Here is a 115,343-nt window from a genome sequence, read left to right on the forward strand (position 1 = left end):
TCGCACCGCAGACGACCGCAGTTTGGCGGAAAACTATCTGGTCGATCTGATCAACTCGATCCCCAAGGCGGCCCTTGGTCCGGCGGCGGCCTATGATTTTGACGTCGTGATCGTTCCCGATCCGACACCAAATGCGGCGGCCCTTCCCGGCGGATTGATCCTTGTTCATACGGGCATGATTGATCTGGTCGAAAGTGAAAATGAACTGCTGTCGATCCTTGGTCATGAAATCGGCCATTACAACGGGCGCGATCACCTTGAAGGATTGGGCCGCGAAGTTGTCGGTGTTGCCCTGTCAGCCATGATGTTTCAGACCGATGCGGTTTTAACCACCTGGATTGCCGGCTGGCCAAAATTGCTGACCGACCTTGATTATTCGCGCAGTCAGGAACTTGACGCCGATAATTGGAGCCTCAAAATCCTGATGGCGAAATACGGCCATGTTGGTGAAGTTGCCCGAACGTTTGAAAAGCTCGGCAACATGCAGGGCGGGCACAGTGTCATGGATTATCTGGCAACCCACCCGCACCCGCAGGACCGAGTTGACCGGCTGTATAAAATGGCCCGCGACCAAGACCTTCCGATGGGCGAACCTGTCGACCTGGATGAAGCCTTCGAAGACTTCCTTGTGCGTACCGGCGAAATCCCGGAAAGCGCGCGTGAGGAAGGCCGTAAATTTAGCCTCACAACCACGAAAGACTGATACCCATGCGTGGATTTCTTTTCCCCTTCCGCTTCCTAAGCGTAAGTGGTCGCCCGAACATCGAGTTTTGGCTCACCCAATGCGTCATTTTGGCATCCACGGTAATCGGTGTGTATCTGGCAAGTTTTGCTGGTTTTCAGATCGCCGTTGACTTTGATCGGTATCAGACGATGTCCGATGTCAGCAACCTGGAAAAATCGCTCGAAGCTGAGTTTGGCGACAATATCGAAAAGGTCGAAACATGGATCGCCGATTATCCAGAGGCCCCGATGACGTGGCACGCCCAAACGCTAGCACCGCGCGAAGCCCACAAACTCGACGATATGGTTTGGCAAACCATGCGCTATTCCGACCGCACGCTTGAGGTGAACCCAAAAGTTCTGACCGGTGTGCGCCGCTTTTATGGCGATATCGAAGCACAGATGACCATTTTGTTCATGCAGCAGAATGCAAATGGCTATGCCCGCAAAGCCATGGAAAAAATGACAACAATCGTTGCCACGGCCCGTCAAGACGTCTTGCCGCTACTGCAATCGGAAATCAAACGTTTGGATAGTGAATTGGCCGATATGGCCAATTAGGCTCGATTGACACCGAAACAAGACACATCAAGCAAACCGGGGCGGCATCAGTGGCCCCGGTTTTGTTTTGTCTTCTATGTGATTTTTTGGGGAACCGTGAAAGTTACAAATCCAGTGCAGCGTCGATTTCGTCCTGGCTCATGGTTTTGGCCGATCCGTGGATAATCCCACTGGCAACATCCATGAACCTTTGCAGCGACTTGGTGACCGCATTGGCGGTTTCACGCAGCAGTTCTTCGTTGCCCTCAGCAATGATCGCATCAAGCTGCGTATTGGCGTGGCCGACAATCGTATTGAGGTGATTGATGGTTTCTTCAAACGGATCACGGAACCGGCTGGGCACATGATCATAGGCCTCAATCGCCAGTTCTTTGTCGGAAAACGCGCTATCGCGGAAATGATCCTGATAGCTTTTGGGCGCCCACTCTTTGCAATCCTCGATCATGTCAGGCATGTCAGGGACCATTTCGAGCAACATGACGATTTCGTTGAAGTGATTCAGATAATCGGTCGCCAAAAGCGTCGTGGAGGAAATATTCGTTCCCTCAACCTTTTTCTGCCACGCAGCAAAATCCGCTTCATTCGTCATATTTATGTGCGACCCTCAATCCCTAATATCCATCAGGTATTAGCCTGTATTTGTCTATACTTAAGAATATTCGATGCCGTTGGGTAGAGGTAAAATGAAACAATCCGCGTCAATTGATGCGGATTTGCTGTTTTTCAATCGAATGAAGACCAACAAAATCACGTAAAACGTGTTCTGACCTCAAAGTTGACGTCTAAAGGATGTCATCGACCTCATCAGTACCAAGTACCAAACACCGGTCCACCATGTGCCATCCCGACAAAACAAAGGCGCCCGGTTTCCCGGACGCCTTTGCCCATAACAGATCAATCCCAAGACAGATCAGGCAGAAGCCGCAAGCAGCTCACGCGCATCATCGCGTTCCTGTTTGATCATCTCAGCCATCAGGAATGCCAGTTCCAGTGCCTGCCCGCCATTCAGGCGCGGGTCACAATGGGTGTGATAACGATCCGACAGGCTGTCGACGGTGACTTCACGTGCCCCACCGATGCACTCGGTCACATCGGTTCCGGTCATTTCAAAATGAACACCCCCGGCATGAGTTCCTTCGGCTTTATGCACGTCAAAGAACGATTTAACTTCCGACAGAATCGCGTCGAACGGACGGGTTTTATAGCCGTTGGTGGCCTTGATCGTGTTGCCATGCATCGGATCGCACGACCAAACCACCTTGCGGCCTTCGGCCTTAACACGCTTGACCAGACGCGGCAGATGATCATTGACCTTCTCTGCGCCCATGCGGGCAATCAGGGTCAAACGACCAGCTTCGTTTTTCGGGTTAAGAATATCGATCAGACGGATCAAATCATCCTCGTCCATCGTCGGGCCGCATTTCATGCCGATCGGGTTGTTCACACCGCGCAAGAATTCGACATGGGCCTCGTCGGCCTTACGGGTACGGTCCCCGATCCACAGCATGTGGGCCGAACAGTCATAGTAATCCCCGGTCAAGCTGTCCTGACGGGTCAATGCCTGCTCATAGCCCAGCAAAAGTGCCTCGTGGGAGGTATAGAAATCGGTTTCGCGCATTTGCGGTGCGGTTTCAGCCGTAATGCCGCACGCCTGCATGAAGGCAACCGCCTCATCAATCTGGGTGGTCATTTTGCTGTAGCGCTCACCGGCCGGGCTGCCATCGACAAACGACAGGTTCCAACGGTGGATTTTGCTGAGATCAGCAAAGCCCCCTTGTGCAAACGCACGCAGCAAGTTCAGCGTCGATGCGGACTGGTTATAGGCACGGATCTGGCGCTGCGGATCCGGAATACGGGCTTCTGGCGTGAACTCGATGCCATTGATGTTGTCGCCACGATAACTTGGCAGTTCAACACCATTGATGGTTTCGGTATCGGCCGAACGCGGCTTGGCAAACTGACCAGCCATACGGCCGACCTTGACCACCGGACATGCCGCGCCATAGGTCAGAACAACCGCCATCTGCAACATCACCTTGAATGTGTCGCGGATGTTGTTGGGGTGAAATTCCTTAAAGCTCTCGGCGCAATCGCCACCCTGCAGCAGGAAGGCCTTGCCTTCTGCAACCGCACCAAGCTTTTCTTTCAACGCGCGTGCTTCGCCAGCAAATACCAAAGGAGGATAGCTGCCGAGCTCTTGCTCTACGGCCCCGAGGGCCTGTGCATCCGGATAAGTCGGCATCTGCTTTACAGGCAGGTTGCGCCAGCTATCAATGCTCCAGCTCTTGCTCATTTGCTTCCTCTCAATCGTGCATGATCATTGTCATGCCGCATTATAACACAAATCCACTTCCCCAGCGGAATTCCGCCGTGCCGGTCGGTCTTTTAACCGGGCCAAACTTGATACGGGTTTTACCACCGCATTTCCACCCCTTCTCGACTTAAGGATGATAAAAACCCGCAATTTTTTGCTAACTCACATTAAAAGCGCGCAAAATTCCACTCAAGACTAACAATTTACGATGGGCTGGTCGCCGATTGACTCAGGGTCATGACATTGATGTATGTGCGAATCCGCCAATCCGCAATCATCAGACCATTTGCGCATCGCAAAGATTAAGGGCACACTGCGCCGCGCCCGCCACCATCATCCGGAAACCCCGATGTCCATAGAAACAATTGCCATTATTGCCTGCGCCTATTTTATTGCAGCATTCGTAAAGGGTGCGACGGGCTTGGGGTTCTCGACATCGGCCCTGCCAATTCTGGCACTTGGCATTGGGTTAAAGGCCGCCATGCCGCTTGTGATCATTCCGTCATTGGTCAGCAACAGTATTATCATGGTGCAGGCCGGGCATTTTCGCGAAACCGTCAGTCGCTTTTGGCCAATGTTTCTGGCGACCATTCCGGGACTTCTGATCGGGCTTGCCGTCCTTGAAATGGTCGATGGTCTGATGGCTGGGGCCATATTGGGACTGGTGCTGATGAATTACGGGATGTTTACGCTGTTGCGCCCCGGTCGCCCGATGTCAGATCGCGTTGCCGACCGCATTGCCCCGATTTCGGGTTTCGCCACCGGGTTGGTCAATGGCATCACCGGATCACAGGTCATGCCGGTGTTACCGTTTTTGCTCTCTGTCCGGCTTGATCCAAAACGGTTTATCCAGGCGATCAACATTTCCTTTAGCTTATCAAGCATCGTCATGGCCTTTGGCCTGTCACGTCTGGGATTGATGACGCTGGATTCTGTCTGGATTTCACTTGCTGGACTGGTGCCGGTGTTTTTGGGTACCAAGCTTGGCGGCATGGTCCGTGACCGCATGGACGCAGCCACCTTCCGCAAGGTGGTTCTGGTCATGCTGATCATCTTTGGCGTAATCCTGATTGGCAAATTCGCCGTCTTCTAGGAATTTGTCCGCACTGGCGATCATGCACCGGCTTTGCTATCAAGGCATCCATGAAAACAATCGCCCGCGCCGCATTTGCCGAAACAGAAGAAAAGAAATCGCGCTTTCTGGCCGAACTGGTCTTTTACGAAGACCTTGCCAGTCGCATCGGTGAACTGCGCGCCCAGCATCCCAAAGCCAACCACCATGTCACCGCCTATCGGTATCTCAATGACGCGGAACAGTTGATTGAACATGGCAAAGATGATGGCGAACCATCGGGCACATCGGGCGTTCCGTGTCTTAAGGTCCTGCAAGGCCGCGACCTGATCAATGTCGCGGTGATTGTTACACGCTATTTCGGTGGCACGAAGCTTGGCACAGGCGGGCTTGTGCGCGCCTATAGCGGCGCGGCCAATGCCGCCTGTAATGAAGCCGAGATTATCGACTACATCCCGCAAGGCGAAGCCGAACTTTTTGCCGAATTTTCCGATGCCGGAACGCTGGAACAGGCCTGCGGTCAGGGCGACATCACGGTGCTGGACCGGCTATTTGACACCACAGGCACACGCATCAAAATCGCCGGACCACGTGACACCCTGAAAGAACTTTCCGCACGCTTTTCGCCACCTGAGAAGACTGAAAACTAAGCTTTTGCAGAACGTGACGTGCTTTGGCGGACCTGCAATTCAAATCCGAGATCGACAATCTTTTTGTCCGGGGTTTCGCCCGAAAGGACGGATTGAATCATTTCAACCGCATGTCTGCCAATCGCATAACGATCGGTGCGGATTGAGGTCAGCGACGGATGGGCTGCCGCCATCATTTCAAGATCGTTAAACCCGATAATCCCGATGTCGTCGGGAACGGAAAGCCCGGCCTTCTGGCAACCAAACAAGGCACCAAGCGCCATGTCATCATTGTTACAAAAAACCGCGTCCAGATCAGGACGCCGGGCGCAAAATTGCCCAATCAGTTCAGCCCCAAGTGAAACACTTGACGATAAGGTGGTGGTCATAATCAGGTCAGGGTCATAGCGCCCCCCGAACTGAAGGGCTTCCTTAAATCCTTCAAGACGGCGATATGACCTTGGGTCCATACGCGCACCAAGGAAACCAATGCGTTTGTACCCTTGCTGTACCAGATGAAGCCCGGCGGCCTTGCCGCCTTCAAAATGCGAAAAGCCAACAATCATATCAATCGGGTCATCGCCAACATCCATGATTTGCACCACCGGACATTCGGCATTTTCCAACAATTGACGGGTTACATCTGTCTGATCGGTCCCGGCAACAATCATCGCCGACGGGCGCTGCCCCAAAAAGGTGCGCACCAGTCGTTCTTCTTCTGCCGGGACGTAGCGCGAGTTGCCCAATTGGACCTGAAACGCGCCCTGACCAAACGCGTCGTAAATCGCGCGCAAACTTTCGGCAAAGACGTTGTTGGTCAGCGACGGCACGATCACACCGATAATATTGGATCGCGTTGATGCCAGCGCACTGGCATGCGAATGGGGCACATAATTGAGTTTTCGCACCGCATTATTGATTTTACGGCGCAGATGATCGGACACCATTGATGGATCGCGCAAGGCGCGTGAAACGGTGATGGTACTGACCCCGGCCTTGTTGGCAACATCAGCAATTGTTGGCCGCCCGGCCCCTTTGCGTTTCCTCATACCCTTACATTTATTACGTCTTTTGATAATGGACAAGTCTCTTGTGAATTAGGCTGTTGACTCGATGTTAGCGCTAACATTATGTTAGCGCTAACATCGCAAACAACAGGGCAAACAAAGCGTAAAGCTGCCCTGATAAAAAAGAGTCGGGCGGAAATATCTTGATGGATCGGCAGATCAGCTATGTCGTTATTATGGGCGTCTCGGGGTCGGGAAAAACCGAAATCGCCCGGCGCGTTGCGAAGGCAACCCACAGCCAGTGGCTTGATGCCGACGATCATCATCCGATTGAAAACGTCGAACATATGCGCAGCGGCAAACCGCTTACCGATGACATGCGCTGGCCATGGCTAGCCGCGGTTGCCGATGCGGCCCATGCACAGGCGATCACCCGTGCGTCGGACCTGTGTTCAGACACCGTTTTTATCGCCTGTTCTGCGCTCAAGCAAAGCTACCGCGATTTTTTAAGCCGGAAACTCAACCCGGCGACTTTTGTGTTTTTGGACGGCACACGTGATGTGATCCAAACGCGGCTTGAAAGCCGGGTAGGGCATTTCATGCCGTCCGCACTGCTAGATAGTCAGCTTGCAGTTCTCGAACCGCCGGGGCCGGACGAGAACTGCGTGACTGTCTCGATAGACGCCCCGATCGATACTGTTGTTGCCACGGTCACCGAACGTTTAAAGGCCAGCGAAAACAGCAGTCCTTCCTTTGTCAAAGAAAACACCACCGGAAAACCGGTATTCCAGGGAGAAGATACATGACCAAGACCCTTAAATCGCTCGTAGGAGCAACCTTTATTGCCAGCCTGATTGCAGCGGCCCCGTTTTCGGCCAGTGCGCAGGAATTCACCCTTAAAATGCAGTCGAGTGACTCTGCTGGCGTTCCAAACTTTGAATTGGAACAGGACTGGGCAAAACGCGTTGGCGTTATGACCGGTGGCCGTGTTGAAGTTGAAATGCTTCCGGTCAACTCGATCGTTGAACATGCTGAAACACAAGATGCCATCGCGGCCGGCATTCTTGACGGCCACATCACCGACACCAGCTATTTCTCCGGTAAAGATCCGGCTTTCGGCCTGATTGCAAACCCGGTCGGTGCATGGTCTGCACCATCTGAAATGCTGCGTTTCGTCGAATATGGCGGCGGCAAAGAACTGATGAACAGCCTTTTGAACCCACGTGGTTTGCAGTTCATCGGTGCCGTTACTCCGGGCCTCGAAGCCTTTGTATCATCGGTCCCGCTTGATGGCGTTGCCGATCTTAAGGGCCTGAAAATGCGCGCCCCGGAAGGCATGGTACAGCAGGTATTTGCCGCAGCTGGTGCTTCGCCGGTGAATATCCCGCAGTCCGAAGTCTTTACGTCCCTTGATAAAAAAGTGATTGATGCGGCGGATGCGACCGTGTTCTCGACCAACCAGGCGATGGGCCTGCATGACATTGCCAAACATCCTGTCTATCCGGGCTTCCATTCCATGCCGATGCTGGAAGTTTCGGTCAACAAGACCAAATGGGATTCGATGCCAGCAGACCTCCAGGCCATCCTGGAAATGTCCATCCGTGATCTTGCCCATGACATGGACGCACGTCTTGCGATGAAAGACATGGAAGCTGTTGCTGCTGCCCGTAAAGACGGTGGTGTCACCATCCATAACTGGTCTGCCGAAGAGCGTGCCAAATTCCGCCAGATTGCCACCAGCCAGTGGGAAAAAGTGGCAGCACGTTCAGAAGACGCACAGCGCGTTTATGACACCCTGGTCAAATACCTGACCGCACAGGGCATGATCTAATCTTTTGATCACAAGATGGTTTACCGGCGGCATGGATCATGTCCGCCGGTAACGACTTGAATACAATCCGGCCGCATCCTGTATAAGAGACGATACCGGGTGACGAGGTCCTCCCTGTTGCCGGATTGTATTCACCGCATCGCAAGGAATGCTGAATATGGCTGTCAGCCCCGTAGACCCGACACATAATGATATCCCCGCAAGCATCGTACCTGATGCACTCCCCGAACAGGTTCCGGAAGTTTCCGGCCTGATGGGTCACGCAGTGGATAAGGTTAGTTCGGTTTTTGCCTATGGCTTCATACTTGCCATGGGCATTCTGATTTTTGAAATTTTCATGCGTCATGTTTTCAATAGCCCCACCCTGTGGGTCCATGAAACAACGACCTTCCTGTCTGCCATCGGCTTTGTGTTCGGCGGGCTTTATTGTGCCGCGCGCGACAAACATATCCGGGTTGTCATTTTCTATGACATTGTCGGGCCGAAAATGCGCAAATCCCTTGATGTCGCCATTTCGATTGTCTGCATGACGGCATCGGGTTTCTTTGCCTGGGCGGCATGGCTTATGGTCAAACGCGCAACACTCACCCCGACAGGTGACATTCATTTTGAAACCACAGGAAGTGCGTTTAACGCTCCCTATCCGGGCATACTGAAACTGTTCTTGCTGGTGATCCTGATCCTGCTGGTGGTTCAGTTTCTGATACATGCCATCAATTATGTCCGCAAAACGCCTGTCATGCCCGCGACCGCGACCGCGAAAGAATGACACCCGTTTCAAGTTGATACCCCCATCAGTCATTGCACGGTCACCCATCTGATCGGCGCGACAGGATAGATTAAATGTTTGAATTACAGTCCCTAGGCATTGAATACGGCACACTTGCCATGTTCGTCCTGCTGCTTGGTTTTCTTCTAACGGGCATGCCGCTTGCGTTCGTAACGCTTCTGATCGCCCTTATATTCACCCTTGGCTGGTTTGGCCCGATGGCGGTGCCATTGATCACCAGCAGGGTATTTTCATTCGTTTCATCCTTTGTTTTTGTTTCCGTCCCGATGTTCGTCATGATGGCGGCCATCCTTGATCGATCGGGCATTGCCCGCGATCTGTTTGATGCCATGCGCCTGTTTGGCGGGCGTCTTAAGGGCGGGGTTGCGGTTCAGACGATCTTTGTTGCCGTCATTCTTGCTGCGATGAGTGGCATTATCGGTGGCGAAATCGTGTTGCTTGGCATGCTTGCCCTGCCCCAGATGCTGCGTCAGGGGTACGATAAAAACCTTGCTATCGGGGTGGTTTGTGCCGGTGGGTCGCTTGGCACCATGGTCCCGCCATCGATTGTCCTGATTATTTATGGTCTGACGGCAAACGTATCTATTGGTGATCTGTTTACCTCGGCCTTTATTCCGGGCTTCATGCTGGCGGGCTTTTATGTCGCCTATATCCTGTTCCGTTCTTATACCGGCAAAAACATTGCCCCACCGCCGAAAACCGAACATATCCCGCGCGAAGAGAAACTGCGTCTGCTTAAAGGTCTGTTCTTGCCGATGCTGGTCGTGTTCTGTGTTCTTGGCTCGATCTATGGCGGCATCGCATCCGTGACCGAGGCATCGGCCGTTGGGGTTGCCGGGGTTATTGCATCGACCATTGTCCGGCGTGAATTTTCGCTCGCGATGCTTAAAAGTGCGGCCCTTCAAACACTTTCGACCTGTGGCATGATTGTCTGGATCGGGATTGGCGCATCCGCCCTTGTCGGCGTGTTTAACCTGATGGGCGGGATCAAGTTTGTTTCGGCCCTGATTACGGGCATTTCGGACGACCCAACCACCATCATTCTGTTCATGATGCTGATCCTGTTTATCCTCGGGATGTTCCTTGACTGGGTCGGCATTGCGCTTTTGACCATGCCGATCTTTGTCCCGATCGTTAAAGACCTCGGTTACGACCCGATCTGGTTCGGGGTGCTGTTTGCCATGAACATGCAGGTCAGCTTCCTGTCACCGCCGTTCGGGCCCGCCGCGTTTTACCTTAAATCCGTAGCGCCCCCCGACATATCACTGGGCGATATTTTCAAATCATTGCTGCCATTTATCTGTTTGCAGATTTTGGCCGTCGCCCTGCTGATCATCTTCCCGGGCATTACCGGACGCTAACACACAAAGGCGGAGCCAACAGGCTCCGCCTTTGTTCATTTTTGCCATCCAATATTATCTATCCGTGCTAGCCGTTGCGATAGAGATAGCTATAAGCATTAATCGCAGGCACCCCGCCAAGATGGGCATAAAGCACTTTAGATCCCTTGGGGAAATAGCCCTTGCGCACCAGATCAATCATGCCTTGCATCGATTTTCCTTCGTAAACCGGGTCCGTCATCATGCCTTCAAGACGACCGCAAAGACGGATCGCGTCGTTGGTTTCATCGGACGGTACACCGTACAGTGGATAGGCATAATCCTCGATCAGTGTAATGTCGCGATCCGAAATGCCACCATCAAGCTCGACCAGATCGGCGGTTTTCTGTGCAATTGCCAGAACCTGTTCACGGGTCTGTTCTGGCGTGGCGGACGCATCAATCCCCACCACCTTGTCCGCCCGACCATCGGCAGCAAAGCCAACCGCCATCCCCGCATGGGTTGACCCGGTAACGGTACAAACAACGACATAATCAAACTTAAAGCCAAGCTCGGCTTCTTGGGCGCGGACCTCTTCGGCAAAGCCAACAAAGCCAAGACCGCCATATTTATGCACCGATGCGCCAGCCGGGATTGGATAAGGCACCCCGCCCTTGGCCTTTACATCGGCAAGGGCGGCTTCCCAACTTTCGCGAATACCAATATCGAAACCTTCATCGACCAGCTCAATCTCCGCCCCCATGACGCGGCTCATCAGGATGTTGCCAACCCGGTCATAAACCGCGTCGTTAAATGGCACCCAGCTTTCCTGAACCAGACGGCATTTCATGCCGATCTTCGCGGCAATCGCGGCAACCTGCCGTGTGTGGTTGGATTGCACGCCACCAATCGTCACCAACGTATCGGCACCCGATTTGATCGCATCAGGCACGATATATTCCATCTTGCGGACCTTGTTACCGCCAAAAGCCAGACCGGAATTGCAATCTTCGCGCTTGGCATACAATGCAACATCACCGCCAAGATGTTCGGACAAACGCGGCAGAGATTCAATCGGCGTCGGGCCAAAGGTCAGCGGGTATTTTTCAAACTTGTTCAAATTCATCGGGCACTCCCTGAAAACGGATTGGAACCGTCTTTAGGCTAGCGCAGCCAATATGAAAGGTGCTCTCGAGTTTAAGACAATAATTTCCGCCCAAGACTTACTTTGACCATTTAATATGGATATTCTTCCGAAATATAACATAAAAGTGAAAGAATATTTCATGTCCGCAGAGCTAGACAAGATTGATTACAAGATTTTACGCCTCTTGCAGCAAGATGGCCGCATAGGCAACGCGGAAATCGCCAAACGGGTTAATGTCAGTGCCGCAACTTGCCACCGCCGAACCCAGCGTTTGTTCGAAGACGGCTATATCCAGAACGTCCGCGCTCAGATCGCGCCCGACAAAGTAGATCGCGGCGCGTTGGTCATGGTCGGAGTAGTGCTGGATCGCTCAACACCAGAAAGCTTTGGCGCGTTCGAAGCCGCCTGCCGCGCGTTGCCGTTTATCCTTGATTGCCATCTGGTGGCGGGGGATTTTGATTATTTCCTTAAAATCCGCGTGCGCGACATGGCGGATTTCAACCATCTGCACGGCGATCAACTGATTGCCCTGCCCGGTGTACGCCAAACGCGGACATTTTTTGTCATGAAAGAGGTCGTCGATAACGCGCTGTTGGCGTTTTGACCAATATCAGGAGACAAAAAAGGCGACATCCTGATCAATGAATGTCGCCTTGGGATCACATCCAGCTTCCTTGGTTATATTTAATCGCCAACCGGGAAGCGCATCGTCACAAATTCTTCGGCCGCCGAAGGATGAACCGCCACGGTTTGATCGAACTGGGCCTTGGTTGCCCCCATGCGCACCGCAATGCCAATACCCTGAATGATCTCCGCCGCGTCCGGTCCGACCATGTGTGCGCCAAGCACAACGTCGGTGGTCTTATCAACGATCAGCTTCATCAGCGTTTTTTCATCGCGGCCCGAAAGGGTATGGCGCATCGGCTTAAAGGTGGATTTGTAAATCACCACTTCACCGCCCTTGGCGCGTGCTTCTTCTTCGGACAGGCCGACCGTGCCAACCGGTGGCTGACTGAAAACAGCTGTCGGGATGGCGTGATACGACATCGCGGATGGTTTGCCGCCATAGATGGTATCGGCAAAGGCCATGCCTTCCTTGATCGCAATCGGAGTCAGTTGGACATGGTCGGTGACATCGCCGACGGCATAAATGTTTTCAACACTGGTTTGCAGACCCTTGTTGATTTTGATCGCACCATTGTCCTTGGTGTCAATCCCGACCTGTTCAAGCCCAAGCCCCTTGGTGTTGGGTGCGCGTCCGGTGGCGAACATGATGGCGTCCACCTCCATCTCGCCGCCGCCGGTCAAAGTCAGTTTCAGGGTCCCGTCCGATTGTTTGGTAATCGCGGTGACATTGGTGTTAACCCGAAGATCGACACCCTTTTTAACAATTTCCTCGGCCAGATGATTACGGATGTCGTTATCAAAGCCGCGCAGGATTTGTTCGCTGCGGTAAAGTTGGGTGACCTGTGATCCGAGACCGGCAAAAATACCGGCAAATTCGACCGCGATATAACCACCGCCAACAACCACGATGCGTTTTGGCTGTTCCTCAAGGTGGAATGCCTCGTTCGAGGTGATCGCATGTTCGGCGCCGGGAATGTCTGGCGTGGTCGGGTGGCCGCCCACTGCAATCAGGATACGTTCGGCGGTGACGTCCTTGCCATCGACGACAACGGTATGTGCATCCTTAAATGTCGCACGATGTTCAAACAGTGTGACGTTCGATCCGGCCAGAAGCTTGTGATAGATGCCGTTCAGGCGATCAATTTCCTTGTCCTTATTGGCGATCAGGGTTTTCCAGCTAAAGGTCGGCTCGCCGGGAAGGGCCCAGCCATAAGCCGATGCATCTTCGAAATCCTCGGCAAAATGCGCGCCATAGACCAACAGTTTCTTGGGCACGCAGCCCCGGATAACGCAAGTGCCGCCAACGCGGCTTTCTTCGGCAATGGCGACCTTGGCCCCATAGCCGGATGCAACACGGGCCGCACGCACACCGCCCGATCCGGCACCAATAACAAACAAATCAAAATCATAGTCGGACATACGACGATCCTCATTCTCGGTCATTTCATGATATGGCGCCAAATGTAGGCAGATAATCCCAAGAGTCGAGGCATAATCAGGGATTATGGCCGTAAAATTCCCGTTACCGCATATGCCAATCGCAACAGGATCGCAGTACCGCCAACCAGAGATAGCATTTTTAAACTTTCTCGCTATATGTTGAATAGACGCAATGGGGATTGCAAAAACGATACAGGATTATCTTTATGAACGACCAAATGCACGGTCAGGACGCGTCCTTTAACACTGCACCAAGCTTTGTCGATGAACGTGGCGGCAATACCGCCCTTGTCTGCTATGGCTTGATGATTGCGACCTTGTTTACCGCCTTTGCCACCGGGTTGATTGCGCTGATCGTGTCCTATGTCGCACGTGAAGACGACGATCACTGGACCAACAGCCATTACACGTTCCTAATTCGCACCTTCTGGATCAGCATCCTCTATGCCATCGTCCTTGGGTTCTTTACCTTTGTGATTGGCTGGATCCCGCTTATTGGCTGGGCTGTTGTCGGGCTTATGGGGCTTTTCGTCACCGCATGGTTTGTCGGGCGCAACGTCATTGGTCTTTTACGTGCCCTTAATGGTCGCCCGATTGATAATCCGCGCAGCTGGTTGTTTGGCTAAGCCCAGCCGGGTTTAAGGCAATAACTTGGTGCAATCGGCTTTGTCTGATTGCACCCGACTCCCCACACCGCTAAAGTCATCCGCAAGGACATTGGTTTGATACGGACAGGGAGTCGCACCGCCATGACATTGGCGTCGCAAGCCCCCGGTGACAAAATGCGCTGGGAAAATCTTCTTTCATCACATCGGCTGGAATTTCGGGATGGCAAAATTCGCCTGCCCGAGGGTGCGCCCTATCCAACACCGGATGGCAGAAGTCCGTTTCAGATTGATGTCGACCGGGTGATTTTTTCATCCTCGTTCCGGCGTTTGCAAAACAAAACGCAGGTCCATCCGCTGTCGGAAAATGACCATGTCCATACCCGCCTGACCCATACGATTGAGGTCGGGTCTGTCGGCCAGTCGCTTGGCCTGATGGCCGGCGCGCATATTGTCAAACAGTTGCCCGAAGACAGTGAAACAACCGTCGCTGATATCGGCTATATGGTGCAGGCAGCCTGCCTTGCCCATGACATAGGCAACCCTCCGTTTGGCCATTCGGGCGAAGACGCCATCAATGAATGGTTCACCACATCGCGGTTGGCCAAGGATGAACTGACATCGCGTTTGTCGGGACCGGAACTTGAAGACCTGCGCCATTTTGAGGGCAATGCCCAAGGGTTGCGGATTATCAGCCAGCTTGAGATGAAGCGGTTTGACGGGGGGTTGAACCTGACATACGGCACACTGGGCAGCTTTATCAAATATCCGCGCAGCACATCGGTCCCTGACAGTCGTCGTCGTGAATATACCGGCCTTAAAAAACCGGGTTACTATCAGGCCGAACGCGATATTGCATCTGCCATCGCTAAAGTATGTGGCATGTCACCGTTGGACGGGTTTGATGGCGCGTGGCGGCGTCATCCGCTGGTCTATCTGGTCGAGGCGGCAGACGATATTTGCTATTCCGTGGTTGATCTTGAAGATGGCTGGGAATTGGGATGTGTGACGTTTGAGGAAGTCGAGCGGGCCCTGGCCCCGATTGCGCGCCATCCTGATAAATATGATGGGGATGCCAATCAACGCTGGACCGATTTGCGCACGGAAAGCTGGTACACCGAAAAATCAGAAAATGATCGTATCGGGTTCCTGCGGGGCAAGGCGATTGGCAATCTGGTCAAGGCGGCGGTTGATGCATTTATCGCCAATGAAGATGCGCTTTTGACTGGCACGATTGAAGGGGACCTTCTGGCCAACACACCACTTGGCGTTGATGCCAAGGCTTGTAAAAAACTCGCGGTCGAAAAGATTTATAACGCGCCGCATGTCCTGCCGATTGAGATGGCCGGGTTTGAGGTCATCAATGGCCTGCTCAACAGCTTTGTCCGCGCTGCCATCGACATTGACGAACACATCAATCACGGCAAACGTCTGCCGCCACAGGCAGACCGCATTGATAAATTATTGTCGGGCAAGATTACCGACGCGCCAGACCTTTACAGCCGGCTGATGCGGGTGATGGATTACATTTCAGGCATGACGGACCGTTATGCGGTGACATTGTTCCGAAAATTGCAGGGCATTACGATCTGATTGCGTGGGCGAGTTGGTGTTGTGGCAAAGCATTTTGGCCGTCATCTTTATGTTTTGAGCATCCAGTCAAACAAGCGATGAACAGATGAAAACAGGCCGCCACCAATGTCGAGCTTGGCAAACAACGGTGGATGATGTGCATCATCGGCAATTTTGACCTCGGCAATCTGGGCCCGACTGGTCGGTTGAAAAGATCGTTGGAATTCTTCGGGCAATTGTTCTGATACCGGCAAAAGCGACGTCACCGTCCCGCGCAGGGTTTTGGTGCCGTAATGCATGGTGACGGCCTGCCCCGGTTCGAGTTCATACAGCGATCCGTTTTCGAAATACGCCAAAACATAGGGCTTCCCCGATGCAATTTTAATGATCGGATTGCCCGGGCGGATCACGCTGCTTTCAATTGCTGAAAGTTCGGTAATAATGCCACTAGCCGGTGCAACAAGCCGTCCTTCGTCGTAGGAGCGTTCAATCCTGTCAATCAGCACATAGCGTTGATCAATCTGTTGATACAGAGCACCGAGTTCCGCGCGAAGCGAGGTGATATCGGACGTAATCTGTTCAAGGTCCTCGCGCGCGGTGTATTCACGTTCATAGGCCGTATTTAACGCCGTGCCAGTTGCAACACCGTCCTCGAGCCCGGTTTCCATACGTGTACGAAATTTAGCCGCCGATTTCAGGCGTTTGCGCGCAAGTTCAACAAGTTGGCGTGCCCCGCCGATCTTACTGGTCATGCGCGCGCGGTCGGCAGACAGGGTTGCCAGTTCAAACTGCAACCGTGCCAGTTCTTCATCATACTCGCGTGAGCTTAAATGCGCGACAACATCGCCGCGTTCAACGCGGTCACCCTGACGCACGGCGATATCGCGCACCGTCCCGATATATTCGCTGGCCACCACATAGGGGCGCGCAATAACAAGACCATTGCCACGCAGAAAGAAGAACTGCCCAAAAAAGACATCAAAGACCCAAAGCCCGACAAGCAAAAGCAAGCCAACATAAATCCAGCGCCCAAGATTGCGCTTTTTGGGGATGGCGCGCGGCTCGCGGATCAATCGGGTTGATGGTCGGTGATTTTTAAGTTTCATTTTCTCGACTACTTATTATCTGCACGGGTTTCACGCGCGGCATGTCGCACACGACGCGGCACGTAGTTGTCATCAAAGGACCGGCGGAAAATCAGTTCGTCAAAGCAGGCGACAAGTCGCACAAACCGCAGGAACAGCGTATTAAATAGCCCATAGCCAATGACATACAGCCAAAGTCGCCCGATTGCCGGACGCGGACTGGCAATTTGGGCCATTGCAAACCCGATAATCCCAAACGCCGAATAAGCCAGAAGGTTCACAACCGCGATGATCCAGCCAAAGCTGCCATAGACTTCAAAAAGCCAAATCAGATAAATCACGAATGACAGCGACAGGAATGCCTGAAAGAACAGGATATCGATGGTTCCCAACGCATTGGACAGACGAAACTGTGCATCTGTCGGATCAAGAAACACCCTGTAGCGCCGCCAACGCATCCGCACCAGCGATCTGTCCCAACGCAATCGTTGGCGCACAAGCTGACCGAAAGTTTCGGGAACATCGGTCAAACTCCATGCGTCGGGCGCAAAACGGATCCGCCATCCGGCACGGCGGATTTTGTTGGTCAGTTCGGCGTCTTCGCCGGGACCAACCGACCAGCCACCAACCTGTTCAAGCGCCTGCCGGCGAAAGGCACCAAAGGCACCTGACACAATAAACAAGACGCCAAGCATATCGGACACCTGCCGACCCAAACCGATAGAAATCTGGTATTGAATAGCCTGCCAACGGGTCGCAAGTGAAACTTCTGGATTACGTACACCGAGGTTTCCGGCAACCGCACCGGTTTTCGGGTCGTCGAACCCTTTTAGCAATTCCTCAAACGCGTTGCAGTCATAGGTGGTGTCCGCATCTGCAATGATCACGATATCACCCGTGCATTCCGCCAGACCAAGATTGGCCGCGGCCGACTTTCCACCGCGAACCTGACTTGTCCGAACCACATCGACCAGACCGTCGCGCATCAGGATATTGGCGACCTCCACACTTTTATCGGTCGAGCCATCATCCACAATCACGATTTGATCGGGGCGCACTGTTTGTTCGCGCATCGACATGATGGCACGCGGCAGATATTCCGCCTCATTATGGCCAGGCAGCAGAACCGAGATACGAGGACGGTTCAACGGCTTACGCGGCAGGCCGTCCGGCTTTTTGAAAATTGTCGCAATGCAGACCGCAATCCCGGCCAGCATGAACCGTGGCAACTCCAGCAAAAAGAAATGCCAGAACATCGCAAAAAATGCCGGAAAGCTTAGTGATATCAGATAATTGATACCATCAGCGAACATTACGAACCTCGCGCAAGATGTCGCGCACGGAACGGTCGGACCAGTCTTCGAAGCGATAATCGGGATGGCCGGTAAGATTTTTGCCAAGACCATCGTCAATACGCCGGACAATGGCATCAAATTCGCTGGCATCGGTTTCGGGGAAGGCAAACACAATCTGATCACCGGCCGCATACAGGAAATCTGAGTCCCGCAGAGTTTCGCGTAGCAGCTTGATCAACGTTTCGCGCATGGCACTGTCAAACCGGACGGGCTGAGCCAGATCATCCTGTCCGGTATTAATCCTGACGGCCGCGATGCTAAACGGGCGTCCATAACGCTGTGCCGTACTCAACCCGTTGTCAAGAAGGGCGACAAAGGTCGCGTAATCCTTAGAAGGTTCAAACTCACCCAGCGCATTTTCAAGACCGGGGACCGGCAACCGGCCCAGCAACAGGGCTTCGCGGCCTGCCTGGGAAAGACGGTAGTGATACCAGTCGCGTTGCGGGGCCTCGTCGCTCAGCGTCAGTTCGGCACAGTCAAGGCATTCGAAATATACATCGGGGCTTTCGGTGACGGCATGGCAATTGCCGCATTTTTCGACACGTCCGGGCTTGTCATAATCTACCCCGAAATGATTCAGGTTTTGCTCACAGGACGGACAGATCATCCTGCCACCTGCGCTTAATTGAAAGGCATCTTGTGGTCCCTGATGTCCGCAAGAAAAGTGATGAACAATGTCGAGTTCCTGTAAGTCCGACGACCGGCACTCCGGGCAATTTTCGGCAACATTCAAACGCGATGAGCCGCAACGGCCACAAAGGTGGGTTTTACGCCAGTAGTCACGTTCCAGTAGCCCTTGCCGGTACAACTGCGTCAAAAGGCTTCGCGATGCCAGATCAGGGCGAAGTCGCGAATATGCCACGGAGGATCGGCTTCCGGGTGCCCATGCAGGCACCGCGTCACATTGGCGGGTTGCAAGGTAGCCCAGAACATTCAGCCCTTCGCGGTCTTCCTTTGGGCGTGTACTGCCAAGTTTTGCAATCCGGCTTAGTTTTTCATAAGCGTCGCGGGTTGCTTCATGGAGGAACTGATGGCTAACTTCGGGAAAGGCACCATCGACAAATTCCGGTGGATTTTCACCAAACCAATAGATCGGAAAAAGATCGTGGGTCGCGGCTGCGCGCAGTGTAATGATCGCTTCTTGCGACAAATCGGTATTCTGATCACAGAAAACCGCCGAGAAATTACGTAAATTCGTTGCTTTGCGTACATTGACAGGCAGTTGTTCGAACATGCCAATTGTCAAAACGTCAAGCAGTTCTGCTTGCGCTACTTTCATTGTTGATTTGCCCTTTTCGTCCAACCAGTCCGAGCCTTACCGGTTCATATTCGACCAGCTTTACGAGCATCGGATTAACGAGCCATACGAACAAAAACGCATGACGGGTCACAAAGCAACGTGACATGTCTTTTTATTTTTCAATGAAATATGGGGTAATTTTGACGGATTTTAAAAGGACGCCGGTTTCACACGAATTGAACCATAAGTTATACCCAAAACGGCCACCTGGTCACAGGTGGCCGTTTGTGGCTCTAATATCCGACGTTGAGATGTTTAGATAATGTAATGGATACCGCATTCGGTTTTATCCTGCCCAGCCCAACGGCCCGCACGCACATCGGTTGTGCCCGGATCAACCCGATCGGTGCATGGCATGCACCCGATGGACAGGAACCCTTCGGCCTGAAGCGGATGACGCGGAAGTGCGCGATGCTCAAAAATATCATCGATATCTTCGGGCTTATATCCGGCCAGCGGGTTGATCTTGATCCGCGTACCAGCCGTTTCAATCGCTGGAAGCGCGTCACGTTCCCCACCATGGAAACGCTTACGTCCGGTCAACCATGCGTCATAGCCCGTGAGTGCTCGTTGAAGCGGCTCAACCTTTCGCAAATAGCAGCATTTCGCCACATCGGATGCAAACAGCATTCCGTCAGGGTCATCTGCTTTGAGCTTGTTTTCGTCCGGACGCATGATCTTGATGTTGGTCAGACCAAGCTGATCGACCAGCTTTTCGCGATACGTATGGGTTTCACCAAACAGCTTGCGGGTATCAAGGAAAATGATCGGCAGGTTAGCATCAACCTCGGCCACCAGCGCAAGCAGTGCTGCGGCCTCTGTCCCGAAGGATGAGGTCATGGTGATTTTGCCGTTGAATTCTTCATGCACCATCGGCTCGATCAGCGAAACGCCCTGCAAGTGGCCGTAACGCTTCATCAAGTCCGCCGCACGATCAGTCGCCTCCTCGACGGACATGGACCCGCCGGTGACGATGTCTTCTTCACGCATTACATTCATGGCAACCATCCACGACGATCAATATATTCGTCGGTTTTTTTCAGCAATGTCGGCATGTCCGCCCCCGACGCTTTCCATTTTTCGCGCTGATCGGAGAGCTCGCGCAATCGCTGTTCCCAGCTTGGCACCAGCCATTTTTCAATCGCACGCCGGATGCGTCCGGCCAACCTTGGGCTATGACCGTTGGTCGAAATCGTGATCATCAGGTCACCACGCTGAACGCGCGCTGGCGAGAAAAAATCACAGTATTCCTTGACGTCTTCGACATTGGCAATTGTGCCGACCGCCTTGGCAATGGCAGCCAACTCGGCGGACTTTTCTTCGCCAAGGTCGACAATAAACATAATGGACGCCGCATTGACATCTGCCGAATTTGGCAAATAACGATGCAGCCGGTCACCAGCCTGTCGGGCCAGTTCAGGTATCGGGTCTTCAGAATAGACGGTGACGTATTTCGCCCCATCACCGTCAAGCTGTTGCAAACGGTTCAGCGTGGGCTGACCGTTGCCGACCAATGCGACCGAAAGCCGCGTCAGGTCCAGATTGATGGGAAACATCGTCGATCCTCTAAAGGGTTTCTATTGGTTAACCCTGACAATGAGTGTGGAGATTAAAAAATTCAATACATTTTTTATGTGTTTTAATTTTATATAACACTATTTTATGTGTTTAATTTTCGAAAACCTGAGTGATCTGAAGGCATTGAGATATCCGTACAGCTTTTCATGCATTTTTTGGAAAACCACCCTATATTGGGCCAAATTCCGCCAGCAAGCGTGCCCGCGCGCACTGAATGACGAGAGAACCACCAAATGCCCAGTAGTGCCTCTTCCACCCTGTCAGGTAAGGTCCTTCAAAATCCGGCCCCTGATACAGTCGCCCATAAGAATGTCGCCATCTGGCTGTTTTCCTGTGCCGCACTTGTGTTCATCATGGTGGTGATTGGCGGGCTAACACGCCTTACGGAGTCGGGGCTGTCGATTGTTGAATGGCGACCATTCACCGGGACCATCCCGCCATTAAACGACGCGGACTGGGCTGCGCTTTATGCCAAGTACAGCCAATACCCGGAATTCCAGAAAGTAAATGCTTGGATGTCCGTGGATGATTTCAAAAACATCTTCTGGCTGGAATTCATTCATCGGCTTTGGGGCCGTTTGATCGGCATTGTGTTCTTCATCCCGTTCGTCTGGTTCCTTGCCAAACGCTCAATTGACGGTGCGACGAAGTGGAAACTGTGGGGGCTTTTCATCCTTGGCGGGCTTCAGGGCTTGATGGGCTGGTACATGGTGATGAGCGGTCTAGTGGATCGCCCCGATGTCAGCCAGTATCGTTTGACCGCGCATTTTGGATTGGCGTTGGTGATTTTCATCGCCCTTTTGTGGGTTGGACTTAATCAGTACGCCCCGCGCCCCGTTGGCACAAACGGATCAAAACGTGGCTGGCAATTGCTGTGTCTGATTGTCTTTACAGCCCTTTCGGGTGGCTTTGTTGCCGGGCTGGATGCCGGATATGCCTTTAACACCTTCCCGCTGATGGATGGGCAACTCATACCGGACGGCCTTTATGTGTTTGATCCAACGTGGCTGGCCCCGTTTGAAGACCATATGACCGTGCAATGGGATCACCGCTGGCTGGCCAAACTGACCTTTGTGCTGGTACTTCTGTTCTGGTGGCGGGCTGGAAAATGGGACCTGACACCCGATCAGCGCTTTGCAACACATCTGGTCTTGGCCGCAGCCTGCCTTCAGGTGGCACTTGGCATTTCGACCCTGCTGTCCGTGGTCTGGTTGCCGCTTGGTGTCGCGCATCAGGCTGGTGCGGTAGTACTCGTCGGAACCGCAACCTATGCAGCCTATAAGCTGCGCCGCGCAAACTGACAAAACCACAGAAATTGCACCATCGCAAAAGGGCAGCCCGCGGGCTGCCCTTGTTTACCGTACACCCCTCATGCCGATTTAAGTATCGGCGCGGTGCAGTGCCTTTCTGACACGTCGCATCGAAATCCAGATCGCAGCCAATACCACCGGCACCGCCAAGCCGGTCGCCATGCGATCATTGATTGGAACGCCCGCATCCTTAAGCGCCTTAAACAAATACCCCAGCAAACCAACCGCATAATATGTAATGGCGGCCACAGACAGGCCTTCGACGGTTTGCTGTAAGCGCAATTGCAATTTAACCCTGCGATCCATGCTGGCCAGCAGGTCGCGGTTTTGTGCTTCTAGCAGGATATCAACACGGGTGCGTAGAAGGTTATTGGCGCGCGCGACACGTTTTGACAGGACTTCCAACCGATCACCGATATTCTGACAGGTCCGCATGGCCGGGGCCAATCGGCGTTCCATAAATTCGGTGATGGTTTGCAGACCTTCGACCCGTTCTTCGCGAAGTTCGATTAGGCGGGCCTGAACAATGCGGTAATAAGCGCGCGCCGCACTGAAGCGATAATTCAAAGATGCCGCCATTTCTTCGGTCTGGGCAGCAAGGTCGGTCAGTTTAGATAGGGTTTCTTCGTCATTGGTTTGTGTCTTGCTGGCCATTTCAGCCGTGATGTCTGAAAGCCGGGTATCAATTTCCGACACCTTGGGTGTTGCACAATGGGCCAATGGAAAGGCCAGCAACGCCATCATGCGATAGACTTCGATTTCCTTGAGACGTTGAACCAGACGCCCGGTTTGAAGCTGTTCCATCCCCTGATCACGGATCAGAATGCGGCCAAATCCGTCTCCATGCAGGCGAAAGTCCGTCCAGACTTTTGCCGTGCCACCGAGAACACGGCTGCCGGTCAGGCCGTTATGATCAAACAGGCGGGAAATTTCTTCGTCGTTACGCCCGGTTTTCTCAACCGCGATGTGCAAGCCAACAATCAACTGTCCGGGTGTCGCTGACAACCAATCCTGTGGGATCAAATTGATCACCGGGTCTTCAAACGGGTCATCAAACTCGGCGGACCTTTTAAAGACATAGACCGTGAATTCCGCATGACGTTCCCAAATGACGGTGAAACCGTCACAGGCAGCTTCGTAATATTTCTGGTCGGCCGCCGGGGGTGTCAGGCTGTATCGGCGGCAAAAAGACAGGAAGTGATCGCGCACTTCATCGTCAAGGTCTTCGCCCGCGTGAAACGCAATGCAAGAACATCGCGCCGGGCTTGAAACCCCACCAAACGGGCGGGCATGGATTTCATTATGGAGTGCGACACGCTGGGGATGTTCAACAAACATTGCCACGGGCTTTCATAATTGGCCATTGCGGTCTATATAAAACGTTCGGACTGCAGTTTTGAAACATCGTTTTGAACCGCAAACCGACACACCCTGTATAGACGAAAGTCCAAGGTGACAGAAACCCCAGAAAGCATAAGGGAAAATACTGTCACAGGTGCTTTCATCATATGGGGAAAATCATTTGCCCGGCCAACGCTTTGACGGCCCCCAAGGAGGTTTCATGACCGATCTTCGCACCACCGACAATCTGTTTTTCGCCAAAGGTGATCTTGATCGCGAACGGCTTGAAAATCAGGTCAATGACGCGCTCGGCGCAGCAGAAGACGGGGAACTGTTTTTGGAATACCGCCAGTCTGAAAGTCTGGTCTGGGATGATGGCCGCCTGCGCAGTGCCAATTTTGATACCGCACAGGGGTTTGGCCTGCGCGCTGTTGCCGACGAAGCCACCGCGTTTTCGCACTCCAACGAACTCTCCAACGATGCGGTTGCCCGGGCTGCCGAGACCGTTAAGGCAGTTGGACAAGGGCGTTCCGGCAAAGTCGATCTTGGATCGATTGGTACCAATATATCGCTTTATTCGGATGTGAACCCGCTGGGTGAAGCAACGTTTGAGGCCAAAGTTGACCTTCTGGCACAGATTGATGCCTATGCCCGATCACGTGATCCGCGCGTAGCCCAAGTATCCGCATCGATTTCGGGTAACTGGCAGGCGGTACAAATCTGGCGTTCGGGCGGTCAGCGTATAGGTGATATTCGCCCGTTGGTTCGGTTCAACGTGTCGGTTGTCGTCAAACAGGGCGACCGCATGGAATCGGGTTCCCACGGCGAAGGTGGGCGGATTGGCTATGACGGTTTCTTTGACGAAAAAACCTGGAAGTCTGCCGTCGACGAGGCACTTCGTCAGGCCGTTGTAAATCTGGACTCCGTCGCCGCACCTGCAGGTGAAATGACTGTGGTGCTCGGCCCGGGCTGGCCGGGTATTTTGCTGCATGAAGCCATCGGTCACGGGCTTGAAGGTGATTTTAACCGTAAGGGCACATCGGCCTTTGCCGGACTTTTGGGCCAGCGCATCGCATCGCCCGGGGTTACGGTTGTCGATGATGGCACCATCAATGACCGCCGCGGGTCACTGTCGATTGATGATGAAGGCACCCCGACCCAGCAAACCGTTCTGATCGAAGACGGCATCCTTAAGGGCTTTATGCAGGACCGCCTGAACGCACGTTTAACCGGGGTTAAATCCACCGGCAATGGCCGTCGTCAATCTTATGCTCACGCCCCGATGCCCCGCATGACCAACACCTATATGCTGGGCGGTGACAAAGACCCTGCTGAAATACTGGCATCGGTCAAAAACGGTATCTATGCCGTCAATTTTGCCGGCGGTCAGGTTGATATCACCTCGGGTAAATTCGTATTTTCCGCATCCGAAGCCTATTTGATCGAAAATGGCAAACTCGGCGCGCCGGTCAAGGGTGCGACCCTGATTGGCAACGGCCCCGACAGCCTGACCAAGGTTTCGATGGTTGGTAACGACATGAAACTTGATAACGGCATTGGCACATGCGGCAAGGATGGTCAGGGCGTTCCCGTGGGTGTCGGCCAACCGACCCTGCGCATTGACGGCCTGACCGTGGGTGGAACGGCGGTATAAGCCGCCTCCCCTCCCGAACAGGAGAATGACCTATTTTCATACAGACAACTTATCCTATTGTATGATGATACTATGCTGATCATCACGAGAACACCAATCGGGCGCATGGCTTACATCATGCGCCCGTACCTCATAATCTATCTAAAGTAGATTCAAAAAGATTTCGGATGCAGTCTGCCGGGTTTCGACACCCGAGCACCTTGCATTCGACCGGTTGGGAGACCGGAAAAATCTGCGAGATTTTGGGGGATAACTTGAAGGCAAGCCGATCGCGGCACGGCACAGCATTATTGGCTGTGCTCGGGGTCTTGGTAATGGGGATAACCGGTGCCAATGCCCAACAAGGCGTTGATGTGCGCACCGACGAGGCGCGTCAGTTTTCAACCGATTTTGACCGGCTTACCGATGTGACCGAACGGGCAAACCGTTTGCTTAAAACCGATGATGGCGGCGACATCACCTATGGCGACATTCTTGCCAACCCAGATGATATTGTTTTGAATTTCCGCTGGGCCAAGGCGCAACTTGGGCGCGGTGATGTGCGCGGCGCATCGGCAACCCTTGAACGTATTCTGGTTCTTGATCCAAACCTTGCACCGGTGCGTTTGTATTACGCGATTGTTCTGTATCGCCTTGATAGCCTTGATGAAGCGCGTGCGCAGTTTGATCGCCTAAGGGGGATGAACGTATCACCAGAAGTTGCTGCCGATATTGATCGGTATATCTCAGCCATTGAACGCCGTCGCAAACGCCTGCGGCAGGCCGTTACCCTGACACTGGGCAGTCAGATCGACAGCAACCGAAATGCCGCCGCATCAGACAAGGAACAGCTGGTAACCGGAACATTAACGCAAATTACATCGAGTTCGGACAAACCAACCAATGACATCGCCTATATCGGCGCTCTGCGCTATGATCTGAGCTACGACCTTGGCTATCAGGAAGGTCATGAACTCTTTGCGAGCATGACCGGCTATGCCAGTGATCAGGTGCAACTGGACTCCCTTGACCTTGGATCGTTTTCGGTTGATGCCGGGGCGCGTATTCGCGGCGGATATTGGGTTTTGACACCATCGGTCAACCAAACCGCACAATCGCTTTCCAAGGAAAAGTATCTGACGTCGCGCACGGGTCGACTGCGCCTTGATTGGAACCCGCGCCCGTTCTTTAATTTGAACGGTGATATCAGCTATTCTGACGAACGCTATCAAAACACCTCTGAGTCCAGCGCACTGCGCCTGCATTCCGGGCAACGCTATGGCGCACGACTTGGTGGTAACTACACGTGGACACCTAATAACCGCACCACGGTTAATCTTTTTGCGGGTGAAAAAGACGCTGCCCGAAACTATTATAGTTATGACAGCTTGAGCGGCGAGCTGATCCATGCTTATCTATTTGGTGGGGGAAGTTACATAAGCGGAAGTATCCGCCATGGTATTGATCGTTATCGCGACCCGGATTTTCTGGTGACCGGCAATTCGCCGCAACACCGGGTGGATCGCAGCACACGGACAAGATTGACCTATGGCGCACCACTTTCGCAATTACTGCCGTCTGATTTGTTTGGGGATAGCAAAGCGGTAGATCAGGTATACAGCTTTTTGGCACCGATCAATTGGTCCATCACGGGTGAATATCTGAACACAAAATCAAACATTCCCAATTACGAATATCACAATGCCCGGGCGCAGTTTTATCTGACCCGGCGATGGGAGTTCTAGGAATGCTAGACCATGTAACCGCCACCCGTTCCAACCGTTACCTTACGCGATGGATGAAAACCTTTGCATTTGGTAGTGCCCTTGCGCTCTGCATGTCACTAACGGCACCGGCAAAAGCCGACCTTAACGCCGAAATGGCAGGTGTTTCTGCAGCCGTGACCGGGGAAGTTATCCTCGCCAAATCGGCGGGCGAAATCGGCACGTTGGTTGAAAGTGGCATGCCGGTTTATCTCGGGGACCGCATTATCACATCACCCAATGCCGGGATGCAGATCCTGCTGCTGGACGAGACGGTCTTTACCATCGGCCCGAACAGCGACATTGCAATTGATGAATTTGTCTATGACCCGGTAACCGGCGATGGCCGTATTGTGGCCGACATGGCGCGCGGGGTGATGCGCTTTGTCACAGGTAAAATCCCACTCAACAATCCAGCCAGCATGGACATCAACCTTCCAGTTGGCTCTATCGGTATTCGTGGCACCATTGGCTTGATCCGCTCGGTCTCCGCCGAACAGGCCAATGAAATCATGCCCGGCACGTTTGATACATCCAGCCCGGATGGCGCCAATCCGCAGATTTTCATGGCGGTTAACCAAGGGCCCGGCCTGTCGCGCAATGACACAACGTCCCGTCCCGGTGCCTTTGCCGTGTCAGATCAGAACGGCAATAGCGAAAACATCACCGGCGAGAATTTCGGCGTCTTTGTTAGCAACTCGGTTGTGACCGAACCGGCGCGCTTCCCGCTTGGTGTAGCGACCTATGATTTTTCCGCCAACCTTGTACGCACGGCATCACGCCGGACAAATGATGACGGCAGTTCTTCGACTTCCGCGTCGACAAGCAGCTCAGCACCCGTGGTAAGTCAACAACAAGCTACGCAGGCGAACAGCCAAACTGGATCGACGATGGCAGCGTCACTTGATGTCGCCTTGGCTCAAGTCAGCACGACCAGCCCATCTTCGACAGAAGATGAAACGACGGAAATCCTGAACAACATTGAAAGCGTCAATAGCTCAGATGGTACCGATGGTGCCGACAGTCCGTTTACGTATGACGGGCTGCGTATGGTTACGAGCGGCACGGCAACAACTGGTAACCTGGCTGTAAGTGGCGGTGGGATTTCATACACTTTTGCCAGCACTATTGACTATGCAAACCGGCAAGTAAGCGTGTCATTTACCAATATTAATGACGGTGTAGGCACAGGTGGACAAGCATCATTTAGCAATATTGATTACACCGGATCTACTGGAAACGTGGCATTTGACAATAACGATTTCAGTTACAATGGTGCTTGCAACACGATGAATTGTGACCCATCCGCGACATTCACCGATGCCGCCAATGTTGATTTCAATGTGAAAACGACGAATGTGCCCAATGGCAATGCATCCTCAGGCACACTGAACTGATCGTGTTAAAGCATTCAGATACATGCGTCTGAGTAAATCGCGCCTTTTGGCCGGACTGCACTATGCGATCCCCTTGGCCGTCCTGCTGACCTGCATCTTTTTGCGGTGGCAGGATGTGCCGTTTGTTGATCAGTTGCGCCTGAGCGTTTTTGATACCTATCAGCGCATCTCACCGCGCAGTTACGAAGATGTCGGGGTGCGGATTGTTGATATCGACGAACGCAGCTTAGCGGAACTTGGACAATGGCCTTGGCCGCGCACACGTTTGGCGGGGCTGCTTTACCGGTTGCGATCAAATGGTGCCCGCGTTGTCGGATTTGACGTTGTCTTTGCCGAACCCGACCGGACATCCCCCGCGCGCGTTGTCAAAGACTGGCCGTCGGGTCGGGACACCGACAAAATCAAGGATCTGGCCGATAACCTTCCCGATCATGATGCGCTGTTTGCCCAGTTCATTCGTGGCACGGGACAGGTGGTTACCGCCATCCAGCTGACCACCAAGAAAATCGATGAGTTGCCGCGCCAGATCGGCAATTTCAGCGTTGCTGGCGAGGCTGGACGCACACTTTCCGATTTCATTCCGGTGCTGCCCGGGGCGGCCAAAAACCTTGATGCGATTGAGGACGCCGCCAGTGGCAATGCATTGGTCAATGTATCGCCCGAACAGGATGGCATTGTCCGGCGGGTACCATTGCTTGCCGCCCTTGATCATGAATTGCCCGCTATTGGCATGCCGGTATATCCGACATTGTCGATGGAAATGTTGCGCGTGTTGCAAGATGCACCGCGCACCATGAATGTGCGTATGTCAGGCGCAAGTGGCAGCGAACGCTGGACACAATCGCAGGGGATTGAGGCCATTCGGGTTGGGGATATCACCATCCCAACCGATCACGCTGGGCACATGTGGGTACATTTCACAGGCCATCAGACGGATCGGTATATTTCCGCAGCCGACGTTATGAATGACGCGCTGCCCACCGGCAGCCTGCAAAACAAAGTTGTTCTGGTCGGAACAAGTGCGGCGGGGCTTCTTGATTTGCGATCCACGCCGCTTGACCGGGTTTTACCCGGTGTGGAAGTTCATGCCGAGATGCTTGAACAAATGATCCTTGAACATTTTCTAACCCGCCCCTATTGGGCCGCAGAGGCCGAAACCATTGTCCTGTTGATACTGGGTCTATTTTTTGTTCTGGCCGTCCCACGTCTGGGTGCAATTTGGCCCGCGGTCATTGGCAGCAGCTTAGCGCTTGGCGCAATCACCTTTTCCTGGTGGGCCTATAGTAGCCAATTGTTGCTGATTGATCCGGCCTATCCGCTGATCAGTCTTTTGGCGGTGTATCTTGCCACCAGTTTGATCGGCTTTATGCGTACCGAGGGCGAACGCCGACAAGTTAGGTCTGCTTTTGCCAACTATTTATCCCCGGCATTGGTCGAACAGCTTGCCCGTCACCCCGACCGCCTAAAACTTGGCGGGGAAACCCGTGACATGACATTGATGTTTTGTGACGTACGTGGATTTACCGCAATTTCCGAGGGTTTCAAATCCAATCCGCAAGGCTTAACTCGCCTGATCAATCGGCTTCTGACCCCACTTACCGACTGTATCCTTCGGCGCGAGGGCACGATTGATAAATACATGGGTGACTGCATCATGGCATTCTGGAATGCGCCACTTGATGTCAAAAACCATGCACATCAAGCCTGCGAAAGCGCACTTGCGATGCGGCGTGCACTTGATGAACTCAATACCGAACGCCAAACCGAAGCCACAAATGAAAACATCCCGTTCATGCCGCTAAATGTCGGGATCGGGATAAATTGCGGAGACTGTCTTGTTGGCAACATGGGGTCTGATCAGCGGTTTGATTATTCGGTTCTGGGGGACGCGGTCAATCTGGCATCGCGTCTTGAGGGACAGTCGAAAAATTATGGCGTTGATATCGTTCTGGGCGAAGCCATCGCGAAACGCGTTGAAGACGATTTTGCCATTCTCGAACTTGATCTGATTGCGGTAAAAGGCAAAAGCGAAGCGGTTCATATTCACGCACTTTTGGGCGATGCAAACCTGAAAAACTCGGATGGTTTTGCCTTGCACCGTAACGCACATCAAAACATGATAAATGCATACCGTGCCCAGAATTGGGACGAGGCAAAGGCCTTGCTTGATCAATGCCGCGAAATGTCGTGCACCACTGACAACTCTGGGCCACTCGACGGACTTTATGATCTTTATGAAGAACGGATCCGCCTCTTCCGCGCGACACCGCCGCCCACCGACTGGAACGGTGTTTTTGTTGCGATCAGCAAATAGTGCCTCTTGCCATGTGGTCGAAATCACAACACTCTGCTGAAGACCAACCGTTCCAGCCCCACCAAAAGACCACCGCCACCAACGCGACAAAGAGGATTTGATGAACTTCTCATCTGACAATGTTTCGCCGATCTGCCCCGAAATCCTGTCTGCCATCGCAGCAGAAAGTGAAAGTGCCGCCCTGCCCTATGGCGCGGATGACAAAAGCCAGCTACTTGACGCCGCCTTTTCCGAGCTGTTTGGAACCGAGGTCGCGGTTGTTCCGGTGGCAACCGGCACGGCGGCAAACCTGATTGGTCTTTCGGGTCTGGTGTCACCGTTTGGCGGGGTGGTTTGCCACCACCGCGCCCATATCAATATGACGGAATCAACTGGGGTGGCATTCTATGGCGGGGGAACAAAGCTTTTGGGACTTGATGGCCCATCGGCAAAGATCGAGGCGGCGACACTTGATAGCTTTTTGACCGCACACAGCCCCAATGGCATGCATTCGGTAGACCCCGAATGTGTCGCCATTACCCAGACCACCGAGTTCGGTACAGTTTATACTGTTGATGAGGTCCATGCGATTGGCTCGGTATGTCAGAAACACGACATGCGACTGTTCATGGATGGTGCACGGTTTGCCAACGCGGTTGCCCATCTGGGCTGTCATCCGGCCGATATCACGTGGAAGGCAGGGGTCGATGTGTTGAGTTTTGGGGCGACCAAAAACGGCGCTTTGGCGGTGGATGCGATTATCCTGTTTGACCCAGAATTGCGCCGTCATACAGAAAAAAGCCGCAAGCGCGGTGGGCATCTGTTTTCCAAGCACCGTTACCTTGCCGCACAGCTTCTGGCCTATGTGCAAGATGACCTTTGGCTGCGCAATGCGCGCCATGCCAATGATGCGGCAATGACCTTGATGGACAGCCTGCAATCGCTTGGTGCGAAGGCGGCCTTCGCACCACAGGGCAATGAGCTGTTTATGCATATGACCGATGAGCTTGCGGGCAAACTGCGCGACGGTGGACTGGCGTTTCGCCCATGGGCATCAATCGGGCCGGATGCCTATCGGTTTGTGTGTGCTTGGAACAGCCCGATTGATGTGATCCGGAAGCTTCCCAAAACCATCGCCGGGTAACACCGATCATTTTCAGGACACATAGCCGTGCACGGATGATGGCCACCATTGCCATGATCAAGGATTGCGTGTGATAACGTCGCTTAACAAACGTCTCATCCGTCTTAGCCACCAAGATATATACGAGAAAACCGATGAATTTTGCGTCTGATAACGTATCGCCCTTTTGCCCCGAGATCCTCGCTGCCCTTACCCAAGAAGGTAAAGACAACGCCCCGGCATATGGCGGCGACGATATCAGTCAGCAACTTGATGCGGCCTTTTCCCAACTGTTTGACACGGACGTTAAAGTCATTCCGGTCGCAACAGGGACGGCAGCAAATTGCATCAGCCTATCCGCCCTTGTATCGCCCTATGGCGGCGTGATTTGCCATCACGAAGCCCACATCAACGAAGATGAAAGCACGGGCGTTGCGTTCTTTACCGGCGGGGCAAAGCTTCTGCCAATGGATGGGCCGACGGCAAAGCTTGAAGCCAACACCCTTGACCAGTTTATCGCCGGGCAGGTTAATCGCGGCGTGCATTCTGTTTCACCAGAATGTGTTGCCATCACCCAAGCAACCGAACTGGGCACGGTGTATACGCAGGCTGAAGTCGGCGCGATTGGCAACGTTTGTAAAAAACACGGCTTGCGCCTGTTTATGGATGGGGCGCGCTTTGCCAATGCGGTTGCGCATCTGGACTGCCATCCCGCCGACATCACGTGGAAAGCTGGCGTTGATGCGCTGAGCTTTGGCGCGACCAAAAATGGCGCTATGGCCGTTGATGCGATTGTGCTGTTTGACACCAGTCTGAAAAACCGCGTTGAACAGGCACGTAAACGCAGTGGGCATTTACATTCCAAACACCGGTACCTTGCGACCCAGCTTCTGGCTTATGTCAAAAACGATGTCTGGCTGAAAAATGCTGGGCATGCCAATGATGCAGCAACGGTTCTTGCCGATATTCTGTGCCAGCACGGTGCCACACTTGCCCATCCGTCAGACGGCAATGAATTGTTCGTAAATCTTGACGCCGATCTTGCCGAGAAACTGCGTGCGGCTGGTGTTCAATTTCATCCGTGGCCGTCGCTTGGTGCAACTGTTTATCGGTTTGTCGCAGCATGGAGCACGGATATCGCGCAAGTGCGCGAACTTAATGCACGCATAAGTTAACATTGCGGGCGAACGGGGAGCGATATTCAAACGAATCCTTCAAATTCAAATAGATACGAATCGTTTAAAACCACATAGCCAAGACGTGATATTCACGTTTCCCTGTCTCAGCCCTGAAAAAAATGCACGGCTCCCATACATAATTAGGGGAGTAATTTTCATAAAAATAACAAACACTTGACATAAATTCATCATTCAAGGGGCTTGCCTTATCTACGTAGAACCACGCAGCAAGCGTTGACGATACCTAGAAACCCTGATTATTTTCCCTCGTCGATTACCAACATAGAGTGTTGTTGGATCGGGTAACCCCGTCCGTTCCAATGCGCACACTGCCAAGCATGACTTTCAACAAGATCATGTGGTGTGTGCCATTTTGTTCGGGCCAGCCTTGAGGGAGGCATTTAATGAAAGCGAATTTCGTCAAAGCGGCGATTGGTGCAGGTCTGCTTGCAGCGACCGCACTTGCTGCTCCGACTGCTGCTTCGGCAAAAACTCTGGTGTATTGCTCGGAAGGTAGCCCGGAAGGCTTTAACCCGCAGCTTTACACATCCGGCACCACCTTCGACGCCTCCTCGCGTCAAATTTTCAACCGTCTGGTACAGTTCAAACGCGGCACCACCACCATCGTTCCTGGTCTCGCGACCAGTTGGGACGTTTCAGCCGACGGTACGGAGTACACCTTCAAACTGCGTGAAGGTGTCAAATGGCATACGACCAATGACTTCACCCCGTCGCGCGATTTCAATGCCGACGACGTGATCTTCTCTTTCATGCGCCAGCTCGACAAGGACCACGCATATAACGGCGTTTCAGGTGGCTCTTACGAGTACTTTAACTCAATGTCGATGGGCGACCTAGTCAAGGACGTTGTCAAGGTTGACGACTATACCGTCAAGTTCATTCTTAACCGTCCGGAAGCGCCGTTCATTGCCAACATGGCGATGGATTTCGCATCAATCCTGTCGGGTGAATATGCTGATAAAATGATGGAAGCCGGTACCCCGGAAAATGTTGACCTGAACCCGGTCGGCACCGGTCCGTTCCAGTTGGTTCAGTACCAAAAAGATGCGGTTATCCGTTACAAAGCATTCCCCGAATACTGGGAAGGCAAAGCACCCCTCGACAATCTGATCTTTGCCATTACGCCTGACAGCACTGTTCGTTATCAGAAGCTGAAAGCTGGTGAATGCCATGTCATGCCATTCCCGAACCCGGCTGACCTGACCGCGATGGATGCTGATGAAGACATCAACCTTATGAGTCAGGAAGGCCTGAACGTTGGCTATCTTGGGTACAACACCCAGAAAGAACCCTTCACCGACGTGAAGGTTCGTAAAGCACTGACCATGGCGATTAACAAAGACGCCATCATCGAAGGTGTTTATCAGGGTGCTGGGGTGGCGGCGAAAAACCCGCTTCCGCCAACGATCTGGTCATACAATAACGATACTGTTGATGACAAATACGATCCGGAAGCTGCCAAAGCCATGCTGGCAGAAGCTGGTTATCCGGACGGCTTCACCACCGATGTCTGGGCCATGCCGGTTCAGCGTCCTTACAACCCGAACGCACGCCGTATGGCGGAGATGATTCAGGCTGATTGGGCGAAAATTGGTGTGAATGCTGAAATCGTGTCCTACGAGTGGGGCGAATACCTTGAGCGCACCAAAAAAGGTGAACAGGGTACCTTCATGCTCGGCTGGACCGGCGACAACGGCGATCCCGATAACTTCCTTGCGGTTCTGCTTGGTTGCGACGCTGTTGGCAGCGCCAACCGTGCACAGTGGTGCAACGAAGAGTTCGACAACCTGATTCAGCAGGCAAAAACTACTGCGGACGTTCTTGAGCGTACCCGTCTGTACGAAGAAGCTCAGGTTGTCTTCAAACGTGAAGCACCTTGGGCAACCATCGCACACTCGGTCGTTTTCGAACCGCTGCGTAAAGAAGTTGTCGACTACAAGATTGATCCGTTCGGTGGTCACATCTTCTATGGCGTCGACCTCGAAGAATAAAACGTACCAAAACCTTGTCGAAGAGGCCCGGACTTCCGGGCCTCTTTGCAATTCCGCAAAATAGAGAGAGACATCCACCCACAACCCTACCTGTGCGTGGATGCAATAAAGGCCCGATGGCATGCTAGGTTTCCTTTTACGCCGTTTGGGTGACGTCATACCCACCTTCTTTGGCGTTACCATTCTGGTGTTTCTGATGATCCACCTGATCCCAAGCGACCCGATCCAGATGATGGCAGGTGAACGTGGCGTTGATCCCGCACGCTATGCCGAACTGCAAAAGGAATACGGTTTCGACAAGCCACTTGTCGTACAGTATTTCAATTATCTCGGCGGCGTGTTGCAGGGTGATTTGGGAAAATCCTTTGTCACCAAACGTCCGGTGATTGAGGAATTCGCAACCCTGTTCCCGGCAACCATCGAGCTAAGTGTGATGGGCATATTGTTTGCCGTCATAATCGGCCTGCCACTTGGGGTAATCGCAGCAATAAACAGGGGGAAATGGCTGGACCATCTAACGATGAGCCTGTCATTGACCGGTTACTCTATGCCAATCTTCTGGTGGGCATTGCTGCTGATCATGTTCTTTTCGACGAGTCTTGGCTGGACCCCAGTGTCCGGGCGTTTGTCGGTCCTCTACTATATCGAACCCACTACGGGCTTCATGTTGATCGATACGTTGCTCAGTGGCGAAAAAGGTGCGTTTACCAGTGCGCTCAGCCACTTGATCCTGCCGACCATAGCACTGGGGACCATTCCCATGGCAGTGATCGCACGTATGACACGGTCATCAATGCTCGAAGTTCTGGGCGAGGAATATATTCGTGTCGCACGCGCCAAGGGATTAACCCCCATGCGCGTCATCATGGTCCATGCATTGCGCAACGCACTGATCCCGGTAATCACGGTGATCGGCCTTCAGGTTGGTGTACTGTTTGCCGGTGCGATCCTGACCGAAACCATCTTTTCGTGGCCCGGCATTGGTAAATGGATTGTCGAGGCACTAAACCGTCGCGATTACCCGACCATTCAGGGGGGCATCTTGATGATTGCCTTTGTCGTGATGGGTGTGAATCTGTTTGTTGATCTGATGTATGGGGTGATCAATCCCCGTATCCGGCATAAACGTTAAGGAGCGCGGGACATGACAAGTCAAAACACGCCGTCGACCGCGCCGCAAAATGCCGCAGACGACACCATGAGCAAGCCACCAAGCCCGTTCATGGAAACATGGAACTATTTCCGTAAAAACCGCGGGGCTTACGTCGGATTGATCGTTATTGCGATCATCCTGTTTGTCGCCGCGTTCGCGACCTTTATCTCCCCCTATGATCCAATTATGCAGGACCGCTCCGCGTTCCTCAAACCACCAATCTGGATGGAAGGAGCCGATCCGCGCTATATCCTTGGCACCGATGCGGTGGGCCGCGATATTTTGTCGCGCCTGATCCATGGGGCACAGCTTTCAGTTTCCATTGGCGTTTTTGTGGTCATCATATCGATGGTCGCCGGGATCATGCTTGGCGTGACCGCCGGGTATTTCCGCGGCTGGATCGAAGTCGCCATCATGCGCATGATGGATACCATGCTGGCCTTGCCAAGCCTGATCATGGCGATGGCGATTGTCGCCATCCTCGGTCCGGGACTTGAAAATGCCATGCTGGCCATCGCGATTGTTCAGCTCCCCCACTATGTCCGCCTGTCGCGTGCATCGGTGGTGACGGAGCTTAACAAGGAATATGTTATCGCGTCCCAGATCGCCGGTGCCGGGCATATGCGCCAGATGTTTATCAACATCCTGCCCAACTGCATGGCACCGCTGATTGTTCAGGGGACACTTGGTATTTCCAGCGCCATTCTTGATGCTGCGGCCCTTGGCTTCCTTGGTCTTGGTGCGCAGCCACCGCTGCCCGAATGGGGTACCATGCTGGCCGAAGCCCGCGAATTTGTGGGTTCGGCATGGTGGGTGATCACCTTCCCCGGTCTTTGCATCCTCGTCACCGTGCTTGCCTTCAACCTGATGGGTGATGGTCTGCGCGATGCCCTTGATCCTAAAATGAAGCGGTAAGTTATGGCTCTTCTCGAAGTTAAAAACCTGACAGTCGAGTTCGGCTCCGAAGACAAGCCGTTTCGTGCTGTTGATTCAGTAAGCTACTCGGTTGATCGCGGCGAAGTCCTTGGCATCGTCGGTGAATCGGGCTCTGGTAAGTCTGTGTCGTCGCTTGCGATTATGGGGCTGATCGATTTTCCCGGTCGCGTGACCGCAGACAGCCTGACCTTTGATGGTCAGGACCTGCTCAAGATGCCAGCCAAGAAACGCCGCGCGATTACGGGCAAAGACATCGCCATGATCTTTCAGGATCCGATGTCGGCCCTTAATCCATGCTTTACGGTTGAAGCCCAAATCATGGAGGCCCTTAAGGTCCATGAAGGCGGCAACAAAAAGCAGCGTCGTGAACGGACACTTGATCTGCTTAATCAGGTCGGTATTCCCGATCCCAAGTCCCGCATGACGGCCTATCCGCACCAGTTATCGGGCGGCATGAGCCAGCGTATCGTCATTGCCATGGCGATTGCCTGTCAGCCGCGCCTTCTGATTGCCGATGAGCCGACCACGGCATTGGATGTCACCATTCAGGCCCAGATCATCGACCTTCTGCTTAAATTGCAGGACGACAGCGATATGGGACTGCTTTTGATCACCCATGACCTTGCCTTGGTGTCAGAAGCGGCCAACCGCATTCAGGTCATGTATGCCGGTCAACTGTTTGAAAGTGGGCCGGCCGACAGTATCTTTGCAGCACCGCGTCATCCCTATACGCAGGCCCTTCTTGAAGCATTGCCAGAACGTTCAGCAGGCAATGACCGGCTGAGCACAATCCCCGGCGTGGTTCCGGGTCAGTATGACCGCCCGAAAGGCTGTTTGCTGGCGCCGCGTTGCCGTTACGCCAATGATCACTGCATGCAGGACCGCCCGGAAGTCACCGACTTTAACGGACGTGATGTGCGGTGTTTCTATCCACTGAATGACCAAGGCCAGCCGACGGGTCAAGCCACCGGCCAAACTGCCGGGGAGACAGTATAATGAGCTTTCTCGATACCAAACCCGGTGTTCCGTTGCTGGAATCCGATGATCTTGTGCGTCACTACGATGTTAATCGTGGCCTTGGCAAACCCAGTGCCACGGTTAAGGCACTTGATGGCGTTTCCTTTACGCTTGAAGCCCAAAAGACTTTGGCGGTTGTTGGGGAATCTGGCTGCGGGAAATCGACCCTTGGTCGTCAGCTGACCCTGATTGAAAAGCCAAGTGCCGGACAGCTTAAAATCAATGGCGAGGCTGTCGGTGATCTTTCCGACAAAGACGCCAAGATGTTCCGTCGCACGGTTCAGATGATTTTCCAGAACCCTTATGGGTCGCTGAACCCGCGCAAAAAAGTCGGTCAGATCCTTGGCGAGCCGGTGTTGCTTAATATGGATCACCTTGGCCGTAAGGAACGCGAAGAACGGGTGCGCGACACCATGGCCAAGGTTGGCCTGCGTCCTGAGTTCTATGGCCGCTATCCACATATGTTTTCGGGTGGTCAGCGTCAGCGTATTTCCATTGCACGTGCGCTGATTTTGGAGCCGAAAGTCATCGTTGCCGATGAACCGGTTTCCGCCCTTGACGTGTCGGTGCAGGCACAGGTTCTCAACTTGATGATGGACCTTCAGGAAGAGATGAATGTCGCCTATGTTTTCATCTCGCACGATCTTTCTGTCGTCAGACATATTGCAGATGACGTCATGGTGATGTATCTCGGTCGCGTCGCGGAAAAAGGACCGACCGAAGAAATCTTTGCCAAGCCATTACACCCCTATACACGGGCACTTTTGGCATCGGCCCCAAAGATCGACCCGGCACAACGCGTGAAGGCAGAACCGCTTACCGGTGAGCTGCCTTCGCCGATTAACCCGCCATCGGGCTGTGCGTTTCATAAACGCTGCCCGTTCGCCAACGAACATTGTGCACAGGTCCGCCCGGAACTGCGCATGTTCGAAGGCCGCGAGGTGGCGTGCCATCGGGTCGAAGAAATCGCCTGACAACAGGTGATCGCCCGGATTGCCAAACAGGTTTTCCGGGTAGACAAGGGAGCAAGGGGGCGCGCTGTAACCAGCTGCGCCCCTGCGCATTTTAGGGGTGTTTTCGCAATACTGTCGGAATGATCAGACCGCGCTTCGTGACCGGCTGGTAAAGGCAAGCAAGACACCCGCAGCCATCAACAACGAACCGCTGATACGGTTTAGCCAGCGCATATGGCGTGCTGAGCGGATCACGCCTTTGACCTGACCACCGATCAACCCGTAGCCCAGCAAAACTGTGCCTTCAAGTGCGATAAAGGTCGCCCCCATCACGGCAAACTGCCCGCCATAGGCCACATCAGGTGCCAAAAATTGCGGAAAAAGGGCGGTGAAAAACAGGATCGCTTTTGGGTTGCCAATCGCGGTAAAGAATTCCGTACGCGCCAAAGTCATCGCACCGGGATAGGGCATCAGGGCTTCAGCCGTGCCATCAGAACCGTCGTCCTTTCCTTCCGATACTTTGGCAAACCAGCTTTTAAGGCCAAGATAGACCAGATAAATCGCCCCGCCCCATTTGATAATCCCAAAGGCAATCTCACTTGCACCCAAAACAATGCCAAGCCCCATTGCCGTCACCGTGATCATCAAGGCAAAGGCAATCAGCCGACCAATCCCGCCCACAGCCGCCGCAGACACACCGTGACGCGCGCCGTTAAACATCGCCAGAAGGTTATTGGGCCCAGGGGCGATTGACACAAAGAATGTCGTACCTATGAATAGAAGCCATGTTTCAAGCTGCATATCAAAACGTCCTGATCGAAAATAAGTGACGCCCTGATTGCGCCCCAAAATCAATCGCGCGTCAATGACGTAATCATTTCCGATGCGGCGGGCCATTTCGCAGACAACGCCGTACGCGTGCCCATAGAGAAATCGGCAAAATCAAATCCCGGTGCCACGGTACAGCCCAAAAGCGCGAACTTTCCGCCGGGTTTCAGGCGGGCCCCCTGCCAGACATTTTTCGGCACAACCATTTGCGGGGTTTGCCCGACCAAAAGGTCGGTTCCGATTTCAACATGCTTATGCGTGCCGTCTTCAAACAGTTGAAGCTGTTCAACCGCATCACCAAGGTAATGATGGAAAATCTCGTCACTGGTCAGGATGTGCATGCCTGAAAAGGTATCGGGGGTCAGAAGATAATAAATCGCCGTGCCGGTGCTGCGCACGCCTAGATAGCGGTTGCCCGGATTACAGGTTTCAAAGGATCGAAATGTTTCGGCGTAATAGCCGCCTTCGGGATGAGGTTGCAGGCCGAGTTTTGCGATCAGGTCGTCAATCGTGATGGCATCTGGCATGGCGTACTTCCCTTTAATCAACGGCATTTATTTCCCGACATCATGACGAAAAAAGGGGAAAGGCGCAAACCTTCCCCCTGATAAATTCAGTCTGGATTGAAGGACCAAGCACCTAGTTGGTTTTGTGATCCATCTTGTTATGGTTCATCTCGCCATGATCCATGTCGCCCATGCCAGCCGGTCCTTTGGCAAGCGGACCAAGCACATTGATCATCACCGGCACATCGCCCGCTTTTTCAAATTCAAGCGTCACCTTGATCATTTCCCCTTCGGCAAGCGGCTTTTTCAGGCCCATCAGCATGACGTGATAGCTGCCCGGCTTGAACATGACATTGCCGTGCATCGGCACATCAATGCCGCCTTCGACCTGGCGCATCTTCATGACGTTATTAGCCATGATGTGGGTATGCAGCTCAGTTTTTTCCGCCAAATCACTGCGTACACCAACAACCCGATCCGCATCACCGTGATTGACCACCTCAAGGAAAGCAACGCCGTTGCGCACCTGACCAAGCGATGCTTTGGACCATGCGTCCTTGATTTCAATATCCGCGGCAAAGGCGCTGGAAACAACAAACAGCGATGTGATGGTCGCGATGACAGCAAACAGTTTTTTCATGGGATTTCATCCGTCTTTTGGCCTGCAACACACAGGTCCGATTTCATAAATTGGCTTTGTTTTGAAATCAGACGGAAAGTGGTGGCGCGCGCGAATGACGTATGCGCGGGATTTTATGCCCTGCGGCGACCCCGATCGCATCGGTATAGGTGATGAGGCCGATCTTTGACATCGGAGCAATGTCGGGCACACCCAAATCAACAAACACACCATGATGGGTCGCACAAAGGGAACAGAACCCATGGGCCGCATTGCTTTTGTCGTCTTGCGTCGGCGGGGCATCACCACTGAGCGATACAGCCCGAATACCATCGGGGGTGCAGATCAGCAGAAGATCACCGCCGGGAGCAGCCTGCGCGCCAGAAACGCCAATCCCCTGCCCGCCAAGAAGTGCCGGGATAAAGCCCGATTGCGTAAAACCCGCCAGCAAAATAACACACGCCATGCCCCAGACCTGAAGCAAACGGCTTAGAGGTCGGACACAGCTGGCACTATGTGAGCAGGTAAAAACACGCATCGGTTTGATATGCACGATATAGCGGTCCCTCGCAATGACATTGATCATTGTAAAGCCATCGCAAACACATGATCATGACCGCGCTAAGATAAAGCGATTAGAGCCCCACCATGCATAAATATGCAATTGCCAATCCCGTCACTCTGCCTCACCCAGCACTGCCAGATGCGGATTGGGCGGACAGTTTTGCCATCACCACATCCCACACGGGCATCACCCCTGAAATTGCCGCGCAAAAGATCATGCAATCCCGACCGGTCTGGGTCGCTCGATTGATGCAAATTCGCGATCTTGTCATGCGACCATTCGGTTTAAAGCCCGGCGTAAATGACCCTGAAAACCCCAACATTATTGGAATTTTCCCCGTGATCGCACGGGCAGACAACTCAATCACTCTGGGGCTGAACGACAAGCATCTTGATTTCCGACTTGTAATTCAAATTGATCATGTCGCAGGGGGGAGGACCGCGATATGCGCCATCACGGCCGTAAAACGCCATAATATTCTTGGCCAAGCGTATTTGGCGACCATAACACCGTTCCACCGCAAGATTGTGCCTGCGATGCTCAATGCGGCTTATGGCCGTTAAGCTCTGACAACAAAGGCCGGACTGATATCCGCCCGGCCTTTGATCAAAAAAGAAATGCCCGCGCGATCAGATCATGTCACGCGCCTGTACCAGTTCATCGAATTTGTCCCCATCAAGGAGGCCAAGTGCGATGGTCGCCTCTTTCAGGCTACTACGATCCTTATGCGCCTTTTTGGCAACGGCAGCAGCATTGTCATAGCCAATATGCGGCGCCAAGGCCGTCACCAGCATCAGGCTTTGTTCGACATAGTGATCGATCTTTTCCTGATCGGCTTCCAACCCGGCAATGCAATTATCGGCAAAGCTTGCGGACGCATCGGCAATCAAGCGGATCGATTGCAGCAGGTTATAAATGATCACGGGTTTGAACACATTAAGGTCAAGATGCCCATTTGATCCACCAACCGTCACCGCAACATGATTGCCGATAACCTGTGCGCAGACCATGGTCAGGGCCTCCGCCTGCGTCGGGTTGACCTTGCCCGGCATGATGGAGGACCCCGGTTCGTTGGCCGGCAGGACCAATTCACCCAATCCGCAACGCGGGCCCGATCCCAACAGACGAATGTCATTGCCGATTTTCATCAACGACGTCGCCAGAACATTCATCACACCCGACATTTCGACACAGGCGTCATGGGCGGCCAACGCTTCGAACTTGTTTTGGGCGGTTTCAAACGCAATGCCGGTAATGTCGGATGTCTGCTTGGCAAATTCGACATCAAAGCCCTTTGGCGCATTCAGCCCGGTGCCCAATGCGGTCCCGCCCTGTGCGAGTTTACGTAAACGTTTCATCGCATCATCAATGCGGTCCAGACCAAGTTCAATTTGCATGGCATAGCCGGAAAATTCCTGCCCCAGTGTCAGGGGTACGGCATCCTGCATATGGGTTCGGCCAATTTTCACGATATCGGCAAATGCTTTTTCCTTGGCTTCAAGGGTACTGCGCAGATGCTTTAACGCCGGTTTGAGGGTTTCTTCAATCTCAACCACGGCTGCAATATGCATGGCCGCCGGGAAACTGTCGTTCGATGATTGCCCACGGTTCACATGGTCATTGGGATGGACAGGATCACGCAGCCCCATCGGTTTACCAAGGATTTCACAGGCGCGGTTTGCGATCACTTCGTTGGTGTTCATGTTGGTCTGGGTACCCGACCCTGTTTGCCAGACAACCAATGGAAAATGATCCAGCAACTTGCCATCAGCAACTTCGCGCGCCGCCGTTTCAATCGCACTTGCAAGCTCCCCGTCCAGATTTCCAAGCGCGACATTGGCCCGTGCTGCGGCAAGTTTTTGAATACCGAAGGCCTTGATCAACGCGTCTGGCATCCGCTCCCCGCCTATGCGGAAATTCTGGGTGGAACGCTGTGTTTGCGCCCCCCAATACCGGTCTGCGGGCACATCAATGGCCCCCATGGTATCTTGCTCGGTACGGGTGGTCACTTGATTGGTCACGATAGAAATCCTCCGTGTCAGAAAACAAACTGACCGGGGCGGGAAACCCGGCACGGCAATCCTCTGGGTACTGCCATTTGGGGAATATGGTCTGGAACCTACCGTAACGCAAATCCGATTGAGACCAATTCTTAAGATGTTAGGCGATCTTCGTTTGGGCGTCCTGCCACGTCACAAGCTTGACGCCAGAGCGGTGAAGCTGCGAGATGGTTTTCTGCGACGGTACCAGATCCGTGATGATCCCGGTCAGGGCCTCAATCGGGGCGACATTTTCAAGATAACGCTGATCAAATTTGGTGTGATCCACCATCAACCAGGTTTCGTCAGACCGTTCCATCATCGCACGTTTGACCGCAACCGCACGCCGGTTTACATCACTAAACCCCTGCCAGGAAACACCCGACGCACCGATAAAGGCGATATTGGCGTGAAACCGGCGCAGGAAATCAATGGTGTCGCTTCCGTACACGGCATTTTCGCGAACATCAAAAACGCCCGGACACATAACCACATCATCACGGTCGGCCACATCGCCCATGCCATGAACCACCGCATAACAGTTGGTGATAAACGTACGTGCCTGCCTCCCGCCATTCACTGCAAGATACGGTGCAAGCTGGGCCACTGTTGATCCGGCATCAATCATCACAACATCACCCGGGCGCACCAGATTGGCCGCAAGCATACCAATACGGTCCAATCCGGCCACTGCGGCTGATTGACGTTCGATCAGGTCAGGCTGATGCCCCATGGGCCGCGCCGATGCCCCGCCGAACTCGCGCTTGATCAAGCCATCTTCGCTTAACGCATCAAGATCACGGCGAATGGTTTCGGTCGCAACGTCGAATCGCTCCGCCAATGTGGCAACTCTCACATGTGGATGGAGCTTGAGTTCCTGCAGAATGCTTTGCTGGCGTTGTTTTTTTCCAATTCGCAAAGCAATTCCTCCCCCAATACTGGCGTTTTACCTGACCTACGGAGCACTTTAGCAATATTGATGGAAACCTTTTGTTACAGTTTTGTGTTGATTTCCAAACTTTTTCAAATTCATAATGTTGGGAAAAGCAACAACAACAAAACCACAAAACCACAAAATCGCTGGGAAAACCCGGCTTTCATAGGGAAGAAAGGTCACAACATCGTGTTTTCACATTCGAAAAAAACAGACACATTGAAGCTCACCACCTTGCTCGCGGCAATCGGTATGATTGGCATGGCATCCGCCCCGGCTCATGCGGCGGATGATTGCATTGCGCGTGGCGATCTTGATCAGATCTATTGCGATATGGATGGCGATCTGGTTGCAGATGCACCGGCTGCGGATCAGCTGGTTGATCCTGATACCCTCGTCTTTGCCTATACCCCGGTCGAAGACCCTGCGGTTTATGCCGACATCTGGAACCCGTTCCTTGAACACCTCGAAAAAGTCACTGGCAAAGATGTTCACTTCTTTGCAGTTCAGTCGAACTCTGCCGAAGTTGAAGCCATGCGTTCGGGCCGCCTGCATGTTGCCGGCTTCTCGACCGGACCGACCCCGTTTGCGGTAAACCTTGCCGGTGCGGTTCCATTTGCCCTGATGGGTGCGGACGATGGTCGTTTTGGTTATACTCTTCAGCTTTATACCCGCACCGACAGCGGCATTGACACGGTTGCCGACCTTAAGGGCAAGCGCGTTGCGCACACCTCACCGACCTCGAACTCGGGCAACCTTGCTCCGCGTGCACTTCTTCCGGGTCAGGGCATCGTTCCTGAACAGGATTACGAAGTTGTCTATTCCGGCTCGCACGACCAGTCGATCCTTGGCGTTGTGGCGGGTGACTATGACGCTGCCCCGGTCGCATCCGAGGTGGTTGAACGTATGGCGCAGCGTGATCTGTACGATCCCAAAGAAGTCAAAATCATCTACGAGAGCAAGCCTTTCCCGACCACCTCGTTCAACTATGCCCACAATCTGAAGCCTGAACTGGTCGAGAAAATCAAAGAAGCCTTCTTTACCTTCGACATGAAGGGCACTGCCCTTGGCGAAGAGTTCAAAGGTGTCTCGAAATTCCTGCCGATCACCTATCAGGATGACTGGGCGGTTATTCGCGAAATTCAGGCTGCCAATGGTGTCAAATACACCCCTGACAACCTGAAATAATTCACACCATCGCACACCACAGCAGGGCCTGATTATTTCGGGCCCTGCAATGGCCCATTTATATCCGGGGTAACGCAATGCTGCGTATCAAAGAACTCGTAAAACGCTATGGCGACGAAAAGGCAGTGTTGAAAAACCTGAACCTTGAAGTGCCGGGCGAAAGTGTCGTTTCAATCATCGGCGCGTCTGGCGCTGGTAAAAGTACCTTGCTGCGCTGTATCAACCGCCTTGTTGAGCCATCTTCAGGCTCCATCGAATTGAACGGCACTGAACTGACCAAGCTGGAAGGCAAGTCGCTGCGCCTCGCGCGTCGCCGCATTGGTATGGTGTTTCAGGGCTTTAATCTGATTGAACGCCTGACGGTCATGGAAAACGTCCAATCTGGCCGTCTCGGTTACCTTCCGGCATGGCGCGCTGTCAGCCGCAAATATCCGCAAGAAGACATCGACCGCGCTTTCCATCTGATGGAACGTGTCGGCATTGCTCATTATGCCAATAAACGTGCGAGTGAACTTTCCGGTGGTGAACGCCAACGTGTTGGTGTTGTGCGCGCCCTGATGCAGGAACCGGAAATTCTGCTGGCCGACGAGCCGACCGCATCGCTGGATCCGAAAACATCGCGTCAGATCATGGAATTGTTGCGCGCACTCGCATCCGAGCTGCAGCTGCCGGTTCTGATCAACATCCACAACGTTAACGAAGCCAAGGAATATACCCAGCGTATCGTTGGCATGCGGTTTGGTCGCATCATTTTCGATGGCGAACCTGTCGATCTGAGTAATGACGCCATGGATGAAATCTATGCCGGTGTTCCGGCCGAAGAACGCGGCGGCGCCGAAAGCAGCACTCATTTGCGTGAGGTTGCGGCAAAATGAATACGACCGTTGAAAAAACGGGTCGCACCTGGAAAAAGCCCCCCTTCATCGCCAATCCGGCGATCCGTTGGGCGCTGATCATTGGGATTGCGGCCTATGTCTGGTGGGCGATCACCACCCTGCCATTCGATTGGGAACGTATTCAGCAAGGCATCCCGCGCGCCATACGTATCTTTAAGGGGGCCTTCCCCCCCAGCTTCCTGCGCGGTGAATTGCTGTTTGACGGCTTTATGGAAAGCATCAAGATCGCGATTGTCTCGACCTTGCTTGGTCTGGCTCTTAGCATTCCGATTGCCTTTGCATCGGCCTCAAACGTTGCGCCCAAATGGCTTTACACCATCGGGCGCGGCGTGATCATCGTCGCCCGTTCCTTCCATCCGGTGATTGTTGCCATACTGTTTGTGAAGGCAGTTGGTTTTGGTCCGCTGGCCGGTATCTTGACCCTGACCATCTATTCCATTGGGTTCGTGGCCAAAATGTTGGCCGAACGGATTGAGGAAATCGATTGGGGTCAGGTCGAAGCCATCAAAGCAGCCGGGGGTGGCACGTTCGTCACCATGCTCTATGCCGTGATCCCGCAAATCATGCCGCGTCAGATTGGTCTTTCGATCTATCAGCTTGATAGCAACCTGCGTGCATCCGCCATTGTTGGCATCGTCGGTGCCGGTGGTATCGGATCGACCCTTCTCAATGCGTTTGGGCGCTATGACTATGACTTCGCGCTGGCGATTACGCTGTGCATCATCGGCGTTATCCTTGTCAGTGAAGCCATCAGCGGCCGGATCAGGAGGAACCTATGGTAGCCACCACACAAAATTCCGGCCCTGACGCCATCGCGCATCGCGAATGGGCGCGCTATACCTCCAAGCAACGCTGGCAGCGTTTTGGGGCGATGGGGCTTGTCGCACTTGCGGTTGTCTGGTCACTATCGACGATCAATGTCATCTGGCCATGGTTGTGGGATGCCCCGCAACAGATGGGGGATCTGTTTGGTCGTATGTTCCCGCCGTCGCTTGAGGGCTGGAAAGACATCGCATGGACGCTTTTGGAAACGATCAATATCGCGACCATCGCGACATTCTTTGCTGTTTTCCTATCCTTGCCGATTGCGCTGATTTCGGCACAGAACACAACGCCAAACCGTTATACCCTGTGGCTTGGCCGATTCATTCTGGTGTCGTCACGCTCGGTCAATACCATCATCTGGGCATTGCTGTTTGTCGCGGTGTTTGGCCCAGGTGTTCTGGCCGGTATTCTCGCAATCGTGTTCAGATCGCTTGGCTTCCTTGGCAAATTACTTGGCGAGGCGATTGAGGAAATTGACCGTGCTCCGATCGAGGCCCTTGAGGCCGTGGGTGCAACGCGGTTCAAGATCCTGATTTACGGTGTGATCCCGCAAGTCATGCCGACCTTCTTTGCGGTATCGATCCTACGGTGGGACATCAACCTTCGCGAAAGTACGGTTCTCGGTCTTGTCGGGGCCGGTGGTATCGGCATCATCCTTCAGGGTGCGATTGATACTTTTGCCTGGCAAACCGTTGCGACGATCCTTCTGGCGATTATCGGCCTTGTCATCATTGGCGAGGCGATCTCAGCTTACTTGCGTAAGAAGGTGATCTAACGTGACAAGAACGTACGACCTTCTGGTCGTAGGCGGCGGCATCAATGGGGCTGGTATTGCCCGTGATGCCGCCGGTCGCGGACTGTCTGTTCTTTTGGTCGAACAGCGCGACCTTGCCTCGGCCACGTCTTCCTCCTCGACCAAACTTATCCATGGCGGCCTTAGATATCTTGAACATTACGAATTCCGGTTGGTGCGCGAAGCCCTTCAGGAACGCGAAGTTCTGTTGTCCGCCGCCCCGCATATCATCTGGCCCCTGACCTTTGTTTTGCCGCACCATAAAGGTTTGCGTCCGAAATGGATGCTGCGGGCCGGTCTGTTTTTGTACGACCATCTGGCACGGCGGAAACGCCTGCACGGATCGCGTTCCGTATCGCTTAACGGGACGCCCGAAGGTGATCCGTTAAAGGCAACATTTAGCAGCGGCTTTTCCTATTCCGACTGCTGGGTCGATGATGCACGTCTTGTTGTGCTTAATGCACAGGACGCACAGGCACATGGCGCTGAAATTCGCACCCGAACACAGTGCAAAAGTCTGGTCCGCCATGCGGATCACTGGAACGCCCAACTGTCGCAAGACGATGGATCAACGCAAGTAGTGCGGGCCCGTTCGGTGGTCAATGCCGCCGGACCATGGGTAACCGAAATGGTGCAGAATGCCGGACTTGGGGATAAGGCTGCTGGCCTGCGTCTGGTTAAGGGCAGCCACATCATTGTCCCGCGCATTCACGACCATGATCATTGCTATATCTTCCAGAACGGCGATGGACGGATTGCCTTTGCTATCCCCTATCAGCGCGAATACACCCTGATCGGCACCACCGACATTCCCTATGACGGTGATCCGGCCAAGGTCAAAATCAGCAGCGATGAAATCGACTACCTGCTTGAACTGGTCAATGGGTATCTCGCCAAACCCGTCTCACGCGATGAAATCGTTTGGGACTATGCTGGTGTGCGTCCGCTTTATGATGACAAGAACGCCAATGCATCTGCCGTAACCCGCGATTATGTGTTTGATCTTGATACCGGGGACACCGAAAACGCCCCGGCAATCCTGTCGATCTATGGCGGTAAAATAACCACCTATCGCAGGCTTGCCGAACACGCGATGCAAAAGCTTGGCCCGGTTCTGGGCAACACTGCACCAGACTGGACAGCCTCGGCCATCCTTCCGGGCGGGGATATGGAGGATGGCGATTTTGATCGTTTCCTTGCCACCGCCAAGGCCAGGTTCGACTGGGTACCGGATTTACTTTTGCACCGTCTGGCTCGATGCTATGGCACGGCCCTTTACAGGATTATTGGCGATGCCTCTGAAATTTCACAATTAGGACAAGAGGTTGCGCCAAATCTATATGAATGTGAGTTGCTCTACCTGATTGCCAATGAATGGGCCACCACCACAGACGATGTTTTGTGGCGCCGGACCAAGCTTGGCCTCGGGATGCAGTCTGATCAGGTCGATGCAGTTACCCACTGGTTTGCCACCCAAGCCCGACTTGGTCAGGCTGCACAATAACCCCAAGGAACACGAAACTTAATCGCGCAGGTCATCCCATTTGATGAATTCATGGGCAATGAAATCTTCCATCATTGCGCGCCACATGCGTTCAGCCATGTCTTCGTCAAACCCATCAATGCGACACTGTGCCTTTACCTTGGCAATCACATCCTCGATGCGGTCTTCATCACGGACCGCATCGCGGGATGGCTTAATCCGTGCGGCCTGTTCGATATAGTTCAACCGTTCAGCCATCAATGCGACCAATAATCGATCAACACGATCCACATTTTCACGAACGTCAGACATGGTTTCGCAGTGATTGGCTTTGGCAGACATGGCAGCAAGTTTTCCTGATGTGTTTTCATAACAAAAAAGGCGGTGATTTCTCACCGCCTGATCCGTTGCCTTAGTAGGCATATTCCTTGAACAGCGGATCGACCGATCCGTTCCATTCAGTTTCATATTTATCCAAAAATTCCTCAGCCAAGGTCCGACCGCTTTCAGCGACGTCTTCGAGGCTGTCGAGGAAGTGGCTTTCGTCATCGCCGTAGCCATCCATGCGACCACGGTTTTTCAAGCCTTGCTTGGCAATTGCCAAAACTTCTTTGGACAGGTCCTGAACCGTGCCGTTTTTGAACTTGGTGGCAAGGGCCGTGCGCGGCACATCGTTACGCAATGCTTCGCGCTCGGAGGTGCTCAGGTCACTGACCAAATTCCATGCCGCGTCCAATGCCGCGTCATCATAAAGCAAGCCAACCCAGAAGGCCGGCAACGCACAAATGCGCTTCCACGGGCCGCCATCCGCCCCACGCATCTCAAGAAACTTCTTAAGACGCACTTCCGGGAAGGCTGTGGTCATATGATCTGACCAGTCATTCATCGTCGGGCGTTCACCGGGCAAAACATCAAGTTTGCCATCCATGAAATCACGGAACGATTTGCCCGCCGCATTGATGTATTTGCCATCGCGGTAGACAAAATACATCGGCACATCAAGCATGTAATCGACATAGCGTTCAAAGCCAAAACCGTCTTCAAACACAAACGGCAACATGCCGCAGCGATCCGGGTCGGTATCGGTCCAGACGTTCGACCGTGCAGACAGAAAACCACTTGGCTTGCCATCAACAAACGGGGACGCGGCAAAAAGGGCTGTCGCAACTGGCTGCAAAGCCAAAGACGTTCTGAATTTTTTGACCATGTCGGCCTCGGACGCGTAGTCCAGATTGACCTGAATGGTCGAGGTCCGCAGCATCATATCAAGGCCGAGATTACCGACCTTTGGCATATATTCGCCCATGATCGCGTAACGCCCTTTGGGCATCCACGGAATATCCTCACGCGCCCATTTCGGATTATGCCCTACACCAAGCATATCGATGCCAAGACCATCGCAAATTTCGCGCACTTCATGAAGATGGGTATGCACTTCACCACAGGTTTGGTGAATGTTTTTAAGTGGGGCACCCGACAATTCAATCTGCCCACCCGGTTCGAGAGATACAGAACATTTGTCTTTGGTAAGAGCAATCACATTGCCGTTTTCAATGACCGGTTCCCAGTCAAATCTTCGGGCAAGTTCGGTAAGAAGGGTTTTAACACCGCGTTCCCCCTCGTAGGGGATCGGGCGAAGATCATCGCGGGTAAAGGCGAATTTTTCGTGTTCGGTACCGATGGCCCAGTCACTTTTCGGCGTAGAGCCGGACTCGAACCATTCGACAAGCTGGCGCCGGCTTTCAATGGCCGGACTATCACCAGTGGAGGCGCTGACAGTCATAAGGGCTTCCCCTAATCTCTCGCAACTGGTTGGTTAGACCAATCGCCGAGGCGATCCTGAAACACCGTTAAAGCAGCAATTGCCGCCGTTTCAGCACGCAGGATTCGCGGACCGAGACTGACAGGCGTGGCAAAAGACTGTTTGCGGATACGTTCAAGTTCGTCGGCGCTAAAGCCGCCTTCAGGTCCAATCACGAGTGCATGGTTAATAACATTGACATTGTCGATAACCGAGCCAGCGCCCTTTGCCAATAGCTGACTTAGCACTTCACCAATTGGTGACCCGGATCCCGTTTCGTCACAGAACAGCAAATGGTGGTTTTCCGGGCAATTTGCCACCCAATCGAGAAGACGCACTGGTTTAAATATTTCTGGCACCGTCAGGCGTTCGCACTGCTCGGCCGCTTCAATCACCTGTGCCTGCAATCGATCAAGGCGAACTTTGTCGGTAATGCCGTGCTGGGTAATGACGGGTTGTAACCGTCCGACTCCCATCTCGACGGCCTTTTCGATCAGGAAATCAAGCCGCTGCTTTTTGATCGGGGCAAAGACAAGTGTCGGCCCAACTTCGGTCCCTTGTGCGCGCAATTGACTTTCAACAGCGACACTTCCCTTCTTTTTGCGAAGTTCGTTAATGGTTGCCAACCATTCGCCATCAAGACCATTAAATATCTTTACCGGCGTTCCGGGCTTGAGCCGCATCACATGTTCAAGGTAATGAGACTGTTCAGGGGAAAGTTCGATCTCGCATCCCGGCGTGATAGGATCAGAGACGAAAAGGCGTTGGCGCGCACGGGCGGCGTCTGCTGTCATGGATATCCTCAAACATAGCCCAAAGCCGATAAACGGCCGGGTTCGAATTCGTTAGGCGTTACATAGGTCGATTATGACACAGGTCAACCAACCAATACAGACTGGCAAAAATGACATGCCCCAAGACGGCTGGATTGACCGTTTTGTACCAGCCCCCGCACGCCCCTATCTGAAATTGCTGCGCCTTGACCGGCCAATTGGCACGTGGCTTTTGCTGTTGCCCTGCTGGTGGTCAACGGCCATGGCGGGCAGCATAACCGCCGACATCACCGCCAAACAGATTATCATCATGATGGCGCTGTTTGGGGTTGGTGCACTGATCATGCGCGGGGCTGGGTGCGTGATCAATGATCTGGCGGATCGTAATTTTGATGGCAAAGTCGAACGCACCACCACGCGCCCGCTTCCCAGTGGTCAGGTAAAGGTCTGGCAGGCGTTGCTGTTCCTTGGTGTCATCTTGTTGCTGGGCCTCGCCGTTCTGGTGCAGTTCCGTATTGAGGCAATTATTGTCGGCGTTTGTTCCTTACCGATCATCATCACCTACCCGTTTATGAAACGCGTGACCTATTGGCCGCAGGCCTGCCTTGGTCTGGCGTTTAACTGGGGTGCCTTGGTCGGGTGGACGGCGGTAACCGGCACGGTGGAACCCGCCGCCATTGCAATGTACGCCGCCGGGTTCTTCTGGACGCTGGGCTATGACACGATTTACGCCCATCAGGACAAGGACGATGATGAAAAAATCGGTTTGAAATCACTGGCCCTCCGTCTGGGGGATGCGACCCCGAAATGGGCAAAGGGGTTTTATACCATGACCACGCTTTTGCTTGGCGTTGCCGGGATGCTGGCCGATCTGCACTGGTCGTATTTCGTCCTTCTGGGCCTTGCAGGCATTCATCTTGGCTGGCAGGTCGCGACGGTGAAACTTGATGATGCGGCAAACTGCCTGAAACGATTTAAATCCAACCGCGATTACGGTTTGCTAGTTCTCGGCGCAATCGTGATTTCGCACCTGATTGCCATTGCCTGATATCTAACGCGGTGGGGCTGGGTTTTTGAAATCAGCACACCATCTGTCTGATATCATTTTGTTTATAAGGGCGTGTTTATGACTGCACCGCTGGCCTTGATGATTGCCGGATTGATCCTTGCCGGGGTTGGCGCCCAATGGATGGCGTGGCGTGCTGGCGTGCCCGCCATCGTGTTGCTTTCGGCCCTCGGACTGATTCTTGGTCCGGGGACCGGGTTGCTGGACCCGGTGACCGATTTTGGCGCGCTGTTACAGCCCCTTGTTGCGGTTGCGGTTGCCGTTATCCTGTTTGAAGGTGGTCTGGCACTCGATTTTCGCGAACTCCGCCACAGTGTGAGTGGCATCTTGCGCCTCACCACGATCGCCCCGCTTCTGGCGTGGCTTCTTGGTGCGTTTGCAGCCCACTATCTGGCCGATTTGTCATGGCCGGTAGCCGCCCTGTTTGGCGGGATCATGATTGTGACGGGCCCAACCGTGATCGCGCCACTATTGCGCCACGCGCGTATGGCCAAACATCCCAGCACGCTTTTGAAATGGGAAGGCATCGTCAATGACCCGATTGGCGCGCTGTTTGCCGTTCTGGCCTATGAAATCATTGTCGCCAGCCAGCGGGGAAACGGCCTGAGTGCCGCGATTGGGCATCTGGCCTTTAACATCCTGATTTCCATTGCAATTGGTCTGGTCGCCGGGCTTTGCACCGTGCAGGTGTTTCGTCGGGGCTGGATACCTGAATTCCTTAAAGCGCCGCTGGTTCTGGGTGTCCTTCTGACCTGCTTTGCCGGGGCGAACATTGTTCAGGAAGAAACCGGACTTTTGGCGGTCACCGTATTGGGACTTGTCATTGGCAATGCGCATTTGATGGCGATTGATGAAATCCGCCGGTTTAAGGAAACCCTGACCGTCATTCTGGTTTCAAGTGTCTTCATCATCCTGACCGCGACATTGGAATGGTCGATGGTTGAAGAACTCACATGGGGGCATGGGCTTTTTGTCGCAGCGATGCTGTTTGTTGTTCGGCCTGTCTCAATCATCGGCGCATTGTCCTTTTCCAAAATAAACTGGCGCGAACGCATTCTGGTGGGCTGGATTGCCCCGCGCGGGATTGTCGCCGTCGCCATTTGCGGCTTGTTTGGTACCGAGCTTGTTGAACTGGGATATGCCGATGGCGCGCTTTTGATCCCGCTTGCCTTTGCCATGGTGTTTTCCACGGTTGTCTTGCACGGCTTTTCAATTCGCCCTATGGCGCGATACCTTGATCTTGCGGTCCATGGGCCGCCCGGTGTGTTGATTGTCGGTGCACACCGCTGGACCATTGATCTCGCCACCCGTCTGGATGAACTCGACATCCCGGTGGTAATTACCGATTCACGCTGGCACAGCCTGCGCGCGGCCCGCGAGGCCGGGTTGACCACGTTTTACGGCGAGGTCCTGTCCGAAGTGTTCGAGCATCACCTTGATACATCCGCCTTGGGCAAGCTGATCGCCACCACAGATAACGATGCATACAACACGCTTGTCTGCACCGATTTTGCCCCGGAATTCGGGCGCCGGTCAGTCTTTCAGACCGGCATTCATCGCGCGCCCGAAGATCGCAGTCGCCACAGTGCCAGTCAAACACTGGGTGGCCTGCCATTTTGTTCCGATCCACTGACCACAGATGACATTCGCAATGCCTATCGCAATGGGGCCAGCATCCGGCAAACCCGACTGACCGACAGTTTTGGCTGGGACGATTTTCTGGGGCATCATGAACAGGCACCGCCGGTATTGGCACTCGTGCGCGGCAATCAGCTTTTTATCGGCACAGACATCCCCAAGGCCAAGGCACGTGATGTGATTTTGTATCTGGGCAATGGTGAAACAGATAGCACGGCGTAAAGAACCGCTTGCTCCACAGGGTCAAAGCCGATACTCCCGGCACATGATCATAGCCAAAGCACCAAAGCCCAGAGCACCCAAACCATGAGCGAAAACGTCTTTGCCGATGCCTTGGTACCCGACGTCGACGATCCGCAATTTGCCGATCTGATCGAAACATTTACCGTGCCTGCGCGCGTACCGCTTGCACCGGAAATCGAGATGCATCTGGCGACCCACATCACCCCGCTTTGGCAGGCAACAGAGGATATGCTGGGCGTGCTTGATATTCCGCCCCCCTATTGGGCCTTTGCATGGCCGGGTGGACAGGCCATCACACGCTACATCCTTGATCATCCCGAAATGGTTCGTGGCAAACGGGTGCTTGATTTTGCCTGTGGTGGTGGCATGCAGGCCATTGCATGCGTCATGGCCGAGGCAGGCGAAATTTTGGCCAATGACATTGATCCTGTGGCCATCACTGCAACGCGCCTGAATGCCAAGCACAACGGTGTTGCCTTTCCGACCACGACCGAAAACCTTGTCGGCACCAGTGCGCCGGAAAAACGCTGGGATGTGATTTTTGCCGGGGACGTCTGTTATCAACAGGACATGGCAAATGCGGTTCTACAATGGCTGATGGCTGAAGCCCGCCTTGGCACGCGGGTTATTCTTGCCGATCCAGGCCGGACCTATGCCCCGACCCATAATATTGACGAACTGGAAACCTATGAGGTCCCAGTCGATGTCGCGGTCGAGGACACGGATACGAAATTCACCCGAATCTGGCAGTTACTGCCAGACCGGGGAAATATTGTCTGATCTACGGTCGCGTTAGCCCGCAATGCTCTTCACACAGCTGTTGAGCTCGTTAATGCCGTTAAACACGAACTGAATGTTTTTGGAAATATCGTGAGTGACACTTGTTTGTTCTTCGACAGCAGACGCAACAGTGTTGACATAATCACTGACCGATCCAGCCGATTCCGAGATTTCCCGTGTTGAATCAACCACCCGCTTGGTAATGCTCAGCATCGAGTTGATTTGCACCTCAATCTGGTCGGTTGCCTTGGCTGTTTGGGTCGCAAGATTTTTGACCTCGCCTGCGACCACGGCAAAGCCCTTGCCCGCATCGCCTGCGCGTGCGGCCTCAATCGTGGCGTTAAGTGCCAAAAGGTTTACCTGCTCGGCCAAATCACGAATGATCTGAACCACACCGGACATTGATTCCGACGTGCTTTCAAGTTCCGTACGAATGCCATCGGCCATTTCAGATTTGGCAACGATGTCATTCACCGCGATCTGGGACCGGTGCATGCTTTCACTGATTTCCTGAATGGCCGCCAGCATTTCCTCGGATGCACTGGCAACCGCCTCGGCACTGGCACTTGATCCTTCCGCGAGTTCTTCGGCGGTTGTGCGGGTCATGACCTGCTTGGTAACATCGGAGGCATATTTAACAACTTTGAACGGTCGCCCGTTCATGTCAAAAACCGGGTTGTAGCTGGCACTGATCCAGACGTCCTTGCCGCCCTTGCCCATGCGTTTGAACTCACCAGACTGATACTCGCCCCGTCTTAGTGCCGCCCAGAAATCTTTATACGCATCAGTTTTGACATACTCGGGATCAACGCACATGCTGTGGTTTCGCCCCTTCAAATCGGCCAGCTTGTATCCCATTGCGTTCAGGAAATTGTCATTGGCATCAATAATCGTCCCGTCCAACTCGAACGAAATAACGGCTTGGGATTTTCCAATGGCATCTATCTGGCCTTCATAATCCGCCGCACGCAGCTTTTCGGCCGTAACGTCAGTTGCGTATTTGACGACTTTGAACGGTCGACCATTCATATCAAGGATCGGATTATAACTGGCTTGAATCCAGACTTCCTTGCCGCCCTTGCCAAATCGCCGATACTCGGCGGACATGTATTTTCCAGACCGAAGCGTTTCCCAGAACTTCTTGTATTCCGGGCTTTTTGCGTACGCCGGATCGACAAAAATCTGGTGATGCTTGCCCTGCACTTCCGCAAGCGTATAGCCCATTGCGTCAAGGAAGTTCTGATTGGCCGTCAGGATCTTGCCGTCCATGTCAAATTCAATGACAGCTTGTGACTTTCCGATCGCCTCAATCTGGCCTGCATAATCGGACTTTTGGCGTTTCTGATCGGTTACATCGCTGGCGACTTTGAAAACTTTGTACGGCTTGCCATGTTTGTTGAGAACCGGGCAATAGGTCGCCTGAATCCACACGTCCTTGCCACCCTTGCCAAAACGGTGGAACTCGGCTGTGAAAAACTCCCCGGCGGCAAGTCTCTCCCAGAACTCTCTGTATTCGGGACTTTTTGCATATTCCGGATCAACAAACATGCTGTGATGTTTGCCTTTAACCTCTTCAAGCTCATATCCAAGCAGTGACAGAAAGTTTTTGTTCGCGGTGAGGATCTTGCCATCCATCGTGAACTCGATTGTGCCCTGCGACAGCTTGATCGCGTCGATGATGTGCCCATCATCGTTTCGTGCACCAAACATCATCTTCTCCCTCTATATCAACAAGGCCCACCTTAGCCTTGATACGCGCATTTCCAGTTGCAGGAAACGGCATCCCCAGTACTTCCCCCCAGAAGCATCATTTGTTCGGATGTTAGGCACACTTTACCCAATCATCCCAGATCGTTCCACCTTAGCAGTCGGTTAATCTGTTTGTGCACCAGCGTTATGTTGCAAGAGATTTATCTATTGCCGTGAAAATCCATCAACACAATCTTTAATTGCATAATAGATGTTCACAGAAACTGATCAAAATGAAACGCTATTTCGGAACACTAGTTCTACGTGGTGTCGGATTGTCCGTTTTTAAATAGCGTCCCACCAGTTTTCGTCGCAAGTCCGCATCATCAATCAACTTTAAAACGAATGTCGGATGCGGTGCCTGCCCGGCGCGTTTGGCGATCTGGGATAACATTTCCCATTGGCTGCGCGCGACAAAGCGTCGATTGCGCGCAGGAATGTCGACAAGTGCAAAGGTATCGCCGTGATCAAATACGTACCCGGCAACAGATTGATAACTGCCAACCCGGCCTGCCTTCAACCCGCAATCAAGTGTGATTTTCGTGCCGTCGAGCTGACAGTATTTATAATGATCGGGCACTGATTCGGTGCTGTGCATATGACTAAGCTGCGTGGGTGTTAGCCATGTAACCGCCACCCTGACTGTCGTCCCCGGCGAGGAGGCCAAAGTTGCCGGAAGTGCTCCGTAACCGGCCATATGCGCCGAATAGACAATATCTTGGTCGGTCATCCAACCGAACGTCACCGGAACAGGTTCTTCATGATGATGGGGTGGTGCGAATTTGCGGGCCAATTGAACCGGCGCGCGGTTGGACCCAACGGCCAGAACCGGGGTCCGTCCAGCCGTCAAACGGTCTATATCACCTGCAACCATCTGCCTGACTGTGCCATCCGCAAACAGGAAATCATAATCTGGCGCGTCATAGGGATACAAAAACGCGCGCAGGATTTCCTGCGCGCGTGGATGCTGTTCGATCTGTTCGCGCAACACGGGATCTGTGATTTTATGCGCATCAGAAATCGAAAACATGCAAAAGTCTGTCCGGCTTAGTCTTCGACAACGCGATAACGGCAATTGCAGTTATCGACATGTTGCCACGCCAGCTTCGACCATGCCTTTTCGGCATCTTCAAAAGTTTTATACGGACCATGGCGTTCTTCTTCGCCACCGACCGGGGTTTCAAATTCGGTGGTTTCATATTCACCACCGACAACCCAGTATTCGTCAAAACGTTCGATGCGATACCGCGAATTTGCGTCATCGACCGACTGCCAGGCCATTTTAGACCACTGTTTTTCCGCGTCTTCGAAGCTGCCAAACGGACCAACTTTGGTTTCTTCGCCAATCGGCTTATCAAAACCGGTATCCTGATAGGTGCCCCCGATAACCCAATATTTGGCCATCTGTGCGTCCTTCATGCTTTTGGTGATTTGCCATGCCGCGTGCTGTGGGTCACGCGACTCAATTCCTTGCCCTTGTATACCGAAATGATACGTCAACCAAAACCGCAAAGTTTCGTATAACCTTGCAACGCAGCATCCCGACTGTATTTGGGGACGCTGTTACAAAGTTACAAACGCTTCTTTGCCAACAAGCATGGTTGTCCCCAGACGCAGCAAAGCGTATGAAGACAATCAGATTTTAGTGCTCAGCAGATGACAGGTGCCATGCCCTATCAATCCCTTCGTGACTTCATGGATGCGCTGGAAAAAACCGGCCGTCTTGTTCGTGTCACTGAACCGGTTTCCCCCAACCTTGAAATGACAGAAATCCAGACGCGCCTTCTGGCCGAAGGCGGCCCGGCGGTGTTGTTTGAAAATGTTGTCGGGGATGACGGCAAAAAATATGACATGCCGGTTCTGGTCAATCTGTTTGGCACGGTGGACCGCGTCGCGGCGGGCATGAACAGAAAGCCCGAAGAGCTGCGCGAAGTCGGCGAAACGCTGGCCTTCCTCAAACAGCCCGAACCGCCCGGCAGCCTCAAGGAAGCCTTTTCGATGCTGCCGTTGGCCAAGACCGTGATGGCGATGAAACCCAAAACGGTTTCCAAGGCCCCGTGCCAGGAAATCGTCATGACGGGCGATGATGTTGACCTGTCAAAAATCCCTATCCAGTCGTGCTGGCCGGGCGAACCGGCCCCGCTGATTACATGGCCGCTGGTCGTGACCCAAGGACCATCGGCGGGCAAAAATGGTGGCGACAAACGCGATGTGTTTAATCTTGGCATCTATCGCATGCAGGTGCTGGGTAAAAACAAAACCATCATGCGCTGGCTCAAACATCGTGGTGGTGCGCAACATCACGCGCGCTGGAAAAAGGAAAAGCCTGATCCACTGCCCGCGGCAATCGTTCTCGGTGCCGATCCCGGCACCATTCTGGCCGCCGTAACGCCTGTGCCCGATACTCTTTCGGAATATCAGTTTGCCGGGCTTCTGCGTGGTGCCAAGGTCGAACTTGTGGACTGCAAAACCGTCCCGCTTAAAGTGCCCGCCACCGCCGAAATTGTGCTGGAAGGCTATGTCTCGCTGGATGAATACGCGCCCGAAGGCCCGTATGGCGATCACACGGGCTATTACAACTCAGTCGATGATTTTCCGGTGTTTAACATCACCGCGATCACCATGCGCAAAGACCCGATTTACCTCTCGACCTTTACCGGCCGCCCGCCAGATGAACCCTCGGTTCTGGGCGAAGCGCTGAATGACGTGTTTGTGCCGATCCTGCAGCAGCAATTCACCGAAATCGTTGACTTCTGGCTGCCGCCCGAAGGATGTAGCTACCGGATTGCTGTGGTGTCGATGAAGAAGGCCTATGCCGGTCATGCCAAGCGCGTGATGATGGGCGTTTGGTCGTTCCTGAGGCAATTCATGTACACCAAATTCGTCATCGTTGTGGATGACGATATTGATGTGCGTGACTGGAAAGACGTCATGTGGGCAATCTCAACCCGGATGGACCCGGTGCGCGATATCACCACGGTTACCGACACCCCGATTGACTATCTTGATTTCGCATCCCCGGTTTCGGGCCTTGGCGGCAAGCTTGGCCTTGATGCCACCAACAAGTTCCCCGGCGAAACCAACCGCGAATGGGGCGAAAAAATCTATATGGACGATGACATCATCGACCGTGTCGATCAGAAATGGGAACGCTATGGCCTGCCCGGTTCAGGTAAGAAAATCTGGAAATAATCCCGCAAACCTGAGGAAACATTTTCAACGCCGCTTGGCTCAACCTTGAGAACAGCGATGGCAACGGTCATGATCAAAAGCCATCGCTGTTTGGTCGCGCGGGAATATTACGCAGCGTGTGGCTCAATCTCAGCCTCAATCTCCGCGCCAATTTCATGCTCGACCACTGACAGATCATATGCAGATTGCGCATTGAGCCAAAACTGCGCTGTCGTACCAAAATAGCGTGACAACCGCAGTGCCGTGTCCGCAGAAACATCCCGTCTGCCACGGACAATATCATTAACGCGATTGGCGGGAACCTTGATCCGTCGCGCCAGTTCATTCCCGCTCAGAGACAATGGCTTCATGAACTCTTCGCTCAGGATTTCACCGGGTGATGTTCTGGTTCGCATGATCATTCTCCCTTAGTGATAGTCGACAATCTCAACGTTCTCTGCACCGCCCGTGCTCCAGCTAAAACAAACGCGCCACTGATTGTTGATACGAATACTGTATTGTCCGTTTCGATCCCCCTTAAGCAACTCGAGACGGTTTCCGGGTGGCACGCGCAAATCCTGTATAGCGGTGGCATAATCAATCATATCAAGCTTGCGCAGCGCAGGTTTGGCAATTGGACGCAGCCATTTGGCTATTCCCGCCCCATGAAACAAATCTTGTGTTGCCTTACACTGGAAACTCTTGATCATGAGTTATACATAGCACGTACTACGTATAATTTCAATTGCGGAAAAACAGCCAGTGATCGCCATTGCCTGCTGGTTCTTGCGAATAGAAGAACTGCGGCGCATCGCACATGAAATCATCGACCCGAATCGCAAAGTTGCACAGCCTTTCATCGCCGATCACCTCGGCCATGAACTCGGTGCTGTTTTCCTGCCAGCTCATGATCGGCGGGGCGGTTTCATCATGAATGCACAGCGCAACCTGTTCGGAGCTTTCAAACGGAAGATAGCGGACTTCACTTTGGTCCTTGCCACCGTGATTAGTGACAAACAGCATTGCAAATCGCGGTCCATCAGGACTGTCCAGATCAACCCAACCCGCAATCCGGTCGACCACATCATCACAGGTAAAATCACCGGTCAGCATCTGATGACGATAGTTTTGCGCATATTGCCCACCCTGAATGCGCATTTCGGAATAAAGCTGATTGGAGGATACCGGATCGGCTTTGCCCGCGTCATTCAGAGACGTCTCAGTACCCGCATTTGGACTTTCACCCGCATAAGCAAGACCGCCCAGCCCCGAAGAAATCGCAAAAAGAAGCCCCATCAACATTGCCTGCTTGCTCATATTTTTCCCGTCTGTATTTCGGCTTTTACAGCCATTTATGTGCAATTTCTTTGAGTATAGCAAAACGGCGATAAAAATCGTCAAAAGACATGCCCTTGCCGATCCCCCTTTATCGCGCCACCTTTGGGGCAGCAAGGCAAATGAACCAAAGACGAAACCTCTTTTTGTTTCGCCCCTTTGCGAATGCGCCTGCGCGCCCTATAAAGTAGCCATCACATTCCGAATTAAGGGAGCTTCCATGCCCAAGACCGACATGACACTTGATCGCATCACCGATCTTCTGGCCCGTGCAAAAAAAGCCGGTGCCGATGATGCCGACGCCGTTTATGTCGAAGGAACGTCGCTTTCGGTGGCCCAGCGTCTGGGCAAGATGGAAAAGCTTGAACGTTCCGAAGGGGCTGATCTTGGCCTGCGGGTTCTGATTGGCAAACAACAGGCGGTTGTTTCATCTTCCGACACCAGCGATGCTGCCTTGAATGAACTGATCGAACGCGCGGTCGCGATGGCCAAAAACGCGCCAGAAGACCCCTATTGCGGGATTGCTGATCCGTCTGAACTGGCCGCAACGTTCGATGTTGACGCGCTTGAGCTGTGTGAACCGGGCGAAGTCGATCAGGCAAAAATGATCGAATGGGCAACCGCCTGCGAAGAAGCTGCACGGTCGGTCGAAGGTATCACCAATTCGGAAGGATCCGAAGCAGGCTGGGGCCGTCATCAAGTCACTTTGGCCGCAACCAACGGCTTTGCCAATTGCTATGCCGGGTCCGGCAGCCACATTTCGGTATCGGTTATTGCCGGGACGGGAACGGCAATGGAGCGCGATTATGATTATGACAGTGCCGTCTTTTCGACCGATCTGCGCGATCCGGTCGATATTGGCAAAAAGGCTGCCGAAAAAACCCTGCGCCGCCTGAACCCACGTAAGGTCAAAAGCGCGCACGTACCGGTCATTCTGGACCCACGTGTATCGGCCTCCATCGTTGGTCACCTGTCCGGTGCGATCAATGGATCGGGCATCGCGCGCGGCACCAGCTTCCTGCTTGATGCGATGGGCAGGGAAGTTTTCGCCCCGCATATCAACATCATTGATGACCCGCATCGCAAACGTGGTCTTCGCTCCAAACCGTTTGATGCCGAAGGTGTCGCCAATCAAAAACGCCATCTGATTGAGAATGGTGTGCTTAAAACCTGGATCATGGACTTGCGATCTGCTCGTCAGCTTGGCCTGAAATCCACAGGCAACGCATCACGCGGGGCCGGCAGCCTTCCGGGGCCATCAACCACCAACCTGTATATGGAACCGGGCACCATTTCGCCCGCCGATATGATCAAGGAGATCAAATCGGGGCTCTATATCACCGAAATGATCGGCAGCAGTGTCAATGGTGTGACCGGCGATTATTCACGCGGGGCATCGGGTTACTGGATTGAAGATGGTGAACTGGCCTATCCGGTTTCCGAAATTACGGTCGCCGGAAACCTCAAAGACATGTTCAAAACTGTTGTGCCCGCAAGCGACCTGACCTTCAAATACGGCACCAACGCCCCAACGCTGCGCATTGATGGCATGACCTTGGCCGGGCAATAAGCTACGGCGAGAGCCCATCAGATAAACGACAAAATACCCGGTCAAACTTTGATCGGGTATTTTTTGTTGGTGTAATACCGTTTTCGTTCTGACGGCGCCGACAATTGCCAAAACGGTTTCAAGACCTGTCTCCCGCCCGTTTAATAAATAAGGCTCATTTCCCGTCAAATCTTGCGGCCGTGTTGCTAGGGTCTGAACCCAATTGAATGTTTGAAATGGGTTCAGACCCTAGTCCGCTGCAATCTGCAACAGCGGACGGCCATCCTGCTTGGGATTACTCTGTTCAGCATTGTGTATATCGGCATAAGCAGGTGGCACCATCAAGCGCACAGGATAGGGCGACAGGCTGATTTCGCAGGGCAGTTTTCCTGCACTTTCACCGTCAATCTGAAGCGGGGCCGGACCGCAATGGCTGGTGATTGTTACACGTTCGGTCTGCACCAGCGACACATCGCTCTGTTCGTGCAGTCGGTTTAAAGTCAAGGCCAATCCATAGCGTGACAAGGCCCCGATCCCGTTTCCGGGCATCAAAACCACATCAAGATTATTCGACGTCAGGCTTGCCTCGGGCGATATGACAAACGCCCCGCCGTAATGTTTGGCATGAGTGACAACAACCCCGGCAACCCGATAATTTTCCCGCCCGATGTTGACTTCAAAATCACGGTGACGCGGGAAAAAGATGTTGCGTAATCCTTCAAGAACATAGGCCCCCTTCCCGATCAAACGTTTCAGCCGCAAGGAAACATTGGCAACCGTATCGGCGTCCGCCCCCATGCCTACCATCAGGAAAAACGCCCGGCCGTTCACAACACCGGGCCGGACCCAGACCATGCTTGGGTTATTGATATAACTGGCGATGGCCTTGGCCCGAAGACTTAACCCCACTTCCACCGCCAAAACATTGGCCGTTCCCAATGGAATAATGCCAAGCGGTGGCACCTCGTGACCGTCAATCTGCGCATCAAGCAACCCATTAAGCGCTTCGTTCAACGATCCATCGCCACCGGCAACAAACAATCTTTGATGGGCGCGGACCTTGCGCGCCAGTTCGCGTGCATGTCCCGGATGGGTGGTTTGTAAAAGCTCAACCTTAACGCCCGCATGTTGCAGGATTTCCGACAGAAAACGCTGTTTGTTTCCGCCCGCACGCGGGTTGAAGATGACAGTCACTCCGGCATGGGTCATTCAGGATCGACTTCCGCAATAAAACCGAAATAAAAAGTAAGTACACGCTAGCATATGAAGTAAAATATGTAACAGTTGCTTTACAGAACCGCGAAATTTATGTGAACGGGTTATATATTCGCGCGATTTATTTTAAACCGATACTGGTTGGAGACAGTATCTGGCATCTTTAAAGTCAGTTTCCAGCCATCTTTTTGGCAGGATACGGAGGAGCGGCAATGACAGCGATGACGCTGCAACCGCATTACCGCACGGTCTGGATTTCGGACGTCCACTTGGGGACACGTGGATGTCAGGCAGATCTTCTTTTGGATTTCCTCAATGAAGTAACGGCAGACACCTATTATCTGGTGGGCGACATTATTGATGGCTGGCGTCTTAAGAAAAGCTGGCATTGGCCCGAAAGCCACCACGCCGTTATAACCACGATCATGGATAAGGCCAAGAACGGTGCCAAGGTTATCTTTGTGCCCGGCAACCATGATGAATTTGCCCGTGAATTTGTCGATATGACCTTTGGGCATATCGAAGTCAAAATGAACGACATCCACGAAACGGCCGATGGCAAACGCCTTTTGGTGATCCATGGCGATGAATTTGACGGTGTTGTCAAATATGCCCGATGGCTCGCCTATCTTGGCGATACGGCCTACAACTTCGCCATCACTCTTAACCGCTATTACAACGGCATTCGCCGTCGCCTTGGATATGGATACTGGTCGCTTTCGGCCTATCTTAAAAACCGGGTGAAGAACGCGGTTCAATTCATCTGCAACTTTGAAAACGCCGTCGCCCACGCAGCCGCCAAACGTAAGGTGGATGGTGTGGTCTGCGGGCACATCCATCATGCCGAGAAACGCATGATTGGTGATGTGCTTTATTGCAATGATGGTGACTGGGTCGAAAGTTGCACCGCCCTTGTCGAAGACATGGACGGCAAGCTTGAACTTCTCCATTGGGCGGAAATGCGCCAGATGGCCATGACCCATTCCATACCCGGCCGTGATGCTGCCAGTACTCCGTCGCTTGGCCTTGGCAAACTGATTTCCATGTTCCGTATCGCCCATACTTCGGGCAAATCCGCATCCGCCGCGTCTGAAAAGCGCGGCGATGCACCGATTGGAAAGACTGCATGAAAATACTGATCGTAACCGATGCCTGGTATCCACAGGTCAACGGTGTTGTCCGTACCCTTGAAACCGTACGCGGCGAGTTGGGCGAGATGGGGCATGATGTTCATGTCATCTCGCCTGATCAGTTTAAAACCATTCCGTGCCCGACATACCCGGAAATCCGCTTGGCCCTGTTTGCCAAACGTAAAATGGCCAAGATGATCAAGGCCCTGCACCCGGTTGCCATTCATATTTCGACCGAGGGTCCATTGGGGCAGGCCGCCCGGGCCTATTGCCTGAAACAGGGACTGCCTTTTTCGACCGCCTATCACACGCGGTTCCCTGAATACATCCACGCGCGGTGGCGTTTACCGTTATCGATTTCCTATCGTGGGATGCGCAAATTCCATTCAAAATCACAATCGGTGATGGTCGCGACCGAAAGCCTGCGCGAAGAACTGTCTGACTGGGGGTTTGATAACCTGCATATCTGGTCGCGCGGTGTTGACCTTGACCTTTTCCGCCCACGTCCAGATGCAAGTTTTGGCGATTTTCCCAAACCACACTGGCTGTTTGTCGGACGGGTCGCTGTGGAAAAGAACATTGGCCATTTTCTGGATCTTGACCTCCCCGGCACCAAATTCGTGGTCGGCGATGGGCCGCAGCTGACCGACTTACGCCAGAAACACCCCAATGCGCAATTCCTTGGCAAAAAGGTTGGTGAAGACCTCGCAAACGCCTTTGCGTCCGCAGATGTTTTTGTTTTCCCCAGCAAAACCGACACATTCGGGTTGGTTATCCTCGAAGCATTGGCATCAGGTACGCCGGTTGCTGTTTTCCCGGTTCAGGGACCCGCCGATATTGTCCGGGGCACTAAAGCCGGTGCGATTGACGCCGACCTTGGCAAAGCCGCCATGGCCGCCCTTCACCTTAAACCCGAAGATGCTCGTGCCTTGGCCGAACAATACAGCTGGCAAAATTCCGCCAGCCAGTTCCTGCACAACCTTGCACCATTTTCAGGTGGTTTTGACGGCCTGGAAGCCATCCGCATATCGGTTGATGATGCGGCACGTACGGCAGCATCTTTCACCACCGGCGACGACACCACCACGATCAGTGATCAACCACTTGGTCAGCCAGCGCAGTAATGCGCTGGTACGACCTTGGCGGATCACTCTTGGTTCAGGCTTTTGCGAAGAATACGATAAGCCAAAAGCCCATTGATCGCATCCGTGCCCAACCAGCGCCTAAACGGACGCAACATAAGGTAAACCGGGCGCAGCACCTTAACGATTTTTCGAAGCGGGACCATCTGAGGTGCGTCAAATCCGGCCTGATCGACATAGGCCCGCCACCCTGCGCGCAACAATTCCGGACGTTTTTTAAATTCGCGCTGGATCGAAAAAACAAACAGCAGGATATCACGCGCCTGCGCATCAATGATCGGCATACGTGCATTGGGATCTTCTTCAAAATCGATAAAACCGATTTTATCATCATTCCGGATGGTCAGGTTACGCAGCAAGGGTGCACCATGCGCAACGCCCGCCTGATGAAGCTGTGCCAATCCTTTGCCTGCGGCATCAATCAATTTTGTGACGGCGCCATTATCCCCTGCACGAATGCAATCTTCGATCCGGGTTTGTAAAATGCCACCATTATCCCCAATCGCGATCCAGTTTTCGGTCACACAGACCAAATCGGGCACCAGAATGCCTCGCTCAGACAATTTGCGCAGAGTGTTTGCTTCGGTTTCAAGGCCTTCTTTGCCGCCGGGCGAGACCGTCGGGCTCAACAAGGCAATGCCCGTAATGTTTGCCAGAAACCGTTGCAAATGATGCCAGCCCTTTTGTTTGGCCGGCACAGCTTGCTTGATCCAGATACGTCTATTCTTCCAGCGCAGCGCGAAAACGCGTGCCCCGACACCTTGCGCCATTGTATGTTCTACAAGTGCGTGCAGTTGCTCGTTCATTTTTTTATCTTATATGTCGTTGCGCGTGACCTGCTGATTGGCGGGTCAAATTTGTATCTTTCACATGCGCGCTGCAGCTTGCCGCCCATGCTTGAGCATGCTAGCAACAGCGCATATAGATCGACACACTTTGAAGCCCTATTCCATATAGAGTGTATCATATTGATACAACTTGGAAATGGCCGGAACGACCAGGAACAAATCATTGCCGAAGAATCCGATGGACCACACTGCTGAACACTGGCGCACTTGGCCCCTGGTCAAACGTATCGTGCAAGATGCGGTAAAGCCTTACTTCGGCAAGATTGTTCTCGCTCTGATTTGCATGGCACTTATGGCGGCTGCGACTGGTGGCTATGCCTATTTGATGGATCCGGTCATCAACGAGGTGTTTGTCAAACAAAACGGTGCAATGCTGGTTCCGGTCGGCGTGGCTGTTCTGTTCGCATTTGCCCTAAAGGGCTTTGCCAACTATGGCCAGTCCGTATTGATGAGCTATGTCGGCGGTCGCATTCTTGCTGATATCCAGAACAAGCTTTACGAACATGTCATCCGGCTCGACATTGGTTTCTTCCATAGTACGAATACCGGTAAGCTTATAACGCGTTTCACCAGTGATATTACGTCCATGCGCGCGGCTGTTTCTGTCGCCCTGACCGGGTTTGGTAAGGATCTCCTGACGGCTATCGTCTTGATCGGCGTGATGTTCTATCAGGATTGGCAATTGGCGATCATTGCGTTCACAGTCTTTCCTGCGGCCATATTACCGATTGCCCGACTTGGCAAACGCATGCGCAAAGTGTCTGCTAACACCCAGCAGCAAATCGGCGAATTTGCCACCCTTCTCGAACAGACGTTTCAAGGTGTGCGCCACGTCAAAGCCTATGGCATGGAGCCATACGAGTGCTCGCGTATGGAAAAACTGGTCGAGACTGTTTTTCAGTTGAGCTTCAAGGCGCAAAAAGTCAGTGCCAGGTCCTCCCCCATCATGGAAACACTCGGCGGTGCAGCGATCACGACAATCATCATTTACGGCGGCAGCCGGGTAATTGATGGCGCAAGTGATCCGGGTAGTTTCTTCTCGTTCATTACCGCCCTTTTGCTGGCCTACGAACCGGTAAAGCGTCTGGCAAATATCAACATGAATTTGCAGTCAGGCCTTGCCGCGTCCCAGCGCGTGTTTATGGTGATGGACCTTGAGCCCGAAATCAAAAACGCCCCGGATGCCAAGGACCTCACCGTGTCGGGTGGAAACATCAATTTCAAGAATGTTTCCTTCGCCTACAACCCGGAAATCACAGCCCTTCGTGATATTGATCTTGACATCAAGGCCGGTGAAACGGTTGCGCTTGTCGGGCCTTCGGGGGCGGGTAAATCAACCATCCTGAACCTGATCCCGCGCTTTTACGATATTGATAACGGCGCCATCACTGTTGATGGTCAAGACATTCGCGACTTAACACTTGAAAGCCTGCGCCGTGCGACCGCACTGGTCAGTCAGGAAATCACCCTGTTTGATGACACGGTGCGCGCCAACATTGCCTATGGCCGTGCTGGTGCGACCGAAGCCGAGATCGAAGAAGCCGCGCGCAATGCCGCGGCTCATGACTTTATCGGTCTGCTCGAAGACGGTTATGACACCATCGTCGGCGAACATGGGGTTAAGCTTTCTGGTGGGCAGCGACAGCGTATCGCGATTGCGCGTGCCATGCTTAAAAACGCACCGATCCTGTTGCTCGATGAGGCAACATCCGCCCTTGATACCGAATCAGAACGCCATATTCAGGACGCGCTTGCGAAATTGATGAAGGGGCGCACCACCCTTGTGATTGCGCACCGGCTGTCGACCATTATTGATGCGGACAAAATCTGTGTGATCAATAATGGCCGTATGACGGAACAAGGAAAACACGATGAATTGCTTGCACTTGGAGGGGCTTACGCACACCTCTATAATCTTCAATTCTCTGAAGAAAATGAAAACTGATCCGGGTAATTTCGGGATTTACAGGCGTGCAGTTGCATAAACGCATTATCAGAAGCGAAACCACGCGCAGCACCTTGTGCTGGCTTGCGGCGTCGTATGTGCGCCTGATCCACGCGACCGGGCGTTGGCACACCAAGGGCGGCGACCTTCCGGCGCATTACCTGACCGAGGGCAAACCGTTTATCGTCGCATTCTGGCATCAGCGCCTGTTGATGATGCCCTATACATGGCGCTCGGTCGGTGGTGACCGTCCGTTTAACATGTTGATTTCATCGCACCGCGACGGGGAAATCATTTCCCGCACCATTGCCTATTTCGGGCCAAAGACAATTGCCGGATCGACCGGCAAGGACAAAGGCGGTGCAGCCGCCTTACGTCAGATTCTAAAGGTGCTCAAAGCAGGTGAAGTTGTCGGCATGACCCCGGATGGACCACGCGGCCCTCGCATGCGCGCCTCAGACGGCATCATTCAGGCTGCCCGCATGGCAAACGTTCCGATTTTTCCCCTGACCTATTCGGCCTCCAACCGCAAAGTTCTTGGCAGTTGGGACCGTTTTATTCTGCCCTTACCCTTTTCGCGCGGCGTCTATCACTGGGGCGATCCGATCCATGTGGATCGCAAACTCGACGCGGCGGGTATCGAAGCCAAACGCCTTGAACTTGAAAATGCGCTGACCGAGCTCACTCAGGAAACCGACAGCGCACTCGGGCTTAAAATCATTCCGCCTGCGGGCCTTGACGCACTCCCCAAGCAGAAACGGTCGGCGATCGCAGCGGGGGAAACCGGTAAATGAGCCTGTTTTACGCCTATCGCGCGGCGACACGCCTGCTGGGTCCGGCTCTGTATCTGTATCTCAACCGTCGAAAAAGTCTCGGCAAGGAAGATCCAGGCCGGATTGGCGAACGGTTTGGTCACCCAAGTGCTCCACGGCCCAAAGGCAAACTTGTCTGGATACATGGCGCGAGCGTCGGGGAGTCTCTTTCTGCCCTGCCTGTGATTGATGAAATCCATCGTCGCTATCCCGATGTTTCAGTCCTTGTCACGACGGGTACCGTGACCTCGGCCGCACTGATGCATGAACGCCTGCCAAAGGGTGTCATTCATCAATTCATCCCGATTGACCGCCAAGTGTGTGTCGCGCGGTTCCTCCATCACTGGAAACCTGATCTGGCACTTTGGCTTGAAAGCGACCTTTGGCCCAATATCCTGACCAAGGCCAAGAAGGCAGGCACGCGCTTGGTGCTGGTCAACGGTCGTATCTCGGAAAAAAGCTTTAAGGGCTATTCGCGCTTTCCATCCTTTATCCGCCCGGTCATTGCCGCCTTCGACCTGATCCTGACACAGGGCGCGGAAGAAACGAAACGGTTTGCCGCCCTTGGCGCAACCAATGTCAAGGCCGTCGGCAACCTGAAATTCGCCGCCCCGCCGTTGCCCGCCAATGACGAGGAACTCGGTAAACTGCGCGATCAAATCGGCAATCGTTCTGTGTGGTTGGCATCAAGCACTTTTGACGGTGAAGAACGCATTGCCGGTCAGGTGCATCACAACCTTGCTCCGACACATCCTGATCTTCTGACCATCATCGTTCCGCGCCATCCTGTGCGTGCTGATAACATCGAAGCCGACCTGATTGCGCAGGGGTTGCAGGTATCGCGCCGTAGCCTGGGCCACCAGATCACCGAACAAACAGAAATCTATCTTGCCGATACCATGGGCGATCTTGGCCTATTTTACCGCATCGCGCCGGTATGTTTTATGGGCAAATCTTTGTGTTCGACCGGTGGGCAAAACCCGCTGGAACCGGCCCGATTGGGCTGTGCGATCCTACATGGCCCCGATATGAGCAACTTTGCCATTATCAGTCAGGAGATGCTGGCTGCCGGCGCCTGCCGCCCTGCATCTGACGCAGATGACCTGACACGGCAACTTGGCGGGTTCCTGCGTGACCCGGCATCGGCCGAAAAAGTCGCCGCTGCTGGCTTGGCCTATGCCAGTTCCAAGGCAGAAGTCCTTGACCGCACCCTTGATGCCATCGATCCACTGATTGCAGACATTCCGACACACGGGGGCGGCAATGCGTGATCCCCGTTTCTGGCAAGAAGACGGAATTCTTGCAACGGCAATGACCCCCCTTTCCTTGCTTTGGCGCGCTGGCGGATGTGTTCGCACGATGAAAACAACGCCGCGCCATCCCGGATGCCCGGTGTTTTGTGTCGGCAACTTCACTGTTGGTGGTGCCGGAAAAACACCAACAGCACTTGCCCTTTTTGATCTATTGACCGCACTAGGCCGAACACCGCATTTCGTCAGCCGCGGATATGGTGGATCCATGCGTGGGCCACACCGGGTTGATCCAGAATCTGATCGCGCTGATCAGGTCGGCGATGAACCGCTTTTACTCGCGGCACGTGGACCGACTTGGGTGTCACGCGAACGGTTCCTTGGTGCGGAAATGGCCCGTGCTGCCGGGGCCAATGTCATTATCCTTGATGATGGATTACAAAACCCGTCTCTGATCAAGGATTGTAGCTTTGCCGTCATCGACAGCCAATATGGCATTGGCAATGGCCGGGTGATCCCCGCTGGCCCGATGCGCGAACCGCTGGATTCAGGGCTTGAAAAAGTTCGGGCCATTATTCTGATTGGTGATGAAACCCCGGACTTCATCACCAACCTTCATGCATCGGTTCCGGTCGTGCGTGCGCGCATTGAAACGGAAAATGGTGCGGATTTCGCACATCAGCGCGTTCTTGCCTTTGCCGGGATTGGACGCCCTGCGAAATTCTATGAAAGCCTGCACCAATGCGGCGCAATGATTGCTGAAACCCAAGATTTTGCCGATCATCACCCGTTTAGCGCACAGGAACTTTCCGATCTGCGCAAGCGTGCACAAACACTGGGCGCGCGTCTTGTCACCACACAAAAAGACCTGATGCGCTTGCCAAGTGAAAATCGCAGCGGCATAAGCAGCCTTAACATCCGTCTGGTGTTTGACGCACCAGACCAGCTGAACCAGATTGTAAAAACGGTGCTTGCCGATGGATAAGAACAGCAAATTTTACAAGATGCGCCAAAAATACCTTTCTCATCCGCTTCAAGGATTGGGCGCGCATATCCTGTATTGGTTCTTTGCGGCGATGCCGATTGATATGGCATCAAATTTTTCCGGTCGCCTGATGCGGAACCTCGGACCAAAACTGGGCCAAACAAAAAAGGCCCGTAACAATCTTACCCGTGCCTTTCCGGAAAAATCCAAAGACGACATCGAAGAAATCGTTGCCGACATGTGGGAAAACCTTGGCCGGTCGGCGGGTGAAATCCCCCATTTGCATAAGCTGCACCCCGGCGGGCCCCGTATCGAAATTGTTGGTCTTGAGCACGGACTGGCATCACGCGATGACGGTAAACCGGGATTATTTTTCACCGGTCATATTGGCAACTGGGAAGTCAGCATGTGCATCGCAACCGTTCTTGGGATGGACATGATGAGCGTATATCGCGCTCCGGATAATCCATGGGTCGATGATCTGTTCATGCGCGCGCGCAAAACATTCAGTGGCGAGTTGGTAAAAAAGGGCCCAGATGGTGCCCGCAAACTGACCCGGTGTATGAAAGATGGCGGCCATGCCTGCATGCTGGTCGATCAAAAAATGACGGACGGCATCGCGGTTCCATTCTTTGGGCGTGATGCCATGACCGCCCCGGCACTGGCACAGTTTGCACTTAAATATGATGCCCCGATTGTACCCGTTCGTGTTGAACGGTTGAATGGTGCCTATTTCCGTATGACGTTTTATCCCGCCCTGACGATCCAGAAAACCGGTAATCGCCGCGCCGATATTGCCAACATCATGACGGAGGTCAATGCCATCATGGAAAGCTGGATACGCGAACGCCCTGCTCAGTGGTTATGGCCTCATAAACGCTGGCCGAAATGATCGGCTCGCGCAAATATTGCGCTGGGATAAAACGATGTTTCTTTCATTAACGGAATAAGAACTCCCATCGGGCACACTCGTCATTTGAACATGTTCGACTGACCTCAGGAGCCCGTTTGCCTTGTCCCGCATATTGATCATTATTTGTATGATACTGGCGGGATCAGTATTTCTTACTTGGCCCGGCATGGCACTAGACAGCCAAACAGATAAAATCAAGGAAACGGCGCGCGAAATCCGTTTGCAGATTTCACAACTGGACCTGCAATTAAAGGAACATTTGCGAAAGGCGCTTGAAGAATTTGGTGACCGTCCGGTCGAATGCGCCCCCGATGAAGCCCGCCAAAGCCTTTCTGATTGTATTGCTGAAGACGGCGACACACTGACCCACACAACGATCACCATCGCCAAGGTCAGCAGACAGGATGACGATCCACTGGGGGATCTCACTGATACCGAAGAACGGTTTGCCCTGTTCACCGAACAACTCAACAAAACCAATGATCTTTTGGCCAGTGCCGGTGCAACACTATATCGCAGCGGCTTTGACATTACGCCTGAAATGGATCAGCTGCGCCGCAATGTGATTGTCTATGTTGAACGCAAACAGGCCAATGACCTGCGCACCAAACAGGCCCTTTTAATCGCAACGGTTGCCATCATTCTGATTGCGATATTCGGGTTAATCTTCGCTGTGATCCGCCGCTTCCGATAGGCCTACTGTCCCGACATAAAGTGTCATGGGACAAATCACCTTGAACAATTTGGTAAAGCCCGTTACCCGGTAACAATCATTTCGCACGGTTCCAAGTCGCCGGTACTTGGCTCTCGGTACTAGGCAATTAGGAAACATCATGAGCGAAGCTTACTGGCAGGATATTCTCGTGGCCCTGCGCCAGATTATCCGGGCGACCGATCTGCATTCAAAACGGATGATGAAGAACTGCGGCCTGACCATTCCGCAAGTCATGGTGTTGCGCGCGATTGACGAGCTGCAAAATGTCACGGTCAAACGCATTTCCAACCACGTTTCGCTTAGTCAGGCGACGGTGACCACGATCTTAAACCGCCTAGAACAGCGAAACCTTGCCGAGCGTCGCCGCAGCACCACCGATAAACGTGTGGTCAACACGGTCCTGACCGATGCTGGACGCGAAATCCTCTCAACCGCGCCGACCATGCTGCATGAAGAGTTTATTTCCCAATTCGAATCCCTGCCCGATTGGGAAAAGACCCAGCTCCTTACATCCATGCAGCGCGTGGCCTTCATGATGGACGCGGAAAAGATTGATGCCGCCCCGATCCTTGACCTTAGGTCTGATCCGACCCGGTAACGATTCGATGCCCATTCCGCCGTCCGTCCCCTACGGCAGAAAATGTTGCACCATCTGCACTGACCTTCGCGGCATGTACCCCGCCAAAGAACATATCCTCAGACTCCCAACGCTGCTGGTTCTGAATACTTAAGCCATCAAGAAGTGCCTCATCAAAGCCCGGTTCAACCGATAGAAGACCGTCCTCGACATGTAGTCTTGGAGCCGCAACCGCGCCATGCAATGTCATGTCAAAGGCATCCATGTTCAACATTACCTGAAGCATGGTTGACCGAATGCGGTTTGATCCTCCTGATCCCAAGGCAACCGATGATCCATCCGCCCCCAGATAAAGGGCCGGGGTCATCATCGATGTCATCCGAACCCCACAAGGCCATTGATGGAAACCATCGGATGACAAATCTGCCTCACCCAGCATGTTGTTCATCATGATGCCTGTTTTAGGCACCACCCGCCCGGATGACGACCCATTTGATAGGGTTGCCGCCGCAAGATTCCCGTCCTGATCGACAACCGAAATATGGGTCGTCCCGCGCTGACTAAGCGGGCGCTCACCAATCATCATACGATAACTTTCGCACAACTCATCTGACAGGATAACCGGCGACGCACCGTACTCACCACGCGCAAGCCCCGTGGCATGCAAAACGCCTGATACGGCTTCAAGATGGCGGGCAGACCCAAACGACCCCAAGGCCATATCACGCGCCAGTTTAAGACCAAATCCAACCAGAACCCCGCCCGATGCAGGCGGGGGGTTCAGCACAAAGCGGCCTTTACGCCCGGCAACCAAAAGCGGGTCACGGATCAACACCCGGTAAGCCGCCAAATCCTCCCGCGTCAAATAGCCGCCTGATGCACGGCTTTCGCGCACAAGCGCATCGCCAAGGTCACCGTGATAAAACCCGCCAACACCGGTTCGGACCAGATAATCAATGCTGTGCGCTAAATCGGCTTGGTGATGAAGAACGCCTTCATCAAGCAATTCGAAGCCGTCCTCATCCTGATGACCGGGTTTACCAAAGATTCTCCGGCTGTCGGGTGAAAACCCAAGTAACGGCTCAACAATGCCCATCACATATCGCTGAAACGCATCCAGTTCGATCCCGTCACGCGCAGCCGTAATCGCAGGTTCGGCCAATTGCGCCATGGGTAAACCCGCAAGGTCGTGATGAATTTTAAACATCCCGGCGACAACACCCGGCGTCGCAACCGAGCCATAGCCACCATGAAATTCCTGTGTGACACCGCCGGCAAAGGTCGCAAGGCGACTTTCAAATTCCAGATCCTCACGCGCACGTTTTTCAAGCGGGGTTTCAACAAAGAAATCATAAAGACGCGGTGGTTTACCTGCTGGCCGGGCCATCACAAACCCGCCGCCGCCAAGGGATGCCAAAACTGGTTCGGCCACACAGGCCGCCCACATTGCGGCAATCACTGCATCAAAGGCGTTGCCACCTTCCTCAAGCACACGGGCAGCGGCACCTGCGGTAACATCATGTCCTGCGGCAACGGCCCCGTGCTTTTTCATGGCATGCGTTTCCCGTTAGTTTTTGGCGTTTGCCGCCTTTTGCGCGTCTTCCATCGACGGGACCAGCAGTTGCGCATCAACCCTTGCCGCCCCGACATTGATCCGCCAATCCAAATGCGGTCCGGTGGCCCGGCCCGATGCGCCGACTTTGCCGATCAGATCACCCTGTTTTACCATATCGCCGACTTTGACATCGATTTCAGACAGGTGCAAAAACGCCGACACCATGCCAAGACCATGATCAAGAAACAGCGTCGCCCCAGAAAAATACATATCCGGGTGGGCCAAGGTCACGATCCCGTCGGCTGGTGCAACCACGGCCGTTCCGGTCGGAACCGCAATATCCACGCCCCAATGTGGGGACCGTGGCTCGCCGTTTAAAATCCGTTGTGATCCATAGACACCACTGATCGGCCCTAACGCAGGCCAGATAAAACCGCTTTCGAGGAATTTTTCGGTGAACCGTTCGGTGCGCGCTTCGCGGGCCTGACGGGAATCATCCTTGATCCGGTCCATCACGGCGGGATCAGGTGTGACCATTTTCTTGGGCAAACCATCAATCCGCTGAATATCAAATTCGCGGTCGCCGATGTCATAGGCAAAGTTTTCGATACTGCCATCGCTGTGCTTGATCGTCAGTTTGGCAGGACCCTCGTAATCGCGTGGGAAACCCAGAACAAACCGGCCATCAACTGCGATAGTATCAATCGCCGCGCCATCTAGCAGAACCTGATCCCCGGCGTCAGTTTGACCAAACACAATTCCGCCCTGAACAAACTGCCCCTGATAGACTGGTTCTGCGGCTCTGACTGTGGTGGCCGCGAAGATTCCGGCAACTGCGATAAGGGTGGTGATTGCCAAGCGCATTACAAAAGGCTCCCTTGCCTGTCATCGTCTTTTGGTTGTGGGTCTTTCTTTTTGACGGCTTTTGGTTTGCTGGCCGTTTCGGGCTTTGATGTGGCAACCGCATTAACTGGCATATCTTCGCCATCACGCGACCCACCTGACGTCGGGGCTGTCAGCGTGGATACAGGCCCAGTTGTCGCATCGCCAGCCGTAACACGGGTCACGCCATCACCCAGCTCAAGATCATATCCGTGCCCGGTGACAATATCGGCGGATTTTTCCACCAGATTGCCCGCCCCGTCGCGCACCACGGCAAAGCCGCGTTTCAGGACATTGCGATAAGAATAACTTTCCAGCAGACGGTCATAGCGCGCCAGTCCTTCGGCTTCACGCGTCAGGGTGTTTTTCACGGCTGCACCCATGCGCGCACCAAGATCCGTGATCTGTTTGCGGGCCCGATCAACATCGCGTTTGGCGTCACTTGGGCGCAACCCGGCAGACGCACGATCAAGGCGGGATTTTTGCAGTTGCACGGCCGACTTCATCGCGCCGTCCAGCCGCACGGCGGCATTTTCAAGCCGCCCACGTTTTTCCGAAAGCTGTTCGCGCGGACTGACCAGCCGTGCACTGGTTTCATTGAGGCGCGCCCGTGCTTGGCTCACGACATTGACCGCCGAACGAGGCAAACGATCCGCCCAGTTGTCCAACATCTGATTGCGTTCTTCGAGCATCCTTTTGGGATCGCCCAAACCCCGCGCCAGACTTTCAAGCGCTGTTTTCTTTTCCACACCCAATCTGCGAACAGCTTGCGACAACCGCAATCCGTTTTCTTCGATCTGACCAATCAGGTCACCACGCACCGGCACCGCCTTTTCCGCCGCCCCGGTCGGGGTCGGTGCCCGCAGGTCGGAGACAAAATCAATCAGGGTGGTATCAGTTTCGTGGCCGACCGCCGATATCACTGGGATGTCAGAATAGGCCACCGCACGAGCAACCACTTCCTCGTTAAAGGCCCATAAGTCTTCAAGCGACCCGCCACCGCGTGCGACAATCAACACATCAGGGCGCGGAATATGGCCATAGGGCAAAAGGTCGTTAAAGCCGCGCACAGCTTCGGCCACTTGTTCGGCGGCACCATTTCCCTGAACCAGCACTGGCCACAACAATACCCGGCGCGGAAAACGATCGCGCAGGCGATGCATGATGTCGCGGATCACTGCCCCGGTCGGCGATGTGACAATGCCAATGACATCGGGCAAAAACGGGATCGGCTTTTTGCGGTCCGCATCAAACAGGCCTTCGCCCGCCAGCTTCTTTTTACGTTCTTCGAGAAGCTTTAAAAGCGCGCCTTCGCCCGCGACTTCCATCGTTTCGATGACAATCTGGTATTTTGACCGTCCGGGGAATGTGGTCAGCCGTCCGGTGACGATGACTTCCATGCCGTCTTCGGGCACAAGGCCAAGTTTACCCGCCTGCCCGCGCCAGCAGACCCCGTCCAGAACCGCCTTGTCGTCCTTAAGGGCCAGATACATATGGCCGCTGCTGGCACGCTTGAACCCGGAAATTTCACCGCGCACGCGCACAAACGAAAAGGCATCTTCAACGGTGTTCTTTAACGCGTTGGACAGGTCGGACACCGAAAATTCGGGCGCATTTCCCGATTTCGCGGGCGTTTCAGGAACCGGGGCAAAAGGGTCGAACAAATCTTGCGTCATCAAGGGCACTTTATGCTAAAAGCCCGCATAAATTATCTAGCGGGGTGGGTTTGGTGACAAGCCTAGTTCATCACGCATGGACCATCAAGCAATCGGACAAGTCGAAGGATAAAGTCATGAAGGTTCTGGTCGTTGGCGGCGGTGGACGCGAACACGCACTGTGCTGGGCCATTGCGCGCAGCCCGCGCATTTCCAAACTCTGGTGCGCACCGGGCAATGCTGGGATCGCGGATTCGGCCGAATGCGTGACGATTTCCGATGGCGATGTCGACGGTCTGGTGACGTTTGCCAAGGACAACGCGGTTGATCTGGTCGTGGTTGGTCCCGAAGCCCCGCTGGTTGCCGGCCTTGTCGATGCACTTGATGCCGCCGGGATCAAATCGTTTGGCTGTTCCAAGGCCGCCGCCCAGCTTGAAGGTTCCAAGGGTTTCATGAAGGACATGGTGGCAAAGTTCGGGGTTCCGACCGCCGCCTATGGCCGTTTCACCACCCCTGATGATGCCAAGGTGTTTGTCAAAACACACGGCGCGCCGATTGTCGTTAAGACCGATGGCCTTGCTGCTGGTAAGGGCGTAATCATTTGTATGACAATTGACGAAGCCTTTGCTGCGATTGATGAATGTATGGTCGGTGGCAAGTTTGGCGATGCCGGTGCGGAAATTGTCATTGAAGAATTCCTTGTCGGTGAGGAAGCATCCTTCTTTGCGGTGTGTGACGGCGAAAACGTCATTCCACTGGTCGCCGCACAGGACCACAAGGCGGTTGGCGAAGGTGACACTGGCCCCAACACCGGCGGCATGGGTGCTTATTCCCCGGCCCCGGTTTTCACTAAGGACGTCGAAACCAAAGTCATGGAACAGATCATTGTTCCCACGGTTAAGGGCATGGCCGACGAAGGCCACCCGTTCAAGGGTGTCTTGTTTGCCGGTCTGATGATTGATGACGCGGGCAATCCGAAACTGATCGAATATAACATTCGGTTTGGCGACCCGGAATGTCAGGTTCTGATGACACGACTTAAATCAGACGTTCTTGATATCCTTGATGGGGCGGCCAGTGGCACGCTTAATACCGTCAAACCGCAATGGTATGAGGAAACCGCCATGGTGGTTGTCATGGCGGCAAAAGGATATCCGGGATCTTATGAAAAAGGCACCGAGATCAAAAACGTTGCCGCGGCGGATGCCATGGACAAGGTCAAGGTGCTGCATGCCGGAACCAAAATGGCTGGTGATAAGCTGACCGCGACGGGTGGTCGTGTTTTGGGGGTTACCGCACGCGGTGCGACTGTCACCGAAACGCAAAAACGCGCCTATGAGGCGGTTGATGCAATTGACTGGAAAGATGGTTTTTGCCGCCGGGATATCGGTTGGCGTGCAGTGACCCGCGAACAGAAATAAGCCACCACACCATCGCATTTTCAAAAGACCGGATTTACGCAATCCGGTCTTTTTTTATGTTCGCCTTTATATCCGAAAAATCCGAAACGACGTCTGCATTAGCGTTCCCTGCATGATATCGGATCATGCAGCGCCCCGGATGGATATCATCGGGTTCCACCGTTGCCGAAACGCCAAACACATCGCGCAGGTTTTCTGGTATGAGGATATCTTGCGGGGTGCCAATCGCGCGTAATTTACCACCATCCATCATCGCGATCCGATCACAAAACATCGCCGCGTGGTTCAAATCATGCAAGGCCGCAACCACTGTTACCGGTAATCTTCGGACCAGTTCAAGAATGCCCAATTGATGTCGGATATCTAGATGGTTGGTGGGTTCATCAAGCAACAGAAATTCCGGTTCCTGTGCCAGTGCGCGGGCGATATGGACCCGCTGTTTCTCACCGCCCGAAAGCGTATGCCACATGCGGTCTTTCATTGATCGCATATCGACCGCGTCGAGGGCATCGTCCACCACCGCGTCATCATTTTCCGACCACGGGGACAGCAGACTAAGGTACGGCGTCCTGCCAAGCGACACCGCCTCGGTCACGGTGATCCGGTCAATGGTGTCGGCCTGTTGTTCGACAAATCCGATGCGTCGCGCAAGATTTCGCCGCCCGATGTTTTTTAACGCCTGCCCATCCAAAATGGCATCGCCGCGCGATGGTCGACGAAGGCCGCCCAAAACCGACATCAATGTGGTCTTACCCGAACCGTTCGGCCCGATCAGGCCAAGGAACTCGCCGGGCTTTACCGCAATTGTCACATCCGTAATGATCTTTTTGAACCCGGCTTGCCAGTCTACATTTTGCAGTTCAAGGCTCATCGAAGGACCCTTCCGTGACAGAGGATCAGGGCAAAGGCAGGCGCACCGATCAAAGCCGTGATCACCCCGATGGGAAGGACCTGACCCGGCACAATCATGCGTGAGAAAACATCGGCACAGACAAGAAACAGCGCACCAATAAGGGCCGATACCGGCAAAAGAGCACTATGGCGTGTGCCAACGAAAAACCGCGCGGCATGCGGGATCACCAAGCCAACAAACCCGATAGACCCGACAATACTGACCATCACAGCCGTCATCAGGGCGGCACAGCCAATCAGCACGACATAGGCGCGCCGGACCGGCACACCAAGGGACGCGGCTGAATCCCGGCCAAAGGTGAAGGCATCCAGGGCACGCGAATAGCCAAAACAGATTACAAGACCAACAATGGCCACCGGCAAGGCCAACCAGACATCCGGCCAGCGCACACCACTTAGATTGCCCAGCAACCAGAACATGATCCCACGGGCTTCTTCCGCACTGGCAGATTTGGTCACGATAAAAGAGGTCATCGCATTGAAAAGCTGCGATCCGGCAACACCGGCCAGAATGATCGCCCCGGTTCCCCTGCCCGCCTGCAGCGACAATAAGGCAACAAATGCAAATGCCACCAGCGACCCGATAAAGGCCCCGACCGACAACCCAAGTACCCCGGCCCCCAATCCAAGGATTGCGACACTGACCGCCCCGGTCGATGCCCCGGCCGAAATCCCCAACAAATAGGGATCGGCCAACGCATTGCGCAGCAAGCCCTGCAATACAGCACCGGCGACCGCTAATGATGCCCCGCAACTGGCCGCAACCACCGCACGGCTTAACCGGTAATTCCAGACAATGCCTGCATCAATGACATCAACCTCATGCCCGGCATTCCAGACATGATTGGCAATGGTATTGATGACGGTTTGCATTGGAATGGCCGTCTCACCAACTGATGCGGCAAACGCCAGTGTCACGCACAGAAGCATCAGCGCGACGAGCGTCGCGCTGATGCGGTTGGTGAAGGCAAGTGAAAGCAGACCGATCAATTGCTGGCGTCCGTATGGAAGCCTTCAACGGCGGCGGCCAGTTTTTCTATGCCGTTGATCGTGCGGATCGTCGGGTTCATCGACAACGCATCAAGGACGATCACATGATCATTTTTAACCGCATTCATTTGACTTGTGACCGGATCAGATTGCAGGAATTTCATCTTGAGTTCCCAGTCATCGGCCGGGAAGCGACGACGGTCCATCTTGCCAATCGCAATGATGTCGGGGTTGGATCGTGCAATTGTTTCCCAACCAACTTTTGGCCATTCATCGTCACTGTCGATGACGTTTTTCACGCCCAGTACATTGGCGATATAGGCCGGTGCGCCTTTTTGCCCGGCAACAAACGGATCAACATCAAGTTCCGCACTTGAAAACCAGAACAGGGCACTGATCCCACGACCATCAACGTCACTGACGCGATCACGCGCCGCCTGTTCACGCGCACGAAGGTCCGCCGTCAGTTCGGCACCGCGTTCTTCAACATCAAAAATCTGCGCCATTTCGGTGATCGTACGATAAATCAAATCCATCGAAAACGCATCAAGGCGCGTGCCATCGCCGCCGGTGGTGTTGTCCTTGCCCACGCAATCGGCGGGCGCGGTATAGACCGGAATGGAAAGCTCGGAAAACTGTTTAATGGTTCCCACCGCGCCATTCGGGCCGACATGCCACTGATACTGGTTGGTCACCAGATCGGGTTTCTGTCCGACGACACTTTCGAAACTGGGATCATTATCGGCAAGACGCGGTATTTTGGCGTTGGCGTCGCGGTATTCCTCGGCAACCGGATTAAACCATACAGCCGTCCCGACAACCCGGTCGGCCAGCCCCAGCATATAAAGAATTTCGGTATTGCTTTGTCCAAGCGAAACAACACGTGTTGGCGCCTGATCGAAGGTCACCGTACGACCGCAATTTTTCAAGGTCAGCGGATAATCCGTTGCCGATGCATGTTGTGAAACAGATGCCAGTCCCGCAGCAAACACCCCGGCTGCAAGAACATGTTTGTTCAATGTGATCACTTTGTACCCTTTCCAAGGATATGACGGCCAAGGAGACTTTTCCTGAAACCGAACATCCCAAATCAACACTTGTTATGTTATAACACAACACAACCATTCCTGTCGTCAATGGACTGGCAAAAGTGTCGGGAAATGGCGGACGGTATCAGGGCCAAAGAAAGGGCGGGATGATTGATATCCTGCCAGCGACCGTAACACATGGCCGACATTTTCCGGGGCACCCCGCCCGGTCCAGTGTCGTGATGTTGGCAGGTCTCCTGGCTCGCGGGTCGTCACACTTTTCTGCCTTCCCAGGGTAAACCCCAGTGGCTTTTGATCAGAAAAGTGCTCACCGCCTACAGTTGCGGGGGCAGCTTCGGTTGACAGCCTTACCATCGGCATGGCTGCGTCGAATTCCCTTTATCCTTTCGGATACCAACTCAAATAGGATGTCACACAGCCCCCCGTACCCGTCAAGCGAATTACGGGTAACACAGGGCAAATGCGCATCTGGCGTACCTAGGGCTAGGACCTACTAATGAACGGAGGGCTCTACCACTTCATGCCCTGAGGGCTGGCTTCGAATTGTCGAGATATCACGCATCGGTGGCGCCCCAAACATGCGGGCATATTCGCGGCTGAACTGGGATGTACTTTCATATCCCACCTCATAGGCCGCACTGGCCGCATCCTTCATTTCGGCCAACATGATTTGCCGGGCGGTCGTTAAGCGCAGGCGTTTTTGATATTGCAGCGGGCTCATGGCGGTCACCTGCTTGAAATGATGATGGAAGGAAGACGGGCTCATATTAGCATGACTGGCCAGCTCATCGACCCGTAGCGGCTTGTGGAAGTTGTCTTTCATCAAACGCAGCACGGCTGAAATCCGCTGCATGTTGCTGCCGCCCATCGCCAGACGGGCAATCAAGGCACCCTGCCCAGTCCGTAACAGGCGATAATGCACTTCGCGCATCAAAAGCGGCAACATCACCGGTATTTCTTCTCGGTGTTCGAGAAGCTCAACGACACGCAAGACCGCATCGACAAGTCCCTCGGATGTTTCTTCGACGAACAAGCCCCTGAAACTGTCGCCATCGGCCCCGATGTTCAAATCCATACAGGCAACCAGGTCACCAAGAATTTTCCCATCGAGATCAAGAGACAAACTGCGATAGGGGCGATCAGGTGTCGCATCGGTCACATGCCCGACCAATGGCAAGTCCACCGATGCCGCAAGCAACTGTCCGGGCTCATAGCGATAGACTTCCTGACCCAGCGTAACTTCCTTGGCACCCGAAATAATCAGACACAGACAGGGCCTGTAAATCGTTGGCACCTTAAGGGTCGGGCCGGTCGAACGATACATCCACACCGGTTCAACCGCGGTGCGCACGGCCCCATCCGGTTCACAGTATTTGTCAATTAAATGGCATAGCCGTTGAAAGTTATCCATCACCCAAACCCTTTGTTTTCAGTGACCCCAGTATACACCGCGAAACCGTACCGCAAAGCACCTCAAACCGGATTTGGAGGATTAGGCAATCGATGTCGAGTTCTGTGTATTCATCAAACGCATCGAAAACGACACAGTAAGGCCATGACACAAACACACGGAGGATGTCATGCCGAACCCAATCAATCACGTCGAAAACAAAACCGTTATCATCACCGGTGCCAGCAGCGGTATCGGCGAAGCCACCGCCAAACTTCTGGCCAGCCGTGGTGCAAACGTCGTTCTGGGTGCGCGCCGCACCGAACGACTTGACCAACTTGCCACCGAAATCGAAGCATCGGGTGGCAAAGCAATGGCGCGCGCGGTCGATGTCACCAACGGCGAAAGTGTCGAAGCACTTGTCTATCATGCAAAGAACATGTTTGGCCGTGTAGATGCGATCTTTAACAATGCTGGTGTCATGCCGCTTTCCCATATGGCGGAACTTAAAACCGACGAATGGGACAATATGATCAACGTCAATATTCGCGGCGTTTTGAATGGTATTGCCGCGGTCCTTCCGATCTTTAAGGAACAGGGCATCGGGCATGTAATCAATACCGCATCTATTGCCGCCCATGTCGTCGCACCAAGTGCCGCCGTTTACTGTGCGACCAAATATGCCGTTTGGGCCATTTCCGAAGGACTGCGTCAGGAAAGCGAAAATGTTCGCGTGACGATAATTTCACCGGGTGTGGTCGAAACCGAACTTGGTCATGACATCACGGATGAAACCGGCAAGGAAATGCTAAAGCAGTTCCGTCAAATTGCCCTTTCCCCGGATGCCATTGCACGTGCTGTTCTTTACGCGCTTGATCAACCCGCAGATGTCGACGTCAACGAAGTCATCGTCCGTCCAACCGCGTCGGCATTCTAACTAATTCGAACCAAGACGCAGGCTTCCATCATGAGACGTCACGTTTTCTTATCACGTTTGATACTCCTGCTGATGGTGTTCGCACCATCAGCAGCCTTCCCGCAGGAGACAGAGATGAACACAGCATTACAAACGTCACCGCATCCTTATGTCGGCATGTGGGTCACCGAGGATGGGTATGTCCGCCAGGAGTTGCGTTCTGACGGTCGCTATGACGAGGCACGCGGAACACAACAATCGGCCTATCAGGGCGATTATCAAATTTCGGGAAACTACGTCACCTATCAGGATGACACCGGTTTTACCGCCGATGGATATTTTGAAAATGATGTGCTGTATCACGGCGGCATGGTGATGTTTCGCCAAGATCAAACCAACTGATCCCAGCACGCACCCGCAACCGCCCGGCAACTGTCGTCACGTTTACTTCAAGTATCGCAACTCCACCAAGATCGATATCGCCCGGCGGTATCGATCTTTCTTGTGAAATGTCGTTCCTGCGGAGTGTCATGCATAAGATGCAGTGATTACGACCTTGAATTTGCCATCATTTGTCCCGATTACCTCCACACTGTCAGGTATTATTCCGGCATATTCGACAAACGGGACTTGGTGAATGACAACTTCTTTGGAACGCAGACGTTTTTTGAAATCCGTGGCCGCCGCAGGTGTCATCCTGCCGGGCATGTCGATGTTTGGGGCGGCAATGGCCGCGAACGACACGCTTGAACTGGGCGAAGCGCAGAACTTTGATTTTGACGCACTGATCAATCGGGCGCAGACGATGGCAACAAAGGACTATGTTGCCCCCATCGCACCCGATCCCGAGATTGTCGGTAAAATCGATTACGACACCCACGGAAAGCTGCATTACAAACGCGACCATTCGCCGTTTGCCGATGGGTCGGGCACTTATCCGATGACGTTCTTCCATCTGGGCATGTATTTCGCCAAGCCGGTGCATATGTATCTGCTTGAAGACGGGGCGGCGCGTGAAGTTGTCTATCGTCCGGATTACTTTGATATGCCCGAAGACAGCATCGCGCGCAAACTGTCCGACAACAGCGGCTTTGCCGGATTCCGCCTGCATGAGAACCTTGAACGCGATGACTGGAAAACCCAGGATTGGGCGGCATTTCTTGGTGCATCCTATTTCCGCGCCATCGGCGATGAAGGCCAGTATGGCCTGTCCGCACGTGGCATCACGGTCAATACCGCCACATCCGTACCCGAAGAGTTCCCCGATTTTCGCGAATTTTACATCGAACCTGCCAAATCGGCCGAAGACCCGGTAACGATCTATGCCCTGCTCGATGGGCCCAGCATTACGGGTGCGTATAAATTCCTGCTCTATCGTGGCAAAGGGGTCACGATGGACATCGAAAAGCACCTGTTTATCCGTAAAGACATCGAACGTCTTGGCATTGCGCCGTTGACCAGCATGTTCTGGTATTCAGAACAGAACAAGTCATTCCGGTTTGACTGGCGTCCGGAAGTCCATGATTCTGACGGTTTGGAGCTTTGGACCGGCAGTGGTGAACGTATCTGGCGACAGCTCAATAACCCCGAAGTCATCCGCGCTTCCGCCTTTGGCGATCACACGCCACGTGGTTTTGGTTTGATGCAGCGCGACCGTGAGGTCAGCCATTATCTTGATGGGGTGCGCTATCACCGCCGTCCCAGCCTGTGGGTTGAACCGCTTGAAGACTGGAACAAGGGCGCTGTTCAGCTGATTGAAATCCCGACCGATGACGAAATCCACGACAATATTGCGTCATTCTGGGTGCCTGATGAGCCAGCCAAGGCGGGCAACAGTTATCAGTTCAAATATCGTTTGTACTGGCAGGCTGAAAATCCGTTCCCGGTTGAAAAACTGGCCAAGGTCACCGCAACCCGCATGGGTCGTGGTGGGGAACCGGGTACGAACCGCCCCAAAGACGAGATCAAGTTTTCCGTCGAGTTCGAAGGCGATATTCTGGGCACCCTTGAATATGGCGAGTTCCCGGAAGTCATCGTTTCGACTTCGCGCGGCGAGATTGTGCGCACCAAGATCGAACCGATCATGGATACAAGGATCTGGCGGGCCGCGTTCGACCTTAAGGCCACCGGCACCGATCCGGTTGATTTGCGCATGTATTTGAAACTTGATGATGCACCCTTAAGCGAAACCTGGATGTTCCAGCATCTGCCGGGACTTACCAACCAGCAGCAAGGCTAGGTCGCTACATACCGAAATACGACGGACCGGCATCATGACGATGCCGGTCCGTTTGCATTTAAGGTTTGCCAGTTAACCTTTGCGCTCAAGGGCGATGACCGTGTCGAGCACCATGCCTTCTTCCCCGTTCGGACCCTTTGCCAAACGGTCTAGGTTATCGACGCAGATCTGCGTCCATTCAGTCAGGTCAAGGCTTAGGTTTTCGAGCGCCTCTTTTGGTTCTGGGTAGCATTTATCGGGCTTTTCCCATGACCATGATGGCACCGACCCATGCGACGTCACCAACAGCAATCCCCCCGGCGCAACCAGACGCGATGCACAGTTGATGATCGAATTGCGCGCAAACACCACCGGGGATTCAAGAAACTGTGCGGTCACCAACGCGAAGCTTCCCGTTGGAAAGTCGGTCATAAGATCTCGTTGATCAAATGTGATCTTTTCCAAAACACCGTTGCGCACCGCATTGGCGCGCGCATAGCCCATTGCGGTCGCAGAAATGTCAATCGCGGTTACAGCCCAGCCATTTTTCGCCAGCCAGACCGCATCATCCCCCTTGCCACATCCAAGTTCCAGCGCAGCACCAGAAGTCCGGTCAGTTACGAATTTCTCCAGCACCGCCGTTGGCCGACCGCTGGTTTCGGACGTGGCCTTTTCATAATGCTGTTCCCAAAACTCTATCGGGTCCATTTTCGGATCAATGTTCATGTCATGCCTCAACTAAAGTGACAGTGCGGTTTGATAAACAAATCATGCATCATTATAAGTTACATGATTTGCTGCATCTGTCAATTTCATGTATCTTTGGTTGTTTCATGTGTTAAAGATCAGACAGGATCGACCGACCAACAGGAGCCCTTTGATGCGTCAAGACAACCGCATGCCCCGCGTGCTGCATGCTCTTTTGCACCTTGACCAGATGACGGAGCCGGCAACATCCGATCTGCTTGCCAGGATGCTCAATACCAATGCGGCTGTTGTCCGACGCACCATGGCCGGATTGCGCGATCAGGGATTTGTCACCTCGACCAAGGGGCATGGCGGGGGCTGGGTTCTGGCCAAACCGCTGTCAGACATTACCCTTGCCGGGATTTATGACGCGCTTGGCGCGCCAAAGATTTTTGCGTTGGGCTGTGGCAACGAAGAATCGCACTGTCTGATGGAACAGGCCGCCAATGCGGCCACCGCCGAAGCGCTGCGCGGCGCATCAGAAACGTTTCTAAGCGCGCTTTCGGCAATCACAATGGCCGATCTTGCCCGTGATTATGAAACCCGGATGAAAGAACTTGGCTTAAATCCGGATGATTACCGGTTTGATGCCAGCAAAATCCCCTAAGCCCCGATGCCAGGTATCAGCGCAGGCTGCCAAAGAAATCCTTCAGCAATTTACCAGCTTCAATCTCGCCAATACCGCCATACACTTCGGGACGGTGATGGCATGATGAGCTTTCAAAAACGCGTGGCCCGTGGTCAACACCACCGCCCTTTGGGTCATAGGCCCCAAAATAAACCCGACGCAGACGGGCAAAAGAAATGGCCGTGGCGCACATCGGGCAGGGTTCAAGCGTGACATACAGATCGCAATTGGGAAGCCTTGGCTCGCCCTTAGCCCCGGCTGCCGCCCGAATGACAAGGATTTCGGCATGCGCAGTCGGATCGTTAAGTTCCTCGGTCAGATTGCCTGCACGTGCAAGGACTTCGCCCGTATCGGCATCGACCAGAACCGCCCCCACCGGCACCTCACCGCGACGGGCGGCGGCACGGGCTTCTTCAAGGGCCATGTCCATAAAGCTGTCTGCGCTCATGATTTTTCCATCCCGATCATGCACTGCACGGAGCAAGCGGCACAACTTGCCAAAGCGGCGTTTGTTTTTACTTGATGTTAGGGCCCGTTTAGGGTCTGAACCCATATGACAGTGCAATCTCGCATCGGATCGGTCAAGAGATCATCATTGGATCGTCCGTTAGATGATGCCAGTTTGGCCTTTGCACACAACGCATAGACCATCGGCGTGAATTGCCGTTGCCCTTACGCGGTTGCAAGGGTAGTTTCCGCCAAGAATTATTCGCCTTAGCATTACCACAAGCAAAGTTGCACCCGACATGACCACGCGCAAGCCGATCATTGGTATTACACTCGATTCCGAAGAACCGGGCGGTTATTCGAAATTCCCGTGGTATGCGCTGCGTGAAAACTATGCTGGTGCGGTGGCGCAAGCCGGTGGCATTCCAATGCCCCTGCCCCATGAGGTTGACCTTGTGCCTGATCTGCTTGATCTGATTGACGGGCTGGTCGTGACCGGCGGGGCGTTTGATGTTTCGCCAACCCTGTTTGGCGCAGAAGAAGTCCATGATACGGTTGTCACCAAAGATCGCCGCACCAAGTTTGAATGGGCGATGGCCGAAGGTGCACTTAAACGTGATATGCCGGTTCTGGGGATTTGTGGCGGGCAGCAATTGCTTAACGTGATCCTTGGCGGGTCGCTGATCCAGCACATTCCTGATAGTGTCAAAAACGCGCTGGCGCATGAACAGCCCAATCCGCGTGATGAATCCGGCCACGATGTCACGGTTGAACCGGGCACACTGCTTGCCAAAATTGTTGGCGACGTCAAAACGCTTTCGGTCAATTCCGCCCACCATCAGGCGGTTGAGGGGGTTGGCCCGGATGTGATCATTAACTCGGTCGCGCCTGACGGCGTGATCGAAGGCATTGAACATCCGAAATACCGTTATTGTCTCGGGGTCCAGTGGCATCCCGAATTTCATATCAGTTCGGGCGATGCGAAGATTTTCGACGCCCTGATTTCCGAGGCCCGCACATGAGCGACCAGACCCCGACCCCAGAAGATAATGATGCAGACACCAAATCCGAACGCATTGCCAAGCGCATTGCACGTTCCGGTGTGTGTTCGCGTCGCGATGCCGAACGTATGATCGAAGAAGGTCTGGTGAAACTGAATGGCAAGGTACTTGATACCCCGGCCGTGACCGTCACCGACGCCGACGAAATTTACGTCAACGGCAAACCCTTGCCGGAAAAAGAAAAACCGCGTCTTTGGCGTCTGTTTAAAAAACGCGGACTGGTCACCAGCCACCGCGATGAACAGGGCCGCGATACGGTATTTGAACATCTGCCAAGCTATGTGCCGCGTGTGATTTCAGTCGGACGGCTTGATTTGAACTCCGAAGGGTTGCTGTTGCTGACCAACGACGGCGAATTGGCCCGTTATCTGGAACTACCGGCAACCGGCTGGGCGCGCCGATATCGTGTACGTGTGCATGGCCGCATTGAAGAATCAAAGCTTAAACAGCTTGAAGAAGGTGTCACCGTTGATGGTGTGCATTATGGATCGATCCATGCCGAGGTTGATGTTCAAAAAGATTCCAACGCCTGGATGACGGTGACCTTGCGCGAAGGCAAGAACCGTGAAATCCGCCGCGTGATGGAACATCTTGGCTGGCCGGTCACCCGTTTGATGCGCGTGTCCTATGGTCCGTTCCAGTTGGGCAGCCTTGCCCCCGGTGATTGCGAAGAAATCACCGGCAAGGTGATGAAAGAACAGCTCGCTGCGTTCTTTAAGGGTGATTACAGCAAGGTTTCAGAAAAGAAATCCGTGGCACGTGGCGGCACATCGCGCCCCAAAGCACCGCGCACTGTTTTTGGCCAACCCGCACAGCGCAAACGCCAGCAAGGCGGTCCGGGCCAAAACCCGAACGCCAATGCCAATGGCACCGATGACGAGCAGCGCGATAGCCGTGCAGGCCGTCCAAGCCTTGGCCGTCCGGGGGCGGGTCGCTCCTATGGACGCCCATCGGATCGTTCCGAGGGTGACCGCAACGAGGCGGATCGTGATGGCGGCAATGACCGTCGTGGCAATGATGCCCCTCGTGGTGGGTCCTCGCGTGATGATAAGCGCAGTGCTTCGTCGCGCTCGGAAAAGCCGCGTATCGGCGCAGCCCCACGTCCCGGCGGGCGCGGAAAACCGGCGGCCAGCAACGCCCGTCCGGAACGCGACGACCGTGATGATCGTAATGATCGTAGTTCGGGCCGTCCGACCGACAAGGGACGCGGACGCTATGCTTCCGGTGGAACGTCTGGTTCTGACAAACCCGGTCGTGGCAGATTTGCTGGTTCCGATGCCAGAGATGGTCGTGGCCGTGACGATGCCAGAGACGAACGTGGCCGTGATGGCGGTCGAGACGGTGGGCGAAATAGTGGCCGAGATGGCTTTGGACGCGATGGTGGCAGAGATTCTGGTGGTAGAGACGGTGGAAACCGCGATAGCGGTGCGCGCGGCACAGGTCCACGCGGCGGTCCCGGCGGACGGAGCAGCAATGCCCGTGATGGCGGACGCGACAGTGGCGGACGCGACGCCGGAAACCGTGACGGGGGTTCACGCGGCACCGGTGCACGTGGCACTGGCCCACGGGGCAGCACTACCCGTGATGGTGGGCGCGATACTGGACGTGGCGGTTCTCGCGATAATGCCCGTGACAGCGGCCGGCGCGATGGTGCCGGGTTCGCGGGCGGTCGCGGCAAGCCGGGTGGCAAACCAGCCGGTCGTTCAGGCAATAGCACAAGCACCCCCGGCCGCAAACCCGCAGGCAACCGCCCACGCGGCAAGAAGGACTAATCGAACATGCGGATTGTAGGTGGCAGTCATCGCGGCCGGGCTCTAACCCCGCCAGCAGGACGTGAAACACGCCCGACCCTTGATCGTGTACGCGAAGCACTTTTTAGCATCCTGTCGCATGCATCGCGCTGGTATGAGGATGATTTCCATCCGCTGTTTGATGGCGTGATCCTTGATGCCTATGCCGGATCGGGGGCCTTGGGCCTTGAAGCGATTTCACGCGGGGCAAGCAAGGCGGTTTTGTTTGATACCGATCGCGGTGCTCTGGCGGTGATCGAAGAAAACATCACCAATTTGAAGCTTGGCGATAAGGCACGCGTTCAGCGTGCCGATGCCACCAAGCCACCACGCGCATCTGCCCCCGCCAGCATGGTTTTCCTTGATCCACCCTATGGCAAGCAATTGCTTGAAACCAGCATTACTGCCCTTGCTGCTGCGGGCTGGATTGATGGCAACACATTGATCATTGCCGAACGTGATCCACGCGACCCGGAAATCACGCTGGACGGGTTTGAGTTGTGCGACAGCCGCAAGTACGGAAAATGTCAGATCGATATCGGGCGGTTTTCGGCCTGACCTGCGATCACTTGTGCAAAGCAGGCCGTCACATCAGCCTGCTGCAAAAACCCGTGATCTGTGGTAGCGTTTTGACGTTAAACGATATGGTTAAGCGCAATGAGACCCTTGCCCCAAACAGCACCAGACGTAGAATTTGGCCGTCGCCTGCGCCATTGGCGTCGCGAAAGCGACATCAAGCAGGCCCGTCTTGCCGATATTCTGGGCGTCACGCAGGCAACCGTTTCGCGCTGGGAAAAGGGTATGCAACGCCCCGCCCCGGTGCAGCTTGACCTGATTGATCAGATGATGACCCGCAAGCGCAATTTCCGTCTGGATCAGGCAATCAAACGGCTTGTCATTCATTCGAACCAGCGCGTGCACCTGATCGAAGACCGATCCCACCGGTTGCTCTGTGCCTCACAGGCCCGCGAACATGAATGGCAACGTGATTGTTCCGATCTTCTGGGCACATCACTTTGGCGGTTTGCCACACCGGAAATCGCGGTTGCGGAAAAAAGCCTGCATGTCCTTGGCTGGCACGAAGATCAAACCGACCACCTGACATTTGAAACATCGCGGCGCGACGGGGCACCGATGCGCATTGTCGATAGCTACATCCTGTGGGAACGTTTTTTCCTGTCAGATGGAACGGCCGTGCGGCTGACAACCGGGTTTGATCACGCACCTCACACCATTTAACGCATCTTGCCAGAACCACGCATATTTCATTCGTGGATATTCTAGGCGGTTTTCAGGTACATCTGAAATCCGCCTTTTGCATGTTTGCCAAGATTTAAAAGCACCGGCAAAACCGCACAGCAAACCAAAAATAAAAGACACCAAACGGACACGCCCCAAATGCCACCGATCTTTGCTATTTCGATCCTGTATGGACTTGGACTGACGGCCTCGATGCAGGTCGGCTTGATCGGCCCGATTGCGCCTGATCTGCGTGCGGGTTTTGGATTAAGTCAGGCAGAATTTGGCCTTGTGGCATCGCTGATTACCGCTGCCGGTGCGCTGACCGCCATTCCAACAGGTGTTTGGGCCGCCCGCGCCGGATTGCGTAAATCGCTTGTTCTGGGCTGTTTAATGATGATCCTTGGCGCAACCATCTTTGCCACGGCCGATGTCGCGGTCATGCTCTATGTCGGGCGGGTTGTTACCAGCATCGGCTATCTTTTGATCGTGGTCGGCGCACCAAGCTGGATGGCCGGATTTGAGAATCCCAAAATTGTCGCCATGGCCATGAGCATCTGGGGCACGTTTATTCCGGTTGGCATTGCCATGGGCAACTGGGTCAGTGCGGCCGTGCTGGTTTGGCTTGATTGGCGGCTGGCGGTGGTGGCCTGCACGGTTCCGGTTATGATCCTGTTACCTTTGCTTGCCGTTATGACGCCACCTGCGACAAGCACACCACGTAAATCGCTTCTGGTCGGGGTCATCGGGGTTTTAAAATCACGTGCGGCCTTACGTGTCGCGCTGATATTTTCGGCCTTTGCCGGGGCGACCTCCGCCGCCCTTGCCTTCATGCCCGCAATGCTTGCCGATAATCTTGATATCGGCATCGCACCCGCCGCTGGAATCATTGGCACCACAGCCATTGTCGGCAATATCATCGGCAGCGTCGGGGCTGGCATGGCACTGGGCCGAAATATTGCCGGACGTCGGATTTTGATGCTGTTTTTACCCATGATGGCAGTTGCGATTTCCACCCTTTTTGTCAGTACGCATATGCCACTGAGCCTCACCGCACTGATCATTTTCAACATTGGTCAGGGGGCGGTTGCGGGCACATGCTTTGCCCTGTTGCCCGGCATTGCCAAAGGGGGGCTTTCGATGCCCGCCCTTCAGGGGATGCTTGCCCAGTTCGCCGAGATTTTTGTCGTGATTGTCCCACCTGTTGCTGGTGCGATGATCGATCGGAGCGGCTGGTCCGGGGCTGCGGGGGTTCTTGGCGCGCTTTACTTTGCCGGCTTCCTGATTTCACTGGGAAAATCGTCACAGAAACGCAGTGCAACATAAGGCGACCTATACGATACGATGACTTGACCTGTCCATCGAAGCAGGCGACTCTCATGCTCTGAAGCAGTCGGGAGTACTGCGAAGCTCGTAACAGGGAAAACGGAATGAAACTGATCAAGGCCATCTTTATCGGCACGATATTGCTTGGTCTTATGGTTGTTTCCGGCTTTTTCATCTGGCTTGCCCCGATCGGTGCCGGTTACAGCGCAAAGATCATGTGTTCGGCCATTTTTGTAAACGGGCTGCCATCCAGCCGGGCGCAGGCCGAAGATGTTCTGGCCGATAACAACCCGCTATTGTCACTGATTACGACCAATGTTGATCTGCGCAACCAGACTGTTAGCGCACATGCCTTTGGTTTTCGCAAACGCTGGGCGGTGTATCGACCACATCTGGGTTGCGTTCTGGCCAATGATGCAGACCAGATCACCCGTTTACGCAACAGCACCCCGCTTATCAGCCCCATCACGGCAAGGCCGCTTTTAACCGGACCATTGCCAATTGATGTCGAACGCCGTGCACTTACCGGCCTGTTGTTTGACGCGATGGATGAACCCGACCCGAAACCAACGCGGCGCACCCGCGCCCTTGTCATTTTGCATCAAGGCAAGGTGATTGCAGAACGTTATGACGACGGGATTTCTGCCAACACGCCTCTTCCCGGCTGGTCGATGACCAAAAGCGTGTTTAACGCGCTGCTTGGTCGGATGCAGTTCGAAGGCATGATTGGCGACATGGCCGACCCGGTCCTGATCAATGAATGGCACGCAGAAGCCGGCGACCCGCGCGCGACCATCACCTATAACAACTTACTGCATATGAGTAGTGGTCTCGAATTTGATGAAAGCTATGCCAACCCGTTATCAGACGTTGTGCAGATGCTGTTTATCGAACCGGCCGCCGCCGGGTTTGCCGTGTCCCAACCACTTGCCAATCCGCCCGGGGAGGTCTTTTCCTATAACTCCGGGACAACCAACATTCTATCGGCTGCAATCCGCAATCTGAGCGGATCGCGCGAAACATACCAGAAACGTCCGGCAGAACTTTTGTTCCGTCCGCTTGGCATTGACAATGCCGTGATTGAAACCGATCAGGATGGCTACTTTATCGCATCAAGCTTCATGCATGCCACCGCACGCGATTGGGCAAAAATCGGCCAGTTGTTCCTGCAAGACGGCGTGTGGGACGGCGAACGTCTTTTACCCAAAGGATGGGTGGATTATTCCACCACCCCGGCACCAGCCGCGCCAAATGGTAATTACGGCGCGCATTGGTGGCTTGATCTGCCGGGCAGCTCTGATGACCGCCCTAGCGCACCGCAGGTACCCGATGATGCCTTTTTCGCGCTTGGGCATGATGGACAATCCATCAGCGTCATTCCGTCAAAAGAACTGGTTGTTGTTCGTTTGGGCCTGACGCGCAACCGCGATGCTTTTGATTTGCGCCAGTTCATCGCCAACCTGAGCCAACTTTTCCCAACGGTTGACCCAAACGCCATCAAGCTGCCAGACAGCGAGGGCGAGGCTCAGGGTGAGGGTCAAGAGCAAACCGAAAAACCTGCTAAATAAACGCCGACTTAGATCAAACCAACGACATATCCCAGCAATGCCCCCAACCCGACCAAGGCCCACACCGACATGACCCGCCATTGCAGGATGGCAAAGGCCACGGCGACGCAGACGATATCGACAGCATCATGAATGGCCCCGGTCCAGATCGGATCATATAAAACCGCCGCCAGCAAGCCGACCACAGCCGCGTTAACGCCCAGTAACCCTGCCCGCATGCTTTGCACATGCCGCACGCGATCCCAGAACGGCAAGATGCCAATCACCAGCAACCATGCCGGCAGGAAAATCGCGATGAGTGTGATCAAAGCCGTAACCGAACTGATCAACCACGTGCCCGACCCCTCAACCGCATGCAGCACGGCCCCAAGATAGGCCGCAAAGGTAAAAATCGGACCAGGCACGGCCTGTGTTGCGCCGTACCCGGCAAGGAAGGCTTCCTGATTGACCCAGCCGGGATCAACCACGGCAGCCTCGAGCAAGGGCAAAACAACATGCCCGCCACCAAACACCAATGCGCCGCTGCGGTAAAACCCATCAATGACGGCAAACAGCCCGCTGTGATCAAAATAGGCGACAATCGGCAGTCCTGCGAGCAACGCAAAGAACAGGCCAAGCGCAAAAAACGCCCCCTTGGTGGAATGCGATGTTGGCACATCGTAGCTCTCGGGCTCGGTTACAGTACGTAGCAGGATAAACCCGGCAATCATCCCGCCGATAATCACGCCAAATTGCGCCAACACCGTATCGCTGACAATCATCACACCGGCCGCAACCACCGCAATGGTGGCGCGTGGCACGTCCGGACACAGGTTTCGGGCCATCCCGACAAGCGCATGGGCGACAACGCCAACCGCCACCAATTTGAGCCCCCGAATGACGTTATCAATCGCCGCCAGATCAAAATGCACAAATGTTATGCCAAGAACCGCCAAGACAATCGCCGACGGCATGGTAAAGCCAAGCCACGCCATAAGGGATCCACGCACCCCGCCAAGCGCCATGCCAATCCCCATCCCGACCTGTGAGCTGGCCGGTCCAGGGACGAACTGGCACAAAGCCACCAGATCGGCATAGCGCGTATCACTTAGCCAGCGACGGCGATGAACGAACTCTTCACGGAAATAGCTGATATGGGCGACCGGCCCGCCAAAACTGGTCAGGCCAAGACGCAAAAAGATCAGGAAAACCTGCCAAAGTGCAACCCCATCGGATGGCAGAACACCTGTATCGGCGTCGTATGCCCCGCCCTTATCCTGATCGGTTTTTGCCGTATCATTTGGTGTCTTTTGTGACATTCCCGGTCGCGTCCCCTGATCGTACGACACATGATATATGCTGCCAGACCATATCCAATGGCACCAAAGGCGGAAAGCCAAAAGCCGACCATTTGGCAATCGTCATCAAACCATAACAAAACCCCTGCCGCCCGGTTTTACCCGAACGACAGGGGTTTGATGTTTAAACCGGGACGTCTTACCGGAAGGCCGGTTCGTCCAGCGACCGCAATTTACGCGAATGAAGCTGATTGACGTCCTGGCGCAGTGTATCGATCGTATCAAGCCCAACCTGAAGGTGCTGGCCGATACGCTGACGATAGAACGTGTTTGCCATGCCCGGTAGTTTCAATTCGCCGTGCACCGGTTTGTCCGACACACACAGCAACGTTCCATAGGGAACGCGGAACCGGAAACCGTTGGCGGCAATCGTCGCACTTTCCATATCGACCGCAATTGCCCGTGACTGGTTAAGGCGGACAAACAGTTCGCTATAGCGCAGCTCCCAGTTCCGGTTATCGGTTGTGGCAACCGTCCCGGTCCGCATGCGTGCCTTCATCTCGCGGCCTTTAAGACCTGTGATTTTGGTCACCGAATTTGCCAGTGCGACTTGCACCTCGGCAATTGGCGGTACGGGAACCCACAATGGCAGGTCGGAATCAAGCACATGATCATCGCGGACATACCCGTGCGCGAGAACGTAATCCCCCAAAAGCTGACTACGGCGCAATCCGGCACAATGGCCCAGCATCAACCAGCAATGCGGTCGCAGGACCGCGATATGGTCCGTGGCCGTTTTGGCATTCGACGGCCCAACGCCGATGTTGACCAGCGTCACGCCCAACCCATCTTCGCGGATCAGATGGTAGGATGGCATCTGAGGCAGCTGCGCTGCCGCCTCACCGCTTTCTTTCCACTTTTTGGGGGCGTTTTTACTGACATGGACCTTCGGCCCCGGCTCGACAAAGGCGATATAGGGACTTTCAGGATCATCAAGCTGTTCTTTGGCAAACTCGATGAACTCGTCGACATAACGTTGATAGTTGGTAAACAGCACGAACTTTTGAAAGTGTTCCGGTGCGGTTGCCGTGTAATGGCGCAGACGCGCCAGAGAATAGTCAACCCGTTCGCCCGAAAACAGCGACAACGGCTTTGGCCCGGCAGTCACCCCATAATGAACACCGTTTGAGATGTCATCATCGGTCCGCGCCAGATCAGGCATATCAAAGACCATCTGCAACTGCCGGATATCGGTCGGGCCGATGCTATCCGTTGCGGTTTCGACCAAAAATGGCAATGGGATCGGACGATCTGACACACCGACAACAACCGGGACGTCATGATTTTTCAGCAGAAGTTCGATCTGCTGGCGGTAATATTCTTCAAACACATCCGGACGGGTAAGCGTCGTGCCATAAACACCGGGGTCGCGGGGGGCGCCAAAAGACAATGTGCTTTCGACATGCAGTTTTTCTGGCGGCACTTCAATTCCCAGATACGGATAGTATGCCCGCACAGGGGAAGATTGCTTACCTTCGCCGAAAAGATCAAAGGCCTCTTGGACAGCCTTGGCACCATTCGCATAGATGTCCTTTATGCGCTCAAGTGCCTTTTGGGCGTCCGTGAATTCAAACAGTTCTCTTACAGACCCGTGAACTTCTGAAACCATAATGGATGCTCCTTTTTGTTATTGTTGTTTGGTTCTGTTGTTTTGCGTCTACATGACTTTATTCAAGTGACAGCAAATAACAACAGCCCTTGGAGCGAGAGATTTATCACCGCCCGCCCGTCACCTGACAACCAAAAACTTTTGGGCTTTCCTCAATCAGCAAGCTAAATCGCATTCATGCCATAACATGCATATTTCGCTTTCGCCCGGTTTGGTGTCGGTTTCAGCAGGTTATGGCTTATATATCGGGATTATTTTCAAGAATTCCAAATGACAGTTTCGACGCGCTGATCACAACAGCATCAAAAACACTGGCACGCTTGTGTCGTCATCAGCTGTACAAAACTGGAATGCAGATAAAAAAAGGGCCGAAACCGGGGGACGGTTTCGGCAATTTCGAGGAGGTGCCTTAGACGTTGAGGGAAAAGACGGTCAACCTCGATATATGATTAGTATCTGACCGATGGTCACTAAAGTCAATATTATTTTATATCAACTTCCATGCATGAAATGCATATCTCAACTGCATGCCCCTACTTTACTTGCTATTTCGCGCAATTTTTTCAGACGACGAAACGCTTCGATATCAAATGTCCCGTCGTCACCTATATAGTCTGCTTGTATGCTTTCAACAACATCAGCTGCCCGCAGGTCACTTTTTACAAGACTTTCAATTTCTTGTTCTTCTTCTTTGCCCCCAAGTGTCCCGCGAACGTAGGCAAGGATGTCCTCCTTGCCATAGATCGCAAGAACCGCACACATTTTAAGCTGCCTCCGACACATAACGGGATGCATGTTCACGTGATTCGATTCGACCGACTGACGCACGCAGCTTACGGCGCGCACGGCCAACGCGGGATTTTACAGTCCCGATTTCCACACACATCTGATCCGCAGCATCCTGATAGGATACGTCTTCAACAGCCGTTAGCATGATTGCCTGACGCTCCTGCTCAGGCAGCTCTTCAAGAACGCGGTCAGCATCACGAAGCTGTAAACGCGCCATCTGATTGCTGCCATGGCCGTAAACGTCGCCCATATCGTCCCAGTCTACTTGCGGACCACGTGTCTTTTCCCGGCGCTTGCCCGAAATAAACGTGTTGAACAGGATCCGGTGTAACCAGGCCTTCAGGCTCGTACCTTCTTCGAACTGATCCTTTTTGCTGATGGCTTTCAACAGGGTGTCCTGAACCAGATCCTGTGCACGATCCATGCTGCCAGCCAGACGATATGCATGACGGCGCAACGCGGGTACATGATCTTCGATTTCATTCATCACTTGTTTAGACATCACAACCTCCTTGTTCGATGCCCCAACCGTAACAAATAAAAACAATATTTAAAGTAAAATCGTGTACTTCACTTAGGCAATACAGTGAAGTTGCTGCATATACACAACAACATCAACACACATATTTGACACATTATAGTTCACCGGCTGAATATACATTCATTACTATACATAATTACTTTACATTACTTACATAACTCAATGGACTTACGTCGACTAAGCAAGATGGTTGTCTTATGGAACAAACAGCGCTAACGTAACTTACTCCAAAATTTTGAAGTGCCTTGATAATCAACGGCTTCAGGCGGATGTTAGTCCCGCTGTAAACGACAGGAAACCCACGTGGCATCCCCGAAAAGAACAGAAAAACTCCAGATTATGCTGGATGACGATGAACTAAAGGTCATTGATGATTGGCGTTTTGAACATCGTATGCCGACACGTGCTGCCGCAATCCGCGAGCTTATCCGCCGCGGTTTGATCAACGAAAAGCTCGCTGAACCGGAAACCGATGGCAAAGCCACAACCGATTTCCGCGTCGAATCAGAATAAATTTTCTGTTTGATCATCAAAATGGCCCGGTAATTTACCGGGCCATTTGTCTTTTTCATGCTGTATCAGCCAGAATTTCGACTGACTTTTGGCTTTCGCCCCTCGAATATGCGGGCGATTCCGGCCCCGAAACCTAAAACCAGCAACCATAATCCGTAATATCGCAATGCACGCGAAGCCGAAATTGCAATGACGAACAGCCAAATCGGATAGGACGCCGCCCCGGCAGCCAATGCGGCAATTTGCATCGGAACCGGCGTGACACTGATGGCAAACACCACCCAGAACCCACCCGTTTCGAACTTGGTTTGCAAATCGTCAAACTGTGCCTGACCGCCCGCCATATCAATTAGCGGCTGGGCCAGATCGTCAAACAGCAGATAGGCCAAAAGATATAACGCCAATGCACCTGCGACACTGCCCGCAAGTGTCACTGTCGCGACAATAAAACCGCGTGCACGCGACGCGGCCATTACCGGCGCGATCACAATTTCGATGGGAATGGGGATAATTGTGGTTTCCATGAAAGACGCCAGTGCAATCCCCCAAAGCCCCTTTCGCCCCGCCGCCAGCGTAGCGAGGCGATCCTGCCAGATTTTCAGCTTTTGCCTCACCGACGATGGTAATTGTTGTTGTTCATTTTTCGCCATTCAAACCGCCCATTGCATCGACCTGACAAATGCCCGCACAAAGAAACAGCCCGCCCGAAATGGGCGGGCTGCAACTCCCGGAACGTCACGTCACCGAGTTCAAGTTGTGATGTCTTACTCGACGGTTTGATCGTCCGAGAGAGCATTCTGAGCATCTTCAAGTGCGGTCATGGTATTTTTCTTTACCTCTTCCCAGCTTTCGGCGGACGCTTCCTTCGCGTCTTCGAACGCCTCACCAAGCTCGGCGCTTGCACCATCCCATGCCTCAGCAAGTTCATCGACAGCTTCTTCGCTGTCCTGTTTCACACTCGCTGATACCTCGTCATACTGGTCGCCCAACTGGTCACTTTTCTCTTCGACCCAAGCCAGAAACTCATCTTTCTCTTCATAGGTGAAGTCCTTCGCGTCTTCATACTCGTTCGCGACCTCGTCACCCATTTTGTTGACGTCCGATTTCATTGCGTCGTCGGTTGCCATCGTATCTGCTTGGTCGGTGGCAGCATTCGATCCGGCATATACAGGACCGGCAACAGCAACAGACATTATCGTACCAACCATAAGTGCAGTTTTACTAAACATCACAACCTCCTTATTCGTGAAATACAGCGCAATTACTTGCACGCTGCTTACAATGATCAACGGATGGGTCAAAAGAATGTTCCAATTATGGTAATTTTAATTCATGGAACTTTTGCCACCCCTTTACGTTTTCAATGTAATCGCCCGCGACACGGCGCACGCCTTGCGCAATCGCATAAAGGCGCTCAAGAAACCAAAGGAGTTTTGAGATGGCACATAGCAGTATGAAAACCGTTGCGAAGGAATTTCCCGTCGATGCCGGTGTCGATCGCAAAGATCGTCAGAAACTTGCCAAAATGCTGACCCGGATCGTTGGTTCCTCGCACGTGCTTTATGCCAAAACCCGTGGCGTTCACTGGAACGTTGTCGGACCAACCTTCTATTCGCTGCATAAAATGACCGAAGAACACTATGAAGATCTGCATGTCGCCAACGACGATATGGCAGAACGCATCCGTGCAATCGGTTTCGCAGCACCGACCGGGATTACGGAAATGATTGAACATTCCGTCATCACCGATCAGGAAAAGCTCCTTTCGGCCAATGAAATGGTCAAGGAACTGGTCGAGGATCATGAAAAAATGGCCCGACTGATCCGCGACGGCGTTGCCGCAGCAGAAGAAGTCGAGGACGTAAAAACCGCCGACCTTCTGACCGAACGCATCGGCGTGCATGAAGAATCCGCATGGATGTTGCGTGCAACAATTTCCTGATCTTGCCATAATGCTGACCGGTGTCTGACACAGGCACCGGTTACAATGCATTTTTCCTTATCAAAGGGGATCCCGGTGAAAAACTCTGATCTAACGGGCAAAGTCAGTCTGTTGCTGACCAAATCAAAGCTTCCCGACGACTGGCGCCAGAATGGTGCCCAAGCCTTACGTGATGTGTTTGAAGATGCCGGGTATCAGACGAACCTGACCCTGTGTGAGAATCCATCCAAGATTCGTGATTGCATCATCAACGACACCGAACCGGGCGATATCGTTGTCGTTGGCGGCGGAGATGGCACAATGAATGCCATTCTTGATACCGTGATTGAACACAAGGTGGTGCTGATCCCCCTGCCCCTTGGCACGGCCAATGATTTTGCCCGCACACTGACATTGCTTGATGATCCCTTGACCGCCGCGCGTTCGGCAATTCATGGGCGGATCGCAATGATTGATGTTGGTCAGGTCAATGATCAGACTTTTGTAAATGCGGCGAGCATCGGCGTGCCCGCAGATGCCCGACACCGGATCAATCCGGATTTAAAGCGTGCATTTGGCGCTGTGAGTTATGCAGTGGCAAACTGGCAAAGCTGGCAGGAAATGACACCGATGGATCTGTCGGTAACATGTGGCGATAACGAACCACAATCGCTGACACTCCGGCAATTGACCGTGACCAATGGCCGATATTTTGGTGGCGGCCTGCGCCCGAGCGAAGCCAAGCGCCCCGATGACGGCTACCTTCACATGTTTGCCATCCGCGATAGCGTCGATACGCTAAGCGGCATGGACATCGCCGCCGAACTTCTGTTTGGCTCTGTTGATGACAGTACCTATGCCCTGACCATGGAATGTGACGAGATCACCATCACCGGGCAGGATGGCGCACCGATCCTTGCCGACGGCGAAATCATCAGTAAACTTCCCGCACATTTCACCATCCATCGCCGTGCGCTGCCCATATTTGCGCCAAACACCTTTTTTGATTTGGATACAGACGGCCCGCCGCAAGAGGAAAGCCCCCACGCAGACCTTACGCAGCGGGCCCTAGTCAACGACATCATGGTAGATACCCTCGATTTTGCGATCCGGTTGGAAGCAATTTTTCCGGTGGCCAAAAGCGGCACCTTGCGGGCGGTCTGCAACGATGGCGCACGCGATCTCCGCGCTATTTCCCGACAGCTTGAACTGGCACTGCACGAATATGGCCTTCCGACATCCTCACCCGATCCGGATTTACACAGTCTCGAAGAACTGCGTGACCATGTTATGGGCTGGTTGCTTGAAAACGCCGACCAGCGGCTGGCACATGGCCTTAAAACCCGCTCAGATGCCCTGTCAAAGCAGACAGCGCAGATTGACATGTCAGCATTGCCTGCCGATGCGCAACACCCCATCAACGCTCTTAAAAGTGAAATCAGCCGTATCAGCGAAAGTTTTGCGGAACTTAAGGCATAACAAAAAAAGGCAGCCTTATCAGGCTGCCTTTTTAAATTCTCTGCTCGCATTAAAAATGCAAAAGCAAAACTAGTCTTCAAGCCCCGCCAAACTGCGCGCAAACGATCTGGCTTCGAACGGGCGTAAGTCTTCGGCGGCTTCACCAACACCGATGGCATGCACTGGCTTACCGAATTTTTCGGCCAGCGCGACAACAACGCCCCCTTTGGCGGTGCCATCAAGCTTGGTGACAATCAGACCGCTAACATTTGTCGCCTGCGAAAATGTTTCGACCTGTGAATGCGCATTTTGGCCGGTGGTAGCATCAAGCACCAGAAGCGTATCATGCGGCGCCGTTTCATCGCGCTTGGTGATCACCCGGACGATCTTTTTAAGCTCGTCCATCAGATGCGCCTTATTTTGTAAGCGACCAGCAGTATCAACCAACAGCACGTCATATCCTTCGCGCTTGGCCTGATCAATCGCGTCAAAGGCAAGACCGGCGGCATCCGCCCCGGTATCACGCGCAATCACCGGGCAATCGGTGCGCTCACCCCAGACTTTAAGTTGCTCGACTGCGGCTGCACGGAATGTATCGCCCGCCGCCATCATGACCTTGAGGCCCTGATCCTTATATGTTTTTGCAAGCTTGCCAATTGTTGTGGTTTTACCCGATCCATTAACACCAACCACCAAAATCACATGGGGTTTCTTTGTCGGATCAATCACCAGTGGCTTGGCCACCGGCTCCAGGATTTTGGCAACTTCGTCGGCGATGAATTGCTGAATCTCCGCAGAATCAACTTCTTTGTCGAACCGGGTTTTGGCCAGTTCCGCGCTCAGCTTGGCAGCGGTTGTAACCCCAAGGTCCGATGTAATCAGAAGATCTTCAAATTCTTCAAGCGCATCATCATCAAGACGGCGCTTGGTGAAGATGTCGGCAATCCCGGTGGTCAGCTTTGAGGAGGAGCGTTTCAGCCCATTTTTTAACCGGGCAAACCAGCTCGTTTTCCCCTCTTCACTCATCCCGTAAGCTCCGCTATCAATTTTCCATCTTCAAGGCCGGTGACTTTGGCCTTGGCTATTGTGCCCGCTTCTATCACGCGATCAAGCATAACGGGAGCAAAATGCTCCGTATGGCCGGTATTTTCCTTTTCAACCAAGACATTCTCGATCATGCCGATGCGGGATTTCAAAAATGTGTTGAGTTGTATGTCCCCTGCGGCACGCAAAGCGGCCGCACGGTCCTTGCGAATATCTTTTCGCACCTGGGGCATTTTTGCCGCCGGTGTACCGGGCCGCGATGAATACGGGAAGACATGCAGGTAAATCAGGCCGCATTCATCAACAAGACGCAGCGTATTTTCGGCCATCTCATCTGTTTCGGTAGGGAACCCGGCAATAATATCTGCACCAAACGTCACATCGGATCGCAGCGCGCGGACTTTTTCGCAAAAATCCACTACGTCCTGACGCAAATGACGACGTTTCATGCGTTTGAGAACCATGTCATCACCCGCCTGCAAACTGATATGCATATGAGGCATCAGACGCGGTTCGGTTTCGATCAAACGGAATAAATCCTCGTCAACCTCAACCGGATCAATCGATGAAATGCGCAAACGCGGCAATTCGGGCACCTGTGCCAGCAACCGACGCGACATCTGACCCAAGGTCGGCTTTCCGGGTAAATCATGACCATAGGACGTGATATCGACACCGGTCAGAACGACTTCGCCATATCCATTGGCGACAAGTTCACGCACCTGACTAACAATCTCGCCCATCGGCACACTGCGTGAATTGCCCCGGCCAAATGGGATGATGCAAAACGTACAACGGTGGTCGCAACCGTTTTGAACCTGCACAAAGGCGCGTGCACGGCCTTCAAACCCGGAAACAAGGTGACTTGCGGTCTCCTCGACCGACATGATGTCGTTAACGACAACACGTTCATGGTCAGGCATCAGGAATGTTTCGGCCTTCATCTTGGCATCATTGCCAAAGATGCGGTCAATCTCGTCCATCTTGGCGAATTTGTCCGGGTTGACCTGAACCGCACAGCCGGTCACGAAAATCTTGGAGTCCGGGTTTTCACGACGCAGGCGGCGAATGCTTTGTCGCGCCTGACGTTCGGCCTCGGTCGTGACCGCACAGGTATTGATAATGATCGCATCATCAAGGCCCGCGTTTCTGGCATGGTCGCGCATCACCTCGGATTCATAGGTGTTCAAACGACATCCAAATGTAACGACGCGTGGCTCTTTGATGCTCGACATTCTGCGATCAATCTCAGGTTCGGGAAATATTCCGCAATGCTCCTCAATGAAGGGCACGTGCGGAGCGCCCGGCAAGGTCAATCACCTTGCCGGGCGCTGGTTACATACGCTTTTGCACCGTTTAATGCAAGCCTGCGCCGTTCATGGCACACATGCACAAGACGCGCAAAACAACGCCCTTTGGGCACATTTACAGTAGAATGACGTCTTACTCGGCAGCAAAGTGACGGTTGCGACCATCCTTTTTTGCGCGGTACAGCGCACTGTCTGCACGATCAATCAGTTTTGCCCCGCCTTCATGGGCAACATATTCCGCCGCCCCGACCGATACCGTCATGTGGCCATATGAGGTTCCGGAATTCTTTGCCTTGATCTCACGTGCGGCGATGCGTTTACTCATATCGGCGGCAACTTCCATCGCATCATCAAGCGAGGTTTGCGGAAGCAAAATCGCGAATTCATCCCCACCATAACGCGCAACGATATCCCGACCCTTGATGTTGGCCTTAAGCATCGATGCGATCAAAACCAGAATTTCGTCGCCGATCCGATGACCAAACCGGTCATTGATGGACTTGAACTGATCAAGATCGACCATCATGACACAAAACGGCTCGGCGTCTTCGCTGCTGTCATATTCCTTGGCAAGCTGGGACAACTGTTCTTCGAAATGCATGCGATTTGAAACGCGGGTCAGGCCATCTGTGTAAGACCGTTCGCGGGTTTGCTCAAGTTCGCGCTGCAGCAAAACAACGCGGTTAAGATATCCGTCCAACCGCACATGAAGGTTGTCGATGGTGGATTTCATTTCTTCGGTCTGGTCAACAATCTCGCCCACAACCGGCCCGACGTCCTTGTGTGCGCGAAGGGTCCCCAACGAACTTTTCAGCAGTTCACCATAACTGCGGATATTGTTTCGCGCCGACGTCAGGCATTCGTCACTGTTTTCGACAACCTGCGAAAAATCTTCCATTCCGCGCTGAAGGAAATCGGCGGCCTGACGGTCAAAGATATACCGATAGTATAGCTGCAGAAGGGTATCCTCGGCGAGATCATCGCCGCTGGCATTTACCGCATCAATGACCCGCAATATTTCCGGGTTTTCCGCAGCAAAATAAATGAACCACACATGATAAAGTTCGGGTGTTGGACGCAGACCGCGATCACGCAGGGCTTTCAGGGTTGCGTCGGCATACCCCCAATGACGAGATATCTGTTCTTCCGTCGTCGGCACAACGGTTGCTCCGGGTAAGTTTATAAAAAAATCTCAATGGGTTATGATGATTTCGCATCAAATTCCGCACCAAGTTATCTTAATTCATCCCGCAGAGCCAGATTTACGCAGCAAAAACTATACAAAAGTGGTGGAAGCCTTTCGGGCTACTCACTCGCCCGGATCATCGTGCCTGCACCACGTTCGGTAAACAGCTCCAGCAAGACCGCATGCGGCGCACGACCATCAACAATTACAGATGCTTCAACCCCGTTCTGTACTGCATCCATGCAGGTTTCAGTTTTGGGTATCATGCCGCCTTGAATGGTCCCGTCCGCGATCATCTCATTGATATGGTCAATGGTGGCATCTCGAACAAGGTTCTTGTTCGCATCAAGTATACCTTTTACATCCGTCAGCATATACAAACGGCTTGCTCCGACCGCCTTGGCGATCGCGCCAGCAGCGGTATCAGCATTAATATTGTATGTCTGACCGTCTTCGCCAACACCAATGGGCGAAATAACCGGAATAATGTCGGTATTGATAAAGCAATCAAGCACATGCGGGTCCACTTTGACCGGCTCGCCGACAAAGCCAAGATCGAGCACTTTTTCGATATTGCTTTCAGGATCACGTTTGGTTCGCGTCAGTTTACGCGCGGTGATAAGATTGGCATCCTTACCGCACAGACCAACAGCAACGCCGCCAGCGGCATTGATGTTTGAAACGATTTCCTTGTTGATTTTCCCGGCCAGAACCATTTCGACAACGTCGATGGTCTGTTGATCGGTTACCCGAAGGCCGTCCACGAATTCCGACTGGATATTGAGCTGCTTAAGCATCTGGCCAATCTGCGGTCCCCCGCCATGCACCACAATCGGGTTCATGCCGACCTGCTTTAAAAGCACCACATCCTGTGCAAACAAACGCGCCAGTTCGGGATCACCCATCGCGTGACCGCCGTATTTAATCACAATCGTCTGACCGTTAAAGCGACGCATATAGGGAAGAGCTTCGGATAGGACCTTCGCACGGGCCAACGTCCGGTATGCGCTGGATTCCGATTGATCTTCTTCAGAACGGATTTCTTCGTTCATCCTACTCTTCCCCATATTAACGCATCAGGATATTAACGCATCAGACCGGCAATTTTACAGCAGCGACGCGATTTCAGCGCGCAATTCTGCCAGTCCGGTATTCTTTTCACTCGACGTCGCAAAGATTTTGGGCAAGGCCGCTGGATGCTTAACCAGTGCATTGACCACTTCCTTGATACGTTTTTCGAGCTGTCCCTTTTTTAGCTTATCAGCCTTGGTCAGCACAACCTGATAGGTCACGGCACTTTCATCAAGCACCTTCATCATGTCGAGGTCGGCTTTCATAAAGCCATGCCGTGAATCGATCAACACGAAGACACGCCGCAGGGTTACCCGACCACGCAGATACTGCTTGATCAGGTTTTGCCACGTATCAACGATGTCTTTTGGGGCTTGTGCAAAACCATAGCCCGGCAAATCGACAACATGGCAGGCGCCATCAAGATCAAAATAGTTAAGCTGCTGCGTCCGGCCGGGTGTGTTGGACGTACGCGCAATGTCCTTACGGCCGGTGATCGCGTTGATCAGGCTCGATTTACCAACATTGGACCTTCCGGCAAAACAGATTTCCGTTTTGTCTTCAGGCGGCAATTGCTCAAGCTGGGCGACACCCAAAAGAAAGGTAACCGGGCGGGAAAAAAGTTTCCGCCCGGCTTCAATTTGCGGTGCTTTGTATGTCGGTATTGACGTTACCGACGGCAGGTTTTCGTCTGTCATCGTTCTTCCTTCCCCATGTTCCGGGGATCTTCCCCGAAGGGAAGATCAACCCAGAAAGGGTAGATGGGGATTAAATCCCCATCTTATACATGATGTAGCGCTGCTGAATGATCGACAGCGTGTTGTTCCAGGCCCAATAGATCACAAGACCAGCCGGGAAGCTTGCCAGCATGAAGGTAAAGATTAGCGGCAAGAACATCATGATCTTGGCTTGTGTCGGATCGGCAGGCGCCGGGTTGAGTTTCTGCTGCAGGAACATGGTAAGCCCCATGATCAGCGGCCAGACACCAATCATCAACATCTGCGGCGGATCAAACGGGATCAGACCAAACAGGTTGAACAAAGACGTCGGATCCGGAGCAGACAAATCCTGAATCCAGCCAAAGAACGGCGCGTGACGCATCTCAATGCTCACAAACAGAACCTTGTACAGTGCAAAGAACACCGGGATCTGTACAATGATTGGCAAGCAACCCGAGGCCGGATTGATTTTCTCACGCTTGTACAGCGCCATCATTTCCTGCTGCTGACGTTGGCGGTCATCCTTGAACTGCTCGCGCATTTCAGTGATCTGCGGCTGCAGCTTTTTCATCGCACTCATGGATTTGTACGATTTATTCGCCAACGGGAACATGACTGCCTTAACGGCGACCGTGATCAGCAAAATGGCAACACCGAAGTTACCAACAAGATGATACATCCACTGTAGAACAAGGAAGAACGGCTTGGTCAGGAAGTAGAACCAGCCAAAATCAATCGCGAGATCGAAATTGGTGATGCCGTAGTCCTCGGCATAAGTATCAAGCAGGGTCACTTCCTTGGCACCCGCAAACAGACGGGTTTCCGCCTTTGCTTCGCTGCCATTGGCAACCGTGCGAGCTGCACCAAGATAATCGGTCTGATACTTGTCCGTATTTTCAGCAAAATGGTGGCTGAAACGCGTGGTCATTTCCTCGTCCGAGGAAGGTGCCAGCGCAACCAGCCAATATTTATCGGTGATGCCAAGCCAGCCGCCGGTGGTTTTCTTTTCAACGGCTCCATCATCGGCAAGATCATCATAATCGATCTCGGTCAAAGTACCGTCGATCACGCCAAGCGGACCTTCATGCAGGATATAGAACCCTGCGGTCTGCGGCTTGTTTTTCCGTGAAATCAGGCCGTAAGGATGCAGGGTAACTTCGCTACCGCTGTTATTGACCACTGACTGATTAACGGTGAACAGATAATTCTGATCGATGGAAATTTCGCGTTTGAAGGTCAGGCCAGCACCGTTATCCCAACTTAGCGTAATCGGGTTATCGACCGTCAGGGTGTCGCCACTTGCGCTCCAGCGGGTTTCGCTGCTGGGCAGAACAACATCCTTGCCCGTACCGACCCAGCCGAACTCCGCGAAATAGGCATCGTTGCTGCCGGTCGGGTTCAAAACATGGATCAGCGGGCTGTCGGGTTCTTCGGTTTCGTGATAATCCTGAAGCTGGATATCATCAATCACACCACCGATAAGACGTATCGAGCCTTCGACGCGCGGCGTATCAATTGCGATACGTGGTGATTTCGCCAACGCATCATCCCGATTAACGGTCGGGACAGCAGGCTGCCCCCCCGGGACACTTGGCCCACCGGTGGATGCCTGCGGCGGATTACTACCACTTGCATCAAGCTGTTCGCGAACTTGCGCTTCACGAACCTGAGTATCAGGCTCGGGCGCGAAGAAGAATTGCCAACCGATGAGAATCACAACTGCCGATGCAATTGCGACCCATAGGTTACGTTGTTCGTTCATCGCTTCTTTCCGCTTTTCTCAGCCAGCATCAACCGACCGATTATTCTATTTACATGACGAAAGCGCCGGGGATCGGTTTTCACCATCCGACGACGCTTTGTTTTGTTCGCAGCCACATCCGGGCACCGGATCATAACCATGACCACCCCATGGATGGCAACGCATTATCCGTTTAAATCCCATCCAGCCGCCTTTTATTGCCCCATGACGGGCCAATGCTTCCATCATGAAAGCCGAACAGGTCGGCTGATAACGGCAAGACCACCCGATATAAGGCGATAAAAAGAGCTGGTAACCGCGAACTGCGATTTGAAGAAGACGTGCAAGGGGACCGGGGGATGGACTCGAAGAGTTCATGTCGCAGGACCTCCTGCCTTTGTCGAACCGCCGGGCTTCTTTGCGCCGCCCCCCTTACGGGGACGACGAGAATCGGCCGGAGACGGCTTTGCATCAGGGACTCGGCGCAGGGCAAACCGCATATCATCAACCAGCTTTTCAAAAGGCCGATCGATGGTTTGGTTACGACCGATCACAACGTAATCCCAACCGGGCAATGCGAGTTCAGTCATCAATTGCTCTGCCACAGCACGCAAACGCCGCCGAACGCGATTGCGGACGACGGCCTTTCCCACCTTTTTGGTGACAGTAAAGCCTACTCGTACGAGCAGATCTTCACCGGCGTATTCTGTATCCGGTTTGATCCCCGGGCGTGGTGCGCCCTGCAGGATCAATCCCTGTGTAACCCATTTTCGGCGGGTGCCCGCAACACGGAGGAATTCCGTACGCTTTTTAAGGCGTTCCACCGAAATGGTCACAACATTAGGCCGACAGACGCTTGCGGCCCTTGGCGCGGCGTGCGGTAAGCACACGGCGGCCACCGACGGTCGCGCTGCGGGAACGGAAGCCGTGGCGGCGTTTCCGTACGAGATTGCTAGGCTGGTAGGTGCGCTTCACTGCACTTACTCCGTTCTAAATAAGGTAATCCGATAAAATTCGAGGTCCGCTGTATAGGACTTCACACCCATGCTGTCAACTCGTGACAAGGTGTTGGTCCCCAGAAAACCGGCAATGCCGTCGGGATTTTGTCCCGACGGCACCCGAAATGCGAATTCGTCACCATTCGATACGTTCGACGTTGGAGAATGTCAACTCAGAACCGTCCGAAAAGACGATAGTTCCCGACGAATCGGTCGAAAGTTCCAGATGGTGCTTTTTCGAATCGGTGATTTCGCCTTCATCAAGGATCAGGGTCCAGTCACTCGAGTCGATTTTGCCGCCACCTATGCCGTTCAATTCGATGGTGTCCGTGGTCCATCCATTGGCCCCACCATCAACATAGTCATTGCCTTCGCCCATGTTAAAGATGAACAGATCCGACCCACCGTCGCCATAAAGCGTATCGTCGCCTATGCCGCCAATCAGGGTGTCATCGTCATCCCCGCCAAACAGCGTGTCATTACCATCGCCACCATCAAGGGTATCCCTGCCTGCACCGCCCAGAAGAGTGTCGTCACCTTCATCGCCATACAGCTTGTCATCACCCCCGCCACTGCTCAGCGTATCGTCGCCTGAGCCGCCATAGAAGGTGTCCTTGCCCCATCCGCCGGTCAGGGTGTCGTTGTCCGCCCCGCCGTCGAAATAGTTATCGCCACCGTCGGCAACGAGAATGTCGTTCCCATCGCCGCCAAAGAAGCTGTCATTGCCCCAAGTGCCGTGGATGGAGTCGTCACCGCCCTCACCCCAGACTTTGTTTCTACCGTCGCCAACATCGATATTGTCATTCCCATCGCCAGCATTGACCGTATCATTGCCGCCGCTTGCGATGATGCTGTCGTTACCGCTGCCTGTTTCGATGATGTTATTCCCACCACCCGCGGAAATCGTGTTGTTGCCATCTCCGGCATAAATTTTGTCATTTTCCGAACCGGTGCTGATGGTATCGTTACCAGACCCCGCCCAGATGGTGTTTTTGCCTTCGCCAGCGGTTATTTCGTTGTTGCCGTCCCCACCAATGATCGTGTCGTCGTCACTTCCTGACGTAATGCGATCATTGCCAGACCCGGTTGCAATGTAATTTTCACCCTCGCCTGCGCTGACGTAGTTGTCGCCATCGCCTCCAAGGATTGTGTCGTCACCACTCCCGGCATACAGACTGTCATTGCCTGCACCGGTTTCAATATGGTTATTACCCTCGTTGGCATAGATGATGTTGTCACCGTCGCTGGCATAGATACTGTCGTCATCGCTGCCGCCAGTGATGTAGTTATTCCCCGATCCGCCATAGATCGTATTTTCGCCTTCACCACCGTGAACGGTATCATTGCCAGCACCGGCATCAATGTAATCATCACCACCGTCGCCGGTGACACTGTCGTCACCGTCACCAGCATAGATTACATCATTGCCATTCCCGGCCCAGATCGTGTCATTGCCGGCATTGGTTGAAATCGTGTCATGACCGCCACCAGAACCGATGGTGTCATTGCCCGATCCGGTTTCGATGTTATCATTCGAACCAGATCCCCAGACAACTTCATCCGCAGCAACCATTTCTTCAATCGTGACGTCAAGAATGGCGGTCGTCGTTGCGGTGTCATCGCCATCGCGCGACTGCACAGAAACATTGAGCTCAAACGTGCCGGAATAGTCACTGGCCGCCGCAATCGTCAGTCCAACCAATTGCGCGGACGTCAGGGTCCATGTGCCATCACCGTTGTTGGTCCCGGCAGACAACGTTGCCCCCGACGGCACGCCACTGATGGTAATGCTGAGCGTTTCGCTGCTGTCGGTCACGGCGGCATCTATATCCAGTGCAACGCTGTTACCTTCGTCACCGCTGGCATCCGACACCTCAAGGGTTGGCGTGTCGGCAACACCCTCAACATCCACTGTGATCGTATCAGAAACGCTTG

109 protein-coding genes, 1 pseudogene and 1 riboswitch (2 of these 111 cut by a window edge) are annotated in these 115,343 nt (G+C 53.6%); of the genes and pseudogenes, 57 read left to right on the forward strand and 53 right to left on the reverse strand.

Features of this window, described 5'->3' with window-relative positions; all coding sequences use genetic code 11:
* Positions 1–703 carry the 3' portion of a M48 family metallopeptidase gene (locus AMM48_RS19665; RefSeq protein ID WP_102785459.1) on the forward strand. It extends 659 nt beyond the left edge of the window, so only the last 703 of its 1,362 coding nucleotides appear in the window; its start codon lies beyond the left edge, outside the window; its stop codon occupies positions 701–703.
* A 5-nt stretch (positions 704–708) separates the two neighbouring features.
* Positions 709–1,284, forward strand: a complete 576-nt coding sequence (locus AMM48_RS19670) for a hypothetical protein (protein ID WP_102785460.1) — start codon at positions 709–711, stop codon at positions 1,282–1,284.
* A 103-nt stretch (positions 1,285–1,387) separates the two neighbouring features.
* On the opposite strand, the gene AMM48_RS19675 is transcribed toward AMM48_RS19670, so the two are convergent.
* Positions 1,388–1,873: a hypothetical protein gene (locus AMM48_RS19675; protein WP_102785461.1), complete on the reverse strand. Its 486-nt coding sequence runs from the start codon at positions 1,871–1,873 to the stop codon at positions 1,388–1,390.
* A 321-nt stretch (positions 1,874–2,194) separates the two neighbouring features.
* Complete coding sequence (locus AMM48_RS19680; protein WP_102785462.1) at positions 2,195–3,577, reverse strand: 3-deoxy-7-phosphoheptulonate synthase class II; 1,383 nt, start codon at positions 3,575–3,577, stop codon at positions 2,195–2,197.
* 370 nt (positions 3,578–3,947) lie between these two features.
* On the opposite strand from AMM48_RS19680, the gene AMM48_RS19685 reads away from it, so the two are divergent.
* Both AMM48_RS19685 and AMM48_RS19690 read left to right on the forward strand, forming a co-directional pair.
* Positions 3,948–4,691, forward strand: coding sequence for a sulfite exporter TauE/SafE family protein (locus AMM48_RS19685; protein ID WP_102785544.1), 744 nt, complete (start codon positions 3,948–3,950; stop codon positions 4,689–4,691).
* A 50-nt stretch (positions 4,692–4,741) separates the two neighbouring features.
* Complete coding sequence (locus AMM48_RS19690; RefSeq protein ID WP_102785463.1) at positions 4,742–5,320, forward strand: YigZ family protein; 579 nt, start codon at positions 4,742–4,744, stop codon at positions 5,318–5,320.
* On the opposite strand, the gene AMM48_RS19695 is transcribed toward AMM48_RS19690, so the two are convergent.
* A complete protein-coding gene (locus AMM48_RS19695; RefSeq protein WP_102785464.1) occupies positions 5,317–6,348 on the reverse strand; it encodes a LacI family DNA-binding transcriptional regulator in 1,032 nt (343 codons plus the stop codon). The genes AMM48_RS19690 and AMM48_RS19695 overlap by 4 nt on opposite strands.
* A gap of 164 nt (positions 6,349–6,512) precedes the next feature.
* On the opposite strand from AMM48_RS19695, the gene AMM48_RS19700 reads away from it, so the two are divergent.
* From AMM48_RS19700 to AMM48_RS19715, 4 genes are all read left to right on the forward strand, one after another.
* Complete coding sequence (locus tag AMM48_RS19700; RefSeq protein WP_102785465.1) at positions 6,513–7,112, forward strand: gluconokinase; 600 nt, start codon at positions 6,513–6,515, stop codon at positions 7,110–7,112.
* Complete coding sequence (locus tag AMM48_RS19705) at positions 7,109–8,137, forward strand: TRAP transporter substrate-binding protein (RefSeq protein ID WP_181951596.1); 1,029 nt, start codon at positions 7,109–7,111, stop codon at positions 8,135–8,137. Before AMM48_RS19700 ends, AMM48_RS19705 begins: the two co-directional genes overlap by 4 nt.
* 157 nt (positions 8,138–8,294) lie before the next feature.
* Positions 8,295–8,906, forward strand: a complete 612-nt coding sequence (locus tag AMM48_RS19710; RefSeq protein WP_102785466.1) for a TRAP transporter small permease — start codon at positions 8,295–8,297, stop codon at positions 8,904–8,906.
* A gap of 74 nt (positions 8,907–8,980) precedes the next feature.
* Positions 8,981–10,288: a TRAP transporter large permease subunit gene (locus AMM48_RS19715; protein WP_022734044.1), complete on the forward strand. Its 1,308-nt coding sequence runs from the start codon at positions 8,981–8,983 to the stop codon at positions 10,286–10,288.
* A gap of 67 nt (positions 10,289–10,355) precedes the next feature.
* Here the strand turns inward: AMM48_RS19715 and AMM48_RS19720 are convergent, their stop codons facing one another.
* Complete coding sequence (locus AMM48_RS19720) at positions 10,356–11,372, reverse strand: 1-aminocyclopropane-1-carboxylate deaminase (protein WP_102785467.1); 1,017 nt, start codon at positions 11,370–11,372, stop codon at positions 10,356–10,358.
* 160 nt (positions 11,373–11,532) lie between these two features.
* Between AMM48_RS19720 and AMM48_RS19725 the strand changes: the two genes are divergently transcribed.
* On the forward strand, positions 11,533–11,997 hold the full coding sequence (locus AMM48_RS19725; RefSeq protein ID WP_102785546.1) for an Lrp/AsnC family transcriptional regulator: 465 nt from the start codon (positions 11,533–11,535) through the stop codon (positions 11,995–11,997).
* Positions 11,998–12,077: 80 nt separating this feature from the next.
* On the opposite strand, the gene gor is transcribed toward AMM48_RS19725, so the two are convergent.
* Positions 12,078–13,439: a glutathione-disulfide reductase gene (gene gor / locus AMM48_RS19730; RefSeq protein ID WP_102785468.1), complete on the reverse strand. Its 1,362-nt coding sequence runs from the start codon at positions 13,437–13,439 to the stop codon at positions 12,078–12,080.
* A gap of 227 nt (positions 13,440–13,666) precedes the next feature.
* Here gor and AMM48_RS19735 point away from each other — a divergent pair, with 227 nt between their 5' ends.
* Together AMM48_RS19735 and AMM48_RS19740 are read left to right on the forward strand one after the other, a co-directional pair.
* Positions 13,667–14,086 carry a hypothetical protein gene (locus AMM48_RS19735; protein ID WP_102785469.1) on the forward strand — a complete coding sequence of 140 codons (420 nt, stop codon included), beginning with the start codon at positions 13,667–13,669 and terminating at the stop codon, positions 14,084–14,086.
* 123 nt (positions 14,087–14,209) lie between these two features.
* Positions 14,210–15,658, forward strand: a complete 1,449-nt coding sequence (locus tag AMM48_RS19740; RefSeq protein WP_244271322.1) for a deoxyguanosinetriphosphate triphosphohydrolase — start codon at positions 14,210–14,212, stop codon at positions 15,656–15,658.
* 47 nt (positions 15,659–15,705) lie between these two features.
* Here AMM48_RS19740 and AMM48_RS19745 read toward each other — a convergent pair whose 3' ends face one another.
* The 5 genes from AMM48_RS19745 to AMM48_RS19760 form a co-directional block, all read right to left on the reverse strand.
* Entirely contained in the window at positions 15,706–16,743 is a 1,038-nt protein-coding gene (locus AMM48_RS19745) for an HlyD family efflux transporter periplasmic adaptor subunit (RefSeq protein WP_102785470.1), read from the reverse strand.
* 8 nt (positions 16,744–16,751) lie between these two features.
* Positions 16,752–18,035, reverse strand: a complete 1,284-nt coding sequence (locus tag AMM48_RS19750; RefSeq protein ID WP_158246495.1) for a glycosyltransferase family 2 protein — start codon at positions 18,033–18,035, stop codon at positions 16,752–16,754.
* A complete protein-coding gene (locus AMM48_RS22235; RefSeq protein ID WP_158246496.1) occupies positions 18,025–19,356 on the reverse strand; it encodes a hypothetical protein in 1,332 nt (443 codons plus the stop codon). Before AMM48_RS22235 ends, AMM48_RS19750 begins: the two co-directional genes overlap by 11 nt.
* Before the next feature lie 276 nt (positions 19,357–19,632).
* Positions 19,633–20,376 (reverse strand): phosphoadenylyl-sulfate reductase, encoded by a 744-nt coding sequence (locus tag AMM48_RS19755; RefSeq protein ID WP_102785548.1) that lies wholly within the window; start codon positions 20,374–20,376, stop codon positions 19,633–19,635.
* Positions 20,373–20,933 carry an NAD(P)-dependent oxidoreductase gene (locus AMM48_RS19760; protein WP_102785472.1) on the reverse strand — a complete coding sequence of 187 codons (561 nt, stop codon included), beginning with the start codon at positions 20,931–20,933 and terminating at the stop codon, positions 20,373–20,375. The genes AMM48_RS19755 and AMM48_RS19760 overlap by 4 nt, the downstream gene beginning before the upstream one ends.
* Before the next feature lie 255 nt (positions 20,934–21,188).
* Between AMM48_RS19760 and AMM48_RS19765 the strand changes: the two genes are divergently transcribed.
* Positions 21,189–22,256, forward strand: coding sequence for a COX15/CtaA family protein (locus AMM48_RS19765; RefSeq protein WP_102785473.1), 1,068 nt, complete (start codon positions 21,189–21,191; stop codon positions 22,254–22,256).
* A 78-nt stretch (positions 22,257–22,334) separates the two neighbouring features.
* Here AMM48_RS19765 and AMM48_RS19770 read toward each other — a convergent pair whose 3' ends face one another.
* On the reverse strand, positions 22,335–23,603 hold the full coding sequence (locus AMM48_RS19770) for a DUF3422 domain-containing protein (RefSeq protein WP_102785474.1): 1,269 nt from the start codon (positions 23,601–23,603) through the stop codon (positions 22,335–22,337).
* A 223-nt stretch (positions 23,604–23,826) separates the two neighbouring features.
* Between AMM48_RS19770 and tldD the strand changes: the two genes are divergently transcribed.
* The 11 genes from tldD to AMM48_RS19825 all read left to right on the forward strand — a co-directional run bounded on the left by tldD (position 23,827) and on the right by AMM48_RS19825 (position 39,085).
* Complete coding sequence (gene tldD, locus AMM48_RS19775) at positions 23,827–25,260, forward strand: metalloprotease TldD (protein WP_102785475.1); 1,434 nt, start codon at positions 23,827–23,829, stop codon at positions 25,258–25,260.
* 314 nt (positions 25,261–25,574) lie between these two features.
* Positions 25,575–26,984, forward strand: a complete 1,410-nt coding sequence (locus AMM48_RS19780) for a tetratricopeptide repeat protein (RefSeq protein ID WP_244271323.1) — start codon at positions 25,575–25,577, stop codon at positions 26,982–26,984.
* A 2-nt stretch (positions 26,985–26,986) separates the two neighbouring features.
* Entirely contained in the window at positions 26,987–28,399 is a 1,413-nt protein-coding gene (locus tag AMM48_RS19785; RefSeq protein WP_102785476.1) for a FecR domain-containing protein, read from the forward strand.
* A gap of 22 nt (positions 28,400–28,421) precedes the next feature.
* Positions 28,422–30,713, forward strand: coding sequence for an adenylate/guanylate cyclase domain-containing protein (locus tag AMM48_RS19790; RefSeq protein ID WP_102785477.1), 2,292 nt, complete (start codon positions 28,422–28,424; stop codon positions 30,711–30,713).
* Positions 30,714–30,813: 100 nt separating this feature from the next.
* Entirely contained in the window at positions 30,814–31,836 is a 1,023-nt protein-coding gene (locus AMM48_RS19795) for a beta-eliminating lyase-related protein (RefSeq protein WP_102785478.1), read from the forward strand.
* Between the two features lie 134 nt (positions 31,837–31,970).
* A complete protein-coding gene (locus AMM48_RS19800; RefSeq protein WP_102785479.1) occupies positions 31,971–32,990 on the forward strand; it encodes a beta-eliminating lyase-related protein in 1,020 nt (339 codons plus the stop codon).
* Between the two features lie 407 nt (positions 32,991–33,397).
* Entirely contained in the window at positions 33,398–35,005 is a 1,608-nt protein-coding gene (locus AMM48_RS19805; protein WP_102785480.1) for an ABC transporter substrate-binding protein, read from the forward strand.
* A 121-nt stretch (positions 35,006–35,126) separates the two neighbouring features.
* Positions 35,127–36,137, forward strand: a complete 1,011-nt coding sequence (locus AMM48_RS19810) for an ABC transporter permease subunit (protein ID WP_102785481.1) — start codon at positions 35,127–35,129, stop codon at positions 36,135–36,137.
* Between the two features lie 12 nt (positions 36,138–36,149).
* Entirely contained in the window at positions 36,150–37,073 is a 924-nt protein-coding gene (locus AMM48_RS19815; protein ID WP_022734067.1) for an ABC transporter permease subunit, read from the forward strand.
* Positions 37,074–37,076: 3 nt separating this feature from the next.
* Positions 37,077–38,090: a dipeptide ABC transporter ATP-binding protein gene (gene dppD, locus AMM48_RS19820; protein ID WP_102785482.1), complete on the forward strand. Its 1,014-nt coding sequence runs from the start codon at positions 37,077–37,079 to the stop codon at positions 38,088–38,090.
* Complete coding sequence (locus AMM48_RS19825; RefSeq protein WP_022734069.1) at positions 38,090–39,085, forward strand: peptide ABC transporter ATP-binding protein; 996 nt, start codon at positions 38,090–38,092, stop codon at positions 39,083–39,085. Before dppD ends, AMM48_RS19825 begins: the two co-directional genes overlap by 1 nt.
* Before the next feature lie 123 nt (positions 39,086–39,208).
* Here the strand turns inward: AMM48_RS19825 and AMM48_RS19830 are convergent, their stop codons facing one another.
* The 4 genes from AMM48_RS19830 to AMM48_RS19845 all read right to left on the reverse strand — a co-directional run bounded on the left by AMM48_RS19830 (position 39,209) and on the right by AMM48_RS19845 (position 41,483).
* Positions 39,209–39,865 carry a LysE family translocator gene (locus AMM48_RS19830; RefSeq protein WP_102785550.1) on the reverse strand — a complete coding sequence of 219 codons (657 nt, stop codon included), beginning with the start codon at positions 39,863–39,865 and terminating at the stop codon, positions 39,209–39,211.
* Between the two features lie 50 nt (positions 39,866–39,915).
* A complete protein-coding gene (locus AMM48_RS19835; protein ID WP_102785483.1) occupies positions 39,916–40,419 on the reverse strand; it encodes a cupin domain-containing protein in 504 nt (167 codons plus the stop codon).
* Between the two features lie 112 nt (positions 40,420–40,531).
* Positions 40,532–41,038, reverse strand: a complete 507-nt coding sequence (locus AMM48_RS19840) for a copper chaperone PCu(A)C (protein WP_102785484.1) — start codon at positions 41,036–41,038, stop codon at positions 40,532–40,534.
* A gap of 67 nt (positions 41,039–41,105) precedes the next feature.
* Positions 41,106–41,483 (reverse strand): DUF2946 family protein, encoded by a 378-nt coding sequence (locus AMM48_RS19845; protein WP_146030428.1) that lies wholly within the window; start codon positions 41,481–41,483, stop codon positions 41,106–41,108.
* Positions 41,484–41,665: 182 nt separating this feature from the next.
* On the opposite strand from AMM48_RS19845, the gene AMM48_RS19850 reads away from it, so the two are divergent.
* Positions 41,666–42,145, forward strand: coding sequence for a DUF2867 domain-containing protein (locus tag AMM48_RS19850; RefSeq protein ID WP_102785486.1), 480 nt, complete (start codon positions 41,666–41,668; stop codon positions 42,143–42,145).
* 66 nt (positions 42,146–42,211) lie between these two features.
* On the opposite strand, the gene fumC is transcribed toward AMM48_RS19850, so the two are convergent.
* Positions 42,212–43,603, reverse strand: coding sequence for a class II fumarate hydratase (gene fumC, locus AMM48_RS19855; protein WP_102785487.1), 1,392 nt, complete (start codon positions 43,601–43,603; stop codon positions 42,212–42,214).
* Between the two features lie 139 nt (positions 43,604–43,742).
* Positions 43,743–44,540 carry a DeoR/GlpR family DNA-binding transcription regulator gene (locus tag AMM48_RS19860; protein WP_102785488.1) on the reverse strand — a complete coding sequence of 266 codons (798 nt, stop codon included), beginning with the start codon at positions 44,538–44,540 and terminating at the stop codon, positions 43,743–43,745.
* 234 nt (positions 44,541–44,774) lie between these two features.
* On the opposite strand from AMM48_RS19860, the gene phnD reads away from it, so the two are divergent.
* The 5 genes from phnD (at position 44,775) to glpD (ending at position 49,761) form a co-directional block, all read left to right on the forward strand.
* Entirely contained in the window at positions 44,775–45,743 is a 969-nt protein-coding gene (gene phnD / locus AMM48_RS19865) for a phosphate/phosphite/phosphonate ABC transporter substrate-binding protein (protein ID WP_028791820.1), read from the forward strand.
* Between the two features lie 77 nt (positions 45,744–45,820).
* Positions 45,821–46,618: a phosphonate ABC transporter ATP-binding protein gene (gene phnC / locus AMM48_RS19870; protein WP_022734079.1), complete on the forward strand. Its 798-nt coding sequence runs from the start codon at positions 45,821–45,823 to the stop codon at positions 46,616–46,618.
* A complete protein-coding gene (gene phnE / locus AMM48_RS19875; protein ID WP_102785489.1) occupies positions 46,615–47,421 on the forward strand; it encodes a phosphonate ABC transporter, permease protein PhnE in 807 nt (268 codons plus the stop codon). Before phnC ends, phnE (AMM48_RS19875) begins: the two co-directional genes overlap by 4 nt.
* Complete coding sequence (gene phnE / locus AMM48_RS19880; protein WP_102785490.1) at positions 47,415–48,239, forward strand: phosphonate ABC transporter, permease protein PhnE; 825 nt, start codon at positions 47,415–47,417, stop codon at positions 48,237–48,239. Before phnE (AMM48_RS19875) ends, phnE (AMM48_RS19880) begins: the two co-directional genes overlap by 7 nt.
* A 1-nt stretch (position 48,240) precedes the next feature.
* Positions 48,241–49,761 carry a glycerol-3-phosphate dehydrogenase gene (glpD, locus tag AMM48_RS19885; RefSeq protein WP_102785491.1) on the forward strand — a complete coding sequence of 507 codons (1,521 nt, stop codon included), beginning with the start codon at positions 48,241–48,243 and terminating at the stop codon, positions 49,759–49,761.
* Between the two features lie 18 nt (positions 49,762–49,779).
* On the opposite strand, the gene AMM48_RS19890 is transcribed toward glpD, so the two are convergent.
* The 3 genes from AMM48_RS19890 to AMM48_RS19900 all read right to left on the reverse strand — a co-directional run bounded on the left by AMM48_RS19890 (position 49,780) and on the right by AMM48_RS19900 (position 52,335).
* A complete protein-coding gene (locus AMM48_RS19890; RefSeq protein WP_101301888.1) occupies positions 49,780–50,082 on the reverse strand; it encodes a chorismate mutase in 303 nt (100 codons plus the stop codon).
* Between the two features lie 70 nt (positions 50,083–50,152).
* A complete protein-coding gene (locus tag AMM48_RS19895) occupies positions 50,153–51,523 on the reverse strand; it encodes a glutamate--cysteine ligase (protein WP_022734084.1) in 1,371 nt (456 codons plus the stop codon).
* A gap of 11 nt (positions 51,524–51,534) precedes the next feature.
* On the reverse strand, positions 51,535–52,335 hold the full coding sequence (locus AMM48_RS19900; RefSeq protein ID WP_102785492.1) for a 16S rRNA (uracil(1498)-N(3))-methyltransferase: 801 nt from the start codon (positions 52,333–52,335) through the stop codon (positions 51,535–51,537).
* A 73-nt stretch (positions 52,336–52,408) separates the two neighbouring features.
* Here AMM48_RS19900 and ubiA point away from each other — a divergent pair, with 73 nt between their 5' ends.
* The 3 genes from ubiA (at position 52,409) to AMM48_RS19915 (ending at position 56,041) form a co-directional block, all read left to right on the forward strand.
* Positions 52,409–53,362, forward strand: coding sequence for a 4-hydroxybenzoate octaprenyltransferase (ubiA, locus tag AMM48_RS19905; protein WP_102785493.1), 954 nt, complete (start codon positions 52,409–52,411; stop codon positions 53,360–53,362).
* A 78-nt stretch (positions 53,363–53,440) separates the two neighbouring features.
* Positions 53,441–55,240 carry a sodium:proton antiporter gene (locus AMM48_RS19910; RefSeq protein ID WP_102785494.1) on the forward strand — a complete coding sequence of 600 codons (1,800 nt, stop codon included), beginning with the start codon at positions 53,441–53,443 and terminating at the stop codon, positions 55,238–55,240.
* An 84-nt stretch (positions 55,241–55,324) separates the two neighbouring features.
* Positions 55,325–56,041, forward strand: a complete 717-nt coding sequence (locus AMM48_RS19915; RefSeq protein WP_102785495.1) for a 50S ribosomal protein L11 methyltransferase — start codon at positions 55,325–55,327, stop codon at positions 56,039–56,041.
* Positions 56,042–56,053: 12 nt separating this feature from the next.
* Here the strand turns inward: AMM48_RS19915 and AMM48_RS19920 are convergent, their stop codons facing one another.
* From AMM48_RS19920 to AMM48_RS19930, 3 genes are all read right to left on the reverse strand, one after another.
* Positions 56,054–57,751 (reverse strand): PAS domain-containing methyl-accepting chemotaxis protein, encoded by a 1,698-nt coding sequence (locus AMM48_RS19920; RefSeq protein ID WP_102785496.1) that lies wholly within the window; start codon positions 57,749–57,751, stop codon positions 56,054–56,056.
* Positions 57,752–58,031: 280 nt separating this feature from the next.
* On the reverse strand, positions 58,032–58,820 hold the full coding sequence (locus AMM48_RS19925) for a hypothetical protein (protein ID WP_102785497.1): 789 nt from the start codon (positions 58,818–58,820) through the stop codon (positions 58,032–58,034).
* Positions 58,821–58,837: 17 nt separating this feature from the next.
* Complete coding sequence (locus AMM48_RS19930) at positions 58,838–59,194, reverse strand: hypothetical protein (protein ID WP_101301876.1); 357 nt, start codon at positions 59,192–59,194, stop codon at positions 58,838–58,840.
* 264 nt (positions 59,195–59,458) lie between these two features.
* Between AMM48_RS19930 and AMM48_RS19935 the strand changes: the two genes are divergently transcribed.
* Positions 59,459–60,982: a UbiD family decarboxylase gene (locus AMM48_RS19935; protein ID WP_102785551.1), complete on the forward strand. Its 1,524-nt coding sequence runs from the start codon at positions 59,459–59,461 to the stop codon at positions 60,980–60,982.
* Positions 60,983–61,089: 107 nt separating this feature from the next.
* Here the strand turns inward: AMM48_RS19935 and AMM48_RS19940 are convergent, their stop codons facing one another.
* From AMM48_RS19940 to AMM48_RS19950, 3 genes are read right to left on the reverse strand one after another with little or no spacing between them, the layout of a single operon-like run.
* Positions 61,090–61,377 (reverse strand): HigA family addiction module antitoxin, encoded by a 288-nt coding sequence (locus tag AMM48_RS19940; RefSeq protein WP_102785498.1) that lies wholly within the window; start codon positions 61,375–61,377, stop codon positions 61,090–61,092.
* A gap of 12 nt (positions 61,378–61,389) precedes the next feature.
* On the reverse strand, positions 61,390–61,671 hold the full coding sequence (locus tag AMM48_RS19945; protein ID WP_102785499.1) for a type II toxin-antitoxin system RelE/ParE family toxin: 282 nt from the start codon (positions 61,669–61,671) through the stop codon (positions 61,390–61,392).
* A 31-nt stretch (positions 61,672–61,702) separates the two neighbouring features.
* Positions 61,703–62,278 (reverse strand): hypothetical protein, encoded by a 576-nt coding sequence (locus tag AMM48_RS19950; protein ID WP_102785500.1) that lies wholly within the window; start codon positions 62,276–62,278, stop codon positions 61,703–61,705.
* 238 nt (positions 62,279–62,516) lie between these two features.
* Here AMM48_RS19950 and AMM48_RS19955 point away from each other — a divergent pair, with 238 nt between their 5' ends.
* Positions 62,517–63,866, forward strand: coding sequence for a TldD/PmbA family protein (locus AMM48_RS19955; RefSeq protein WP_102785501.1), 1,350 nt, complete (start codon positions 62,517–62,519; stop codon positions 63,864–63,866).
* Positions 63,867–64,094: 228 nt separating this feature from the next.
* On the opposite strand, the gene AMM48_RS19960 is transcribed toward AMM48_RS19955, so the two are convergent.
* Positions 64,095–65,054 (reverse strand): diacylglycerol kinase family protein, encoded by a 960-nt coding sequence (locus tag AMM48_RS19960; protein WP_102785502.1) that lies wholly within the window; start codon positions 65,052–65,054, stop codon positions 64,095–64,097.
* A gap of 218 nt (positions 65,055–65,272) precedes the next feature.
* Between AMM48_RS19960 and AMM48_RS19965 the strand changes: the two genes are divergently transcribed.
* Positions 65,273–66,190, forward strand: coding sequence for a UDP-2,3-diacylglucosamine diphosphatase (locus tag AMM48_RS19965; protein ID WP_102785503.1), 918 nt, complete (start codon positions 65,273–65,275; stop codon positions 66,188–66,190).
* Complete coding sequence (locus AMM48_RS19970) at positions 66,187–67,314, forward strand: glycosyltransferase family 1 protein (RefSeq protein WP_102785504.1); 1,128 nt, start codon at positions 66,187–66,189, stop codon at positions 67,312–67,314. The genes AMM48_RS19965 and AMM48_RS19970 overlap by 4 nt, the downstream gene beginning before the upstream one ends.
* A gap of 23 nt (positions 67,315–67,337) precedes the next feature.
* Here the strand turns inward: AMM48_RS19970 and AMM48_RS19975 are convergent, their stop codons facing one another.
* Positions 67,338–68,138, reverse strand: coding sequence for a lipopolysaccharide kinase InaA family protein (locus tag AMM48_RS19975; protein WP_102785505.1), 801 nt, complete (start codon positions 68,136–68,138; stop codon positions 67,338–67,340).
* A gap of 220 nt (positions 68,139–68,358) precedes the next feature.
* On the opposite strand from AMM48_RS19975, the gene AMM48_RS19980 reads away from it, so the two are divergent.
* The 7 genes from AMM48_RS19980 (at position 68,359) to AMM48_RS20010 (ending at position 75,398) form a co-directional block, all read left to right on the forward strand.
* The gene (locus AMM48_RS19980) at positions 68,359–70,125 is read left to right on the forward strand and encodes an ABC transporter transmembrane domain-containing protein (RefSeq protein WP_181951597.1); all 1,767 of its coding nucleotides are present in this window, start codon (positions 68,359–68,361) and stop codon (positions 70,123–70,125) included.
* A 26-nt stretch (positions 70,126–70,151) separates the two neighbouring features.
* Positions 70,152–70,919, forward strand: coding sequence for a lysophospholipid acyltransferase family protein (locus AMM48_RS19985; protein ID WP_102785506.1), 768 nt, complete (start codon positions 70,152–70,154; stop codon positions 70,917–70,919).
* On the forward strand, positions 70,916–72,208 hold the full coding sequence (locus tag AMM48_RS19990; protein WP_102785507.1) for a 3-deoxy-D-manno-octulosonic acid transferase: 1,293 nt from the start codon (positions 70,916–70,918) through the stop codon (positions 72,206–72,208). The genes AMM48_RS19985 and AMM48_RS19990 overlap by 4 nt, the downstream gene beginning before the upstream one ends.
* Positions 72,201–73,172, forward strand: coding sequence for a tetraacyldisaccharide 4'-kinase (lpxK, locus tag AMM48_RS19995; protein WP_102785508.1), 972 nt, complete (start codon positions 72,201–72,203; stop codon positions 73,170–73,172). The genes AMM48_RS19990 and lpxK overlap by 8 nt, the downstream gene beginning before the upstream one ends.
* Entirely contained in the window at positions 73,165–74,064 is a 900-nt protein-coding gene (locus AMM48_RS20000; RefSeq protein ID WP_102785509.1) for a lauroyl acyltransferase, read from the forward strand. Before lpxK ends, AMM48_RS20000 begins: the two co-directional genes overlap by 8 nt.
* A 187-nt stretch (positions 74,065–74,251) precedes the next feature.
* Entirely contained in the window at positions 74,252–74,779 is a 528-nt protein-coding gene (locus tag AMM48_RS20005) for a hypothetical protein (RefSeq protein ID WP_244271324.1), read from the forward strand.
* A gap of 139 nt (positions 74,780–74,918) precedes the next feature.
* Positions 74,919–75,398 carry a MarR family transcriptional regulator gene (locus tag AMM48_RS20010; protein WP_102785511.1) on the forward strand — a complete coding sequence of 160 codons (480 nt, stop codon included), beginning with the start codon at positions 74,919–74,921 and terminating at the stop codon, positions 75,396–75,398.
* Here AMM48_RS20010 and AMM48_RS20015 read toward each other — a convergent pair.
* The 3 genes from AMM48_RS20015 to xseA are packed head-to-tail and all read right to left on the reverse strand — an operon-like array spanning position 75,376 to position 79,490.
* A complete protein-coding gene (locus AMM48_RS20015; RefSeq protein ID WP_102785512.1) occupies positions 75,376–76,929 on the reverse strand; it encodes a gamma-glutamyltransferase in 1,554 nt (517 codons plus the stop codon). The two genes, AMM48_RS20010 and AMM48_RS20015, sit on opposite strands and share 23 nt — an antisense overlap.
* 15 nt (positions 76,930–76,944) lie before the next feature.
* Positions 76,945–77,796 carry a M23 family metallopeptidase gene (locus AMM48_RS20020; protein ID WP_102785513.1) on the reverse strand — a complete coding sequence of 284 codons (852 nt, stop codon included), beginning with the start codon at positions 77,794–77,796 and terminating at the stop codon, positions 76,945–76,947.
* Positions 77,796–79,490: an exodeoxyribonuclease VII large subunit gene (gene xseA / locus AMM48_RS20025; RefSeq protein WP_102785514.1), complete on the reverse strand. Its 1,695-nt coding sequence runs from the start codon at positions 79,488–79,490 to the stop codon at positions 77,796–77,798. The genes AMM48_RS20020 and xseA overlap by 1 nt, the downstream gene beginning before the upstream one ends.
* A 116-nt stretch (positions 79,491–79,606) precedes the next feature.
* Between xseA and purD the strand changes: the two genes are divergently transcribed.
* On the forward strand, positions 79,607–80,890 hold the full coding sequence (gene purD, locus AMM48_RS20030; RefSeq protein ID WP_102785515.1) for a phosphoribosylamine--glycine ligase: 1,284 nt from the start codon (positions 79,607–79,609) through the stop codon (positions 80,888–80,890).
* A 34-nt stretch (positions 80,891–80,924) separates the two neighbouring features.
* Here the strand turns inward: purD and AMM48_RS20035 are convergent, their stop codons facing one another.
* The 4 genes from AMM48_RS20035 to AMM48_RS20050 all read right to left on the reverse strand — a co-directional run bounded on the left by AMM48_RS20035 (position 80,925) and on the right by AMM48_RS20050 (position 85,192).
* A complete protein-coding gene (locus tag AMM48_RS20035; RefSeq protein WP_102785516.1) occupies positions 80,925–81,761 on the reverse strand; it encodes an ABC transporter ATP-binding protein in 837 nt (278 codons plus the stop codon).
* Positions 81,758–82,732, reverse strand: a complete 975-nt coding sequence (locus AMM48_RS20040; protein WP_081649582.1) for an iron ABC transporter permease — start codon at positions 82,730–82,732, stop codon at positions 81,758–81,760. Before AMM48_RS20040 ends, AMM48_RS20035 begins: the two co-directional genes overlap by 4 nt.
* A 56-nt stretch (positions 82,733–82,788) precedes the next feature.
* On the reverse strand, positions 82,789–83,820 hold the full coding sequence (locus tag AMM48_RS20045) for an ABC transporter substrate-binding protein (protein WP_102785517.1): 1,032 nt from the start codon (positions 83,818–83,820) through the stop codon (positions 82,789–82,791).
* Positions 83,821–84,049: 229 nt separating this feature from the next.
* Positions 84,050–84,254, reverse strand: a riboswitch (cobalamin riboswitch).
* Between the two features lie 80 nt (positions 84,255–84,334).
* Positions 84,335–85,192: an AraC family transcriptional regulator gene (locus AMM48_RS20050; RefSeq protein ID WP_244271325.1), complete on the reverse strand. Its 858-nt coding sequence runs from the start codon at positions 85,190–85,192 to the stop codon at positions 84,335–84,337.
* A 241-nt stretch (positions 85,193–85,433) separates the two neighbouring features.
* Between AMM48_RS20050 and AMM48_RS20055 the strand changes: the two genes are divergently transcribed.
* The 3 genes from AMM48_RS20055 (at position 85,434) to AMM48_RS20065 (ending at position 88,386) form a co-directional block, all read left to right on the forward strand.
* Positions 85,434–86,168: an SDR family oxidoreductase gene (locus tag AMM48_RS20055; protein ID WP_102785553.1), complete on the forward strand. Its 735-nt coding sequence runs from the start codon at positions 85,434–85,436 to the stop codon at positions 86,166–86,168.
* A gap of 114 nt (positions 86,169–86,282) precedes the next feature.
* Positions 86,283–86,549 carry an Atu4866 domain-containing protein gene (locus AMM48_RS20060; protein ID WP_244271326.1) on the forward strand — a complete coding sequence of 89 codons (267 nt, stop codon included), beginning with the start codon at positions 86,283–86,285 and terminating at the stop codon, positions 86,547–86,549.
* A gap of 235 nt (positions 86,550–86,784) precedes the next feature.
* Complete coding sequence (locus tag AMM48_RS20065; RefSeq protein ID WP_102785520.1) at positions 86,785–88,386, forward strand: glucan biosynthesis protein D; 1,602 nt, start codon at positions 86,785–86,787, stop codon at positions 88,384–88,386.
* 72 nt (positions 88,387–88,458) lie between these two features.
* On the opposite strand, the gene AMM48_RS20070 is transcribed toward AMM48_RS20065, so the two are convergent.
* Positions 88,459–89,091: a class I SAM-dependent methyltransferase gene (locus AMM48_RS20070; RefSeq protein WP_102785521.1), complete on the reverse strand. Its 633-nt coding sequence runs from the start codon at positions 89,089–89,091 to the stop codon at positions 88,459–88,461.
* A 154-nt stretch (positions 89,092–89,245) separates the two neighbouring features.
* Here AMM48_RS20070 and AMM48_RS20075 point away from each other — a divergent pair, with 154 nt between their 5' ends.
* Positions 89,246–89,719 carry an Rrf2 family transcriptional regulator gene (locus AMM48_RS20075; RefSeq protein WP_102785522.1) on the forward strand — a complete coding sequence of 158 codons (474 nt, stop codon included), beginning with the start codon at positions 89,246–89,248 and terminating at the stop codon, positions 89,717–89,719.
* A gap of 16 nt (positions 89,720–89,735) precedes the next feature.
* Here the strand turns inward: AMM48_RS20075 and AMM48_RS20080 are convergent, their stop codons facing one another.
* Complete coding sequence (locus AMM48_RS20080) at positions 89,736–90,188, reverse strand: nucleoside deaminase (protein ID WP_022734120.1); 453 nt, start codon at positions 90,186–90,188, stop codon at positions 89,736–89,738.
* Positions 90,189–90,486: 298 nt separating this feature from the next.
* Between AMM48_RS20080 and AMM48_RS20085 the strand changes: the two genes are divergently transcribed.
* From AMM48_RS20085 to AMM48_RS20110, 6 genes are all read left to right on the forward strand, one after another.
* A complete protein-coding gene (locus AMM48_RS20085; protein WP_102785523.1) occupies positions 90,487–91,209 on the forward strand; it encodes a gamma-glutamyl-gamma-aminobutyrate hydrolase family protein in 723 nt (240 codons plus the stop codon).
* Complete coding sequence (locus AMM48_RS22535; RefSeq protein WP_102785524.1) at positions 91,206–93,020, forward strand: pseudouridine synthase; 1,815 nt, start codon at positions 91,206–91,208, stop codon at positions 93,018–93,020. The genes AMM48_RS20085 and AMM48_RS22535 overlap by 4 nt, the downstream gene beginning before the upstream one ends.
* Before the next feature lie 6 nt (positions 93,021–93,026).
* A complete protein-coding gene (gene rsmD / locus AMM48_RS20095; RefSeq protein ID WP_102785525.1) occupies positions 93,027–93,596 on the forward strand; it encodes a 16S rRNA (guanine(966)-N(2))-methyltransferase RsmD in 570 nt (189 codons plus the stop codon).
* A 99-nt stretch (positions 93,597–93,695) separates the two neighbouring features.
* A complete protein-coding gene (locus AMM48_RS20100; RefSeq protein WP_102785526.1) occupies positions 93,696–94,277 on the forward strand; it encodes a helix-turn-helix transcriptional regulator in 582 nt (193 codons plus the stop codon).
* A gap of 159 nt (positions 94,278–94,436) precedes the next feature.
* Positions 94,437–95,603 (forward strand): MFS transporter, encoded by a 1,167-nt coding sequence (locus tag AMM48_RS20105; RefSeq protein ID WP_102785527.1) that lies wholly within the window; start codon positions 94,437–94,439, stop codon positions 95,601–95,603.
* Between the two features lie 104 nt (positions 95,604–95,707).
* Positions 95,708–97,171, forward strand: coding sequence for a serine hydrolase (locus tag AMM48_RS20110; protein ID WP_102785528.1), 1,464 nt, complete (start codon positions 95,708–95,710; stop codon positions 97,169–97,171).
* An 8-nt stretch (positions 97,172–97,179) separates the two neighbouring features.
* Here AMM48_RS20110 and chrA read toward each other — a convergent pair whose 3' ends face one another.
* From chrA to AMM48_RS20130, 4 genes are all read right to left on the reverse strand, one after another.
* On the reverse strand, positions 97,180–98,469 hold the full coding sequence (chrA, locus tag AMM48_RS20115) for a chromate efflux transporter (protein ID WP_102785529.1): 1,290 nt from the start codon (positions 98,467–98,469) through the stop codon (positions 97,180–97,182).
* 178 nt (positions 98,470–98,647) lie between these two features.
* The gene (locus AMM48_RS20120; protein ID WP_102785530.1) at positions 98,648–100,117 is read right to left on the reverse strand and encodes an AMP nucleosidase; all 1,470 of its coding nucleotides are present in this window, start codon (positions 100,115–100,117) and stop codon (positions 98,648–98,650) included.
* A gap of 519 nt (positions 100,118–100,636) precedes the next feature.
* The gene (locus AMM48_RS20125; protein WP_102785531.1) at positions 100,637–100,879 is read right to left on the reverse strand and encodes a hypothetical protein; all 243 of its coding nucleotides are present in this window, start codon (positions 100,877–100,879) and stop codon (positions 100,637–100,639) included.
* A 1-nt stretch (position 100,880) separates the two neighbouring features.
* Positions 100,881–101,408, reverse strand: coding sequence for an RNA polymerase sigma factor (locus AMM48_RS20130; RefSeq protein ID WP_102785532.1), 528 nt, complete (start codon positions 101,406–101,408; stop codon positions 100,881–100,883).
* 342 nt (positions 101,409–101,750) lie between these two features.
* Between AMM48_RS20130 and AMM48_RS20135 the strand changes: the two genes are divergently transcribed.
* Positions 101,751–101,960 (forward strand): hypothetical protein, encoded by a 210-nt coding sequence (locus AMM48_RS20135; RefSeq protein WP_022734131.1) that lies wholly within the window; start codon positions 101,751–101,753, stop codon positions 101,958–101,960.
* Between the two features lie 65 nt (positions 101,961–102,025).
* Here AMM48_RS20135 and AMM48_RS20140 read toward each other — a convergent pair whose 3' ends face one another.
* Positions 102,026–102,610 carry a VTT domain-containing protein gene (locus AMM48_RS20140; protein ID WP_102785533.1) on the reverse strand — a complete coding sequence of 195 codons (585 nt, stop codon included), beginning with the start codon at positions 102,608–102,610 and terminating at the stop codon, positions 102,026–102,028.
* A 114-nt stretch (positions 102,611–102,724) separates the two neighbouring features.
* Positions 102,725–103,189, reverse strand: coding sequence for a hypothetical protein (locus AMM48_RS20145; RefSeq protein ID WP_102785534.1), 465 nt, complete (start codon positions 103,187–103,189; stop codon positions 102,725–102,727).
* Between the two features lie 209 nt (positions 103,190–103,398).
* On the opposite strand from AMM48_RS20145, the gene AMM48_RS20150 reads away from it, so the two are divergent.
* Both AMM48_RS20150 and AMM48_RS20155 read left to right on the forward strand, forming a co-directional pair.
* Positions 103,399–103,902, forward strand: a complete 504-nt coding sequence (locus tag AMM48_RS20150; RefSeq protein ID WP_102785535.1) for a Dps family protein — start codon at positions 103,399–103,401, stop codon at positions 103,900–103,902.
* 75 nt (positions 103,903–103,977) lie between these two features.
* Positions 103,978–105,360 carry a diacylglycerol kinase family protein gene (locus AMM48_RS20155; protein ID WP_102785554.1) on the forward strand — a complete coding sequence of 461 codons (1,383 nt, stop codon included), beginning with the start codon at positions 103,978–103,980 and terminating at the stop codon, positions 105,358–105,360.
* A 69-nt stretch (positions 105,361–105,429) separates the two neighbouring features.
* Here the strand turns inward: AMM48_RS20155 and ftsY are convergent, their stop codons facing one another.
* From ftsY to AMM48_RS20205, 10 genes and pseudogenes are all read right to left on the reverse strand, one after another.
* A complete protein-coding gene (gene ftsY / locus AMM48_RS20160; RefSeq protein WP_022734136.1) occupies positions 105,430–106,365 on the reverse strand; it encodes a signal recognition particle-docking protein FtsY in 936 nt (311 codons plus the stop codon).
* The gene (gene mtaB, locus AMM48_RS20165; RefSeq protein ID WP_102785536.1) at positions 106,362–107,618 is read right to left on the reverse strand and encodes a tRNA (N(6)-L-threonylcarbamoyladenosine(37)-C(2))-methylthiotransferase MtaB; all 1,257 of its coding nucleotides are present in this window, start codon (positions 107,616–107,618) and stop codon (positions 106,362–106,364) included. Before mtaB ends, ftsY begins: the two co-directional genes overlap by 4 nt.
* Before the next feature lie 208 nt (positions 107,619–107,826).
* On the reverse strand, positions 107,827–108,852 hold the full coding sequence (locus tag AMM48_RS20170) for a GGDEF domain-containing protein (protein ID WP_102785537.1): 1,026 nt from the start codon (positions 108,850–108,852) through the stop codon (positions 107,827–107,829).
* Positions 108,853–108,998: 146 nt separating this feature from the next.
* Positions 108,999–109,931: an acetylglutamate kinase gene (argB, locus tag AMM48_RS20175; RefSeq protein WP_102785538.1), complete on the reverse strand. Its 933-nt coding sequence runs from the start codon at positions 109,929–109,931 to the stop codon at positions 108,999–109,001.
* Positions 109,932–109,985: 54 nt separating this feature from the next.
* Positions 109,986–110,648, reverse strand: a complete 663-nt coding sequence (gene yihA, locus AMM48_RS20180; protein WP_022734140.1) for a ribosome biogenesis GTP-binding protein YihA/YsxC — start codon at positions 110,646–110,648, stop codon at positions 109,986–109,988.
* Positions 110,649–110,718: 70 nt separating this feature from the next.
* Entirely contained in the window at positions 110,719–112,431 is a 1,713-nt protein-coding gene (gene yidC, locus AMM48_RS20185) for a membrane protein insertase YidC (RefSeq protein WP_102785539.1), read from the reverse strand.
* Positions 112,432–112,476: 45 nt separating this feature from the next.
* On the reverse strand, positions 112,477–112,788 hold the full coding sequence (yidD, locus tag AMM48_RS20190) for a membrane protein insertion efficiency factor YidD (RefSeq protein WP_102785540.1): 312 nt from the start codon (positions 112,786–112,788) through the stop codon (positions 112,477–112,479).
* Entirely contained in the window at positions 112,785–113,246 is a 462-nt protein-coding gene (rnpA, locus tag AMM48_RS20195) for a ribonuclease P protein component (protein ID WP_101301798.1), read from the reverse strand. Before rnpA ends, yidD begins: the two co-directional genes overlap by 4 nt.
* A gap of 4 nt (positions 113,247–113,250) precedes the next feature.
* Positions 113,251–113,385, reverse strand: coding sequence for a 50S ribosomal protein L34 (gene rpmH / locus AMM48_RS20200; protein ID WP_033369208.1), 135 nt, complete (start codon positions 113,383–113,385; stop codon positions 113,251–113,253).
* 159 nt (positions 113,386–113,544) lie between these two features.
* A pseudogene (locus AMM48_RS20205) lies at positions 113,545–115,343 on the reverse strand (hypothetical protein); its annotated part runs 807 nt beyond the window's last position; the annotation flags it as partial.

It is taken from the genome of Thalassospira sp. GB04J01 (assembly GCF_000751115.1).
Taxonomy (GTDB): Bacteria; Pseudomonadota; Alphaproteobacteria; order Rhodospirillales; family Thalassospiraceae; genus Thalassospira; species Thalassospira lucentensis.

Coding starts and splice junctions, on each gene's coding strand:
- AMM48_RS22235 (WP_158246496.1), bottom strand. CDS start 19,356: ATGAAAGTAGCGCAAGCAGAACTGCTTGACGTTTTGACAATTGGCATG.
- AMM48_RS19955 (WP_102785501.1), top strand. CDS start 62,517: ATGCCCAAGACCGACATGACACTTGATCGCATCACCGATCTTCTGGCC.
- AMM48_RS20120 (WP_102785530.1), bottom strand. CDS start 100,117: ATGGTTTCAGAAGTTCACGGGTCTGTAAGAGAACTGTTTGAATTCACG.
- AMM48_RS19690 (WP_102785463.1), top strand. CDS start 4,742: ATGAAAACAATCGCCCGCGCCGCATTTGCCGAAACAGAAGAAAAGAAA.
- AMM48_RS19705 (WP_181951596.1), top strand. CDS start 7,109: ATGACCAAGACCCTTAAATCGCTCGTAGGAGCAACCTTTATTGCCAGC.
- AMM48_RS19815 (WP_022734067.1), top strand. CDS start 36,150: ATGACAAGTCAAAACACGCCGTCGACCGCGCCGCAAAATGCCGCAGAC.
- AMM48_RS19765 (WP_102785473.1), top strand. CDS start 21,189: ATGCCCAGTAGTGCCTCTTCCACCCTGTCAGGTAAGGTCCTTCAAAAT.
- AMM48_RS19840 (WP_102785484.1), bottom strand. CDS start 41,038: ATGAAAAAACTGTTTGCTGTCATCGCGACCATCACATCGCTGTTTGTT.
- AMM48_RS20000 (WP_102785509.1), top strand. CDS start 73,165: ATGGATAAGAACAGCAAATTTTACAAGATGCGCCAAAAATACCTTTCT.
- AMM48_RS19750 (WP_158246495.1), bottom strand. CDS start 18,035: ATGTTCGCTGATGGTATCAATTATCTGATATCACTAAGCTTTCCGGCA.
- AMM48_RS19915 (WP_102785495.1), top strand. CDS start 55,325: ATGAGCGAAAACGTCTTTGCCGATGCCTTGGTACCCGACGTCGACGAT.
- AMM48_RS20010 (WP_102785511.1), top strand. CDS start 74,919: ATGAGCGAAGCTTACTGGCAGGATATTCTCGTGGCCCTGCGCCAGATT.
- AMM48_RS19910 (WP_102785494.1), top strand. CDS start 53,441: ATGACTGCACCGCTGGCCTTGATGATTGCCGGATTGATCCTTGCCGGG.
- AMM48_RS19670 (WP_102785460.1), top strand. CDS start 709: ATGCGTGGATTTCTTTTCCCCTTCCGCTTCCTAAGCGTAAGTGGTCGC.
- AMM48_RS19740 (WP_244271322.1), top strand. CDS start 14,210: ATGACATTGGCGTCGCAAGCCCCCGGTGACAAAATGCGCTGGGAAAAT.
- yidC (WP_102785539.1), bottom strand. CDS start 112,431: ATGAACGAACAACGTAACCTATGGGTCGCAATTGCATCGGCAGTTGTG.
- AMM48_RS20105 (WP_102785527.1), top strand. CDS start 94,437: ATGCCACCGATCTTTGCTATTTCGATCCTGTATGGACTTGGACTGACG.
- AMM48_RS19935 (WP_102785551.1), top strand. CDS start 59,459: ATGCCCTATCAATCCCTTCGTGACTTCATGGATGCGCTGGAAAAAACC.
- AMM48_RS19715 (WP_022734044.1), top strand. CDS start 8,981: ATGTTTGAATTACAGTCCCTAGGCATTGAATACGGCACACTTGCCATG.
- AMM48_RS19795 (WP_102785478.1), top strand. CDS start 30,814: ATGAACTTCTCATCTGACAATGTTTCGCCGATCTGCCCCGAAATCCTG.
- AMM48_RS19745 (WP_102785470.1), bottom strand. CDS start 16,743: ATGAAACTTAAAAATCACCGACCATCAACCCGATTGATCCGCGAGCCG.
- AMM48_RS20085 (WP_102785523.1), top strand. CDS start 90,487: ATGACCACGCGCAAGCCGATCATTGGTATTACACTCGATTCCGAAGAA.
- gor (WP_102785468.1), bottom strand. CDS start 13,439: ATGTCCGACTATGATTTTGATTTGTTTGTTATTGGTGCCGGATCGGGC.
- AMM48_RS19950 (WP_102785500.1), bottom strand. CDS start 62,278: ATGAGCAAGCAGGCAATGTTGATGGGGCTTCTTTTTGCGATTTCTTCG.
- AMM48_RS20080 (WP_022734120.1), bottom strand. CDS start 90,188: ATGAGCGCAGACAGCTTTATGGACATGGCCCTTGAAGAAGCCCGTGCC.
- AMM48_RS20125 (WP_102785531.1), bottom strand. CDS start 100,879: ATGTGTGCGGTTCTTGCGATCTATGGCAAGGAGGACATCCTTGCCTAC.
- AMM48_RS19790 (WP_102785477.1), top strand. CDS start 28,422: ATGCGTCTGAGTAAATCGCGCCTTTTGGCCGGACTGCACTATGCGATC.
- purD (WP_102785515.1), top strand. CDS start 79,607: ATGAAGGTTCTGGTCGTTGGCGGCGGTGGACGCGAACACGCACTGTGC.
- AMM48_RS19700 (WP_102785465.1), top strand. CDS start 6,513: ATGGATCGGCAGATCAGCTATGTCGTTATTATGGGCGTCTCGGGGTCG.
- AMM48_RS19695 (WP_102785464.1), bottom strand. CDS start 6,348: ATGAGGAAACGCAAAGGGGCCGGGCGGCCAACAATTGCTGATGTTGCC.
- lpxK (WP_102785508.1), top strand. CDS start 72,201: ATGCGTGATCCCCGTTTCTGGCAAGAAGACGGAATTCTTGCAACGGCA.
- AMM48_RS19805 (WP_102785480.1), top strand. CDS start 33,398: ATGAAAGCGAATTTCGTCAAAGCGGCGATTGGTGCAGGTCTGCTTGCA.
- AMM48_RS20075 (WP_102785522.1), top strand. CDS start 89,246: ATGCGTCAAGACAACCGCATGCCCCGCGTGCTGCATGCTCTTTTGCAC.
- ubiA (WP_102785493.1), top strand. CDS start 52,409: ATGACACAGGTCAACCAACCAATACAGACTGGCAAAAATGACATGCCC.
- yidD (WP_102785540.1), bottom strand. CDS start 112,788: ATGAACTCTTCGAGTCCATCCCCCGGTCCCCTTGCACGTCTTCTTCAA.
- AMM48_RS19930 (WP_101301876.1), bottom strand. CDS start 59,194: ATGGCCAAATATTGGGTTATCGGGGGCACCTATCAGGATACCGGTTTT.
- AMM48_RS20060 (WP_244271326.1), top strand. CDS start 86,283: ATGAACACAGCATTACAAACGTCACCGCATCCTTATGTCGGCATGTGG.
- AMM48_RS19770 (WP_102785474.1), bottom strand. CDS start 23,603: ATGTTTGTTGAACATCCCCAGCGTGTCGCACTCCATAATGAAATCCAT.
- phnE (WP_102785490.1), top strand. CDS start 47,415: ATGGTAGCCACCACACAAAATTCCGGCCCTGACGCCATCGCGCATCGC.
- AMM48_RS20065 (WP_102785520.1), top strand. CDS start 86,785: ATGACAACTTCTTTGGAACGCAGACGTTTTTTGAAATCCGTGGCCGCC.
- AMM48_RS19810 (WP_102785481.1), top strand. CDS start 35,127: ATGCTAGGTTTCCTTTTACGCCGTTTGGGTGACGTCATACCCACCTTC.
- AMM48_RS19895 (WP_022734084.1), bottom strand. CDS start 51,523: ATGACTGTCAGCGCCTCCACTGGTGATAGTCCGGCCATTGAAAGCCGG.
- AMM48_RS19990 (WP_102785507.1), top strand. CDS start 70,916: ATGAGCCTGTTTTACGCCTATCGCGCGGCGACACGCCTGCTGGGTCCG.
- AMM48_RS19780 (WP_244271323.1), top strand. CDS start 25,575: ATGGGGATAACCGGTGCCAATGCCCAACAAGGCGTTGATGTGCGCACC.
- tldD (WP_102785475.1), top strand. CDS start 23,827: ATGACCGATCTTCGCACCACCGACAATCTGTTTTTCGCCAAAGGTGAT.
- AMM48_RS19685 (WP_102785544.1), top strand. CDS start 3,948: ATGTCCATAGAAACAATTGCCATTATTGCCTGCGCCTATTTTATTGCA.
- AMM48_RS19675 (WP_102785461.1), bottom strand. CDS start 1,873: ATGACGAATGAAGCGGATTTTGCTGCGTGGCAGAAAAAGGTTGAGGGA.
- AMM48_RS19800 (WP_102785479.1), top strand. CDS start 31,971: ATGAATTTTGCGTCTGATAACGTATCGCCCTTTTGCCCCGAGATCCTC.
- AMM48_RS19890 (WP_101301888.1), bottom strand. CDS start 50,082: ATGTCTGCCAAAGCCAATCACTGCGAAACCATGTCTGACGTTCGTGAA.
- AMM48_RS20150 (WP_102785535.1), top strand. CDS start 103,399: ATGGCACATAGCAGTATGAAAACCGTTGCGAAGGAATTTCCCGTCGAT.
- AMM48_RS19725 (WP_102785546.1), top strand. CDS start 11,533: ATGTCCGCAGAGCTAGACAAGATTGATTACAAGATTTTACGCCTCTTG.
- AMM48_RS19760 (WP_102785472.1), bottom strand. CDS start 20,933: ATGTTTCCCATCAATCTGGACCTGACGCGGCTTTCGGTCGCATTGGTC.
- AMM48_RS20020 (WP_102785513.1), bottom strand. CDS start 77,796: ATGCGCTTGGCAATCACCACCCTTATCGCAGTTGCCGGAATCTTCGCG.
- rsmD (WP_102785525.1), top strand. CDS start 93,027: ATGCGGATTGTAGGTGGCAGTCATCGCGGCCGGGCTCTAACCCCGCCA.
- AMM48_RS19680 (WP_102785462.1), bottom strand. CDS start 3,577: ATGAGCAAGAGCTGGAGCATTGATAGCTGGCGCAACCTGCCTGTAAAG.
- phnE (WP_102785489.1), top strand. CDS start 46,615: ATGAATACGACCGTTGAAAAAACGGGTCGCACCTGGAAAAAGCCCCCC.
- ftsY (WP_022734136.1), bottom strand. CDS start 106,365: ATGAGTGAAGAGGGGAAAACGAGCTGGTTTGCCCGGTTAAAAAATGGG.
- AMM48_RS19945 (WP_102785499.1), bottom strand. CDS start 61,671: ATGATCAAGAGTTTCCAGTGTAAGGCAACACAAGATTTGTTTCATGGG.
- AMM48_RS20130 (WP_102785532.1), bottom strand. CDS start 101,408: ATGTCTAAACAAGTGATGAATGAAATCGAAGATCATGTACCCGCGTTG.
- AMM48_RS19900 (WP_102785492.1), bottom strand. CDS start 52,335: ATGACAGCAGACGCCGCCCGTGCGCGCCAACGCCTTTTCGTCTCTGAT.
- AMM48_RS19735 (WP_102785469.1), top strand. CDS start 13,667: ATGAACGACCAAATGCACGGTCAGGACGCGTCCTTTAACACTGCACCA.
- mtaB (WP_102785536.1), bottom strand. CDS start 107,618: ATGTCGAGCATCAAAGAGCCACGCGTCGTTACATTTGGATGTCGTTTG.
- AMM48_RS19960 (WP_102785502.1), bottom strand. CDS start 65,054: ATGACCCATGCCGGAGTGACTGTCATCTTCAACCCGCGTGCGGGCGGA.
- AMM48_RS20040 (WP_081649582.1), bottom strand. CDS start 82,732: ATGCTTCTGTGCGTGACACTGGCGTTTGCCGCATCAGTTGGTGAGACG.
- AMM48_RS20005 (WP_244271324.1), top strand. CDS start 74,252: ATGGCACTAGACAGCCAAACAGATAAAATCAAGGAAACGGCGCGCGAA.
- AMM48_RS20035 (WP_102785516.1), bottom strand. CDS start 81,761: ATGAGCCTTGAACTGCAAAATGTAGACTGGCAAGCCGGGTTCAAAAAG.
- AMM48_RS20110 (WP_102785528.1), top strand. CDS start 95,708: ATGAAACTGATCAAGGCCATCTTTATCGGCACGATATTGCTTGGTCTT.
- AMM48_RS19975 (WP_102785505.1), bottom strand. CDS start 68,138: ATGAACGAGCAACTGCACGCACTTGTAGAACATACAATGGCGCAAGGT.
- AMM48_RS19845 (WP_146030428.1), bottom strand. CDS start 41,483: ATGGCGTGTGTTATTTTGCTGGCGGGTTTTACGCAATCGGGCTTTATC.
- AMM48_RS20070 (WP_102785521.1), bottom strand. CDS start 89,091: ATGAACATTGATCCGAAAATGGACCCGATAGAGTTTTGGGAACAGCAT.
- AMM48_RS20145 (WP_102785534.1), bottom strand. CDS start 103,189: ATGTTTAGTAAAACTGCACTTATGGTTGGTACGATAATGTCTGTTGCT.
- AMM48_RS19830 (WP_102785550.1), bottom strand. CDS start 39,865: ATGCAGCTTGAAACATGGCTTCTATTCATAGGTACGACATTCTTTGTG.
- AMM48_RS19755 (WP_102785548.1), bottom strand. CDS start 20,376: ATGAATGTAATGCGTGAAGAAGACATCGTCACCGGCGGGTCCATGTCC.
- argB (WP_102785538.1), bottom strand. CDS start 109,931: ATGAACGAAGAAATCCGTTCTGAAGAAGATCAATCGGAATCCAGCGCA.
- AMM48_RS19970 (WP_102785504.1), top strand. CDS start 66,187: ATGAAAATACTGATCGTAACCGATGCCTGGTATCCACAGGTCAACGGT.
- AMM48_RS19720 (WP_102785467.1), bottom strand. CDS start 11,372: ATGAATTTGAACAAGTTTGAAAAATACCCGCTGACCTTTGGCCCGACG.
- AMM48_RS19920 (WP_102785496.1), bottom strand. CDS start 57,751: ATGTTTGGTGCACGAAACGATGATGGGCACATCATCGACGCGATCAAG.
- AMM48_RS19825 (WP_022734069.1), top strand. CDS start 38,090: ATGAGCTTTCTCGATACCAAACCCGGTGTTCCGTTGCTGGAATCCGAT.
- phnC (WP_022734079.1), top strand. CDS start 45,821: ATGCTGCGTATCAAAGAACTCGTAAAACGCTATGGCGACGAAAAGGCA.
- AMM48_RS20100 (WP_102785526.1), top strand. CDS start 93,696: ATGAGACCCTTGCCCCAAACAGCACCAGACGTAGAATTTGGCCGTCGC.
- AMM48_RS19850 (WP_102785486.1), top strand. CDS start 41,666: ATGCATAAATATGCAATTGCCAATCCCGTCACTCTGCCTCACCCAGCA.
- xseA (WP_102785514.1), bottom strand. CDS start 79,490: ATGACGCAAGATTTGTTCGACCCTTTTGCCCCGGTTCCTGAAACGCCC.
- AMM48_RS19965 (WP_102785503.1), top strand. CDS start 65,273: ATGACAGCGATGACGCTGCAACCGCATTACCGCACGGTCTGGATTTCG.
- chrA (WP_102785529.1), bottom strand. CDS start 98,469: ATGTCACAAAAGACACCAAATGATACGGCAAAAACCGATCAGGATAAG.
- AMM48_RS19710 (WP_102785466.1), top strand. CDS start 8,295: ATGGCTGTCAGCCCCGTAGACCCGACACATAATGATATCCCCGCAAGC.
- yihA (WP_022734140.1), bottom strand. CDS start 110,648: ATGACAGACGAAAACCTGCCGTCGGTAACGTCAATACCGACATACAAA.
- AMM48_RS19785 (WP_102785476.1), top strand. CDS start 26,987: ATGCTAGACCATGTAACCGCCACCCGTTCCAACCGTTACCTTACGCGA.
- AMM48_RS19925 (WP_102785497.1), bottom strand. CDS start 58,820: ATGTTTTCGATTTCTGATGCGCATAAAATCACAGATCCCGTGTTGCGC.
- AMM48_RS19980 (WP_181951597.1), top strand. CDS start 68,359: ATGGACCACACTGCTGAACACTGGCGCACTTGGCCCCTGGTCAAACGT.
- AMM48_RS20015 (WP_102785512.1), bottom strand. CDS start 76,929: ATGAAAAAGCACGGGGCCGTTGCCGCAGGACATGATGTTACCGCAGGT.
- AMM48_RS20140 (WP_102785533.1), bottom strand. CDS start 102,610: ATGGCGAAAAATGAACAACAACAATTACCATCGTCGGTGAGGCAAAAG.
- AMM48_RS19835 (WP_102785483.1), bottom strand. CDS start 40,419: ATGCCAGATGCCATCACGATTGACGACCTGATCGCAAAACTCGGCCTG.
- AMM48_RS19940 (WP_102785498.1), bottom strand. CDS start 61,377: ATGCGAACCAGAACATCACCCGGTGAAATCCTGAGCGAAGAGTTCATG.
- AMM48_RS22535 (WP_102785524.1), top strand. CDS start 91,206: ATGAGCGACCAGACCCCGACCCCAGAAGATAATGATGCAGACACCAAA.
- dppD (WP_102785482.1), top strand. CDS start 37,077: ATGGCTCTTCTCGAAGTTAAAAACCTGACAGTCGAGTTCGGCTCCGAA.